Annotated in this window: 87 protein-coding genes and 5 tRNA genes (2 of these 92 running past the window's edge); 68 read left to right on the top strand and 24 right to left on the bottom strand. The window is 60.5% G+C overall.

Annotation, left to right across the window (positions count from 1 at the left end; genetic code table 11):
- A protein-coding gene (locus IPI56_07620) for a CCA tRNA nucleotidyltransferase (protein ID MBK7545592.1) crosses the window boundary here: on the top strand, positions 1 to 1,078 show its 3' portion. Its footprint begins 341 nt before the window's first position; 1,078 of the gene's 1,419 nt are visible here — the last part of the coding sequence; the start codon falls outside the window, past its left edge; the stop codon is at positions 1,076 to 1,078.
- Positions 1,075 to 2,208, top strand: coding sequence for a hypothetical protein (locus IPI56_07615; GenBank protein ID MBK7545591.1), 1,134 nt, complete (start codon positions 1,075 to 1,077; stop codon positions 2,206 to 2,208). Before IPI56_07620 ends, IPI56_07615 begins: the two co-directional genes overlap by 4 nt.
- Before the next feature lie 80 nt (positions 2,209 to 2,288).
- Here IPI56_07615 and IPI56_07610 read toward each other — a convergent pair whose 3' ends face one another.
- The 3 genes from IPI56_07610 to IPI56_07600 form a co-directional block, all read right to left on the bottom strand.
- Positions 2,289 to 3,239 (bottom strand): sodium-dependent bicarbonate transport family permease, encoded by a 951-nt coding sequence (locus IPI56_07610; GenBank protein MBK7545590.1) that lies wholly within the window; start codon positions 3,237 to 3,239, stop codon positions 2,289 to 2,291.
- A gap of 106 nt (positions 3,240 to 3,345) precedes the next feature.
- Positions 3,346 to 4,413, bottom strand: coding sequence for a calcium/sodium antiporter (locus IPI56_07605; GenBank protein MBK7545589.1), 1,068 nt, complete (start codon positions 4,411 to 4,413; stop codon positions 3,346 to 3,348).
- A 9-nt stretch (positions 4,414 to 4,422) separates the two neighbouring features.
- Positions 4,423 to 4,947 (bottom strand): DUF1232 domain-containing protein, encoded by a 525-nt coding sequence (locus tag IPI56_07600; GenBank protein ID MBK7545588.1) that lies wholly within the window; start codon positions 4,945 to 4,947, stop codon positions 4,423 to 4,425.
- Between the two features lie 93 nt (positions 4,948 to 5,040).
- Here IPI56_07600 and IPI56_07595 point away from each other — a divergent pair, with 93 nt between their 5' ends.
- A complete protein-coding gene (locus IPI56_07595; protein ID MBK7545587.1) occupies positions 5,041 to 5,979 on the top strand; it encodes a LysR family transcriptional regulator in 939 nt (312 codons plus the stop codon).
- Between the two features lie 31 nt (positions 5,980 to 6,010).
- Here IPI56_07595 and IPI56_07590 read toward each other — a convergent pair.
- Positions 6,011 to 6,084, bottom strand: a tRNA-Gly gene (locus tag IPI56_07590).
- 81 nt (positions 6,085 to 6,165) lie between these two features.
- On the opposite strand from IPI56_07590, the gene IPI56_07585 reads away from it, so the two are divergent.
- The 6 genes from IPI56_07585 to IPI56_07560 all read left to right on the top strand — a co-directional run bounded on the left by IPI56_07585 (position 6,166) and on the right by IPI56_07560 (position 14,090).
- Positions 6,166 to 7,260 (top strand): sensor domain-containing diguanylate cyclase, encoded by a 1,095-nt coding sequence (locus tag IPI56_07585; GenBank protein ID MBK7545586.1) that lies wholly within the window; start codon positions 6,166 to 6,168, stop codon positions 7,258 to 7,260.
- Positions 7,244 to 7,840 (top strand): hypothetical protein, encoded by a 597-nt coding sequence (locus IPI56_07580; GenBank protein ID MBK7545585.1) that lies wholly within the window; start codon positions 7,244 to 7,246, stop codon positions 7,838 to 7,840. Before IPI56_07585 ends, IPI56_07580 begins: the two co-directional genes overlap by 17 nt.
- Before the next feature lie 289 nt (positions 7,841 to 8,129).
- A complete protein-coding gene (locus tag IPI56_07575; GenBank protein MBK7545584.1) occupies positions 8,130 to 8,657 on the top strand; it encodes a response regulator in 528 nt (175 codons plus the stop codon).
- Positions 8,658 to 8,738: 81 nt separating this feature from the next.
- Complete coding sequence (locus IPI56_07570; GenBank protein MBK7545583.1) at positions 8,739 to 10,325, top strand: pyridoxal phosphate-dependent aminotransferase family protein; 1,587 nt, start codon at positions 8,739 to 8,741, stop codon at positions 10,323 to 10,325.
- A 35-nt stretch (positions 10,326 to 10,360) separates the two neighbouring features.
- Complete coding sequence (locus IPI56_07565; protein ID MBK7545582.1) at positions 10,361 to 12,718, top strand: hypothetical protein; 2,358 nt, start codon at positions 10,361 to 10,363, stop codon at positions 12,716 to 12,718.
- A gap of 91 nt (positions 12,719 to 12,809) precedes the next feature.
- Positions 12,810 to 14,090, top strand: coding sequence for an outer membrane protein transport protein (locus IPI56_07560; protein ID MBK7545581.1), 1,281 nt, complete (start codon positions 12,810 to 12,812; stop codon positions 14,088 to 14,090).
- A gap of 44 nt (positions 14,091 to 14,134) precedes the next feature.
- Here IPI56_07560 and IPI56_07555 read toward each other — a convergent pair whose 3' ends face one another.
- The 8 genes from IPI56_07555 to IPI56_07520 all read right to left on the bottom strand — a co-directional run bounded on the left by IPI56_07555 (position 14,135) and on the right by IPI56_07520 (position 23,892).
- Entirely contained in the window at positions 14,135 to 16,585 is a 2,451-nt protein-coding gene (locus IPI56_07555; GenBank protein MBK7545580.1) for a hypothetical protein, read from the bottom strand.
- 1 nt (position 16,586) lies between these two features.
- Positions 16,587 to 18,239 carry an aminotransferase class I/II-fold pyridoxal phosphate-dependent enzyme gene (locus IPI56_07550; protein ID MBK7545579.1) on the bottom strand — a complete coding sequence of 551 codons (1,653 nt, stop codon included), beginning with the start codon at positions 18,237 to 18,239 and terminating at the stop codon, positions 16,587 to 16,589.
- A 244-nt stretch (positions 18,240 to 18,483) separates the two neighbouring features.
- Complete coding sequence (locus IPI56_07545; protein MBK7545578.1) at positions 18,484 to 19,287, bottom strand: C1 family peptidase; 804 nt, start codon at positions 19,285 to 19,287, stop codon at positions 18,484 to 18,486.
- Between the two features lie 16 nt (positions 19,288 to 19,303).
- A complete protein-coding gene (locus IPI56_07540) occupies positions 19,304 to 19,693 on the bottom strand; it encodes a hypothetical protein (protein MBK7545577.1) in 390 nt (129 codons plus the stop codon).
- A 1-nt stretch (position 19,694) separates the two neighbouring features.
- Entirely contained in the window at positions 19,695 to 21,095 is a 1,401-nt protein-coding gene (locus IPI56_07535; GenBank protein MBK7545576.1) for a hypothetical protein, read from the bottom strand.
- A 72-nt stretch (positions 21,096 to 21,167) separates the two neighbouring features.
- Positions 21,168 to 21,569 (bottom strand): hypothetical protein, encoded by a 402-nt coding sequence (locus IPI56_07530; GenBank protein ID MBK7545575.1) that lies wholly within the window; start codon positions 21,567 to 21,569, stop codon positions 21,168 to 21,170.
- Complete coding sequence (locus IPI56_07525) at positions 21,566 to 22,969, bottom strand: hypothetical protein (protein ID MBK7545574.1); 1,404 nt, start codon at positions 22,967 to 22,969, stop codon at positions 21,566 to 21,568. The genes IPI56_07530 and IPI56_07525 overlap by 4 nt, the downstream gene beginning before the upstream one ends.
- Positions 22,966 to 23,892 (bottom strand): hypothetical protein, encoded by a 927-nt coding sequence (locus IPI56_07520; protein MBK7545573.1) that lies wholly within the window; start codon positions 23,890 to 23,892, stop codon positions 22,966 to 22,968. Before IPI56_07520 ends, IPI56_07525 begins: the two co-directional genes overlap by 4 nt.
- Positions 23,893 to 24,152: 260 nt before the next feature.
- Here IPI56_07520 and IPI56_07515 point away from each other — a divergent pair, with 260 nt between their 5' ends.
- The 6 genes from IPI56_07515 to IPI56_07490 all read left to right on the top strand — a co-directional run bounded on the left by IPI56_07515 (position 24,153) and on the right by IPI56_07490 (position 33,797).
- Entirely contained in the window at positions 24,153 to 24,614 is a 462-nt protein-coding gene (locus IPI56_07515) for a response regulator (protein ID MBK7545572.1), read from the top strand.
- Between the two features lie 27 nt (positions 24,615 to 24,641).
- The gene (locus IPI56_07510) at positions 24,642 to 26,678 is read left to right on the top strand and encodes a hypothetical protein (protein ID MBK7545571.1); all 2,037 of its coding nucleotides are present in this window, start codon (positions 24,642 to 24,644) and stop codon (positions 26,676 to 26,678) included.
- A gap of 18 nt (positions 26,679 to 26,696) precedes the next feature.
- Positions 26,697 to 30,296, top strand: a complete 3,600-nt coding sequence (locus IPI56_07505; protein MBK7545570.1) for an efflux RND transporter permease subunit — start codon at positions 26,697 to 26,699, stop codon at positions 30,294 to 30,296.
- 197 nt (positions 30,297 to 30,493) lie between these two features.
- Positions 30,494 to 31,462, top strand: a complete 969-nt coding sequence (locus IPI56_07500; GenBank protein ID MBK7545569.1) for a hypothetical protein — start codon at positions 30,494 to 30,496, stop codon at positions 31,460 to 31,462.
- The gene (locus IPI56_07495; GenBank protein ID MBK7545568.1) at positions 31,459 to 32,601 is read left to right on the top strand and encodes a PorV/PorQ family protein; all 1,143 of its coding nucleotides are present in this window, start codon (positions 31,459 to 31,461) and stop codon (positions 32,599 to 32,601) included. The genes IPI56_07500 and IPI56_07495 overlap by 4 nt, the downstream gene beginning before the upstream one ends.
- Positions 32,562 to 33,797: a tetratricopeptide repeat protein gene (locus IPI56_07490; GenBank protein ID MBK7545567.1), complete on the top strand. Its 1,236-nt coding sequence runs from the start codon at positions 32,562 to 32,564 to the stop codon at positions 33,795 to 33,797. Before IPI56_07495 ends, IPI56_07490 begins: the two co-directional genes overlap by 40 nt.
- Here IPI56_07490 and IPI56_07485 read toward each other — a convergent pair.
- Positions 33,762 to 34,883, bottom strand: a complete 1,122-nt coding sequence (locus IPI56_07485; protein MBK7545566.1) for a hypothetical protein — start codon at positions 34,881 to 34,883, stop codon at positions 33,762 to 33,764. The two genes, IPI56_07490 and IPI56_07485, sit on opposite strands and share 36 nt — an antisense overlap.
- 58 nt (positions 34,884 to 34,941) lie before the next feature.
- On the opposite strand from IPI56_07485, the gene IPI56_07480 reads away from it, so the two are divergent.
- From IPI56_07480 to IPI56_07440, 9 genes are all read left to right on the top strand, one after another.
- Positions 34,942 to 35,403 carry a hypothetical protein gene (locus IPI56_07480; GenBank protein ID MBK7545565.1) on the top strand — a complete coding sequence of 154 codons (462 nt, stop codon included), beginning with the start codon at positions 34,942 to 34,944 and terminating at the stop codon, positions 35,401 to 35,403.
- Positions 35,404 to 35,452: 49 nt separating this feature from the next.
- Complete coding sequence (locus IPI56_07475; protein MBK7545564.1) at positions 35,453 to 36,817, top strand: TolC family protein; 1,365 nt, start codon at positions 35,453 to 35,455, stop codon at positions 36,815 to 36,817.
- Between the two features lie 13 nt (positions 36,818 to 36,830).
- Positions 36,831 to 38,510 carry a hypothetical protein gene (locus IPI56_07470; GenBank protein ID MBK7545563.1) on the top strand — a complete coding sequence of 560 codons (1,680 nt, stop codon included), beginning with the start codon at positions 36,831 to 36,833 and terminating at the stop codon, positions 38,508 to 38,510.
- A gap of 50 nt (positions 38,511 to 38,560) precedes the next feature.
- Positions 38,561 to 39,676, top strand: coding sequence for an efflux RND transporter periplasmic adaptor subunit (locus tag IPI56_07465; GenBank protein MBK7545562.1), 1,116 nt, complete (start codon positions 38,561 to 38,563; stop codon positions 39,674 to 39,676).
- Between the two features lie 27 nt (positions 39,677 to 39,703).
- Positions 39,704 to 42,925 carry an efflux RND transporter permease subunit gene (locus IPI56_07460; GenBank protein ID MBK7545561.1) on the top strand — a complete coding sequence of 1,074 codons (3,222 nt, stop codon included), beginning with the start codon at positions 39,704 to 39,706 and terminating at the stop codon, positions 42,923 to 42,925.
- A 358-nt stretch (positions 42,926 to 43,283) separates the two neighbouring features.
- Positions 43,284 to 57,692, top strand: a complete 14,409-nt coding sequence (locus tag IPI56_07455) for a hypothetical protein (GenBank protein MBK7545560.1) — start codon at positions 43,284 to 43,286, stop codon at positions 57,690 to 57,692.
- A complete protein-coding gene (locus tag IPI56_07450; protein ID MBK7545559.1) occupies positions 57,692 to 58,144 on the top strand; it encodes a hypothetical protein in 453 nt (150 codons plus the stop codon). The genes IPI56_07455 and IPI56_07450 overlap by 1 nt, the downstream gene beginning before the upstream one ends.
- A 105-nt stretch (positions 58,145 to 58,249) precedes the next feature.
- Positions 58,250 to 58,678, top strand: coding sequence for a hypothetical protein (locus IPI56_07445; protein MBK7545558.1), 429 nt, complete (start codon positions 58,250 to 58,252; stop codon positions 58,676 to 58,678).
- Positions 58,679 to 58,954: 276 nt separating this feature from the next.
- Complete coding sequence (locus IPI56_07440) at positions 58,955 to 59,437, top strand: hypothetical protein (GenBank protein ID MBK7545557.1); 483 nt, start codon at positions 58,955 to 58,957, stop codon at positions 59,435 to 59,437.
- A 4-nt stretch (positions 59,438 to 59,441) separates the two neighbouring features.
- On the opposite strand, the gene IPI56_07435 is transcribed toward IPI56_07440, so the two are convergent.
- From IPI56_07435 to IPI56_07420, 4 genes are read right to left on the bottom strand one after another with little or no spacing between them, the layout of a single operon-like run.
- A complete protein-coding gene (locus IPI56_07435; protein ID MBK7545556.1) occupies positions 59,442 to 59,984 on the bottom strand; it encodes a hypothetical protein in 543 nt (180 codons plus the stop codon).
- The gene (locus IPI56_07430) at positions 59,981 to 62,023 is read right to left on the bottom strand and encodes a DUF3488 domain-containing protein (protein MBK7545555.1); all 2,043 of its coding nucleotides are present in this window, start codon (positions 62,021 to 62,023) and stop codon (positions 59,981 to 59,983) included. The genes IPI56_07435 and IPI56_07430 overlap by 4 nt, the downstream gene beginning before the upstream one ends.
- Positions 62,020 to 63,060, bottom strand: a complete 1,041-nt coding sequence (locus IPI56_07425; protein MBK7545554.1) for a DUF58 domain-containing protein — start codon at positions 63,058 to 63,060, stop codon at positions 62,020 to 62,022. The genes IPI56_07430 and IPI56_07425 overlap by 4 nt, the downstream gene beginning before the upstream one ends.
- Complete coding sequence (locus IPI56_07420) at positions 63,057 to 63,986, bottom strand: MoxR family ATPase (protein ID MBK7545553.1); 930 nt, start codon at positions 63,984 to 63,986, stop codon at positions 63,057 to 63,059. The genes IPI56_07425 and IPI56_07420 overlap by 4 nt, the downstream gene beginning before the upstream one ends.
- 112 nt (positions 63,987 to 64,098) lie before the next feature.
- Between IPI56_07420 and IPI56_07415 the strand changes: the two genes are divergently transcribed.
- From IPI56_07415 to IPI56_07380, 8 genes are all read left to right on the top strand, one after another.
- Positions 64,099 to 66,135 (top strand): ThiF family adenylyltransferase, encoded by a 2,037-nt coding sequence (locus IPI56_07415; GenBank protein MBK7545552.1) that lies wholly within the window; start codon positions 64,099 to 64,101, stop codon positions 66,133 to 66,135.
- On the top strand, positions 66,132 to 66,377 hold the full coding sequence (locus tag IPI56_07410) for a YecH family protein (GenBank protein ID MBK7545551.1): 246 nt from the start codon (positions 66,132 to 66,134) through the stop codon (positions 66,375 to 66,377). Before IPI56_07415 ends, IPI56_07410 begins: the two co-directional genes overlap by 4 nt.
- Before the next feature lie 112 nt (positions 66,378 to 66,489).
- Positions 66,490 to 74,454: a hypothetical protein gene (locus IPI56_07405; GenBank protein MBK7545550.1), complete on the top strand. Its 7,965-nt coding sequence runs from the start codon at positions 66,490 to 66,492 to the stop codon at positions 74,452 to 74,454.
- 32 nt (positions 74,455 to 74,486) lie between these two features.
- Positions 74,487 to 76,202 carry a hypothetical protein gene (locus IPI56_07400; GenBank protein MBK7545549.1) on the top strand — a complete coding sequence of 572 codons (1,716 nt, stop codon included), beginning with the start codon at positions 74,487 to 74,489 and terminating at the stop codon, positions 76,200 to 76,202.
- Positions 76,203 to 76,215: 13 nt separating this feature from the next.
- The gene (msrA, locus tag IPI56_07395) at positions 76,216 to 76,791 is read left to right on the top strand and encodes a peptide-methionine (S)-S-oxide reductase MsrA (protein ID MBK7545548.1); all 576 of its coding nucleotides are present in this window, start codon (positions 76,216 to 76,218) and stop codon (positions 76,789 to 76,791) included.
- 66 nt (positions 76,792 to 76,857) lie between these two features.
- Positions 76,858 to 76,931: transfer RNA gene (locus IPI56_07390), tRNA-Gly, on the top strand.
- 300 nt (positions 76,932 to 77,231) lie between these two features.
- Positions 77,232 to 77,393 (top strand): DNA-directed RNA polymerase, encoded by a 162-nt coding sequence (locus tag IPI56_07385; GenBank protein ID MBK7545547.1) that lies wholly within the window; start codon positions 77,232 to 77,234, stop codon positions 77,391 to 77,393.
- Between the two features lie 363 nt (positions 77,394 to 77,756).
- Positions 77,757 to 77,957: a cold-shock protein gene (locus IPI56_07380; protein ID MBK7545546.1), complete on the top strand. Its 201-nt coding sequence runs from the start codon at positions 77,757 to 77,759 to the stop codon at positions 77,955 to 77,957.
- A gap of 59 nt (positions 77,958 to 78,016) precedes the next feature.
- Here the strand turns inward: IPI56_07380 and IPI56_07375 are convergent, their stop codons facing one another.
- On the bottom strand, positions 78,017 to 78,847 hold the full coding sequence (locus IPI56_07375) for a hypothetical protein (protein ID MBK7545545.1): 831 nt from the start codon (positions 78,845 to 78,847) through the stop codon (positions 78,017 to 78,019).
- A 57-nt stretch (positions 78,848 to 78,904) separates the two neighbouring features.
- Between IPI56_07375 and IPI56_07370 the strand changes: the two genes are divergently transcribed.
- The 3 genes from IPI56_07370 to IPI56_07360 all read left to right on the top strand — a co-directional run bounded on the left by IPI56_07370 (position 78,905) and on the right by IPI56_07360 (position 81,172).
- Positions 78,905 to 79,072, top strand: coding sequence for a hypothetical protein (locus tag IPI56_07370; GenBank protein ID MBK7545544.1), 168 nt, complete (start codon positions 78,905 to 78,907; stop codon positions 79,070 to 79,072).
- Positions 79,073 to 79,172: 100 nt separating this feature from the next.
- Complete coding sequence (locus IPI56_07365) at positions 79,173 to 80,402, top strand: hypothetical protein (protein ID MBK7545543.1); 1,230 nt, start codon at positions 79,173 to 79,175, stop codon at positions 80,400 to 80,402.
- Positions 80,399 to 81,172 carry a hypothetical protein gene (locus tag IPI56_07360; GenBank protein MBK7545542.1) on the top strand — a complete coding sequence of 258 codons (774 nt, stop codon included), beginning with the start codon at positions 80,399 to 80,401 and terminating at the stop codon, positions 81,170 to 81,172. The genes IPI56_07365 and IPI56_07360 overlap by 4 nt, the downstream gene beginning before the upstream one ends.
- A gap of 5 nt (positions 81,173 to 81,177) precedes the next feature.
- Here the strand turns inward: IPI56_07360 and IPI56_07355 are convergent, their stop codons facing one another.
- Positions 81,178 to 81,756, bottom strand: a complete 579-nt coding sequence (locus tag IPI56_07355) for a glutathione peroxidase (protein MBK7545541.1) — start codon at positions 81,754 to 81,756, stop codon at positions 81,178 to 81,180.
- A 54-nt stretch (positions 81,757 to 81,810) separates the two neighbouring features.
- On the opposite strand from IPI56_07355, the gene alkB reads away from it, so the two are divergent.
- Positions 81,811 to 82,446 (top strand): DNA oxidative demethylase AlkB, encoded by a 636-nt coding sequence (gene alkB, locus IPI56_07350; protein MBK7545540.1) that lies wholly within the window; start codon positions 81,811 to 81,813, stop codon positions 82,444 to 82,446.
- Here alkB and IPI56_07345 read toward each other — a convergent pair whose 3' ends face one another.
- On the bottom strand, positions 82,447 to 83,490 hold the full coding sequence (locus IPI56_07345; GenBank protein ID MBK7545539.1) for a fatty acid desaturase: 1,044 nt from the start codon (positions 83,488 to 83,490) through the stop codon (positions 82,447 to 82,449).
- An 86-nt stretch (positions 83,491 to 83,576) separates the two neighbouring features.
- On the opposite strand from IPI56_07345, the gene IPI56_07340 reads away from it, so the two are divergent.
- On the top strand, positions 83,577 to 84,332 hold the full coding sequence (locus IPI56_07340) for a rhomboid family intramembrane serine protease (GenBank protein MBK7545538.1): 756 nt from the start codon (positions 83,577 to 83,579) through the stop codon (positions 84,330 to 84,332).
- A 2-nt stretch (positions 84,333 to 84,334) separates the two neighbouring features.
- On the opposite strand, the gene cls is transcribed toward IPI56_07340, so the two are convergent.
- Together cls and mtgA are read right to left on the bottom strand one after the other, a co-directional pair.
- Complete coding sequence (gene cls, locus IPI56_07335; GenBank protein ID MBK7545537.1) at positions 84,335 to 85,762, bottom strand: cardiolipin synthase; 1,428 nt, start codon at positions 85,760 to 85,762, stop codon at positions 84,335 to 84,337.
- Positions 85,752 to 86,468: a monofunctional biosynthetic peptidoglycan transglycosylase gene (mtgA, locus tag IPI56_07330; GenBank protein ID MBK7545536.1), complete on the bottom strand. Its 717-nt coding sequence runs from the start codon at positions 86,466 to 86,468 to the stop codon at positions 85,752 to 85,754. Before mtgA ends, cls begins: the two co-directional genes overlap by 11 nt.
- 365 nt (positions 86,469 to 86,833) lie before the next feature.
- On the opposite strand from mtgA, the gene IPI56_07325 reads away from it, so the two are divergent.
- From IPI56_07325 to IPI56_07175, 31 genes are all read left to right on the top strand, one after another.
- Positions 86,834 to 89,302: a beta-galactosidase gene (locus tag IPI56_07325; protein ID MBK7545535.1), complete on the top strand. Its 2,469-nt coding sequence runs from the start codon at positions 86,834 to 86,836 to the stop codon at positions 89,300 to 89,302.
- Positions 89,303 to 89,318: 16 nt separating this feature from the next.
- Positions 89,319 to 91,763: a glycosyl transferase family 36 gene (locus tag IPI56_07320; GenBank protein MBK7545534.1), complete on the top strand. Its 2,445-nt coding sequence runs from the start codon at positions 89,319 to 89,321 to the stop codon at positions 91,761 to 91,763.
- Positions 91,764 to 92,756 carry an HD domain-containing protein gene (locus IPI56_07315; GenBank protein MBK7545533.1) on the top strand — a complete coding sequence of 331 codons (993 nt, stop codon included), beginning with the start codon at positions 91,764 to 91,766 and terminating at the stop codon, positions 92,754 to 92,756.
- A 7-nt stretch (positions 92,757 to 92,763) separates the two neighbouring features.
- Positions 92,764 to 93,513 (top strand): ABC transporter ATP-binding protein, encoded by a 750-nt coding sequence (locus IPI56_07310; protein ID MBK7545532.1) that lies wholly within the window; start codon positions 92,764 to 92,766, stop codon positions 93,511 to 93,513.
- The gene (locus IPI56_07305; GenBank protein ID MBK7545531.1) at positions 93,510 to 94,313 is read left to right on the top strand and encodes an ABC transporter permease; all 804 of its coding nucleotides are present in this window, start codon (positions 93,510 to 93,512) and stop codon (positions 94,311 to 94,313) included. The genes IPI56_07310 and IPI56_07305 overlap by 4 nt, the downstream gene beginning before the upstream one ends.
- Positions 94,313 to 95,281 (top strand): tRNA (adenosine(37)-N6)-dimethylallyltransferase MiaA, encoded by a 969-nt coding sequence (gene miaA / locus IPI56_07300; protein MBK7545530.1) that lies wholly within the window; start codon positions 94,313 to 94,315, stop codon positions 95,279 to 95,281. Before IPI56_07305 ends, miaA begins: the two co-directional genes overlap by 1 nt.
- 13 nt (positions 95,282 to 95,294) lie before the next feature.
- Entirely contained in the window at positions 95,295 to 96,557 is a 1,263-nt protein-coding gene (hflX, locus tag IPI56_07295) for a GTPase HflX (GenBank protein ID MBK7545529.1), read from the top strand.
- A complete protein-coding gene (locus tag IPI56_07290; GenBank protein MBK7545528.1) occupies positions 96,554 to 97,117 on the top strand; it encodes a CDP-alcohol phosphatidyltransferase family protein in 564 nt (187 codons plus the stop codon). Before hflX ends, IPI56_07290 begins: the two co-directional genes overlap by 4 nt.
- Positions 97,114 to 98,442, top strand: coding sequence for a ribosome biogenesis GTPase Der (der, locus tag IPI56_07285; GenBank protein MBK7545527.1), 1,329 nt, complete (start codon positions 97,114 to 97,116; stop codon positions 98,440 to 98,442). Before IPI56_07290 ends, der begins: the two co-directional genes overlap by 4 nt.
- A complete protein-coding gene (gene plsY, locus IPI56_07280) occupies positions 98,439 to 99,050 on the top strand; it encodes a glycerol-3-phosphate 1-O-acyltransferase PlsY (GenBank protein MBK7545526.1) in 612 nt (203 codons plus the stop codon). The genes der and plsY overlap by 4 nt, the downstream gene beginning before the upstream one ends.
- Complete coding sequence (locus IPI56_07275) at positions 99,047 to 100,090, top strand: NAD(P)-dependent glycerol-3-phosphate dehydrogenase (GenBank protein ID MBK7545525.1); 1,044 nt, start codon at positions 99,047 to 99,049, stop codon at positions 100,088 to 100,090. The genes plsY and IPI56_07275 overlap by 4 nt, the downstream gene beginning before the upstream one ends.
- A complete protein-coding gene (locus IPI56_07270) occupies positions 100,087 to 100,344 on the top strand; it encodes an HU family DNA-binding protein (protein MBK7545524.1) in 258 nt (85 codons plus the stop codon). The genes IPI56_07275 and IPI56_07270 overlap by 4 nt, the downstream gene beginning before the upstream one ends.
- A gap of 14 nt (positions 100,345 to 100,358) precedes the next feature.
- Positions 100,359 to 101,456 (top strand): CapA family protein, encoded by a 1,098-nt coding sequence (locus IPI56_07265; GenBank protein ID MBK7545523.1) that lies wholly within the window; start codon positions 100,359 to 100,361, stop codon positions 101,454 to 101,456.
- A 94-nt stretch (positions 101,457 to 101,550) separates the two neighbouring features.
- Positions 101,551 to 102,468: a hypothetical protein gene (locus IPI56_07260; protein MBK7545522.1), complete on the top strand. Its 918-nt coding sequence runs from the start codon at positions 101,551 to 101,553 to the stop codon at positions 102,466 to 102,468.
- 110 nt (positions 102,469 to 102,578) lie between these two features.
- Positions 102,579 to 102,956 (top strand): MerR family transcriptional regulator, encoded by a 378-nt coding sequence (locus tag IPI56_07255; GenBank protein ID MBK7545521.1) that lies wholly within the window; start codon positions 102,579 to 102,581, stop codon positions 102,954 to 102,956.
- 17 nt (positions 102,957 to 102,973) lie between these two features.
- A tRNA-Pro gene (locus IPI56_07250) sits at positions 102,974 to 103,045 on the top strand.
- Between the two features lie 36 nt (positions 103,046 to 103,081).
- A complete protein-coding gene (locus IPI56_07245) occupies positions 103,082 to 104,248 on the top strand; it encodes a glycosyltransferase (protein ID MBK7545520.1) in 1,167 nt (388 codons plus the stop codon).
- Complete coding sequence (locus tag IPI56_07240) at positions 104,241 to 105,065, top strand: lysophospholipid acyltransferase family protein (GenBank protein MBK7545519.1); 825 nt, start codon at positions 104,241 to 104,243, stop codon at positions 105,063 to 105,065. Before IPI56_07245 ends, IPI56_07240 begins: the two co-directional genes overlap by 8 nt.
- 14 nt (positions 105,066 to 105,079) lie before the next feature.
- Positions 105,080 to 105,152: transfer RNA gene (locus IPI56_07235), tRNA-Pro, on the top strand.
- Between the two features lie 161 nt (positions 105,153 to 105,313).
- Positions 105,314 to 105,610 carry an acylphosphatase gene (locus IPI56_07230; protein ID MBK7545518.1) on the top strand — a complete coding sequence of 99 codons (297 nt, stop codon included), beginning with the start codon at positions 105,314 to 105,316 and terminating at the stop codon, positions 105,608 to 105,610.
- Positions 105,611 to 105,624: 14 nt separating this feature from the next.
- Positions 105,625 to 106,455 carry a sigma-70 family RNA polymerase sigma factor gene (locus IPI56_07225; GenBank protein ID MBK7545517.1) on the top strand — a complete coding sequence of 277 codons (831 nt, stop codon included), beginning with the start codon at positions 105,625 to 105,627 and terminating at the stop codon, positions 106,453 to 106,455.
- 1 nt (position 106,456) lies between these two features.
- Positions 106,457 to 106,984: an adenine phosphoribosyltransferase gene (locus tag IPI56_07220; GenBank protein ID MBK7545516.1), complete on the top strand. Its 528-nt coding sequence runs from the start codon at positions 106,457 to 106,459 to the stop codon at positions 106,982 to 106,984.
- A 186-nt stretch (positions 106,985 to 107,170) separates the two neighbouring features.
- A tRNA-Arg gene (locus IPI56_07215) sits at positions 107,171 to 107,244 on the top strand.
- Between the two features lie 42 nt (positions 107,245 to 107,286).
- Positions 107,287 to 107,958 carry a tetratricopeptide repeat protein gene (locus tag IPI56_07210; GenBank protein ID MBK7545515.1) on the top strand — a complete coding sequence of 224 codons (672 nt, stop codon included), beginning with the start codon at positions 107,287 to 107,289 and terminating at the stop codon, positions 107,956 to 107,958.
- A 146-nt stretch (positions 107,959 to 108,104) separates the two neighbouring features.
- Entirely contained in the window at positions 108,105 to 108,599 is a 495-nt protein-coding gene (locus tag IPI56_07205) for a translation initiation factor IF-3 (GenBank protein MBK7545514.1), read from the top strand.
- 17 nt (positions 108,600 to 108,616) lie between these two features.
- Positions 108,617 to 108,817, top strand: a complete 201-nt coding sequence (gene rpmI, locus IPI56_07200) for a 50S ribosomal protein L35 (protein MBK7545513.1) — start codon at positions 108,617 to 108,619, stop codon at positions 108,815 to 108,817.
- Positions 108,807 to 109,166, top strand: a complete 360-nt coding sequence (rplT, locus tag IPI56_07195; protein MBK7545512.1) for a 50S ribosomal protein L20 — start codon at positions 108,807 to 108,809, stop codon at positions 109,164 to 109,166. Before rpmI ends, rplT begins: the two co-directional genes overlap by 11 nt.
- Positions 109,167 to 109,199: 33 nt before the next feature.
- Positions 109,200 to 110,264: a phenylalanine--tRNA ligase subunit alpha gene (pheS, locus tag IPI56_07190; GenBank protein ID MBK7545511.1), complete on the top strand. Its 1,065-nt coding sequence runs from the start codon at positions 109,200 to 109,202 to the stop codon at positions 110,262 to 110,264.
- A complete protein-coding gene (locus tag IPI56_07185; GenBank protein ID MBK7545510.1) occupies positions 110,261 to 112,648 on the top strand; it encodes a phenylalanine--tRNA ligase subunit beta in 2,388 nt (795 codons plus the stop codon). The genes pheS and IPI56_07185 overlap by 4 nt, the downstream gene beginning before the upstream one ends.
- Positions 112,645 to 113,358, top strand: a complete 714-nt coding sequence (locus tag IPI56_07180) for a hypothetical protein (protein ID MBK7545509.1) — start codon at positions 112,645 to 112,647, stop codon at positions 113,356 to 113,358. The genes IPI56_07185 and IPI56_07180 overlap by 4 nt, the downstream gene beginning before the upstream one ends.
- Positions 113,355 to 114,548, top strand: a complete 1,194-nt coding sequence (locus IPI56_07175; GenBank protein ID MBK7545508.1) for an MltA domain-containing protein — start codon at positions 113,355 to 113,357, stop codon at positions 114,546 to 114,548. Before IPI56_07180 ends, IPI56_07175 begins: the two co-directional genes overlap by 4 nt.
- Here IPI56_07175 and IPI56_07170 read toward each other — a convergent pair.
- Positions 114,494 to 115,303 (bottom strand): hypothetical protein, encoded by an 810-nt coding sequence (locus IPI56_07170; protein ID MBK7545507.1) that lies wholly within the window; start codon positions 115,301 to 115,303, stop codon positions 114,494 to 114,496. The two genes, IPI56_07175 and IPI56_07170, sit on opposite strands and share 55 nt — an antisense overlap.
- A protein-coding gene (nagZ, locus tag IPI56_07165; protein ID MBK7545506.1) for a beta-N-acetylhexosaminidase crosses the window boundary here: on the bottom strand, positions 115,300 to 115,343 show its 3' end. Its footprint extends 1,453 nt past the window's final position; 44 of the gene's 1,497 nt are visible here — the last part of the coding sequence; its start codon lies beyond the right edge, outside the window; the stop codon is at positions 115,300 to 115,302. Before nagZ ends, IPI56_07170 begins: the two co-directional genes overlap by 4 nt.

Raw genomic sequence — 115,343 nt, 5'->3', positions numbered from 1 at the left:
GACGCCGGGGTGGGAAAAGCACATCGTGGATTTGCACGAGGGTCGCCGGGACTTGAAAGCCGGTCGGTTGCGGTTCGTGGGCCCCCGGGTGGTGGCGGCCGACCCCTTACGGCTTTTGCGACTCTTCCGGTTCGCCGCGGAGTTGGACTTTAAAGCCACGCCCGCCGCGTTGGCCCTGGTGCGTCGCCACCGGAAGCTTTTAATTCGCTCGGCCCCGGAGCGGGTTCGCGAGGAGCTTTTAAAGACCCTTTCGACCCCGCGCGCCGCCCCCGCGTTGTCCGCCATGGACAAGGCGGGGTTGCTCGACGTGCTCTTCCCCGAAGTCGTTCCCATGCGGCGCACCGGACGGGATTACTACGGGGCGGGAGGGGTGCTCGCGCACTCCATCGCGGCGGTGGCCTCGCTAGAAAAATTGTGGGAGGAGTTGCCGCGGCAGTTTCCGGCTTTTCACAAACCCTTGCGCGCCCACCTGGGCGAGCCTTTTGCCGGGCACCCGCGGTTCGCCCATCTCAAGTTGGTGGAACTTTTCCACGATGTGGGGAAACCCGCGACGGCGAAAAAGGAGGGGGGCGAATGGCATTTTTACGGGCACGACGCCGTCGGCGCCCGCATCGTGGCGGCGTTGTCCAAACGGCTTCGGCTCTCCTCCGAAGAGGGGCGTTCGCTGTCGCGCCAGGTGGGGGCGCACATGCGCCCCGGCAACCTGGGCCATCAGCCGGTGTTGACCGACCGGGCGGTTTACCGTTTTTATCGGGATCTGGAAGAATCCGCCGTCGGCCTTCTCATCGTTTCCCTGGCCGACCATTTCACCTACCTGTCGCCGCGGGCGCGGTTGTCCCGAAAAGACCCGGTCTTTAGAACCATCCACAAAATGCTGGGCGGGTATTTCCGGCGCCGCGACAAGGTGGAGCCGCCCCGCCTGTTGGACGGGCACACATTAATGCGCGCCTTGCGGCTGCGCCCCGGCCCCGAGGTGGGGCGGTTGCTCTCCCTGATTCGGGAAGCCCAGGCCGCCGGGGAAGTGAAGACCCTTCAAGACGCCCTGCGTCTCGCCAAATCGGAGGTTCAAGCCAAATGAATAAAACTTTAAAAATGATGGGAAGGGTCGGCGTGCTGGTTTTTTCAGCGATGTCTCTTCAAGCGGGCTATGAGGACGATTTGGGGGCGGCTTTCGGGGTGAACGCCAACGCTGGGCGGCGGGCTGGCCCCGCGGCGGCGTTGGCCCTGGCCGATGAGGCGGGTTCTTTTGACATCGTGCTTTGGCAGTGGCCCGAAACGCAAACCCTTCGCCCCGTGATTATCGAACGCGCCCGGGCCGCCCGAGAACGGGGCATGGGCATCATGCTCGGCCTCAGCCCCACCTCGCTGGCCGGTTTGCGAACGGATTTGGAACTCCCCGCCTGGGTCGCCTCCGACTGCGGCTTGACCACCGCCACCGTCTCCTTTTCCAATCCGTGCGTTCGTCTGCATTTCATTAACGACGTCGTGGACATCGCCAACGCCGTGAAACCGGATTCTTTTCATTTGGCCACTGAAATCAACACGCTGTTGTTGCGGAAGTTGGTCAATCCGTTGGATTTGGAGTACGTTCATTTCGGCGCTCTGTACCAAACGGCCCACAACGCGATCAAAGCGGTGTCCCCGGAAACCCGCGTGTTCGTGTCTTTCCAGTACGAACTTCAAAAGGTCATCCAGAACGCCCCGCCGGGCACGCCGGCCCAGAACTGGGAAAATATATTGGGGGTCTTTCGCGGAACGGCGCCCGTCAGTAAATTGGATTACGTGGGATTCACCACCTACCCCTCGGCCAGCGGGTTCCTGTCGGGGAAATACAAATTGCCGGCGGCCATTCCGAGCGATTATTACAAGGAAGCGGGCCAATATCTAAACCCCGGGGAGCGGGCGGTTTTTTCGGAAATCGGTTGGCCCACCCAAGGCTCGGGCACTCGCCCGGAGCAGCGTCAATTCATTCATCGGTTGCCCGCGCTAATGGCCCCCGCCCGTCCGGCCTGGGTGGCCTGGGTCCTCCTCCAGGACATTCCGCCCGGGGCGATGGGATTCTCCTTGGACCTGACCACCACCGGTTTGCTTGATGCGTTGGGACGGCCCAAATCCGCCTGGGACCGAGTTTCGGAACCCGTCCGGCCCTTGATTCGCAAACGTCCCCGCCCCACGGCGGGGGGGCGGGGGGTGTGGCAATCGCTATAGACTTGCGCGGGGAAATCAGCCAATGAATAAATCGGTCGGTCTAACTCATTGACGGGGATTCCCGGACCAACGACCGATCCTCAGCCGTGAAAGAATTTGGCGAGGGCGTGATAGATGGGAATTCCCACAGTCAGATTGAAGGGGAAAGTGACCCCCAGGGCCGCCGTGAGGTAGACGGTGGGGTTCGCTTTGGGTATGGCGATGTGGCAGGCCGCGGGGGCGGCAATGTAGCTGGCGCTGGCGGCCAAAATGGCCAAGAGCGTGCTACCTCCCAGGGAAAGTCCCGCGAGGGAACCGGCCGCCGCGCCGAGCGTCCCCGCGAAAAGCGGCATCAGGACGCCGAACCCGACCAGAAAACCGCCGACTTTCCTTAAATCGCCCAACCTTTGGCTGGCCAACACCCCCATTTCCAATAGGAACAAGGCCAGGGCGCCTTTGAACCCGCCAAAGAAAAACCCTTCCACAGGTTTAAGTCGTTCGTGGCCGGCCAGCGCTCCGATCGCCACGCCTCCGATAAGAAGGAAAATGCTTCGGTTCAAGAGCACCTCCGCCACAAGGGGGCCCCATTGGGTTTTCCCCTCGCCCCGGCGCGCCAGGGCCACCGCCAGCCCGATGGCGGGCACTTCCATCACGGCCACCAAAAGGGTGAGATAGGCCTCGTAGGACAGGCCCAACCGGTCCAAAAAGGTTTGTCCCACGGCGAAGGTCACCGCGGAGACGCTTCCGTAGTGGGCGGCGAGGGCGGCGGCGTCGTCCCTCGAAAAGCCGCCCCACCGTTTCACCACAACATAAGTGAAGGTCGGGATCAGCAGAGCCAACAGAACCGCGGCGATCACGGGCCCCGCCAGTTTCCACCCGGCGTGTTCGGCCAAATGCACGCCCCCCTTCAACCCAATCGTCACAAGCAGATAGATGCTCAGCATTTTGTAGATGGGTTCGGGCAGCCGCAGATCGCTTTTGGCGCCGCCGGCCAACAGGCCCAGGACAAAGAACAAGATCACGGGATCAGGATTGTTCCGACCCCCGCAAATTTTAAATCCTCTTCTGGGTGGTGATAGGGTCCCACAGGCGGTTCGAGGGCAAACCACCCGGCCGTAAAGAGGTTGTTCCAACCCCCGCCACCCCCCCAAAACTTTTTCATGGACGCCTTTCCATCCGCGTGGTTCTTCGATGTCGGACGATTCCGACCAGGAGCGTCATGGCGGTCAACGGAAGAGCGCCCCACAGCATGGTCGCGCTGAAAGCGGGGAGCGCGTCATGGCCCGCGGCATTAAGGATTAAAAAGAGCGTGTAGGCGCCGTAGTAAAAGAGGAAGAGGACCCCCTCCCAGCGGGCGATCAAATGCCCGGTCAGGAAAATCGGCAGGCAGGCCACCGACACGGCCACCATGACGGGAATATCAAAGTTCAAAGCGGGGGAGGATACCGCGACCCCCTCGGGGCCGATGACGGCCGCCAACCCCAGCACACCCAGGACGTTGTAGATGTTGGACCCCACGACGTTGCCGATGGCGATTTCGCGCTCGCCGCGCCATGTCGCCAAAAGGGAGGTGGCGACCTCGGGCAGGCTGGTCCCCGCGGCCACGATGGTTAACCCGATGATGAGTTCGCTCACCCCGAGGCCCCGCGCGAGGCTCACCGAGCCCTCCAGAAGCCACCGCGCGCCCCAAACCAGCACCGCCAAACCCACCGCGATGGAAACCAGGCTGCCGAGAATGGACACTTTGGTCCGTTCTTCGGCGGGTTTTTTTCCGCCTTCCTTTAATCCGGCTTGGATTTGGTAAATGGTGTAAGCGATCAAAAGGGCGACCAGGAGCGTCCCGTCGCCGCGGGAGATTCGACCGTCCAGGGCCAAACCCCAGGCCAGGAGGCTTGTGCCGATCATGACCGGGACCTCCCGCCAAATAATGGGACGGGTGACCCGCAGGGGAGCCAGCAGGGCGGAGGCTCCCAAAATTAAAAGCACATTAAAAATGTTCGATCCCACCACGTTGCCCAGGGCGAGGTCGGCTTGACCCGACAGCGCGGCTTTGGCGCTCACGACCAATTCGGGCGTGCTGGTGCCGTAGGCGACCACCGTGAGGCCCACCACCAAAGAGGGCACGCCAAGCCGGAGAGCCAATCGGCTTGACCCGCGGACCAACAATTCCGCCCCGCCGACGAGGAGGACCAAACCGCCGAGAATCAACAATACGGGAAGAGGCATGGATGTATTTTATCCTTTCTTGGGAACTCGCCGCCGACTTCGCGGGGTCGGATTGGGACGCACCGGCCGTCCCTCCAGAAGAATTTCGACTTTTTCGGACATCTCGGCGTGAAATGCTCGCGTCGTTTCCACCCACCCCGGAACGGCCGAGGCGAGGGCCACGTTGTCCGTCAGGGGGCGCAGGCCCGCCGGTCCCACTTCTTCCAGGGTTCGATTGAAAACGGAGGCCACCAGGAAGGCGTCGTCAAGGTAACCAAACAACCCGTGGGCCTTTTCGGGAAGAAAATCCTCCGGGTTCATAAGGTAAGCCAAGGCCAACGTGTGGACCCGCCGCAGGGCGGGGGGAACGGGCAACTCGCGCGACCATTGGCCGATTTGAGCCAGCATGTCCGGAAGGGCCAGGATCATTTTTCGCAGAGGCGCCTCCACGCGGACGGCTTCCCGGGGACCGACCCGGGCGATCACGGCGGATCGAAAGGGGTCGTTGGGGTCGTCGGCCAAGCGGGCGAGCTTTTCTTTGAACGCGTTCAGCACGGGAGCCTCCTGGGTGGTTGAATGGCTTAATTTTAAGGCAATGGAACAAATTTGTAAAATAGATATATAAACATCTATAATTAGATTTAATAAATGATTCCATTCAACTTCCACCATCTCTATTATTTTTTCGTGGTTGCCAAATCGGGCTCCATCGCCAAAGCCACGGACACGTTGTTGTTGGCCCAGCCGACGGTCAGCGCGCAGATCAAGGCCTTCGAGAAATTCCTCAAGCGCCCGTTGTTCGACCGGCGGAACCGCAAATTAATCCTGACCGAAGAGGGGCGGCTGGTGCTCGATTACGCCGAAAGCATCTTCGCTCTCGGGCGGGAGATGGAGGACGCCGTTCGGGACCGCCTCTCGGGGGGGGCCGTCGCGGTTCAAATCGGGGTGGCCACGGGCACGCCCCGGGCCTTTGCGCAAAACCTTTTGGAAACCACCCTCGCCCTCGCCCCCCGCTCGACCCTTACGTTAAAGGAGGGACCCTTGGAGGCTTTGCGCGGCGACTTGCGGGATCAACGGCTGGACGTGGTTTTGTCTTGCGCCGGGGTGGGTGGCGCCGACCGGGAGGGTTTTGAGAACCATTGGGCCGGCCGGGTGCCGGTCCATTTTGTCGCCGCGCCCGCCGTGGCCCGCACGGTTCGGCGTTGGCCGCGGGATTTGGAGGGCGCCCCGTTCATCGTTCCGGGCGGCTCCAGCCCCGCCTATCGGGAGGTGCTGGAACTTTTGGACGTCTGGAAAGTCCGGCCGCGGGTGGTGGCCGAAGTGGACGATGTGGAGATCGCCCGCCGCCTGGCCGTCGCCGGGCACGGGATCGCCCCCTTGAACGAAGCCACCATCAACGTGGGGCCGAAAGGGGCATTGAAAATTCTCGATACCCGGGGGATTGCCCTCTACGAGTCGGCCTACCTCATCACCGCCCGGCGCAAACACCCCCATCCCACCGTCCAACGTCTTGCGCGGGTTTTTTCGGTGATGCCCGGGGGCGGAGGCCCTCCACCCTCTTTGAATCGGGGCGAAAAGGCAAAATAAAAAAGGCCGACATAGTCGGCCTTGGGGAAAGTGGAGCGGGTGATGGGAATCGAACCCACGTCTGAAGCTTGGGAAGCTTCCATTCTACCATTGAACTACACCCGCGTTCTGGGGGGATTTTAGCAAGCGAAGCGCCTTTCCGCCAGGGCTTGACGCCATCGGGTTTCGGGGCTAAGGTTGATCTGTATGGACGAAACCCCACCGCGTAACGACGAGGGCCGCCGTTTGGAGGCGGTCCGACGGCTCCGGTTGCTCGACACACCGGCCGAGGAGCGCTTCGACCGCATCACCCGGTTGGCGCGCCGCGCCTTTGACGTGCCCATCGCCCACGTTTCCCTCATCGACGACAAGCGCCAATGGTTCAAATCCATTCAAGGGTTGGCCCTCTCCGAATCCCCGCGGGACACCTCCCTGTGCGCCCACACTATTTTGCAAGACGCCCCGCTGATTGTCGATGACCTCACCGCCGATTCCCGCTTTCGGGACAACCCGTGGATCTTGGAAACGCCGCGCATCCGGTTTTACGCGGGGTATCCGGTGAAGGCGCCGGACGGCAGCAACGTCGGCACCCTCTGCGTGATGGACGACCGCCCCCGGGCCATGACCGAGGAAGATCGGCAAGCCTTCCGCGACCTCGCGGCCTTCGTGGAAAAAGAATTGCAAGTTGTTCATTTGAGCGAAACCCAGGGGCAATTGATTCAACAGGTGGCGGAAAGCGAACGCGCCCGCTACCTCGATGATTTGACCCGCCTGTGGAACCGCCAGGGCGTCACGGATATCCTTCAACGGGAAATCGCCCGGGCCGTCCGACGCAACGACACCGTCGGCATCGTGCGCGCGGACATCGACAGCTTTAGGGAAATCAACGTTCGTTTCGGTCACATCGCCGGCGACGAGGCTTTGCGCCAGGTGGCTCAAGCCCTGCGGGGGGGAGTGCGGCCCTATGACGCGGTCGGGCGGTACGGCGGGGAAGAATTTCTGTTGGTTTTGCCCGGTTGCGACCGGGAGGCGGCCCGATCCGTCGCGGAGCGCGTTCGAAGCGCCGTGGGTCGCTTGGTGCTCCGTTTGGGGGAGGACACCCACAGCGTGACGATGAGTTTCGGCGTCACGGACATTACCCCTACGGGGGAGACAGATCAAGAGGCTTTGATGCAAGAGGCCGACGTCGCCCTTTTCCGGGCAAAACGGGACGGCCGCGATCGGGTGGTGATTTTTAAAAACGAAACTGCCGGGAAACCGGCGACCAAGTCGAAGGGGAGGGACAATGCGTCTAAAGACTAATAAGTGGCTGGGCGTGGCGTTGGTATTGGTGGGCGTGACCGCCCGGGCGGGCCTTCTGGAGATTCGCGCCGGGGTTGGCATGAACGCCGCCGACCCGAAAGACTTGAACACCGCCATCAACAGCGGCCTCGACAGCGACTCCATCGACAATTACAACTTGGATGTCTATTTCAACATTCCCGCTTTCCCGTTGGGTGTCGGGGTGCGCAACGAGTGGTTGAAGGGCAAAGCCTCCCTGGGAGCCGATTCCTGGGACATCGACGCCAACAACTTGACGGTGCTCGTGGACTGGCGCATCATCGACAGCGTGATTTATGTCGGACCGTTGGTCACGGTGGGCGCGCCTTTCGGGGATATTTTGGCGAACTCCGGCGGGAACGGCGACAAGGCCACGCTCAAAATGGACCAATTCAGCTACGGCGTGGCGGCGGAGGCCGGGATTAAAATCGGGTCTTTGATCCTGGGCGCCGAAGCGGGCTACCAATCGGTGAAATTAAAAGCCGGCTCGGGGAGCGCCCAAGTCGACGTTGATTTGTCCGGGGTTTACGGCAAGGCGATGGTGGGCATCAGCTTCTTTTAAGTTTGAATGGAGTTTTGGAGCGCGGCCCCCGGATAGGGGGCCGCGCTTTTTTTAAATACTTTTGAAGGCATTATTGCCTCGAAATAGCGAATAAATGATTAATTTCAAATAACCACTATTAAAAAACCGATTATAACGGTTTAAAATAAACCGTTTAAAACGCTTGATTTTTTAAGATAAATGCCTTATAAGATAGCAATGAGTTAAGAACATAGACCGATCATCGTCGAAAAGGAGCCGGTTCGCTGGCTATTTAATCGAAACGTTTTGTCGTCATAAGGGGAGGCTTGTGCACACAAAACCGTTGATCATGGTCGTTGAAGACAACAAACAGACCCAGGAAACACTGAAACGCGATTTGGAGTACCTGGGGATGGATGTTTGGCAGGCATTTTCGGCCGAGGACGCCTGGAGCGCCCTCGAAGCCGCCGATAAAATCCCCCACGTTTTGATTTTGGATTTCCATCTTCCCGGCGAAGACGGCCCCGGGTTTTACCGTCGTCTCGCCGTCAGCCCCCGATTCCGCGAAATCCCCGTCATTCCCTTCACGGCCCTCATCGGCCAACAAGACGCGACCAGTTCTCTCACGTTGGCAAGTTACATCTCCTCCCGGGACGCCTCTGCCCCGCACACCCAACCGATCGTTTCCAAAAAGGGCCGCGAAGACATCTACAAAACCCCGTCCGAGTTGGTCCTGGCCATCGGTCACGCCCTGCGGCAGCAATCCTTCGCCCTCTCCGATGAAATGCGTAAAACCATGAAGGACATCGTCAGTTCGTTGGTTGATGAATTGGATGTGCCGGATGAAGTTGAATAGGAAAAAATCAAAAGGGCCTTGTTTCCTCGGGGCTTTTCGAGAAGTTCATTTCAATAACAATTACTTTCCGAAGGGGTTAAAATGAATCCGAGCAACAGTACTGGCGGACGTCGTCTTTTTCCTCGCTATCTAATTCAACCCCATAAAACTTTTTTTTTAATTCCTAACAAAACCGACAAGGTCGAAGGAACTGCATTTGAAATTGCCGAGGATAGTTTAACTTGTCGTTTTGATGAAACCATTGGTTTGGAAGTCGGTGAAAAAATTGAATTGTTTCAGAAGGATACGAGTAATCCTTTAATTTCCGGAAAGATTGTATCGGTAAGAAAAAATGGGGATAAAATACGTGCGGGGATATTTTTCCCAGCAGGGGGGCTCTTTTCGTATTTTCCTTCTTTTCCGTTGGAAAATCTTTGTGATTCCAGAAATTTAGTTCGGGGTGAAAGAAAAGCCAAAGAGGAGGGGTTGCGGGAATATGAACGCCGTGGCTTTTGGCCTGGATTATCTGAAAAACGATTTTTTTCAAGATATATTTGGGAGTTAAAGAAAACAGATTCATATTTTTTTATGACCCCTCTCCAATCTGGGACTGGCGCTCATGTTCAAGTGAACGGGCGAGATATGATTATGATGTCATCCAATAACTATCTAGGGCTTTCAGTTCATCCCCGAGTAAAGGAGGCGGCCAAGAAGGCAATTGATAAATATGGATCTTCTCCGTCCGCTTCAAGTTTACTTGGGGGAACACTTGATATACATCTGGAATTAGAGGATTCTTTGGCGAGATTTAAAGGTACAGAGGCTGCATGTGTCTTTAGTGCGGGCTACACAACAAATTTAACAACTTTGTTAACTATATTGGCCAAAGGAGATGCGGTATTCTTTGATGATAAAAACCACGCAAGTTTGATGGATGGAGTGCGCCTGAGTGGTGCAGATGCTAGAGCTTATTCGCATAAAAACACTTCTGATTTGGATTCAAAACTGTCAAGAACTAAAAATAAAAATAAGTTGGTTGTCACAGATACAGTATTTAGTATGGATGGTGATTTTGCCCCCTTGCCGGAGATATATCGCACTGCCAAACGCCATGGTGCTGCGTTGATGGTCGATGAAGCCCATGCAACAGGAGTTTTTGGGCCTAATGGGAAGGGCCTCCTGGAACATTTTCATATGGAAGGAAAGCCGGAGCTCGTAATGGGAACACTTAGCAAAGCTTTGTCGGGGGTTGGAGGGTTCATTGCAGGTAGTAAGGAATTAATTCGGATTCTTAAGCACACTGCACGAGCTTTCGTTTTTAGCGCAGCAATTCCGCCGAGTGTTTGTGCTGCAATTCTAGAATGTTTGAAATTAATAGAAGAAGAGCCTGAGCGTCGGAAAAAGTTATGGGCAAATACAAAAAAAATGAGGGAAGGTCTTAGGTCTTTGGGTTTTAATACTGGGGAAAGTCAATCTCCCATTATCCCGGTGATATTTCCAAAAGAAGAACATACCATATGGATGACAAGGGGATTAAGAGAGGCGGGGATTTATGTAACTCCCGCAGTTTATCCCGCTGTTAAAAAGAATGCAACACGAGTTCGCACAACAATCATGGCTACGCATTCCGATTCTGATATTGATAAGGCTCTCGAAACCTTTAAGAATGTTCGAAGTATGATGCCTTAGTTTTACACATGGATATTAGGGTAATCAATTCCATAGTGGCTGCGGTATTGACTGCGGTCATTGGTGCACTCCCTTTAACCCTTCGAAGAGACCGTTTGGCGTACCTCTTTGCGATTTCAAACGCAACTCTAGCCTTATGGAACCTTGGAGATGTTGTGGTTCTCCTGCCAGAGTCCCACAATGTAAAACTATTTATTTTTCGAGCCAATTATCTGGCAGGAATATTCTCTGTTTGGTTTTTTTATTTGTTCATGTTTGCCTACATTAGGCGTCCGGTCGATCATTTTAAATGGATATGGAAATCATTAAAAATCATCGGGATTGTTTTAACTCCGCTAAGTTTCACCCCATTCTTGGTTAAAGATTTGGAAACTCAATTAAGCCCTTTTAAAGAAATTCCAGGTGTTGGAATGCCGCTGTTTATGATTTACCTGATAAGTGGTTTCGTCATACCACTTCAGCAAGTTTTTGCGGAGTATAAGTCGGCGGTGGGATTAGCCAAACGACAAATTGGTTATATGTTTCTTGCGCTATTCTTTATCCTTCTTGAAGCTTTTGCTTTTTTCTTCTCTTTATATTTTAAATCCATCCCTCCCTATTATTTCCAACTTCAAGTGGCATATGTATTAGTCCTAGCATATGCCATCGCTCGATATAAGTTGATGGATATTAATCTTGTGTTTAGATACGCATCAATTTATTTATTATTTGCTCTTTCGTTAACTATTCCTTTTAGCGCGGTGGCAATATTATCTTCATCCCATTTGGTTGTTGTTTTGTTGATTTTTACTATTTTTCTCCTTGCCCCACTACTGGAGAAGAAGTGTATTGGTTGGTTTCGTCGTTTTGTTGATAAATTACCACCCTTCCGGGGGCGATACCAATTTTTAAACGACACCCCTGGTTTCCAAAGGATTATTTCATCTTCGGCTTCGGTCAAGCATTGGGCCGCGAATCTAACGGATTCGGTCAATCGTTTGCTGGAAGTGGACAGCACGGCCGTTTTCGTCATCGATGAGAATCACCAGATGTACATGGCCATGTCGGCCGTGGGGGCGGATTTCGGAAAGTTGGTGTATGCGTCCCCCAAGGTGACGGACCCTCTTCCCGTTCATTTGCGCTCCAGTCGAAAAATACTGCAGAAGGAATATGTCGAGTTTGAGGTGCTTGAGTCCGATCGGCCGGCCGTGCTTAATTCCATGCGCCTCATCAAAGCCGAGCTTTGCGCCCCATTTTTTAATGGGGATAAGTTGATCGGGTTTGTTTCCATTGGCCAAAAGCGCAAACGCGGGCTAAGCTTATTTCGACCCCAGCATTTCAGGCTTTCTTCGATCCTTGACTATCTCGATTTTGCGCCCACGTCGACGCCCGCTTTCGCCTATGTGCATCGAGCGCTTTCGATGGAATTGGGTATAAAAGAAAGCGGGGACGCGCTGAAATTGACCGCGGACCAAGTGGCCGAAGGGTTCAACCGGCTGGTCAATAAACGCGGTTGGGTTGAGAAAATTCCCAGGGTGGACCAACTGCGGCTGCGCTCCGAAGGGCTCAATCTGTTGGATCGCCTGCGCAGCCAAACCAAGGAGGGAGTTCCTGTTTTGACACCCTCGGAGGAATCCGCACTCAACGCCGCGGTGCTGGCACATTTTTATCAAACGGAATTGGTCGACTATTGGCGGGAAGACAACATTAACGACGAAGACACGAAAGCCCTCGCCGGTTTGGTTCAAGGGGCCCAGGGCGCCCTGATGGTTATCTTCGTGACGTTGGCGGGGCAAATGAAATCGGTGGAGTGGGCCCACGATTTGCGCCATCCCTTTGTCAAAGGGAGTTTTAAGGTTTTGGACGCGATGCTGATGGGCAAGTTGGGCCCTTTGACATCGGAACAGTATCACGCGCTGGCCAACATACAAACCGACGCGAAATTTGTTGAAAGTCATATCTCCGAGTTGGTAAACCCGGAAACGTCGGGAGCCTTGAGGAAAAAACAAACAAAAATAAACGATTTGCTGAAGACGGTGGGGGAGCGCTACACCTATTTCGCGGGCTTGTCCGGCATTGATTTCCGTTTGATCGCGCCCGCGGAAGATGTTTGGGTGCAATGCGACCCCGACTTGATCCAGTATCGGGTGTTTAACAATCTGCTCGACAACGCCATGCGCCACACACCCAAGGGGGGAATTGTGGAATTGGGGGTGCGCTCCGTGGGGAAGGGGGCCCTCGCCCATTGTTATGTCCGCAACACGGGGGGGACGCCCATAACAAAAGAGGCCCTCCCACATCTGTTCGAGCGGGGAAGTCCTTCCAAAAGGCCCACCTCGGGGCAATCGGGACTGGCCGGCTTGGGATTGTTTAACGTCGAAAAAGTCGTGTCCGCGCATGGCGGGAAAAATTGAAGTGAAAAGCACGCAGGAAGAAGGGACGATTTTCGAATTTACTTTGCCGTTGGCGGGAGTTGGAGTGCAACCCAAATAAGAGGGGGCTTCGATGAAACGACTGATTGCGAGTGTTTTGGTGTTTGCCATGGGCCACAGCGCTTGGGCGGTGGGGGGCGGTGGGTTCGCCAACCAAATCGTCGGTACGCGCGCGATGGGAATGGGCAACGCTTTTGTGGCGGTGGCGGACGATCCGTCAGCGGTCTTCTTTAACCCGGCGGGTTTAACCAATGTGGACGGGACCAATTTTTCGATCGGGTTCGCCCCTCATATCCCTTCATTGGAGTATGAAAACGGGCCTGTGAAATCAAAAGTCGCCAATTACACGCCGGTGGTGCCGAATTTGTACGTGACAACCCGCTTGGCCGATTCTCCATGGGCCTTTGGTTTCGGTGTTTACACCCATTTCGGTTTAAAGGTGGTCTGGCCTTTTGACGGTCCCTTCAATTACGTGACCACCGAAAGTGATTTGATTTTGCCGCACTTCAATCCCACGGTTTCTTACAAGGTCAATGACAAATTGTCGGTGGGCGGCGGTCTCGTTTACGCCATGGCCAGCGCCGAACTCAAATCAGCCCTTCCGATCGATGGAATCAATATCGCCTTAGGGGGCGCGGCGACCGGGGCCGCCGATGGAGAACAAATCATGGATGGCGACGGCGACGGTTTTGGGGCAACGGCCGGCGTTCTGTACCGTCCCACGGAAAACCACTCCGTTGGGGTGACATGGCGGTCCGATCTGAAAGTGGATATTAAAGGCGATGTGTTAGCGAAAGGGTTTGTCAACGAGTCCCAGGCATTTTTCGGCGGCACATCCTATTCGACGGGGATCGAAACTTCCGTCACACTGCCCCCTTCTGTTATTCTGGGGTACGCTTACCGTAAAGGGAAGTTAACCTTTGCGCTTGATGGGGAGTGGATGGGTTTTTCCTCTTATCGCTCCACCGAAGTCGACTTGGAAAGCGGCTCCCTTTTGGCGGGTTTCGTTTCTCCCGAAACCCGTCACGAGTTCAAAGATGCCTGGTCCGTTGGAACTGGGGTCAATTATGTGTGGAATGACACCTGGCAAACGCGCATGGGTTACACCTACTACCCGAACATGTCTCCCGAAGCCAACTGGGACCCCAGCGTTCCGGACAGCTCTTCCAACGGGCTTCACATCGGGGGGACCTGGGCCAGGAAATCCCTCTCCTTGGATTTGTCCTACAGCCTGCTAAATTTCAATAAAGCCAGAATAAACAACACCGTGGGCAACAGCGTGGGAGTGACGGTCAACGGGACTTACGATGTTGCGGTTCAAATCATCTCAATGAATTTGAATTATCGAATATAAATACGATTCCCCCCGCCTTCGTTGAAGGCGGGGGGAATTTTCTTTTATGGCTTGGTCAATTCCACACCTGCGAGTGGAAGAGTGAATTGGAATAGAGTCCCATGTTCTCGATTGCTTTCAACTTGGAATTTCCCCCCCTGGGCCTCCACCACGGTTGAGGCGTTGTACAGACCCAGGCCGGCCAAACCCCGTTCGCCGGATTCGGCTCGTTTAAGGGATCCCCCGCGTTCGAACAAGTGGGGCAAAATATTTGAGGGAATCGGATCCCCTCCGGTGTTTCGGATAAAGCAATTTGCCTGGCTACCAACGACGGCGACCCCTATCTCCACCGACCCGCCTCGCGGCGTGTAACGGAAAGCGTTGTCGATCAAATTGTTGAACACCCGGTATTGGATCAGCCCCGCGTCGCACAAAACCCATACGTCTTCGGTTGACTCCAATTTCAGCGAAAAATCGACCCCTGCCACCTCCGCGAAATATCTGTACCGACCGACCAAGGATTTCAAGAGGGCCGTCATGTTCACCGCTTTCAACCGCATGGCCCCCGCGGTCTCCGGGCTGACCAAATCGGTGATTCGTTCCTCAACGAACTTTGCATCGGCCAGAACGGTGGATATCGTTTGGTAGAGTTCAGGGGTAAGAGGCCCCTGTTTCCCGGCGAGGGCCGCGTCCAGCAGCCGGAAGCTCCCCTTGGTGAAGGGGTGACGCAAATCGTGGGCCCATTCGGCGGTTTTCATTTGGCCAGCCAGAGTCACGAAAATCACCATAAGAGCGCCCTCCGCCCCCTTGACCAGGCTTTCGAGGGCCTTGATGTCTTCCTCGTTGAACGTGTCCTCTTGCTCGTATTGTTTCAGTCCCGCGCGGTAAAAATGGGCCAACACCGCCGCGTTCAAGGCGTTCTCTTCCGGAGGTATTAGAGCAAGCCCACGGCGCAGTTTCCCCAATAGCACGAGCGCCTCTGAGCGAAGGCCCATCGAGTCCGGTTGGGGAAGACCGGCCGCCCAGCCGGTTTGGCCGGCGAGACGGTTGAATCCCTCGGCAATCTCTTCAGCGGTCAAACGCAAGGCGTCGCCATCGGCGCCGAGCCCCAGCGCTTTGGACAGTTTGCCGTGTACGTAGCGGGCATTGGGGGTGTGGACGGGCGGAAAATCCAAATAATCCCGAATGATTTTGATTTCAAAATGAGAAGGCTTGAACACCGCCCCGCCGCGCTTGCGTTTGGCCCCCACCGAGACGAAACCGATTAATCGGTCTCCATTGAAAAAAGGCAGGCACAGGGCGGCGCCGATCAAACCCAAGGAACGGGCCACCGCCTCACGCTGGGTAGCCGGGACCTCGTGGTCGATATAATCCCGCTGGAGGACGGCCCGCGTGTTTCGGAGGTGCTCGACCATCGCGTCGCCCTCTTTGGGAGAGGCAAACACCAATCGGCCCAAATCGATGCCCACCGTCGATGAAGCCATGTACATTTGGTGGCCTTCGTCGAAGACGAAGACTCCCGCGTTGTCGACCTCCACCAGGCGGTTGATGGAATCAGCCAAGTTTCGCGCCCAATGTTTTACCGACGAAGATGTGGAAATCGCGCGTTGGAACCCCGGTAGCTCGTGAAGGTAGTCGTACCGCCCGCGGAATGGGGGGAGACGGTCCACAAAACGGCGGAACCAGCCGATCAATCTTTTTTCGCAAAGGGGGGCGATAAGGACGGCCCAGAAAAACCAAAAGATCACCCACGGTTTGGACGAGGACAACATGACGAGAAGTCCAAACGGTAAGGTCAACGTGACGGCGAAAAGGAGGTAGGTCGAGGCGTACCGAAAAACAAGGTTGATGTCCATTAGCTTGTAGCGGACGATCGCGTAGGCCAGGATCGTCAAGTAGACGGCTTCGAGTACGTAGTAGATGGGGGGGGCGTGCGGCATCATCAACGACCCGAAATACGACGCTCCGGCAAGAAAAGCGAAAAAAAGCCCAAGTGAAAAATATCGCAGCTGGTTCCTTTTGATGCCCGTCGCCTTGCGGTGCCCTTGGTAGAGCAGGTAGAGCCCGTGACCGAGATAACCGATGAAATAGAAAATCAACACGGGATACAAAGGGCCGGGAATTTCTTCAATACGGTCGTTGACGACACGGACATCTTTCAGCACCCAAGGCGTTAACATCACCGCCGCCATGAAGAGGGAGAGCGCCTTTAACCCACGCAACAGATTTTTTGGGGGGGTTGTTTCGGTGATTTCCAAACCGAGCAGATAGTAAAGGTAAATTACGGGAATGCCGGCGAGATAGGAAAGACGATCCACGTAGATTGCCGATGGGTGGCGGCTCATGGCAACCATGACCAGGTCCGCGCTGTTCCAAAGCGCCAAAGACAGGTTGGAGAAAGCAAAAAGACGGTTGAGTTTTCGGTGACTGTTGTTGAGATAAACCAGAACCGCAAGGCCCACGCACCCCAGGGCGACCACAATTCCCGAGGCGAGACGGAAGTCCAGGTGCGACATTTTAAATGAGTCCCAAACGCTTCCCCGCGGTCTTAAATGCGGCGACGGCGCGACCTAATTCTTCTTCGGTGTGGATTGCCATCGGCGATATGCGTATGCGTGAAAGCTCCCTAGGAACGGACGGACGTGACACAGCGTTTACAAAAACACCTGAATCATACAAAGCGTGCGTGAGTGCATAGGTCATCCGCTCGTTGCCGATGAGAATGGGGATGATGGCTGTTTCAACGTCCAAGGCATTGAAACCAATTGATTTTAATCCGTCCACGAGGAATCGTCGGTTGCGGTGCAACTTCTCGATCCATTGAGGTTCCGTTTCTAGAACCTCGATGGCCGCCAAAGCTGTGGCGCAAACCACGGGCGAGACGGCCGTCGAAAAAATAAATTGGCGGGAATGATGGCTCAAATGCTTGATCAAAGATTTTGAACCGCAAACCGCACCCGCCATGCTGCCCAACGACTTGCTGAAGGTCGCGATGGTGATGTCGACTTTCCCAGTCACCCCGAAGTGTTCCGCCGTTCCACGACCCGTTTTGCCCAAGACGCCGATGGCATGGGCGTCGTCCAGCATAACAACGGCGTTGTGTTTTTTGCCAAGCGCGACAATCACGTCAAGGGGAGCGATGTCCCCGTCCATGCTGAAAACCCCATCCGTAATAATGATTTTTGATTGTTCAAAAGGGTACTGTTTGAGTTTTTTTTCGAGGGAAACCATGTCGTTGTGGTGGTAAAAACGAACGATTCCTTTGGTCATGCGGCAACCGTCGATAATACTGGCGTGGTTCAGTTGGTCGTTAAAAACCACATCCCCGGGTTCAAGAAGAGCCGATAAAACGGAAAAATTGGTGACGTAACCTGTGGGGAAGAGAAGGGCGGCCTCCGTCCCTTTAAACTCGGCAATCTTTTCCTCCAGTCGTTGGTGGAGAGTGGTGTTTCCGCTCAAAACTCGAGCCCCACCGGCTCCTGTGCCGTAACGTTTTATCGCCCCCATGGCGGCTTCTTGGACCTTCGGGTGGTGGGTTAGGCCAAGGTAGTTGTTGGAGCCCAACATCAAGACTTTGCCGTTGTTTGTCTCTACTGTTCCCCCCGAAGACGAGTCGATGACCCGGGCGTATGCGTAATAAGCCCCCCAACGATCCAATCCAAAATTTTTAGCATAGGTGCGACTGACCACGTTCATGCGCCCCCGGCGGTTTCCGGCCCGGTTGTCCTGACCTGTTTTTGCGGCAATCTGACGGCGCTCTTTTAATGTCCGGCGGGGGAAGGGTACGTCCTTGGTTAATCGGTCAACCAGTAGGCGGTAGGAAGGGGCGTCCTTGCGATCAAGGACTGCGCAGCCAAACTCGAAGGGGGGTGTTTCGTTTGAGAGCTTTCGGTTCCAGACCACGCGAACGTCGAGTGTGACGGGATTTTCATTGGGGTATGACAACCGCAACGTTAACCCGGACCGAGTCGGGGGGTTTTTGTTGGATTTGAGTTTTAGGCCATTTAACGAGAAAGATGAGACCACTCCATGGGTGTTTTCTTCAAAAGGAAAAAAAACAGACATCGCTTGAACCGGATTGAAGCGTTCCGAGCTTCGTCTGTCATTCAGAGTGGCATTGGCCATGAACACCCCTCGGGGCGGCACCATTGCTTTAACTGTGCGCGCCATATGGTCGGACGATAAGATTCTACTCGCACTTCTTTCCCAGGTCAATCATTGCTTTCCGGACACTAGCGGTGGAATTCTGTCTGCCGGACTAGGTGGCGGGGACGGGTAACTGGTTCAACCAATTCTCTCTGGCTTTCCCCGCGTGTTGAAGAGGGGTAAACGCCCATCAGGGCGCACGTCGCGCAGGTGGCCCGCAAAAAGGGATATTTCAATAAAAGGGCTAAAACGGAAAGGCCATCAAAGGTCACTCTTCAGTCTCCACCATTCGGATGGTCCAAAGGTCGTCTGCCAAGTCGACGTTGGTGAGGTAGTCGTAGGGCATGTGGCAGTGGCCTTTGTCTCCCCAGCCGGGCCCCCAGGAGTTTCGGACAATGAACGCCTTTTTGGCGTTGTCATACCCCACCGCCAGCACCGCGTGGCCGCCGATCATGGATTCCTCTTTTTGCGGCATCGGGACAACGCCGGTTTTGGCCACTTCCTCAGACTCAAATGATTCATAGACGGAGAAACCGAACACGAAGGGATATCCGCTGGCCAGACAGCCTTGCATTTGTTTTAAGCTGTGGCTGATTCGTCGGTATGAGACCACCTGGTGATTAAGGGCTCTGGTGTAACAGCGTTCCGGCGGTTTTTTTGTGAACTTTTTAATGAGGTAGGGCCAGTCCCGTTCCGGGCATACCCCCTGTTTGACCACCGTTTTGATGCCATCGCGAATCATGGCGCCGGAATCCTCGTTCACCGTGCCGATGATCACCCGCTCGTTGTAATAGATGAACAGGCGGGAGGGAACAAAGTCCCGTTTCACTTTTTGTTTGATCTGGCCGAACTGATGGGCCGCTCCGATGGCGTTGGCGGTGCAACTGCCCAGGTCGCCCTGGTCGTAGACGGCGGGACATTTTTTGCGCAAATCAACTTTTTGGGGCAACGTGATGCGCGGGGCCGCGTATCGATAATCCCGGTCATCCGGCAGGTCGGGGATCCAGCCGTAACGTTGGATCTTGCGGGGTTTGGCCTTGATTGAGGTCGGGGAAAAACGATTAAAATTCATCGCCAGAGTAAAAGAATCATAATTTAAATTGTCTTGACTCTTCCCAAACATCGCTAATTTCGGAGATTAGGACTTTTTTATAAAAGATGTCGCGCTCCATTTGTTCTAAACCCAATTGGTCCGCGAGTGCAGGACTACATTCCGTGACCAAAATTGCTGAGTCTGCCTTTGATGACTCAACAAAAAAACGATGACCTTTGTATTTCGCGTAAGTGCTGATTTCTCGGGGATTTGAGAGGTCTTCTTTTTTTGCCTTAAGTGTAAAAATCCCCTCCGAATGTTTTGAAAACCCGATTGCCAAGTCAACCGGGTCCTCAGACACAAGTTCCAAACCCCCATCATTCAAATACACTAATCGAAATTCCTTGCCCCGAAATGTTGCGTAATAGTCATTCCTTAGCTTCATTTCAGCGCCTGATGAATTTAGATTTATTGACATCAAAAACAGCGTCTAGTTGTTCATTGCCGGCACGATCAATAATGTAGAGCTCAGCCCCATTCATAATTCGCGCGCCATCCTTTCCGATGATTTTAAACTCGGGCCGAATTTTTCCATTCCCCGTTGAAACGAATCCATTTCCAGTAAATGGATAGCCATTGATGTGGTTCCCGCCGAACTCTTTTGAAAACGGGACCTCAATTTTGTCGACGCTGGGTGTCTTAAATCGGATAACCCCAAGGTATCGATCGCTGACGTCGTTAAATTGGGACCCGTCGTAGTCCAACCGCAATGAATTGTACGTTTTCCTGAAATCCGTTAAATCAATGACATCTTCAGCGCGCATCACAAATCCCTTGATTCGTGTAAAGTCCCCATTTAAATATTTCTCCACCTGTCCATAGGGTATGACTTTTTGGAGGAGGGTGTCCTTTGTCGGCATGGGGACGGCCTCGCGGATGGCTTTTAGTTTGGGGATGACGGAGCGCGGCACGAGGATTGCCGGTTCGGCGAACCAGCGCTCGAACTCGTCCATCGTTAGGCCCTGCTTCTGGACCAAGGCCGGGGCGTCGGCCTCGAAGCCTTTTAGATGGCCGAGCCGCTCCCGGCTGTAGGAGCCTTTGAACTCCAGAGCGCCCGACACACGGCTTTTAAACTCCAAGGCCAGCTGCCGGGGGACGGGCAAGACCATCTCGGGACGTTCCGGCCCGTGGACGAGGATGATATTCCCGGAGGGGCTAATGTCGGCGTCGACGCCCATCTCCGGCGACCGCACGCGGAGGATCGGTTCCCCATCCAGGGTGGAGAGGGTGTCCATGCGGCCGGGGGAGTCCAGGACGGCGTCGAGGTAAACCGATTTATAGGCCTCCGACTGCGCTCGCGTGGGGGGCGCGCCGGTCGGGCCTTGGGCGACGAGATGGCCGATGGTGGAGAAATTGGCCGGGGCACCGTCGTTTAAGAGCGAGAACGAATGAAACTGGCCGGCGTGAAAGTGGGCTTCGACGCCCAATTCGGCGCTTTGGATGGTGAACCCCATGCCCTGGTCCGTTTTCCAGGGGGTGGACACGCGGTCGGGGGCGTCCATCAACCGTTTCAAGAGCCGCTTGCCGACGGCGTTGGCTTCGCGGAGGGTGAGGGACTCCCCCAGGGCGGTCGTGTTCATCACCCAGTCCCCGGCGGGGGAGAGGCGGCCCGGTTTGGCCGCCACGGAGCGGTCGAGCAGAAGCCCGTCCACAGGCATGGACATGGGTTCGCGGTATTCCGGAAAGCGGGGGCGGTTTGACTTGGCGGCGGGCTCGAAAGAGCGGCCGTGGCCGCCCATGGACAGGCAGAGGGAGAGGCCGAGGATGGCGAGGGCGCGGCGGGTCATCCTTCGCCAACACCGAGTTTGAATTCCTTCCCTCTGTAGACTGCTAAAAGGCCGTGACGATATTTCATCGGATCACAGCAGGCGGATGGAAGATTTTTTTTCCCAGACTTTTTCGAGGTCTTTTTCGTCGACCCATTTTTCGTAAACGCGCAGGTCAACCTGTTCCAGGCCCAATTCCTCAATGAATTTTCTAGTCCAATTCTCACCGCTGGATGAAATTAGGATCTTTTCTCCATCGACGGTTCTAATTCCAAATTCAAATCCTTTGTATAAAGCGAGGGTTCCAACGCTATAATAGCTTGAAAGGTCCTCTTTTTTGACTTCGAGAGAAAAAGTGTTTTCGTCGATCTGTTTAAAGCCGATTTGCAAATCGATAGGATCTTCAGAGTAAAGCGTGAGTTCATGCTCTTTGCCTACCCCAAGTTCGTATTCCTTCCCACGGTAGACAGCAAAAAGACCACGACGATATTTCATCGTATCTCCATAAACTTTTTTTTGTCTTTCCAATAGCGGCCTAAAAGTCTTTCATTGCCGAATCGGTCATAAATAAATATTTCGGCGCCATTGCTTATTTCCAAACTCTCCTTTTGGTTTACAAAAAACTCGGGCCTAATTTTCCCATTCCCGGTCGCAATGAATCCATTTCCGGTAAATGGGTAACCATTAACTTGGTCCCCACCAAATTCTTTTGAATATGGGATCTCAATTCTGTCTACGTTGGGTGTCTTGAACCGAATGACTCCCAGGAACTGATCGCTGACGTCATTGAACTGTGAGCCGTCGTAGTCCAGCCTCAAGGAATTGTACGTTTTCCTGAAATCTCCTAGATCAACAGCGTCTTCGGCGCGAAGAATAAATCCTCCAATGTCTCTATATTTCCCGCTAAGGTATTTCTCCACCTGCCCATAGGGGATCACCTTTTGCAAAAGGGTGTCCGGGGTGGGCATGGGGACGGCTTCTCGGATGGCCTTCAGTTTCGGGATGACGGAGCGCGGCACGAGGATTGCCGGTTCGGCGAACCAGCGCTCGAACTCGTCCATCGTTAGGCCCTGCTTCTGGACCAAGGCCGGGGCGTCGGCCTCGAAGCCTTTTAGATGGCCGAGCCGCTCCCGGCTGTAGGAGCCTTTGAACTCCAGTGCGCCCGACACACGGCTTTTAAACTCCAAGGCCAGCTTCCGGGGGACGGGCAAGACCAACTCGGGGCGATCCGGCCCGTGGACGAGGATGATATTCCCGGAGGGGCTGACGGCCACGTCGACGCCCATCTCCGGCGACCGCACGCGGAGGATCGGTTCCCCATCGAGGGGGACGAGCGCGTCCGTCCGGCCGGGGGAGTCCAAAACCGCGTCAAGATAAACCGTTTTATAGGCCTCCGACTGTGCCCGCGTGGGGGGAGCTCCGGTCGGGCCTTGGGCGACGACATGGCCGATGGAAGAGAGGTTGGCCGGGGCACCGTCGTTTAAGAGCGAGAACGAATGAAACTGGCCGGCGTGAAAGTGGGCTTCGACGCCCAGTTCGGCGCTTTGGATGGTGAACCCCATGCCCTGCTCCGTTTCCCAGGGAGACGACACGCGGTCGGGGGCGTCCATCAACCGTTTCAAGAGCCGCTTGCCGACGGCGTTGGCTTCGGGGATGGAGAGGGATTCTCCCAGGGCGGTCGTGTTCATCACCCAGTCCCCGGCGGGGGAGAGGCGGCCCGGTTTGGCCGCCACGGAGCGGTCGAGCAGAAGCCCGTCCACAGGCATGGACATGGGTTCGCGGTATTCCGGAAAGCGGGGGCGGTTTGACTTGGCGGCGGGCTCGAAAGAGCGGCCGTGGCCGCCCATGGACAGGCAGAGGGAGAGGCCGATGACGACGAGTGTGCGCGGGATCATCCGCCGTCCCTCGTCCGCCAGCCTTTGGTGTCTCTGAGCCTCACATGGCCGAGGCTCTCGGCGCGTTGGGCGTGTTGCAGCCCGGTTGCGTAGTCTTTGAGCCCATCCCGACCTTTCGCCAAAATGGCGCTGTTGGTGTAGGCCTCGGCGAGACCTGCGTAGCAGACGGCGCATTCCGGATAGAGGCGGACGGCGAATTCGCCGTAGGCGATGGCTGTGTCAAAATCCCCCCGATTTAAATGAGCCTTGGCGTTGTTGTAAAGCAGCAGCCCGGCGAACTCCCGATGGGATAGTGTTCTCATGTAAGCGGCCTCGGCCATGCCTTTGGCGCTGACGGAGCAGTTGTCGATGTAGTGGGCGTCGGTCTGGGCGATCCCCTGGCGGGAGGGGTCGATGTTCCAATACCGTTTGTCCGGGAGGGTATAACGGACAAAGATGTGGCCCGGCACCGCGACCGCGCGGACGGGGTAGCCGAGCCGCTGGGCCACGGCCAAATAAAGAGTCGCCAAATTGACGCAATTGCCGAGCTTTTTATCGAGCAGAAGGTTCAAAAAGGCGGGCTTGAGGATTTCGGGGGTGTCGGACACTCGGTCGAGGGCGAATTGGCCGGGTCGCAAGAGCGCGTCGTTGAGCGCGCCGACGCTGGCTTCCGGCGTGTCGAGGCCCATGGTCCGGGTGCGGGCCTCGGCCACGAGGGCGTTTATTTTGGAGTCATAGGCCGCGACATCAATGGCGGGAGAAAATTCCTTGCCCAATTCCAGAGCCAACAGGCCGAGGTCGATTTGGTTTTCGGCGAGGGACTCGATTTGCGAAAGGCGGCTTTCATTCATGGAAAAGCGCGTGCCTCGGCCAAGCGCCGCGAACGCCGCGACGGCGCAGGCCGCCGTTCCCACGGCGAGGAATTTCTTGACGTGTCGCACCATCAGATCGACCTTTAAACGGTGTTGGGGAGCGAAGCGTGTTGGGCAAAATGAACAATATATTTTAGTATTATTAATTATAATAAATATACATCAAAAACGATAATTAGTCAACGCCGACGAGGGGTGGGGGGAGGATAATTCGTTTTTTTGCGGAAGCATTCTTAAGGTATACTTTTCTATAGCTAGGATTTATTAATAATTTCTTGAGAGGTGGTTCCATGAAAAACCCGCTAATTTGGGTTGTGGAAGACAATGCGGAAATGCAAAAAACGTTGGAAGTCGTTTTTTCAAGGCTGGGATGTCAGGTGAAGGTCTTTGGCCTGGCCGAGGCCGCCCTCGAGCGATTGGAAAACGGAGAACGGCCGGACGTGATGATTTTGGATTTCCGCCTGCCCGGCATTAGCGGGCCCCAGTTGTTCCGAAAAATGGGGATGGATGAAACTACGCGATCTGTCCCCGTGGTGCCATTTACTTCCCATTGGGGAGGGAAAACGGTGTCGGACCTTGCCCGGGATTGGGAAAATGTGGCGACCTTGTCGATAACTCAGGCGATGGATGAATTGACGGTGGTGAAAAAACTTCCGGGGAATGATTTTTCCGTCCCGGAACAGCTGATTATGTCGGTGGCGAACGTTCTGAAATCGTCCCCCGCGGGCCTTCCGAAAAAATACGAAGCTGCCGTGCTTGACTTGGTCAACCGAGTGATGAAACACATCGGTTAAAGATTTTAATTCGGCTGTGGGGATTAGTTGATGGAATGGAACAACATCCGGTTGGTGATGGCTGGAGTCTCGGCTGGGGCTTCCATTATATTTGCTTTCCTTCTCTTTTATCGGGGTGGGGGGCGCCGCACCTCGATATTTTTTGGATTGTGTAATCTGTTTTTAGGGCTTTGGAATTTATGCGATGTCTTTGCAACTTTTGCCCCTAATCATTCAGTTACATTACTGATTGATCGGGTTTCTTTTTTCTGGGGTTTTCTGTTGATTGGGGTGTTTTTTAGGTTCTGTTGGGAATTTGTTGGCCCCTCTTTTGTGAGTTCCTTTGTACTTCGGTTGCACTCATTAATAACCATCGCGCTGTTGCCTCTGGTTTTTACACCATTGATTGTTAAGGATATTGTTGTTCGTCCGCGGTTCATGGAAGTACCAGGGCCTTTTTACTGGGTATTCGCGATTCATTTCTTGTCGACAATGTTTTACAGCCTTTTTTCTCTTCGGCGTCAGTGGTTGGTAGCGGAAGGGGATCAAAGAAATCGAATAAAGTACATGTTCTTTGCTTTTGTATTTGCTGCTTTGGCAGGAACACTGTATGTTCTGTCGACGTTTTCACCGAAAGTACCGCAAATCTACTACTTCTTTGAGATTGTTTATGTTTCTCTCGTTCCTGTAATAATTCTCCGCTCTCGAATGATGGATATCAATCTGGCTCTGAGGTACACCCTCGTTTATTTGGTGATGGGCTTCAGTTTGGGTTTGCCTTTAGCGGGGTTGGTGTGGATGCTTTCGGGAGAAGCCTTGGCGGCGGCCCTTGCTTTAGTGGCACCTGTGGCGGGATACTTCGCCATTCAAAACGTTTCGCCTTGGTTTATTGGGCTGGTGGATCGGTTGCCCATTTTTCAGGGGAAATACAACGGGTTGAGAAACCTGGAGCGCCAAGAGAGAAACGTGGCGCTGTCTGGAAATTTGGCCACGTGGGCCGAGCGGCTTTTGGAGGGGGCTTCCGCTTTGGTCAAACCCGAAACAGGTTTTGTGCTCGTCCGGGAAGAAGGGGACCGATCCTATTTGGTCAAGGCGGGAATGGGGTTGAACCCGGCCCGACGGGTGTTTTTATCGATCCCGTCCGACAGTCCCCTTGTGGCCCGGGGGCGGGAGGGGAAAATGATTTTGGCCGATTCGGTGGGCTTCGATAGCGATTCGACCGGGCTTGCGGAGGAGCTTAAATTCTTGGGCGCCGTGGCCGTGGTCCCCCTCATGCATCGGGAGACGGTGTACGCGTTCCTTTGCCTCGGGCCCAAGGTGGGCCGGGACATGCTCAACGATGTGGATCTGGCGGGGCTGTACGGGTTGGCGCGGTCGGCGGAGCTGACGTTGAACACGCTGTTGAGCGGCTCCAGGTCGGAAACGGAGAAGGAAGCCTGGGCGCACGATTTGCTTCGGCCGTTTGGGGGGAAGGGAAGTTTCCGCGGGTTGAGGGAGATTTCGAAAGACGACCGGCTGCCGGAAGACGTGCGGCGGGCGCTGGGGCGGATTCAGGCGGACGCGGAGTTCGTGGGCCGGAATTTGCGGCGGGTGGTGGACGGGGGGCCGGAGACGGCGGCGGCGGAGGGGATCGTGTCGATGGGGGCGATGTACCGTCGATTGGAGGGAAAATACGCCCCGCTGTTTCGTGAGTCCGGCGTGGACCTGGCGGTGGGGGGATTCGTCGATCACGGCGGCGTGCGTGGGGAGGAGGGGCTGATCGAGCGGCGGCTGTTGGACAATCTGTTGGAGAACGCCCTTCGGCACACCCCCCGTGGGGGGCGGGTGGAATTGGGCGGGCGGGTGGAGGGCGAAACGTTTTTGGGGTGGGTGAAAGACTCGGGGGCCGGGATCCCGGCGGAATTGAAAAACCGCCTTTTTGAGCCCGGGGCCCAGGGCGGGGACCGGTCCGGCTTGGCGGGGTTGGGGCTTTACAGTGCGAAAACAACTCTTGAATCCTTTGGCGGCAAGGTGTGGGTGGAAAGCGAACCGGGTCAAGGCGCGGCGTTTTATTTTTCTCTCCCGTTTATCCGGAGAACTGATTGAGAAACACCTTGGAGTGAAATGGAAAAAACCTTAACACCCATTTTTGTTTTCGCAGCGGGGTTGCTGTTGGCGTCCCGCGCGGCGCCGCGGTGGGCCCTCCGACGGCCCGCTTTGATGGGGGTGTTGGTGGCGGCATTGACCGCCTGGGGGCTGATCGCTCTGCGGGGCCTGCCGGTCGAATTGATGCCCAACGCCGCGTCCGAAACCGTCACGGTGTCCGTGGCGGTGCGCGGGGGCATGGCCCCCACGGATGTGGAAACCTTGATCGTCCGCCCCCTGGAATCCGCCCTGGGGGACCTGCCCCGCCTCAAATCCCTTTTTTCCAACGCCAAGAAAGACCGGGGCGCGGTCACGCTGGATTTCCACCCCGGCGTGGACATGAAGCGCGTCACGGCCGAAGTGCACGAACGGGTGGACCGCGCCCTGGCCCGCCTGCCTTCCGAAATTGAAAAGCCCGTCATCGCCCACTTCGAGGAAAACGACGCCCCCGTTTACATCGCCGCCATCACCAGCGAGCGTTTGTCTTCGGAGGAAGTGCGGCGTTTGGTGGACGAACGGATAAAAGACGCGCTGTTGCGCGCCCCCGGGGTAGCCAACGTGGAGGTGGGTGGCGGACGGGAAGGGAAGATCCTGGTGGAGTTGGACCGGGCGCGCCTGGTGGCCTACAGGTTGTCTCCCCACAAGGTCACGGCTCTCCTGGGGCGCCGCAACGTGGCGGTGCAGGTGGGCAGCGTGGAGAGCGCCACCCGGGTCGCGCCGGTGCGGGTGGCCGGGCGGTTCAAGGGGGTGGGGGACATCGGCAAAGTCGTGGTGGGCCGCGACGCCGGCGGCGGCACGATCCTTTTGGAAAACATCGCCGTGGTGCGGGACAGTTATCTAGAGCCGGAAAGCCTGTCGCGGTTGAACGGCCAAGCCGCCGTGTCCCTTTACATTCAAAAGGAATCCGGGGCAAACACCCTGCGCACGGTCCGCGAGGTGGAAAAAGCCCTGGACGCCGCCTGGCGCGCCCTGCCCGTGGACCGGGGCGGCCTCCGCCGGGTGGTGGTGAGCAACCAAGCCCAGGGGATTATGACGGCGGTGGTGGCGGTGCGGGTGTCGTTGGTGTGCGGCGTGCTCTTGATTTTGTTGGCGTTGTGTTTGTTTGAAAGCGAGCGGCGTTCGACCCAACGCGTCGCCGGGGGGGCGTTGGGGTTCTTGTTGGTTTTGATGGTGGGGGGGGCGCTGTTCAAAGTCGGGGACGCGCCCTTGGAGCCCCTCTATCTGATTCTATTGGCCGTTTTTCTTTTCACCGCTTTTTTTGATCCGGACGTCCGGCCTGGGCTCATCGTCGCCGGGAGCATGCCCCTTTCGGCCCTGTTTTGTTTTCTGCTTTTCCAGGCCTGCGGCATCACGTTGAACGTCATGAGCCTGTTCGGCTTGGCGTTGGGGATGGGCATGCTTGTGGACAACGCCACGGTGGTCTACGAAAACTTGACCCACAAAAATCTCGGGCCACCGGGCCCCGCCGCGCGCGAAAGGGCCCTCGCCGGAACGGAGGAAATGGTCACCCCTCTCATCGGTGCCACCATCACCAACGCCATCGTGTTCGTGCCGTTCTTGTTCCTCTCCAAAGACATTCAAGACATGTTTACCGATGTGGCGGCGGCGGTGGGCGCGTCGTTGTTTGCCTCCCTGGGCGTTTCATTGACGGTGGTGCCCCTGCTGACGGCGGGGATCCCCTTGCGGGGCGCGCCGCGTTGGCCGGCGGTATTAATTCGATGGGGTGAAAAAGCGGCGCGGGCCGGCGGTCGACTGGCGGGCGGGTGGGATTATTGCAAGGGAAAAGGGGCGAGTCTTGTTGCGGCGGCGCGCGGCCGGATTGAAAAGTGGGGGGAATGGGTCGCGGCGATGTGGCGAAGGCGACGGTCGCCGGCTTTGGAGAATTTGTTGCCTTTGGAATTGGCGGGCCTGTTTCTTTTGCTGTTTGGCGGCCTGTGGTGGGCCGGCGGCCGCGGCGGGGCGAAGGCGGTGTTCCTTGCGGCGGCGGTGGCGACCACGGCGGCGGGTTTTATGGCCCTGCGAAACTACGCCCGCCATTGGCCGTCGGTGTTGCGTCACCGCGGGGCGGTGCTGTCGGCGGCTCTTTTGCTCGCCGCCACATCGACCTTGGTCCTTTTTAAAGCGACGGAGCGGGACTTTCAGACCTCCGGCGCCCTGGACGAGTTCGTGGTTTTTGTTGAGCTCTCCAGCGGGGCGAAGTTGGACGTGTCCAACGCCGTGGTGGCCGACATTGAGGGTGTGCTTGCCCGCGATCCGGAGGTGGCCCCGGCGGTCCTCACGGCGGTGAGCCGCATCGAGGGCTGGTCCTCCAAGGTGTATGTCACCTTGGTCCACCGGGCGGAGCGTCGATGGACCACCGAGCAGGTGCGGGATCTGTTGCGGGAGAAATTGAAAAACGTCGGGCGGGACCGGGACGGAAACGCCTTCGTGCATTTTTCCAGCCCGCGGACCGGGCAGGAAATCGGCGTCCGGCTTTTGGGCCCCGACTACGCCGTCTTGGAAGAGTTGGCCCAGCGGGTGTCCTCGGAACTTGGGAAAATCAAAGGCCTGGCGGACGTGAAGATGCGCTACCGGCCCGGCCGGCCGGAGGTGTTGGCGGTGGTCGACCAGGAGCGGGCCGCCCGCGCCGGCCTTTCCACCGAGTCCGTCGCCGAAACGGCCCACGCCCTCATGCGCGGGTTGCGGGCCACCCTTTATCGATCGGGCGCGCGGCAGACGGAAACCATCGTGCGCCTGCGGCAGGAAGACCGGGCCAACCTGGACGCCCTGGCCGATCTGCCCGTTTTGACCCGCGGGGGCTCCGTTCGGCTCGGCGAGGTGGCCTCGCTTCGTATGTCCCAAATGCCCAACGAAATCTATCGGGAGAACAAAGAGCGGTTCATCGAGGTGACGGCCAACCGGGAGGGCCTGTCCCTGGGGCGGGCGGCGGAGGAGATTCAAAAGGCGCTGGATCGAATGGAGTTCCCGTTGGAATACCGGGCGGTGTTGGAGGGGGGCGTGCGCGACATGGCCCGGGCCCTGGCTCAACTCACGGGGGGCGTTCTGGTGATGGTGTTCTTGGTGTATTTGGTGTTGGTGGTGCTTTTTGAGTCCCTGCTGGAGCCCCTGGTGATCATGTCGACGGTGCCGTTGTGCCTGATCGGGGTGGCGGCGGGGTTGATCCTTTTTGGCATTCCGCTCACCACGGGGGTTTTGGTGGGGGTGATGATGTTGGCGGGGGTGGTGGTCAACAACGCGATCATGCTTTTGGACCACTTGAACGGCCGCACCGACCCCCGTCGCCCCCTGGGCGAGCGGTTGCTCGAGGCGGCCCGCTCGCGCATGCGCCCGATCTTTTTAACGGCGGGCAGCGCCGTCCTCGGCTTTTTGCCCATGATGCTCGACACCTCCGAGGCCGGCGCCCTCTGGCGGCCCCTGGCCGTGGCGATGGTCTTCGGTCTTTTGACGTCGACGGTGCTGACGCTGTTCGTGACCCCGGCCCTGACGTATTTTCTGTTGGAGGACCTGCCCCGCCGGTTGCGCGTTTTTTTTCCGGAGGCGAAAAAGCCGACGGCCCCCACCGAACCGGCGGTCGGATAAAAACGTTTTTGTTTTAAGTATTAACGTCTATTTACATCAAGTTTACAATTCCTTTCGTCCGCCTTCGGCTCCCTGTGGTATACTATCGCCCATCCATGAGAGCCTCATTTAAAATACTTTCATTTATTTGCTTGTTGTCCACCGCGGGGACGGCCCGGGCGGGGTATCGCCTCAGCCCGAGCACGCCGCCTTTTATCATGACCGACCTTTTTGGGTACTCCGGCGCCACCGAACAGGCCGCCTCCACGGTGAGTTGGCGTTTTACTTATACGTCGGGCTACATCGGGTCGCCTCAAATTTTGGGCAACGCTTCCGGTTACGTGCTCTCTCCGGGTTTGTGGGGCGGTTCGTCCCTGCGGAGCGCGGGGGCCGAATTCCTTTACCGTTTGAGTGAAACACCCCCCGCGTGGGCCTTGATCCCCGCCGGGGCCATGCGGACGGACTATATACCGGCCGCCAGCACCAGCCCGCTCACCAGCCCGATCCACGCGTCCCCGGCCGTGATACAGGCGGCGAGCAACAATTTGTCCGCGGCCGCGGCGGGCTACACCTTCCCGGTCGGGGGGATGATTTGGGAAATCTTCTTGGTGGACGCCACCGGCGCGCATCAAAACGGTTTGTTGGCAAAACCCGCGACGCTGACCCTGCCTTATATAGACAGCGACAATGACGGGATAATCGACGGGTCGCCGGCGGCGTCGCCGGTTCGTGTCGACACCCTGTCCATATGGTGGCTCGATGAATCGCGCGGCAATTGGGTGCGTCTGCCCGACCCGATGATCGACACGAACGAGAAAACCGTGAGCGCCGGGGTGAGCCATTTTTCTGTTTTTGCCGTGATGGGCGCGCCGGCCTTCAGCCCGAGCGAAACTTACCCCTACCCGATTCCTTGGCGGCCCACGGGGGGCAACGCGGGAACCGGCGCCGGACAGACCGGCACGCCGGCCGGCGGCATTACCTTTAAGAACCTGCCGAGCCTGTGCACCATCCGGATTTACACGGTGGCCGGGTCTTTGGTCAAAGAAATCAACCACACCTCGGGCGCCGCCACCGAAACCTGGGACGTGACCAGCGACGCCGGCGAACCCCTGGCCACGGGGGTTTACCTTTGGGTCGTGGAATCAAACGGATCCCGAAAATCGGGAAAATTGGCGGTGGTTCGATGAAACGCGTTCTCTTGGCGGCGGCTTTGCTGGTTTCGCCGGTTCTCTGGGCCGGGGACGGCAACACCGGGGCCGAATTTTTAAAAATCGGCGCTGGGGCACGGCCCGTGGCCATGGGCGACGCCCAGGTCGCCCTGGCTGAAGGCGCCCTGGCCGCCCTCTGGAACCCGGCCGGATTGGGCGGGTTGACGGCGAACGAAGTCCTTTTTTCCCACAACAAATGGCTCGACGACATCACCGACCAACGGTTTATCGCCGCCTTCGCCTTAAAAAACGTGGGCGCTGTCGCCTTGGCCTACGAGCGTTTGGCCCTTGGCGATATGCCGGGGTTTGACGCCCAAAGCAACCTCACCGGGTCTCTGAAGTCAGGCGACGATGTGATTTCCTTAGCCTGGGGCCGCAATCTTGTGGCGGGCGCCAGCGGGGGAAGCGGCCTGTTCTTGGGCGCGGGGGCCAAATCCATTAATGAAAAAATCGCCGGGGTATCTGCCTCGGCCTTCGCGGCGGATTTCGGCGTCATCGCCCGGCCCTGGGGGGCGGCCGCCCAACGAGCGCCCTGGTTGCGCCGGTCGTCGTTGGGGTTGGCCATCCGCCACCTGGGCCCCGGTTTGAAATTTGATTCGGAAACCACGCCGTTGCCGACAGAATACGTGTTCGGCGTCGGGCACAGCGTGCCACTCTCCGGGGATATCCTCACGGTGGGACTCGACTTCCACCAGGTGACCGGCGAGGACCTGTCGGTCGGGGCGGGCGCGGAATATTGGTTAAAAGGTCTTATGGCCCTTCGGGCCGGGTACCGCACCACCGAAACGGCCGGCGCCGGCCTGCGCGCCGGCATGGGTTTCCGTCTCCGCCAAATCCAAGTGGATTACGCTTGGTCCGCGGGCGGCGACGACCTCGACGCCGCCCACCGGCTTACCCTGGCGTACCGCTTCGGACCGGCGCCCGCCGTCCCGGGGGTCACGTCCGAGGTGTTCCAGGACTTGGTTGAGCGGGGGCGACGGCACATGGACCTGAAACTTTACGACCGGGCCATCCTGGATTTCAACGAAGCGCTTCAAATCAACCCCAACGACACCGGCGTCCAACAACTTTTACAGGAATGCGGCCGTTTGATGGAAGGCACCGGCGGACCGCAATAGCCATGGGTTGGGGCCGGGCGTTGTGGGGGATGGGGTTGGCGGTGGCCGCCCACGCGGGGCCGGCGGACGTTTCGCACGTCTTGCGTCAAGGGGGCCAGGCCGAAAAAAAAGGGGAGTACCGCCAAGCGGTGCTCGTCTATTTGTCGGCCCTTCGGGCCACGCCGGGCCACGCCGATTTAAGCCGGGCCCTTGACCGGTCGGCGCGCAAACTCAAAAAACAAACCGACGCCCTGCGCGCCGCCGACACCGCCCGCGTCGTCCGCGACGCGCGGATGAGCGTGGAGCGGCGCTACACCATCCAGGCCGACCAGCGCGCGCGTGTGGACCATGTTGCCAAGTTGATTTCCCAAGAGAGACTGTTGGAAGCCGCCGACGCCTTGAACCGTATTCTGGAAGAAGCCCCCGGCCTGGATGAGGCCGAAACCCAGCGTGCGCGATTGGATCGACGTTTCGCCGCCCGGGCCAAACGGCGCTTCCCGACCATTCAACACCAGGCGGTTTACGAGGGGCTGGCTTTTTACAACCGGGGGCAATGGTCGGAGTCGGCCCGATCCCTCCGATTGGCCCAAAGCGCCGGCCCTTGGCCGTCGGAGTTGGCCGTGGCCCGCGCCGAGGACACCCTGGCCTTGGCGGAGAAAAAAGAAGCCGCGGAATTGTGGCGGCGGGAACGGGCGGAGCTCTTGTCCGCCGCGCGTCTCGCCGAAAACGACGGCGATTTGAGGGCCGCGCGGAAGCGACTCGAAAAGATCCTCGCGCGGGACCCGGCGGATGCCGAAGCCATGGGCGCCCTGAAAAATCTGGGAAAAGTGACCACCGTTGTTGAAAAAGCGGTGCGCGAGGAAGCCCGCCAAAAAGAAGTCCCCAAACTGTTGTCCCGTGGGGTTTTGTTGACCGTGGGGGAGCGTTACACCGAAGCTTTGGAAATTTTTGGGCAGGTTTTGGAAATCGACCCCGCCAATCCCGAGGCGACCGAGCAGATCAACGAGATCAAGAGGATTATGGAAGGGCGAAAGCTTTATGTGCCCCCGGTGGTGGTTAAAACCTCGGCGGAGGACAAGTACCGCGAGGGGTTGCAGCTTTACGGGGCGGAGAAATACGCCGCGGCCCAGGCGGCCTTCGAAGAAGCCCTGCGGTTGGACCCCAAGCACACCGAGGCCCGCTTAGCCCTTCGACGGCTGAAAGAGAAAATGGATTAACGGAGGATTCCCCATGAAAAAATCCACTTTGTTGTTGACGTTGTTACTCGGTGGGGCCTTGTCGGCCGCCGTCCCGAACCGCATCACGTACCAAGGGCGGCTGTTCAAGTCGGGGGTGGCGGTGAGCGGGTCGAAATCGATCCGGCTGGCGCTGGTGCACCCGTCGACCTTTGTGGAATTGGAGTCGGAAGTGTTCAATGTGACGTTGCCGGCGACGGGGGAGTTTACGATTGTGTGGGACGCGACGCTGGATCCGGGGTTTGACTGGCGGGGGGTGAACCCGCAGTTGAAGATTTCGGTGGATGGGGAGGCGCTGAGCCCGAACGAGTTGTTGGGGGTGAGCCCGTACAGTTTTGTGGCGCGGAAGGTGGACGTGGGGGGCGTGGACACGGCGGCTTTGGCGGACGGTGCGGTGACGAACACAAAAGTGGCGGTGGGGGTGGAGGCGGCGAAGATCTTGGTGTCGACGAGCCCCGGGAACACGTATTTGAGCGATTGGCGGCACCCGGTGAGCAAGGACAAGATCGACGCGTCGAAGATCGAAGGGACGATCCCGACGATTCCGAGCGCGCACGGGGCGAGCCACGCGGGGGGGGGGAGCGACGCGCTGGCAAACTTGTCGCGGACGCAGGTGGCGGGGACGGCGTTGGTGGCGAACTCGACGTTTACGCAGGTGCTGCAGGCGGTGAGCGTGAGCACGGCGGCGTTGGCGTTGAAGGGGTTGGCGGGGAGCGCGAGTAAAATAATCCAGATATATGATTCCGGGGTGTTGGGGAACACGGGGAGCGTGCCCCAAGAGCAGGCGTGGTTTGACAAAGACGCGAACTTGGTGACGAACAAAGGGATCACGGCGGGGAGCGGGGGGTTCACAAGCCTGACGGCGACGACAGGAACGGTGTCGTTGATGTCGGTGGCGACGATGACGGCGACGGGGGCCTCGACATTTAATCGAATCACGGCCTCCAGCGTGACCGTGGCCGGACCCTTGAACGTCACGGGATCGACGGTGCTGGGGAATTTTACGGCGGCTTCGGGGACTATCACGAATTTGACGGTGGGCAGTGCCACCATAGCAGGTTCCGCCACGGCGGGATCGATAACAACCGCAAATCTAACGGTAACGAATACCATCACGGCCCCTATTTTGGCCGCCCCATACCCGATGATGATCGTGGCGGATGTTAAACCTTCCGGAACAGAGGGCGGCCAGTTTGCAAGCGGCGCCTGGAGGGTTCGGACTTTAAATACTGTTTCATTCAATTCGATAAGCGGGGCCTCCCTCTCTGCGGACACAGTCACATTGCCTGCCGGAACCTATAAGATTTCTTGGCGCGCTCCGGCATTTCGTGTGTATCGGCATCAGACGGTTTGGCGTAATATTACCGATTCTGTGGACGCCATAATTGGAAGTAGCGCTTACGCCGATAATGTAAATAACGGTGGCGATAATTCCGAAGGTGTCGGGATTTTTAATATTCCTTCAACAAAATCTTTCCAATTGTGGCACCAAAGTCAAGTCACCTACAATATTAACGGTCTTGGAGTGTCCTCCGCCTTTGGGCTTACATCGATTTATTCCCAGGTGTTTATTGAAAAATTGAATTAAGGATTGTATGGATTTGAAAAAAGTACTGCCATTAATTCTTTCATTGTTTTTGACGTCCGTTGGCGCCGAAGAGAAATCGACAACGGGTTTGTCGGTATTGATCGAAAAAGCCCTTACCGACAACGCCGCGTTGATGTTGGCTCAGGATGAATTGGGGATCGCTCGAGCCCGGCAGCGGGTGGCCACCATGGCTGTGTTGCCCGCTTTGACCGGAAAACTTGATGAAAGTCGCGGTAAAGCCGACAACAGCGGTGATGAAAACCAGGATTTTCTCGAGCGCTCCTACGGACTTCAAGCCACTCAAACCCTCTTTTCCGGGGGAAAAGTATGGGGCACCCGCCGACAGTCGGTTTTCGCCACGGAAATCGCCAATCTGCAATTGGAAAAACAACGGCTGGACGTCCGCCACGCGGTGACCGAGGCCTATTGGCGGGTGGCTGCTCTGCAGCGCGCGCTGGCTATCCACAAAGCCAATCACAAAACCCTTCAAGAGGATTTGGAAAAAGCGGTGAGGCACGAGTTGAGCGAAGCCCGCACGGCCCGCATTGAGCTGTTGTCCACCCGCGCGCAGAACCGGGAAAGCGAAACCGCCATCGCGGAGTTGGAGGAAGATCTGATGGAGGCGCGCGTGGCCTTGCTGGACGCCATGGGCCAAAGGGTTCCCATGGATTTCGCCGTGCCCGAGGAATTGCCGACCGGACAGGCCGCGGTGGATGAAGGCGATGCCCTGCGCGTGGCCAAGTCGAACCGCCCCGACATTCGAATCGCCGATCGGATGATCGAGTCCGCCCGGGTGGGGCGCGCCATCGGGCGTAGCGGTTTGTTCCCCAAAGTCGATCTCAACGGCTTTTACGGCCGGTCTGGGGCGGCTTTTGTGCAGAGCGAAAGTCTTTCCTACAAAAAAGATTGGAACGCCGGGGTTAGTGTGGGCTGGGCCCTGGGGGGGAACACGGCAAAATTCTCCGCCTACCAAGAGCAGACCAGCCCCAAATTGGGGGAATCGAGCCGGACCAAAACCAACAGCAACAGCGCCAGCATTTCCTTGGGCGACGCGTTGACGACGGGCGTGACCAACCGGGAGAGCCGCAAATCGTTTCACGAAGAAGAATGGCGCTACGAAAAAGCGCGCCGGGATTTGGAAACCGACGTGCGCTTGGCTGTCCAGCGGGTGACGGCGGCCACCCGTCGGCGCGAGGCCGCCCGCTCGAAGGCCGAGGAGGCCCAGCAAGAATTGAAAGATTCCCGCGCACTCCTGCAGGACGATCGGGCGCACCTGGGCGACTACGCCGCCGCCAAAAACCGCGTGGCCTTCGCCCACGCGGCCCACGCCCAGGCCCAGGCGCAATATTTGATCGCCGTGTCGGCCCTGAACCGCGCCGTCGGTGTCGCCGATCAATACCGGGTTGAACCTTAGTCAGAGGGCTAAAATGCGTAAACTTTTTATCATTCCAATTTCTCTGGTTGCGGCGGGCATGCTTTTTGCCACGGTGCCGAACCGGATTACATATCAAGGGCGGCTATTTAAATCGGGGGTGGCGGTGAGCGGGCCGAAGTCGATCCGCTTGGCTCTGGTGCACCCCTCGACATTGGTGGAGTTGGAATCGGAAGTGTTTAACGTGACGTTGCCGGCGACGGGGGAGTTCACGATCGTTTGGGACGCGACGCTGGACGCGGGGTTTGATTGGCGTGGGGTAAACCCGCAGTTGAAGATTTCGGTGGACGGGGAGGCGTTGAGCCCGAACGAACTGTTGGGGGTGAGCCCGTACAGTTTTGTGGCGAGGACAGTGGACGTGGGTGGGGTGGACACGGCGGCGTTGGCGGACGGGGCGGTGACGAACGCGAAAGTGGCGGTGGGGATAGCCGGCTCGAAAATATTAATAACTACAAACACCTATCTCTCTGATTGGCGCCATCCTACGCAACTAGATAAAGTGGACGCAACAAAAATTTATCCACCTTTGGCCACAGACTCGATCATATTTTCTTCCCCCAGCGTGGCCCAATTTATTCAGGCGTCTCAGCCGGTGACTCCCCTTACCATCAAAGGCAAATCGGGCGTGGTGGGAACTGTGCCGGTTTTTGACGTTCGGGACAATTCGGATGAACTGCGCTTTCGGGTGAGAGGTGCCGGCGAGCAATTTCTGAGCGGTCCAGTGGGATTGGGAACCGAAACCCCCGGGGCCCCCTTGGATATCGTTTCTTCGAGTGCGTCGGTGGTGCTTCGGAACACCCAGGCACCGGAGGCCTCTCGAACATGGCAAGTGGCGGTCAATAATCTCGGGAGAATGAATATTCAGGCCACGAACGCTGCGCTTAGCTCCCCCGTTTCGGCATTGGCTCTTTCAAGGGATGGGTTGGTGGATATCCCCACCGCGCGGATCAGTTCTTCGACAATTCAAAACCTAACATCCACCAACCTCGTCACGCAAAACCTGAATTCAGTAAATCTGGTTGCGCAAAGTTTGACCGCCACCTCGCTGGGTTTTGGGACTGTGACGGCATCTTCCTTAACGGTGCAAAACATTTCGGCAGGCACTTCAACCATTCAAAATTTGTCATCAACAAATTTGACTGCGTCTTCAGCAACGATTGGTCAGTTAATTTCAACAAACCTTAATGCATCCATCGCGAACATCGGAAATGCAAAAATTAATTCTTTTGGGGCTCCGGTTTCGGGTGGATTGACGGTTGATTCTCTAACAGTGAACAATGTGGTTAACTTACCGGCGGTGGCGGCCCGTGTAGACGGTTCTTCGAATTTGTCAATTCCCACTTCACCAACCCTAGTCACTTTTCCCAATGAGTCATTTGATACATCCAATTTTTTCAATCTTTCATCCCCAGGGCGTCTTGTCGCCCCCCGTAATGGGGTTTATTTAGTTAGTTTCGAAATACGAGGGACGAATATTGGAGATTGTATCCTAAAGAAAAATGGAACAGAGATTGAGCGAATCACGCCGGTATCTGGAACAGTGGTTAAAAACCCTTCCGCCATTGAATTGAAACAAAACGATTATCTTGAGTTGTTTGCGAATCGTTCGGGTTTTGGTGGCGGTACTGTAACGACGAGATCTTTTCAAATAATATTATTGGGAATTCTGCCGTAATGCGCTCTCTTTGGTTCAATAACTTCGTTCCCAATTACTAAAATCTGACAATGCAACCGCCCACACCCACGACACATCAACTCAAACGCCGCTGGCCGCTCTTGGTCGGCGCGGCGCTGGTGATCGCCGGGGCCTGGGGAATGCGGCGCTTTCAAGAATACCGCATGTACCGCGCCCAGGCCATCGAGGCCGATCGCGCGGCCAAGGAAGCCATTCCCGTCAAGGCGTACCGGGTGCGCCCGCGCGACGTGGCCGGGGCCCTCAAACGCATCGGGACCATTCGGGCCAGGGCGGAAACCAATCTGCAGTTCGGCGCCCCCGGCCGGGTGGAGCGGTTTGAAGCCGAAAAGGGCCAATTCGTTAAAAAAGGCGCGCTCATCGCGGTCCTGGACCAGGCGGAAGCGCGCAACGCCCTCAACGTCGCCCAGCTGGAATACGAAAAAGCCAACGTCAAATATTTCCGTGACCGCACCATCGACCGCCTCACTTTCGAACAGGCCAAGGCCCGGTACAACCAGGCCCGGTTGGAGGCCGCCAAAACCGTCATCCGTGCCGGCCACGACGGCTACTTGGTGGAAAAATGGCTGAACGTGGGTGAACACGCCGACCCGGGCACGGTGATCGGGAAGCTGATGGACAAAAGCCGCGTCACCATCGAAATGGATCTTTCCGAAGACGACATTCAACACCTCAAAACGGGCCAAAAGGTGGCTATCACTGTGGACGCCGTACCGGACTATAAAGAAGAGGGGACGGTGTTGTCGATCACGCCCTACCTTAAGGGCGACACCCGGTCCTTCTCCGTCAAAGTGGACGTGCCCAAAAACCCCGATGAAAAACTGACCCCCGGCATGTTCGCCCGATGCACCATCCGCCGCTACGAAAAGGCGGGGGCCTTGACGGTGCCGATGGACGCCGGCGCCGAGGTGGACGAAAAGACCCTCCGCCTTTTCACCGTGGACTCGCAAAACCGCGCCCGCGAAAAAACCGTGGACATTTTGTTTATGGACGAAGGCCAGGTGGAAGTGGGCGGCCTGGCGGACAACGACCTCGTGGTGTTGACCCCCGGCGCCGAGATGCGCGACGGGGCTTTGCTCAACGTGATGGACGTTTTTGATCCCAGGGCCCACGTGGAAACCTCGACCGCCCCGGCCGCGGGGCTGTAGCTCCCCGGATCCCCGCGGATCCCGCCTTTGAAATCCCTCGTTAAATTCTGCGTCGACCGGCCGCTCGGCGTGTTGGCGGTTTACGCCGGCCTCGCCGTCATGGGGCTCTTCGCCTGGAAAAGCCTACCCCAGGAATTAATGCCCGATCTGAGGTTCCCCCAGCTGTCCGTCGTGACCCTATTGCCCAACGCCAGCCCCGAAGAAGTCGAAAACCTGGTCACCAAACCGGTGGAGCAAATCGTCGGCACCGTCAAGAACGTGCGCCGCGTCGAATCTGTTTCCAAAGAGCAGGCGTCGGTGGTGAACATCCAGTTCCGTTGGGACACCGACATGGACGCCGCCTTCCTGTGGGTTCAAGAAAAGTTGGGGCTCGTGCAGGACCTCCTTCCGTTGGAGGCCAAAAAGCCCGAGGTGACGCGCTACAACCCCTTCGACCGGCCGGTCCTGTTGTTGGCCGTGACCGGGGACCTGCCCGCTGTGGATTTGCAGCATCTGGTGGAAACCCGCCTGCGCCCCGCCTTGGAAAAAACCCTCGGCGTGTCCGGCGTCGATGTGAGCGGGGGCGTCGAAAGAGAAATCCAGGTACACGTGGACGCCCAACGCCTGGCGGGGCACCGCCTGTCGCTCGCCGAGGTCGCCGACGCCCTGCGGCGGCGCAACGTGTCACGCTCGGCCGGTTCGGCCACCGAGGGGATGTTCGATTACCCCGTCACGGTGACCGGGGTCTACGACGAAGTCAAAGCCATCGGCGACACCATCGTACGGGCCGAGGGCGCGGGGCCCGGCGGCCGGGGGGAGCCGGTGATGTTGCGGCTGTCTTCGATCGGCCAGGTTGAGGACGGTTTCCGGGAACGCGCGAGCCACGCGCGCTACGACGGCAAGGACAATATTTCCGTGGCCGTCTTCAAGCGTTCCGAGTCCTATCCCGTGGATGTGTCCCGGGACGTCCGCGCCACGTTAAACGAAGTGACACGGCAATTGCCCACGGGCATGGCCCTGAAAGTGATTTACGACCAGTCGGTGTTTATCCAGGAAGGGATTTCGGATGTCTTGGGCAACGTGGTGTTCGGCGGGCTGTTGGCCTACGTGGTACTCTGGGCCTTTTTGCGCAGCCACACCCGGTCCCTCATTGTGGGGTTCACCATTCCTCTGGCGCTCTTGTTGACTGTGAGCGTGTTTTGGCGTTGGGGAATGACCTTGAACCTCTTGACCCTCGGCGGCTTGGCCCTGGGCGTGGGCATGCTGGTCGACACGGCGGTGGTGATCATCGAAAACATTTCCCGCCACCGCGACGGCGGAAAGCCCTTGAAAGAAAGCCTGTTGGAGGGGACCGAGGAAGTCGGCGGGGCCGTGTTCTTTTCCGTGGCGACGACCCTGGCGGCCTTCGCCCCGATTCCCTTCGCGGCGGTGGGGGTCGCGCAAAAAGTTTTCACACCGATCGCCGTGGCCGTGATGGTGAGCCAGGTGGCCTCGCTTCTCGTTGGATTCACTTTTGTCCCTGCGCTCGCCGTCCTGCTGTTGGAAAACAAAACCCTGTCCGCGCTGCGGGAACGCCGCGGCGGCGGGGCGAAGGTTTTTTGGGAGCGCCTCGCCGGGACGGCCGCCAGCGTGAAGGCGAACATCGACCTTCGCGCTCCCTTCCTTCGCCGTTGGGGCGGGGGTCTGGCGGGAGCGCGGTGCCAACTGGAGTCGGGGTACGAGCGCGCCCTGGGTGTCGCCGTCCGCGATCCGCGCCGGGTGCTGAAGGTGGTGTTGATCGCCACGCTGATCAACGGGGTCGGTTTGTTCTTGATCCGCCGCGAGGCCATGCCGGACGTGGACCAGAGCCAGTTTATGATGAAAGTGACCTTGCCCACCGGGGCCCGGCTCGAAGTGACGGACGGGACGATGCGGCGCATTGAAAAAGTCCTGTCCGAAACGCCTGAGGTGGCGCACCGCAACGTGATCGTGGGTTCTTCGGGCGGGAGCGCTCTCGGCGCCCTGGGAGCCCACCAGGGCCAGGTGGTGGTCGATTTGGCCGACCGGTTGCCGACCGGGAAGCGCCGTCGTCGAACGGCGCGGAAAATCATGGAAGACACGGCCCAAAAGCTAAAGGCGCTCGACTTGGAAGGGGCGCGGGTGGATTTTGAGGCCCAGGGGGCCGACGTGTTTTCCCAGGTGTTCGGTCGGGCCGGAGCGGACCTGGTGCTGGAGGTCAAAGGGGCGGAATTGGGCGCCCTTCAGAAAACCACCGACGCGCTCAAAGAGAAACTGCGGGGCATCCCCGGCGTGGCCAAGATGGAAGACAGCCGGACCTTGCCGTCCCTTCAAATGCAGTACGAGTTGGACGAATCCCGTCTGGCGCGCGACGGCCTCACGGTGGCCGACGTGGCCGACGCGGTGCTCGTGGCCGTGCACGGCCAGAGCCCCACGGCATTTCGGGAAGAGGGCAAGGAAATCCCGGTGCGGGTGCGCCTGCGCGAGGAGGACCGCCGGGACGCCGCCGCGTTGGGGCGGATCGTGGTCCCGAGCCCCTTGGACCGCTCGGCCGCCCACCCTTTGGAAGAGTACGGGCGGTTGTCGGTGTCGCCGGGGCCCAGCGAAATTCGCCGGCGGGACCAGCAGCGGGTGGTTTTGGTGTCCGTCTTTTTGTCCGGCAAAAAGGTTGACGACGTTTTGCCCGCCGTGCGTGAAGGCCTGCGCGAGTTTCGCAACCGTCGCGACACCACGGTGGAACTGGGCGGCGAGTTGGAGGAAACCCGGGCCTCCATCAACAGCCTGTTTTACGGGTTTGTGGCGGCGGTGGCCCTCGTCTATATTGTGATGGTGGTGCAGTTTAACGTGCTGTGGGTGCCTTGTTTGGCCCTGGTGGCGGTGCCCCTGGCGATCAACGGGGTGACCCCGGCCCTCGTGTTGACGGGCAATACGCTCAATTTAATGTCCGGACAAGGGCTTATGATGCTGTCTGGGATCGTGGTCAACAACTCCCTCATGCTTTTGGAATTCATTCAACAACGTCGGGCCGAGGGGCACGATCCGGCCGCGGCGGCCCTGGAGTCCAGCCGCACGCGCGTTCGGCCGATTTTAATGACCGTCACCGGGAACATCGCCGGGCTGTTGCCTCTTGCTTTGGGCATCGGCCGGGGCGCCCAAATGCAGGCCCCCATGGCGATTGTGGTGATTTTTGGGTTGATCGTGTCCACCGTTTTGACGTTGGTTGTCCTCCCCGCGCTGTACCTCGAAGCCCGCCGTTTCTTCGAAAAAGCCTAAACCCGCAAGAATCCCGTTGCCGTCTGTCGAATTTATATCGACGGTAAAGTGTACTATTAGTACTTAATACGCATAGTATAAGTTACATAAAATTTACACAGTTTGGGTATTTAAATTACGGTGTTCATATATAATTTAAAGGCAAATGCCAGTGATCAGTATGGAGGAGTAGGTAAACTTCGATTTCGCCGCGCCTCCCTGGGGCCGGGGTGAAAACCCCGGCCCCGCCGCGGCGGATTTGTTGTGTTTTAATCGTTTAATTTGGATTGACGGAAGGGGGTTTCATTGATTAAAATGCCTAAGACAACCTGGCTGGAACACGACTCCTTGATATTAAATTTGCTTTGGGAGCGTCCGCATGGCGCGGATGTTTTTCTCCGTCGATAAAACCCTCCTTTCCCTGGCCCGCCGCGCGCGCCGCCGGGGTCTTTCCATTTTGTCCCGGGCTTTGCGGCCCGGGGTGGCGGGGGTTTTCCTTGTCACCACGCTCTTCGGCCCCGCCTCGGGGTGGGGGCAAAGCCGCGCCGCCCAGATGTTGGCCGGGGTTCAGCACGACGAATTCTCCACCGCGGCCGAAGACGGCGGGCATTTCAGTCCCGAGCGTTTAAGGGCCCGTCTCCTTTCCCTCGACATGATGGTGGCGGCCCACAACGCGCGGTTCGCGCGGTTGCAGGGGCGGCCCTTCGCGGGCGGCGCCGGCGACGAGGTGGCTCCCCGTGTGTTCCAGGCTGCCCTTGAAAAGTTCCAGACCGCCGCCCAAATGAACGCCGACGTGGAAATGCGGCGGGCGCGGTTCTCCCAAAAGTTCGCGGCGGCGGGCGGCTTCCAATACCGTACCTTCGCCGACGGCAAGCGGATGTGGTTCAAGAACGGCCGCGTGAGCCGCATCGAGAACGAAAAGATTGTCGACGCCTTCGGCAATACCCACCGGCAAGACACCACCGACATGGTTTATGACAAGCGGGGGAACCTGCTGTCGTCCAAGACCGAAACCCGCGACGCCAACGGGCACATCACCGTCAAACGCTGGCAGGGAACCTACAGCAACGTCCCCGGCCGGGACCGCTTGGCGTCCTTTACCGAGAGCGCCTGGGACCCCCTCGGCAACGAAAGCCGCTTGGAGCGCTCCGGCCTGGTGTGGGACGCGGAGGGGAAAAACCTTTTGTCGTACTCCGAAAAAGCCACCGATCCCTACGGAGCCGTGTCCACCCGGCGGGTGTGGGATTCCACCCACGACAAAGACGGAAACCTCCTTTCCTTCAAGGAAGAGTCTGAAACCAAGGGCGTAAAAAGTTTCCGGGAATGGTTCGGGGCGAGCTACAAGAGCGCGGGTAAGAAAAAGGGCAAGGACGAGTGGCAACTGACTTCTTATCAAGAAAAAACCACCGACGCCCAGGGCCGTGAAACCGCCCGCGAATGGGGCGAGACGAAATACGACGATAAGGGCGCGCTCCGGGAATACACCGAAAAAACCACCGGTCCCGACGGGGAAACGGCCACAAAAACCTGGGGTGACGCGGAGTTCGACCGCCACGGCAACCTCACCTTTTTCCGGGAAACCATCAAAAGCGCCTCCGGGCGGGAGACAACCCGGGTATTCCGCAACGGGCGATATGACGACCACGGCCGGGTTCTCTCTTATGAAGAGTTGACCAGCGAAAAAGACGGTCCGAGCGCCTTGCGCGTGTGGTCCGGCGGGCGGTACAACGAGCGCAACGAGCTGTTGTCCAACATGGAAAAGGTCACGGATTCCCACGGCGTGACCACCACCCGGGCGTGGAACGCCACCCGTTACGCCAACGGCCAGCCGTCGGCCACGGTCGAGACGGTCACCGACGATCAGGGCCACGCCACCACCCGGGAATGGAACGGCCGCTTCGGCGAGCACGGCCGACTGGCGGGCTTTGATGAAAAAACCACCGACGCCCGCGGCAACGTGTCGACCGTGACCCAAAACAATTTAACCTACGACGCCCTGGGGCGGCTGATCGGCTACGACGAACGTTCCAGCGACATCTTTGGCCGGCCGACGGTGTCGACCTGGAAAGCCACCGCCTTTGATTTGAAGGACCGGGCGATCGCCACGGTTCGAACGGACCAGGGCGAGGACGGGCGCGAGCGTCGGGCCGAACGATCGAACATCGCCTACGACGCGGCGGGCCGAATGACGTCCTATGAAGAATCCCTGGAAGTTCGGGGCGGCGGCCTGCCCGACGCGAGCGGTCGCCAAACGTGGACCGCGCTGGGGTACGACCGGCACGGCGATTTGTTGGGCTTCGAGTTGACCACCACCAACGCGCGGGGGGAGGTGGAAACACAACGCCGAACCACGACCTATGACAATCGGGGCCGGGCCGTGGGGACCTCGGACGCCACCACGAACGCTTTGGGGGAGACGCAGACGGTGGCGTGGAAGGCGCTGGGTTTCGACGCCTGGGGAAATGTGGACAAATATTCCGAAACCACTGTGACCGCCGGGATCGAGAAAACGCGAGTTTGGGAAGGCCGCCTTGACGCCCGCGGTTTGGCCACGGACTCGCGGGAAACGATCGCCGATGCCAGCGGCCTCAAAGTCACGCACCAATTGAGCGGCGTCCGCTACGACGCGCGCGGGCGGATGACCGACGGGGTGCGCGCCACCGAACGGTCGGATTATCCCGAGGTGTCCATTGTGGCGACCACCGCCGGCAAAACCTACGACGAGGCGGGCCAAGCCATCGGCGGGATCGAAACCACCCGCATACAAGGCCGGTCCGGCGGCGAAACCATTGATTTGACGTCCGTGGAAACCAGTTTCGGCGGGGCTTTTGACAGCGGCCGCGCTACCCAAACCCGCTCCACCGTGGAAACGACCGGGACCTGGGGCGCTCGCCCGGTTCACTCGCGGGACACGGTCGAAAGCTTGTTCGGTTCTCTGGGGGAGCGCACCGACAACCGAACGTCCCAGGCCTATGACGCGACGGGCGCCCTCATCAAAGAAAACCGCTCCACGACAACCCGAACGGGTGTGGAGGTGGATTGGGCGGGCCGGCCCCTGGCCTATGAGGAATCGTCCGTGGACGCCGCGGCCCCCAAAGCGCGCACCACCACGCGCCGGGTCAACCACTATTACGGCAACGGCGAGTTGTCCGGTTATGCGGAGGAAACCACCAACGCCTTTGGCGTGACCACAAGGGTGAACGCCACGGAGTTGGCGACGGACGCCCTGGGGCAGACCGTCCAATCCCGGGAAAAATCAACTCAGCCCGGCCTCTCGGTGAAAACCGACGATACGTTTAAGGCCCACATGCGCTACGACCTCCTGGGACGGAACATTGGCGGGCATGAATCGTCGTCCACCACCGGGCCGGGGCTGTCGACGCGGTCGTCCTCTACCTGGCGCACGGTGTTTGACGGGGCGGGTCGCGTGGTCGAGTCGACCTCGGCGGGGGAACGGGACGGGGTTTCTTTTGAAAACACCACGCGCAACAGCGTCTTCGATATTAACGGCCGCGCCGTCGATTACCGCACCTCCTCCCAGGGCGCCGCCGGGGTGAGCGATGTGGAGACGACCGGCGTCCAATTCGACGAATTTGGCCGCGCGTACAAACGCCATGAGGACGGTTGGAACAACGGCTCCTACAGCAACGCCGATGTGACGGCCGGTTACGACGCCCAAGGGCGCGAAGTGAAGACCACCCGGGAAGGCTATAACGGCCAGGGCTCCTTTCGCGAAGAGACCACCACCCAAGGGTTCAACGCCTTGGGGCAGGCGACGGGCCGATCGACCTCCGGCTGGAACGCCACCGAGGGAAATTATTCCTACCAAGACACGGGATTGAATTACGGATTGACCGGCGAGTTGTTGTCCTTTGATCGCGCCAAATTAAACGGCGAGAAAAAAGACGTTTTCCATTGGGCCACGAAGGGCGTGGACGCGGCGGGCCGATCCCTGGGGTTTACGGAAGTCGGGAAATCCTTTGAAAACGGAAAGTACATCAACGATTTCACCATCGACCACGCCGCCCGGGCCCACAACGGCAACGGCCAGGAAGTCTCTTACCGCCAAACGACCACCAAGACCTACGTCGGCGGCGCGGTGGAGACCACGGTCTCCGACTGGAAGGGCGCCTACGACGACAAGGGCCGACAGGTGGAATTCCGCGACGACCAAACCATCACCCTGACCGAAAACGGAGTCACCAAAGAGGCGACCCTCTCGCGATGGCGCGAAGGCCTTTCCTATTACGACGCGGACGGCGACGGCCACCGCAAAGGAATGACGCGGGGGTACGATGAAACGGTGTTCGATTCCGCCAACCCGGACAAAGGCCAAAAGACGGCGGTGCGCAACATGCGCTACGACGCGGCCGGGCGGTTCCTGGACGGCGAAACGGCCAGCGGCGAGGTGTCGCGGTTGAAAGACGCCCTGCGGCGCATCGCCGACATTTTCAGCGGATCGAACTTGGCCCAGGCCGGGCGGAACCTGGTGGCCGGGTTGGAACGGCTTGTGGCCAACACCGCCCGGTTGTCGGCGGAGGTGGCCGCCTGGCTCAAGGAAAACATCGCCGACCCCACGAAAGGGTTTGTGGATTCCGTCGCGCGCTGGCTGGGCGCGCCGGGCGAAGCGCCACCCGCCCTGTCCGCGGCCGATGTCGAAAAATTGGTGCGCGCCGTTTCGGAAAAGGCCGGCGGCGTGGCGGAGGCCGACGTGCCGCTCGGGCTTGTCCCCGCCGCCAAAACTTTGGGGGTGTTCGACCAAGGCCTGGCCGTGACGCGCACCAAAGCCAAAAACTTCGACGCTCTGGGGAGGGCCGTCTCTTGGGTCGAGGAAACCCGTTCCATGGCGGCCCCGGAAAAGCCGGTGGAATCGGAGATTCGCGTCACTTATGAGGGAGACTCCGCCCGCCTCGCCAGCTACGCCGCCCGCGTGTTGGACGGGGAAAAGGTGAGCCAGATCTTCCGCGACAAATATTCCTACGATGCTCTGGGCCGGTCCATCTATCGGGAAGTTCGTTTCGAGGGTGAAGGGTTGGAAGAATTGCTCGACGGCGCCGCCCCCGCGGCGGGCGGAAACCCGCCCACGCGCGCCTTGGATTGGGCGGGGCTTTCCGCCGAGAAACGTTCCGCGCTGGTGGACCGGCTGGCGGCCGACGCGGTCCAAGTGATGGGCCGCGTGGAGATCGACCTGAACGAAGAGTTTGAGTACGACGCCAAAGGCGCTGTGGTCTCCCGCCAGGGTGAACGGCTGGTGCGCGGAAACGTTTTCACCGAACTGGGGCTGGAAAAAGTTTTGCCGCGATCGATGGCTGCTCAACGCCTTGAAGCCATTGACGGTATAAAAGAAGAGACGGCGAAGCTTATGGAAAAGCAGGACAGATTGATCGCTTCGGCCCTGACTGTCCTGGATCAAACCTCGGCCGACCTTCAAATGGCCCAGGAGAAATTAGCCCTATTAAAATCCTCCCGAGAACCCCTTCAAGACGCGTTTGACAAAGCCACCGCGGCCGAAGCGGCGGCCCGGGCGGCCAAGGACGCCGCTCAAAAGGCCATCAACAGTCTTCTGGGCACGGATTTGTTTGTGGCGCTGGCGGGGGAGAAGTTGGCGCCTTTGCCGCCCACGACCCGCCACGACGCGCGGGGACGAACGGTGTCGGTTGCCCCGGGTGACAAGGCCACCGTGGTGGATTCCCGTTGGTACGCCGTCATCCGCGTTCGAGACGACGGCCGGGTAGTTCGGACCTACGTGCGCCGCGACACTGAGCGAACGCTGGTTTACCGCGACGACCGGAATTACCGGGGTTGGGTGGAAGAGTCAAAAAAATCCCTGGCGGAAGTGGAAGACCCAGCGCCGCCGTTTTACGGAGGGGGAATTGGGGGTTGGAACAACAACAAGGGTGAAAAGCTCTTGGCCACGATCCCCACCGGCGATGAGATTGATATTGATTCGTTGGACGTTGCGCTGTCCACGTTGCGAAACCACTTCGATCCAAACAACCTCAAAAAAATATTCCCTCTATATCGGAGCATCGAACGTTCACCAACCCGCGCGGACGTGCGGGAACCGATCGTTGGCTACAACAGCGCCGCTCAAGCCGGGCTGCTGGCCTCGGTCGCCAAGCTTTCCACCTTGGCCGACACGGCCAAGAAGTTTAAACAGGTGAGTGAAGACTTGGCGGGTGCGGTAAAAAGCTTAGCGGTGCACGATGCAAAACTCGCCGATATTACCGAGGCCGAAAAGGGATTTGAGGAAGCGGCAAAACTCGCCGAAGACGATTTGTCAAAAACCACGTCCGACGCGGAAAAAGAAAAAGCCCGGCTGGCGGCGGAGGAAACGCGTCGGCTGGCCGAGGCCACGGCCGAGTTGGACGCGCAAAAGGCGGAGTGGGTCAAAGATCTGTCGGGCGCCGACGTGTGGTTGAACGGCGCCGCCACCAAGATCCCGGCGGGGTTCTGGGAAACGTTGCTGGAGAAGGGCGAGGCCGCGCTCAATGGAACAACGCAAACGTTGGCCGGAATGTCAGCGGGGAGCCGGGTGCGCACGCGCTTGGCCGACAGCGAACGGTTTGCCCGGTTGGATGAAAATCGTCCCGACGGCGTGTCGATTTCTTGGCGGGGCGTGATTTTGGGGAGCGGATCGGCCGCGACTTTTGACGCCCTGCGCCGCGCCGCCCAGGGGGCTTTGGCCGCGGACACCGATGAGGCCCGCCGGGCGGCCTTCGGCTTGGCGACCGATGGCCGATTGACCGTGTCCCGCGTGGGGGCCCAAACCCAAGACGCGGCGGGCCGGGCCGTGGCCCAGTCTATCGACACGTTGGAAATTTCCCGCCAAGGCGGGGAAACATCGGTCCGTCGCACGACGCAATCGACCCAAGGCTTCAAATACGACGCCCGGGGCCAGGTGATTGCTTACGAGCGCACCACCCACGAAGCGGGAAAGCCGGACGTGGTGGAGCGGTTGGTGGGCGCCACCTACGACGCCGCGGGTCGGCTGATCAAGAGCGACGTGCGCCTGCGGGACCCGTCCTCCGGTTATTCCGGCGAGATTCAAATCATTAATGAAAACTTTTCCTTTGGCATCGACGGCAGTCCCCGGCATTCGCGTCGCACGCAAATCAAAGACGGCCAGGTGACGGTGGCGGAGGACCTGGGCCATTCCCGTACCGACGCGCTGGGGCGCGTCGTCTTCTCTCTCACCAATAATTTAACGACTTCCCTCGACCGTTGGAACGCCGCCGGCGGGGATTTCGCCGCCGCGCCGGGCGATCGGTCCACGACGGCGCTGTGGAATCGCTCCTTCAACGCCCGGGGCGAGGCGACGGCCTCCCTGCGGGTGACATCCAAAACCGGGGCCAATGGCGCCTGGCACACGGTGTTTGAATCCAGCGCCATGGCCTACAACCCGGCGGGACAGGTGATCGGGTCAACGGTGAAGACCGTGGAGTCGGGCCGGGACGGCGCGGCCGTCCTGTTCCGCGCCGGCACCGACCGCATCCTCGAAGTGAAATACGACGAACAAGGCCGGGCTCTCCGACAGCGGACGTCTCGCACCGAAAACGGCCAAACTCGGGAAACCTGGGACGAGGCGGATCGCAAATACGACGCCTTTGGCCGGCTCATCGAGAGCCACACCAAAACCCGCGACGCTTTGGGCGACATCACGGAATCCTTCTGGAGCGGTGTTTACGGGGCCGGCGCCCGTTTGACCTCCTATGCTCAATGGAACATCGCCAACGGCCAAAAGACCGAAGAACGGTCCGTGGGCGCGCCGGTGGTGGACGCCCAGGGGCGGACCACCTTCCCGACCACCGAAGTGACGGAATGGAACACCGACGGCACCGAGTCCATCACCCGGTCCAAAACCGAGTCGGGATTGGTGTATAACCTGTTCGGCCAGCTGGTGGCCCAAGAGATCAGCACCAAAACACGGTTGTCGGACGGGGCCTTTTCCACCGAGACCAAAAATTACACCTACGGTTACGACACGGCCGGGCGACAAACCAAAACCTGGGTGGACGGGCGCGAAGAGGCGGGGGGCAAAGTTCGCCGCTTCAACAACTACAACGAAGTGCTGGCTTTCGACGCCGCGGGCCGCGTCCGCCGCACGCTCAATCGAAGCACACAGGGCGCGTTGATCACCGAGCGGGTCTCCTTGGAAGATATTCGCTACGACACGTCGGGCCGGACGGTGGGTTCCCGCGAGCGGGTTCACCGCTCGGGGGTGGACCCCGTCACGGGCGCCGCGCTCGACAGCTATTCCACCGAGATCATGGAGACGGACAAATTTGATACCTGGAACCGCGCCACCCACACCACCCAAACCACGCTGGTGGGGGCATTGAAGACCGTTTCGGCCGTGCAATCGACCTACGGCCGCGACGGCCGGGTGATCGACCAGTCCACAACCTACGACGAATACTCCCTGGCGGCGGGCGTGGACCACCGTGTCCATCGGGTCATTGAACAAACCGGCATGGCCTATGACGGGGTGGGCAATCTGGTCGACTATAAAAAAGTGGTTAAAGAAGGAGACTTGGAGAGCACTTACACCCCGGTGGCGCTGGAATATGACGAGTTCGGCCGGTCGGTCACGGCCTTAGAGCGCGTGCGCGATAACGCGGGTCGGGACGAAATCGTGGGGGCCTTGGGCACGCAATTCAACGGACTCGGCCAAGTGGTGGGCGGGCAAACGGTGACCATCAAAGGCGGGTCGGCCCTGCTGGGCGACAAGGGCCTTTTGGCCAAGGTGACCGAGCGGCTGATGGCCGGCGACCTGGCCAACGGCCAAGGGACCCAACTGGTGGCCGACACCGGCCTGGAAGGAATCTGGTCCACCCGGTTGTTGGCGGCGGCCTACGACGCGCAGGGGCGGCAGGCCTATAACGACTCCGTGACGGACAAGGCCGGGCACGGGTATAAAGATGTGGTGGTGGACTTGGTTCTCGCCAAAGGGTGGGTGGGCAAGGGAACCGGTTGGTGGTACGGGCAACAGTTTGCGAACGCCCTGGCGAAGCTCAAAGCCGAAGGCGCAGAAATCGTTTATTCAAAATTCTTCCACGGCGGCGGCGTCCATCGGCGTTATTGCGAGTCCCTCATCTCCTACCGCAAAAAAGAAGCCGCCATCCTGGAAAGCCACGACCGCACCGAAAACGCCGTCACCGTCTTTGACCCCTTCGGCCGGGCCCTGGCGCAGACCGTCACCGCCCACCGGGGCGACAACACGACCATCACCGACCAATGGTTGGCCTATGACGGCGGCGGCCGCTTGGCCATGATCTTGAGCAACGTGTTCGAAAAGGGACTGAACGGCGACGGAACGCGGTTTGCGCGCACGTTTTCCCAAAGCCAAGAGTTCACCTACGACGCGTTGGGGCGGTCGACGAGCGAAAAGACCATCACCTGGGCGGACAGCCAAGCGCCTTATAAGATCACCACGTCCACCACGGACAATATTTCTTACGACAAAGGCCAGCGCGTGGGCTGGACCGAGACCACCCAATCCAACGATCGGACCACGGTGGACGAACGCGTCACCACCGGCGCGGGCTACGACGGTTTGGGGCGGCTGGCCACGTTCAACGCCGCCGTCTACGAGGTCAACAACGGCGTCCGCAAACTGCAATACAAAGATTTTAACGTCCGCAATTCCTATGACGCCCTGGGCCGGTTGGCCCTGACCCTGAGCGACCGCGTGTGGGGCGCCACGGAATCCGTTCGCGTCGCCACACGAAAACGAGAGAAGGGGCTGATTGTCACGGGGTTCGCCACCGTCCAAAAAGCGTTGGAAGAAGGCGCGGGCGGCGGGGGGATCGCCGGCTTGAGCGAAGACTGGACCACCGGCCGCGCGGCCGTGGCCATCACCTACGAATATTCCAACGGCGGCACATCGATGTCGGGCATGCGCGTGCGGGCCTTCGGCACGGGGACGCACAAAGAAAAAACGGTTCAAGCGGCGGGCATTCGGCTCGACCATTACCAAAAGAACATGCGCTACGACGACGTGGGGCGCGTGACGGGATACAAGCTGATCTCCACGCAGGTGGAGCGATACCAATATTACAAACAGGGCCAATCCGGCTTGAAGAGAAAAGTGAAATCGGCCTGGACCACCGGCGCCGTGACCACGGTAAGCGACGTGGAGGTCCTGGAATACGACGGCTTCGGCCGGCAGGTGCACACGGTGGTCACCAGTGAACGGAACGACATCAACAAAACCTGGACGCGCACGGAGACCGTTGTCAAATCCTTCGACGACCAAGGCCGCGTGAAAGACGTCCGACGCACCACGGACTCCAAGCTGACCCTGCCCAAATCCAGCGGCGGGTTTTTAGGGGGGCTCGGTGGTCTTGTGGTGGGGGCTTTACTGGCGGTGACGGGTGTGGGACTTTTGGTCGCGATCGCGGTGGGCGCCGCGGTGGGGCTGGGCGGTGCGGCCGCCAACTGGCTGGGCGGACAAAAGATGTATTCGCACAACGTCGTCGATCAAACCATGGCTTACAAGGCCGATGGCCGCGTTGATGAAGAGAAAACCAAAGCCCAAACCCGCACGCTGGAAGAGAAGTCCTATATGATGGGCCAAAACTTCGGCGATAAGATGATGCAGGTGTCGGACATCGCCGTTGCTGTTGTCTCCGTGGTTGTTAGCTTTGTTGGTTCGCCGATTCTTGGGGCGGCAATAATGACGGCTTGGCAGGCGGGTCGCCAGGGGATTTCAATAAATGATTTTGAGGCCCACGCTGATCGAGAACAGGCCCACGGCAGTCGAATGATGGCGGCCAATTTTGGCGCTACCGTTTTAACGGCCGGTCTTTCAGATGCGTTCAATATGGCGAAATCAGGCCAAGTTCTTCTTAACGTCGGAACCAGTCTGGGTGTTGCTGCCGCTGGTGGAGCGGATTTAAAAACCATGTTCCAAGTGGGAGCCATTGCGGCGGTTAACGGTCTTGTGGCCAAGGCTGGGGCTCCCGGTGGATCGAAAGGCGGTTCGGGCTTCGATGTAGGGGCTCTGATTGTCGGGGGCGGGGAGCTTGTTCGCCAATTGGGCCTGAATTTTGGGCCTGAAAATCAAAGAACGACCTGGGTGATTGTCGGCTCAGCTATTCAAGGGACTGCAGGCGCTGGTGTCATCGGTGTAGAAGGAGCGGCGGTTTCCAACGCGATCAAGACTTTCATCATGGAGGAATACGCCAAATCGGCGAATGGTTCCGGCGGAACTGAATTGGAGCGCCGCCTGCGTGGCATGGTGGTCCAGGAAATGTCCGGTTTGGTGGGCACGCTGGTGGGCCGGATGAGCAAGGGAATCCAGGCCGTATTTGACACAGAAAGGTTTGGTCCTGTCGCCATCTTTGACGCGTTCAAAGCGGCCGTCATGACACCCTTCACCATGCTATCGGAAATCCGCGCGAACCTCGGCGAATTCTTCGACACGTTGGGACAGCCGTTTGCGAGGAAGGCATTGGTCCGGTTGACCAGCACCCCGGAAGCGGCTGCATTACAGGCCGAAAACGCTCCGCGCGGCGGGGTCGTCTTCGCGGGCACCGATTTGGGCCTTAAGAACGGCGCCTTGATAGTTCGCGGGAATTCGGCGGATCACCTCATCCCCCGTGGGGACAATCTTTTTGAAGTCCGTGACGCGACGCTTCAATTGGATGGGAAAGAATATAAGGTGGACCGAGCTCGGTTGACCCTGGGCGACGAAAGCCGAATTTTAGGGGCTGTTCTTGTCGATTCCGAAGGCAAGACCTGGATTATGACGCATGAAGGCGCTCTGCTGGGTCTTGATGTGTTGACACAAAAGATCGGCCAAACGAAGTATTACGCGAACCGCAACGCAACCCGTCTGGCGTCCCTTGAAGCAAGGCTCACGGATATCGGCGAACTCTTCTCTGCGAAATTGGACGCGGCGATCGATAAACAGGGGTCGAAGTCTTTCTTCCGAGGGGAACCTGGTTCGGACAAGAACTTTTCCGGTAAGACGCTACTAGCCGAGCTTCGGGCCAGCCTGGAGGTGCAATCCGGCGGTTTCGACATCATTGACCAGTTGATGAGCCAAGGGGACTTTGACCTGGCCCTCGCCACCTTGAGGGAAACGTGGAAAGGCGAGCGTCGGCTCGAAAGGGCCTTGGCGACAATCGAAACCGGCGTGGCGAACCTCGAAACCCATGTCGAGAAATTTTTCGTCGCGTTTGGATCGCTCAACATGATTGCCGGGAATTTGACGCCATCCGGCAGGGTGCGCGTTGAAGACCAGGAACAACGAGCGAGAGCCTTTGGGGACATGAGAAAAGAGGCCCGAGCGATAATGCGATCGGGCCTCGTGGGTCCCTCGGTGGTGAAAACTCTGGATGGCATTCTGGTTTCGGGCATGGGCTTTGTTCGCTTGGAGGTCGATTTCGACCTTGCGGCGAAGCAGGCCCGTGGGGATTTCTCAAGCCCGGTCAAGGCCGAACCCAAATATAAACTTTTTGATTGGTTCGGATCGCCGGGCCGGATGATATTCAACAAGGTCCTCACCATTTCCGGGCTCGACAAGTCCCATCCCAAGACGGCCCGGGCGGCGAGCTTGTTGGTGTCGATTGCCTCGCCCCTGGACGTGGGGGGGAATATCAAAGGGACGGCGAACGCCGTATCCAAGACGAAGATCATCGACCGGGCTCTCCTTGCCGCCGTGGAATACGGGGAGGCGTTGGAAGACGAAGTCGCCCGCGACGACGCCACGCTATACACCAAAGTGGCCCACGCCATGAACCCCATGCGGTTCATGAAAGAAACCTACCACACCATGGATGTGAACTTCAACACGCCGGGGTCCGAATGGATGGGGGCGGGGTATTTTGTTTCCGGCCTCGCGCTTAACGTATTGGATGTCGCCATGCCGCCGATGTTGTTGGCCAAATTAAGCGGGGCCTTGATCGGTCATGATATCGACCTGGCCGCGAAATCCTTTGGGTGGCAGGCGGGGACGACAAATAGAGTCAAAAATATCGCCTTGGGCATCAACACGGCGATGGTGCTGGCCTCCGGGAACTTTAAATATTCGCCCCAGACGAAAGAGTTCCTCGCCAAAGCCGTCGCGTTTTTCCTGATCAACGAGGGCGTGAGTTACGCCACGGGTTACTACATGGATAAATTTGATCTGGGCGGCAACGACAAAGCCGTGGCCAAACAACAGATGGAATTTGTGGTTCAGTCCGTACTGGGGTTGCTTGGCGGCAAAGCCATTCAATACGGCAAACGTTATGAAGCCACGAAGATGGTGAACCAGGAACGCGCCGCTGAAATGACGGCTCAGGCGAAGGACATCCGCGCCGAGCGGCGGGCGTTGTTGAAACAGGAGGCAATTTATAAAAATGAGTTAGCAAAGGCGGAATTAAAACTTGAGGCCGACAGAGTCGCCGCCAAAACGATTTTGGAGAAAGCTGCCCTGGACAGAATCCAGGTCAACAATATCCCAGGAGGAAACAGTGCCGAACGATCCATACGAGCTAACGCCCGAGCAGGTGGACAGTTGGAGCAAACAGGAGATAAAGGACTTTTACTCGCGAAAGCTAAAGGAGTTGGATCAGAAATTCTTCGCGCTGGAGAAGGAGAACAAGGATTTGGAAAAGCTTTACGGGACTCTGAGGCAAGAGTACGGGACTCTGAGGCAAGAGTACGGGACTCTGAGGCAAGAGTACGGGACTCTGAGGCAAGAGTACGGGACTCTGAGGCAAGAGTCAGAGCGGCGGGAGAAAAAGTTTCAGGAACTCGAGCAGAAACACAACGACTTGATCGCCAGCTGGGAAGAACAAATTCGCTTAGAGAAGGCTCAGAAAGAAAAGCGGTAGCGTCACGGATTGTTGAAAGTCTTTTCAAAACGCTTGGGCTCAGCGTCGGGGGCGGTGCCGAAGACCCATTAAGCCTTAAGCGCGACTTCAAAGCAAACGAGTCGTTGACCCCTCAAATGTTTAACCGAGTTAAGCCCGCGCTCCAAAGAGCGGGAGCATTTCGCAGTAGTGAGCGGGGCGCAATGCTGATTGAGAGCATTCCCTTTAAGCAAGCGTTCCGAAACTTTAAAGAGTCCTTTTTTGGGAAGAAACCATCGGGTCCGCCGACCGTGCGCGCCAACGGGGACATCATCGATATCCCAATGGCCGAGCCCGTGACGCGGCGCAACCCTCCCGCGCCGACGCTCAATGCGATGGTGGGGAACGACATGGGTTTTGAAAACGGTCGGCCCATGTCCGGAAACAACCCCAACCTCCTCCGCGGCCCCCCGAATCAATTTAAGGATTTCCTTGAAAATCAGAACCAAAATAATACGGTTCAATTAATTAATCAAATATCACCTAGTTCCCAAACAAAGTCCAGGTTTGGCCTAATAAACTCAACTCTTCAAAATAGACAAAATGCGCTGTTAGGTGGTTCTCCTGGCGTAAATATCACCCCCAGAAGTTCCGCTCTAAAATATGAAAGAATTGGAAGTGGGAATCGAACATTTTTAACGGACATCCAAGCTGTTGAGACAATTATTGGGCCCTTATCAAAAGAGCGGATCAAGATAACGAAGACCCAAGCGCGTGTATTGGAAAGAGAATTAGGACTGAATCGTAATTACTTGGAATCGAAAAATATCATCTATATAGTTAACGAAATTAACAATCGCGCTCCTGCATCGCCTATCCGAGGAAATAATTATTTTCAAGGAGCTGGAAAAGGATTGCCCGGAGGCGGGCCCGAGCTAACTATAAACGGAATTCCTAGTGTTGGAAGTCAAAACATTCGACAAATTATTCTTGAGGTGGATTAGTGGAAAAAGTGAATCCTGTGGAAGTTGAGGAGCGAAAAGGATGGAAAATTAATTGTCCTTTTTGTTCTGGGGAGATTTTGTACACAAAGCTCGTTAATTGGGAAAGCCCAACTCCTTTTTTCTACTGTAATTCCTGTAATGATGTCCTCTTGAGAAAAAGCGATAAAAAAAATGTTGAGTTGTTTTTGGAAAATGGGGGAAACAGTATCGAGAAGCTTGAGAAGCTCTGGGGAGATATCGCTGCCTTAGCTCCGGTTTGCCAAAAAGGCGGCCGGTTTTCGGTGTGGTCAAATATTAAATGCCCCCATTGCATGAAGGAGCTCCCGTACAACAATGGAGTTAGGAGCCCTGCAGTTAGAATTAATGAAAAAGAAATTATTCTTGTCGATAGTTCATCTGTAATTGGGGACACGAATGAAGAGACATGGCAGGTTAGAGTATTGGTTTCATAATTAGAAAAACAGTTGTTTGCTGGTCCCGTGGTTGATTAATCCCAATGGACTGTTTTCTGATTGTTTGGGATAGTATGGTCAAAATAGGGTGGGATTATTTTATTTATGAACCAACAGAATTATGATCAAAACGCTGAATATTGCCATGCAAGAGATATGGCGAATAAGATTAATTTTCACATGTCCAATTTGGCAATTACTTTGTCAACAGGAGCGATTGTTTTTGGGATTTCGCTTAAACAGATTTTTCCAATTAGTGATATTCCTTTAAAATTGACGGTATTGCTGGTCTGTGGTTGGCTAATGTTTGTTATGTGTATTTTATTTGGAATTGTGGATTTATTTCTGAGGAGAAAGTTTTGGCAAAACCTTGCCCACTATCAAAACGAAAAATTACATGGTAGGGAATGTGTTGTCCCAGAAACTAAATCACCGGATTGGGCATTAAACACCCAGATAGGATTTTTCATGCTTGGAATAGTTTCAGTGTTTTTATATGCACTTTCTAACCTAATCGGTTGGCCGCGCTTTTGAATACTTGTAAAAATGGCTTAGAGCCGGTGTGGAATATTTGGGGAATGTAGAGAGCGAAATTTCTTGGTGAGATCTTGGCAATTGGTATTTGGATCGGGTTTTGTAATAGGTTATTTAAGCACGCCCCTTTCGGCGGTGAAGGCAAAAGTTATTCAAGGGATTTTCACCGGGTTGGTTTTTTTAGTCGTGTATGGAGCGTTCGTCTTGATTAAGCAGATTTTGAGAAAGCCCGATGGTAAACTGGACGGCCGTTAAACCCGTAAACAGAGGACAAAAATGAATACACGAACGGCTTTGGTGGGGGTTTTGGGATTATTGACGGTGGCGTGCGCCAGCACGAAGCAGTATGTGGCGATTCCGGATCAAACCACGGCAGTGAGCCCGGACAAGGCGCGAATATATGTTTTGAGGCCTGTTTCTCTTGGCGGGGCGGTGCCCATGAAAGTGAGCGACGGCTCCACAACCGTTGGAGTCACCGGGCCCAAGGGAGCGCTGTGCTGGGACCGCGAGCCCGGTCCGGCCGATATCGCTAGCCACGCGGAAAACGTCCATCATTTAAACATCAACACCGAAAAAGGGATCGTGTATTACTTGCTTCAAAGAGTGAAGATGGGGTTTATGATCGCCCGTACCAAGTTGGAGCAGTTGTCGAAAGAAGAGGGTGAAGCCACTCTTACGAAATGCAAGCTGCCCTCGGCCGTGTCGGCGGCAAAAGACTCAAAAGCGACTTCAACGGCAAAGCCATCCGGCGATTACTGACGTCTCATCCCCCGGCGGGAAAAAATAAAGTCAAAACCTTCTCGGTCGCCCAGAGCAGGATCGCGGTGAGGCCGATACAGAAAATCCAGAAAGACAAAAACGATTTAAAAACTCCTTTGGCCACATCGTAGACCCCGTGGGCCGCGTTGATGTTCCAAACGGCGGGCGTCGCCCAGCGCGTGATTCCCTGCACGGCCAGTGCAAAGATCAGCGATTTCCACCACCAATCCGAACCCGCCCCCCAGCGGTGCGCCGCGTAAAAGGCCACCAGGGCCCCGCCCCAGTGGGTGACCACGGACAGGGGAATGATTCTCCGGATGCGCACCGCCTCGCCCAGCCAGAGGGGAATGCCGAACAGCAGCCAAGGCAGGGCCATGGCGACCATCGTGGGTTTTTCAAAGAACAGACCCACCGCCAAAAGAAGGTTCGAGGCGTGGCACATCCAAAAGGCGTCGCCCCAGCGCCCCTTTTTCACGTGGAACAGCGCCATGGAAATGAAAAACAAGAGGGGCAAAACCCCTAAGGCCCGCAGGGGAAGGTCCGTCATGGGCGCCTCGCGGGGCGGCGCAAGGCCGCGAGGGCGGCGCGGGCTTGGCTCTCTCTGTCCGCCGACAGGGGCCGTCGGCCGTAGCGGGTTTCACAAAAGAGGTCGGTGATGGATTGGAGCGGAGCGCCGATCTCCGGGCGGTCGCTCAGGCGGCGCTGATATTCCCGGGGGGTTTCGGCGGGCGTGCGGGCAAGGCCCCGTCGGGACAAAGCGTCCAGCGCTTGCCGATAAAACCACACCTCCGTGGCTGGCCGAGCGGATTTCTTGCGATGGAGGAAAACCCAAAACAAACTCGCCATCACAAGGGCCGTCGGCACGGCCCACCAACCATTGCCACCCCCCACGCGAAACGAGAGGGACGGGGCCCGCCGTCCTTTGAGCCTTTCACGCCAGTTGTCCCGAAGGTTTTGGAATTTGCGGTCCCACCGTTGGGAGGTTTGAAAAGCCGACACCGCAATGTCTTTTTGCGTTTCCAGGTCGTAGCTCAACACGCGGGCGTTCCACAAAAAGTTGAGGTATTCCCAGCGTTCTTTCCATCGGCGCAGGGCGCTTTGGGCGGGGGGGGCGAAGCGCGCGGTGGGCGTGGGGTCGAGCAAGACCCAGCGGCCGTCGATCCAGGCTTCGACCCAGGTGTGGGCGTCTTGGGCGCGGACGACATAGTGGCCGCCGTCGATGTTTCGTTCGTGGGCGCGAAAGCCCGTTACCAGGCGGGCGGGGATGTTGTCGAGCCGCAGCATGACCGCGAGCGCCGTGGCGAAGAGTTCGCAATGGCCGCGCTTCACGTCAAAAAGGAAAGATTCCACCGGCTGGGCGGCGCGGCCGGCTTCGTCTTCCAGGCTGTAGCCGTAATCGGTTTTGAGTCGCGCCAGGACCGCCTCGGCGGTGTCGATCGCGTTGGCGCGGCGGGGGCGCCACTTTTCAAGGAGTTCGCGTGTCCGTTCGGCGCCGGGCCAATGGGGGGGCAGGAGCGTGTCTTCGGTCGTGGGGGAATCCAGGCCCATGGGGCGCGGGTGGGAATAGGCCGTGTAGGCCAGGCGGCCTTTGTGCTCCGGGCTGCGGCGCACCGTGCCGTCCGGGGCCACGAGCAACCGGGGCAACATCGCTTCGATCACGGCGGGCCAGGGAGAGGCAAAAAGCGTGGGGGAGTCCACGGGTTCCAGAAAAATGCGTTGGCGGCGGAGGGCGCCCGAGGGGCCGGTGCCGCCGCCGGGGATCACGAAGCGATTCTCAATGAGCCGAAACCCCCGCAGGGTCGTCCGTTCAAGGGGGGCGGCGGTCCAGCGGGCGCCGTCGAACCGGTTGAGGACGGACCCCCGCAAATAGCCGTCCCAGGGGGAGCCCGTTTCCACGCGGAGGACGATGCGCGGGTCTCGGTAGATGTCGCCCGCGCCTTCGAGGCGGATGGTGTCGCTAAAGCCCGCCCGGGCCAGGGGGCCCAGGAACCGTCCTTGAAAAACCGCCGCCGACCAGCGCGGGAAAAACACGAACATAAGGAACGCCAGACTCGACGCGCAGAAAAGGGAAATGGCCGCGGTGCGCGCCAGGACGGGTGCCAACCGGCGCGGGCCGGGGGTGTCGCCCTGGTGGGCCAGACCCTCGAGGGTAAAAAGCGTCAACACCACCGTGGCGCACAGGGTGTAGGCCACGAAGGCCGCCAAGAATCCGATGTTGAGGGAGAGCGACGCCGCCGCCAGCAGGATGAAGAAAGACAACGCCGTCATTTGTTGGAGGTCTTTGACTGTTTTGACGAAGGCGCCCTTGGTGAACAAAAAGGCCACCAAGAAGTCCGCCACGACCATTAAAAAGGGTTCCCGTTGGCCCACCCAGCGGGCGAGGCCCAGGAACAGAAACCCGAGGACCAAAATGGTTTGCAGGCGGGCCCCTTTGAGCAGGCGGCCCTTTTCGTCGATGGCGAAGAGCGCCGCCCACAGCGCGGGGAAACCGGCGGCCCGGGCGGCGCCGATTTCGCCGCTGGTGGCCAGGGCCGTCACGGCGATGCCCGTGAGGACCCACACGGCGCGGCGAAGGGCGAGGGTCACAGGGGCCTCCGCCAAAGGTCGAGAACGGACCGCGCGCCCGGAGCGGGGGCCGGCGTTTCGAGGGCCAGCGGGTCGAGCCGGGCCAGGCGCGTCAGGAACGATTGTCGGTGGCGGGGCGCCCGGCCGGGGGGAAGCACGAGAGTCCCTTCCACCAGGCCCACGTCGTAGCCTTCGGACCATTTCAAAAGAGCCAGGGAGGCCGTGAAGGAAACGGCGTTTTCGCGTTCGGCGGGGGGGAGGCGGCGCCAGTCCTCGGCCCGGCCGAGGTCCAGCAGAAGGCGTTTTTCCGTTTCCCGTTCGTTCTCGCGCACGATCAGCCGACCGAGGCGGGCGGCGCTTTTCCAGGCGACGCGGCGGGGGCTGTCGCCCTCTTGGAAATCCCGCAGGCCCCAAAAGGCGTCCCCCGCGCCGCGCCGGTCGGTGCGTTGGCGGGGCGAGGGGCTCTCGAGGGCCAGCGCCCGCCGAGGCACCGGGACCCGCGCGGGGTAAACCACCCGGACTTCGTCGAAGGGGACGCGGAGGGATTTCTCGAAAAAGCCGAAGGGAAACAGGGTGCCCACGCGGATGTGAACGAGACGCAGGTCGCCCCGGGCGGAAGCCGCCAAGGGGATGTCCCGTCCGGCTTGACTCCGAGCGGGGACGTAGAGGAACGCCGCGGGAGGCGTTTCGGCGGCGACGCTGCCCGGCGGCGTTACCGTGGCCCAGGCCTGAAGACCGATCAACGGCCGACGGGAAGGGTTGTTGATGATCACCCGCAGGGGAAACGGCGCCCCGGCAAAGATTTCCCCCGGCCAGAGCAACGACACGCGGACCGGACGGAGAACCCCTTCGGAGACGAACCCGGAGGCGAGGATCATTCCCAGGAGAAGCCCGAAGATGATGTAGAGCAGGTTGTTGCCGGTGTTCATGGCGGCGAAGCCGATGCCGAAGGCCAACAGGACGACGTTGCGGCCCGCCTTGGTGAAATGGATGGTGCGCGGCGGGTTCCACCACCGACGGAGCGCGGCCCGGATTCCGCCCCGGGGCCGATCGGTCACAGGGGGACCGGCGTCCGGGCGAGGATGTCTTCGAGGACGCGGCGGCCGGGGTCGGCGTCGGCGCCCAGGTCGACGCCCTTGGGGAGGACGCGGTGGCCCAACACCGAGACGGCCAGGGATTTGATGTCGTCGGGGGTGACAAAATCGCGCGCGTCCAAGTAGGCGTTGGCCTGGGCCACGCGCCGGAGAGCCAAGGCCCCCCGCGGGCTCACGCCCAGATCCAAATACGGGGAAGACCGGGTTTCCCGCACGATGCGCAAGATATATTCGTCCAAGGCGCCGTCCACCCGCACCGCCCGGACGGCGTCGATGCCCGCGCGGATGCCGGCGGCGTCGGTGACGGCCTGAAGGCGTTCGGCGGCGTGGGCGTCGATGGCGTTGCGGAGGATCTCCAACTCGTCGGCCGCGTCGGGGTAGCCCATGGTGAGGCGCATGAGAAAGCGGTCCCGCTGGGATTCGGGCAGGGGGAAGGTGCCGTGGTGCTCAATCGGGTTCTGGGTGGCGATCACGAAAAAGGGGCGCGGCAAGGGGCGGGTGGATTGGTCGGTGGTCACCTGGCGCTCGCTCATGGCCTCAAGCAAGGCGCTTTGGGTTTTGGGCGAGGACCGGTTGATCTCATCGGCCAAAATGATGTGGTGGAAAATGGGGCCGGGTTTGAACTCAAAGGTGTTGTCGCGGCTGTTGAAGACGGACACCCCCAGGATGTCCGCGGGAAGGAGGTCCGCCGTGAACTGAATGCGCTGGAGGGAGAGGCCGAGGGTTTTGGCCAGGGAGAGGGCGAGGGTGGTCTTGCCCACGCCGGGGACGTCTTCGATCAGGAGATGCCCTTCGGCGAACACGCAGGCCAGGGCCTGGCGGACGACGGCGTTTTTGCCTTTGACGACGGCGCGGATGCGTTCTTCCAATTGACGGGCGAGTGGGGCCATGGGCTCTCCTTCTATCTATACATCTTATATATGTACACCGGGTTCGGCCCCTTGGCAAGACGGGGTGTTGTTGGATGACGCGGGGGTCGACAGGTGCTAAAATCATTGTTGCATGGGCAAAACCGAATTTCTCAATAAACTCAAAACCTACGGCATTTACGATCGGGAAACGTTTTGGGCGGACGCCTTTTCCCGGGACATCGGTCTATTGTCCCGGGCCGACCAAATGGCCCTGGCCGGAGCGCGCGTGGCCATCGCGGGTTTGGGGGGGGTGGGCGGGGTTCATTTGGTCACCTTGGCCCGGGCGGGAGTGGGGAAATTCAACATCGCCGATTTCGACGTCTACGAACCGGCCAACATGAACCGGCAGTTCGGCGCCACCGTCCCCGCCCTGGGGCGGCCCAAACTGGATGTGATGGAGGAGGAGGCCCTCGCCATCAACCCCTTTTTGGAAATCCGAAAGTTCGACACCGGCGTGACGGCCGCCAACGTCGACGATTTTCTCGACGGCGTCGACGTCGTCTTGGACGGCGTGGATTTTTTCTGTTTCGAAGCGCGGCGGATGGTTTTCAACCGGGCCCGGGCCAAGGGGATCCCCGTGGTGACGGCGGGCCCCCTGGGGTACAGTTCGGCCTTGTTGGTCTTTTCGCCGGACGGCATGAGTTTCGACGACTATTTCGACGTGAACGACCAAACCTCCAACCGGGACGCTTTGATCGCTTTCGCGGTGGGTCTTGCGCCCCGCTCCACGCACGGTCGTTACATGGATTTCAGCCGCGTGAGCTTCAACCGACGGCGGGGGCCGTCCTTGGACGTCGCTTGCCAGTTGTGCAGCGCGTTGGCGGTGACCGAGGCCATGCGTTTGATTTTAAAAAAGGAGGGGTTGGCCCCGGCGCCCGTTTACCGCCAGTTTGACCCCTACCTCAATCGGTTCGTCACAGGTCGGCTGCGTTGGGGAAACCGCGGGCCCCTGCAAAGGCTGCGACGGGCCGTGATGGCCTATTTGTTGGACGATCGGGGGTTTAAACGGTTGCCCCCGGCCCAATGGCCGACCCGCCGGACTTGGTCCTCTCCGATTCCCAAGGATGTATTGAAAAGCTTGTTGCTGGCCGGCACCTACGCGCCGTCGGTTTTAAACGCGCAACCCTGGTCGGCGCGCCTCGGGCCCGATGAAATTCGGGTCAAGGCGGGGGATGCGGGGGTCGACATGACCGGCACGGGCACATTGATGGCTTTGGGCGCCGTGGCCGAAAACATGAAAATAGCGGCCGCCAACCTGGGGCTCGCCGGGGACATTCGATTCAGCGCGGGGACGGAGTCGGAGAATCCGTCGTTCCTTCTGTCGGTGCGCGGGGCCGACGTGCCCAAAGATTTTCTTTTCGAATCGGTGTGGGAACGGCACACCAACCGTCGTCATTACGATAAAAGGCCCTTGCCCGAAGGTTCCCGCGAATCGCTGGACCAATTGATTGAGGTCTTCCCCGGCGTGCGGGTCCATTGGATCGTCGATCCGACGGCTTTGAAACGGGTGGCCCGTGTGGTTTTTCAGTCGGAGCGGGCGCGCGTGGCCGATGAGCGGATTCACCGTGTCGTCAATGAGAAGATCCGCTGGACGCGCGAGGAGATCGCCTGCCGGCCGGATGGTCTTCCCTTAGGGAACCTCGAAGCGGGAAAAATCGGGGAGGTTTTTCTGCGCGCCACGCGGTCGTGGTCGGTCATGCGATGGGCCAATCGGTTGGGATTGGGTCATTTGGCCGCGCGCCACGTGGCGCGCGGGGTCTTGGAATCCTCGGGCGTGGCTTTGCTGACCGCGCGCGGGAAGGACCGGGACGCCGTTTTCGCCGGGGGACGGGCCATGGAGCGATTTTGGCTGGGGCTGACCCATCTCGGGCTTTCCGTCCAACCGATCACGCCCATTCACCACTTTTACGATCAGTGGAACACGTTCGGCGCGAAGACGTTTTCTCCCGAAAGTCGGGAGATTCTGGAACGCCTCTGGCCGGATTACCAGGCGCTTTTCCCCTCGGTGGATTTTGCCCGGGAGACCCATTTGCTGTTCGTCCGCGTGGGCTACGCCCCTCCCATGCGTTGGGCGAGCCCGCGATTTTCCCCGGATCAAGTTTTATCCTTCTCCCAGGAGTCACAATGAACGCGTCCATTCACGGCCACGAAGTGATGAAAAAGATGCTGGAATCCAAGGAGCCCTTCACGGCGGAATCCCTCGAGCAAGCCATTCACGGCTGGTTCGGGACTTCAGCGCGGTTCCACACGTGCTCGGCGGAAAACATGACGGCGGGCGAGCTGGTGGACTTTTTGGCCGCGCGCAACAAATTCGTTGGAGGCCCCTCGGGTTTCGGTATGCGGCCCGAGAACATTTGCGATCACGAATAGACTGTTTTCAGACTGTGCAAACGCATCGAAATTGTGAATAATTAACCGTCGTTTTAATCTTTCCCGTCCTTTAAATCCAAAAGCGAAGGCTTTTAATAACGAGGGGTCAGTTATGGCGGAGCGCACTCTTTTTACCAATCGAATTTATTGGGTCCGATCGATTCGCGCCGGGTTGGTGACGGCGCTCTTTTTGTTTCCGCTTTTGAAGGCGGCGGAAACGGCGTCCTGGAGCGCCAAGGACGCGGCGGGCCGCGGCGTTTTCAATATCGGCGCCGCCCGGGGAACGGCGACCCTGGTGCCCGACGCCGGTTTGTCCCGCGATGTCTTGAAATTGGACTACACCATCCCCGTCGGCGCCGTCGCCGGGGTTTGGACCAAAGGGTACCCGGCGGGGCTGACCGCCGCCGCGGTGGACTTGGCCCGGGTGGGCGCCCGCGCGGCGGATCCGTCGAAAGCCGCCGACATCGCCGTGGCGCTGGAAATCAAGGGCGGCAAAGGGGTTCAGAAAATCCCCGTGCCGGTGCAGGGAAGTTGGACCTCCGTTCAGGCGCGGATCGACTGGGCCTTGGTGGGGGAATTTAAAGAGGCGGTTTTCGTGGTGACCCCGGTGGGCAGCGACCGGACGGGGACCGTGTTTCTGGACATCCAATTTCAAAAGGGACCGACGGTTGAAAACACCGCCGTCCCGGGCGCGGTGCGGTTGCTCGACGCCTCCGGGCGGGGCGTGTTTAACATCGGCATTTCGGAGGCGAAAATCTCCGTCGTGGCCGATGATAAACTGAAGCGCGATGTGTTGCGGATGGAGTACCGGACTCCCGCTTCCACGGTCGCCGGGGTTTGGACGAAAGGGTATCCCGGCACGTTGGCGTCCCGATCGATCAACGGGGTTCGCGCCGGGGTGCGCACGGCCAGCGCGGAACAAGCCCATCAAATCGCCATGGTTTTGGAATTGAAAGGTTCCAAAGGGGTTCAGCGAATTTCCATTCCCTTAACCGCCGGTTGGTCGACCCTTCAGGCTTCTATCGATTGGGCTTTGATCGGGGAATTAAAAGAAGCGGTTTTCGTCCTCGCCCCCGTGGGAGGGCACCGGCAGGGGTTTGTCGCTCTGGATTTGGAATTCGCCCAATTCGCGATGGCGAAGCGTCGTCCCGCGGGGGCCTTGACCCTCATGGACGCTCAAGCGCGGGGGGCGTTCAACATCGGCGCGGCGGAGGCCAAAGTCACGACGCTGTTCAATGAAAAGGTCGGCCGCGACGTGGCCCGCCTTGATTTTGTCGTTCCCTCCACGGCGGCCGCCGGCTTGTGGACCAAAGAATATCCCGCCTCCCTGAACCCGAGCGCCATCAACGCGGTGTCCGCCGCGGTCCGGGCCACCGACGCTTCTTCGCAACAGGTATCGGTCGTTCTCGAAATCAAGGGAGCCCGGGACATTCAACGCATCCCTTTGCCGGTCAAGTCCGGCTGGACCCGGCTCCAACGTTTGATTGATTGGGATCGGTTGGGGGAATTGAAGGAAGCCGTTTTTGTGGTGACGCCTCTGGGCGGTCGTCGATCGGGAGCCCTGTTGTTTGATTTGGAGTTCTCCAAAGAAGACCCCGCGGCCTTGGCCGTCCCGCGCGCCGGTGTTGTGTCCCTTTTGGATGGCCAAGAGCGGGGGGCGTTCAACGCCGAGGGCGCGTCGGGGTCGGCGACCCTGGCCTACGATGAAAACCTTAAAAAAGACGTCGTGCGGTTCGATTTTTCCACCCCCTCGGGGACGGCGGCTGGATTGTGGGTCAAGGCGTTCCCGGCGGATCTTATTGCCGACAGGGTCCGCGGCGTTCGCGCCGCGGTGGAATCCGCGACGGTAGAAGCCGCCGCCCAAGTGGAAGTGCTTTTGGAACTCAAAGGCGAACAAAAAACCCAATCCATCCCTTTGAATGTGGGGGCGGGTTGGGCGGACACCCGGGCGGCCGTGGATTGGGAAACATTGGGGACCGTGAAAGAAGCCGCGTTCGTCGTGACGCCTTTGGTCGCCGACCGGCGGGGCACGCTGTGGTTCGATCTCGATTTCACGTCCGAGGACCCGATGGTGTTGACGGGGCCGGTGACGCTTTTGTCGGCCGAGGCCCGGGGCGCTTTTAACATCGGCGCCGCGGAGGGATTGCCCGAGGTGGTTTTGGATCCGGATTTGAAACGGGACGTCGTGCGCTTGGCCTACTCCGCGCCCGCCGGGACCGCGGTGGGGCTTTGGACAAAAAATTATCCCGTCGGTTTGACCCGTCGCGCCGCCAATATGGTTCGCATCGCCGTCAAAGGCGACGAGACCCTCGCCGCCGCGCCGGTGGAGGTGACCTTGGAATTGAAAGGGGCCTCCGGCGTGCAACGGGTTCCCTTCCGTCCGGCTTCGGGGTGGACCACCTCGACCGCGGCCATTGATTGGGGCGTCGTCGGGGCTCTGAAAGAGGCGGTGTTCGTCGTTTCCCCGGCGGGGGGCGACCGCAAGGGCGCTTTGTCCTTTGAGTTGGAATTTTATCAGGGCAATCCCCCGCCGCGGCCGGGCGTGTCGTTGTGGGGGCGAATTCTCCTTCTATTGGGTTTCGGCGCGGGATTGTCTTTGTTGACGCGCCTGGCTGTGGGGCGGCCGGCGGTGGAAGTGAAAATCCCCGCCGGTTGGGGCAAAGACTTTTTGGTCGCGGCCGGCGTGGTGGCCGCGGCGGCGGCGGTGTTGGGCGCTCACGGGTTGGGGACCCGCGCCGGCGCGGGGTGGGCTTTCCTGGGAGTGACCGGGTTGGCCGTTCTGTCGACGGTGTTGTTCCGCGGGGCACACGCCGGCCGGGGGCCGGACGCCGGGGATGTTTTTTGGGACACGATGTTCTTGGGGTTAACGGTGGTGTTGTCGAGCGCGCAGGGGCTTTGGCAATCTCCAACGGGTTGGGCCGGCGTGTTCCTGGAGAGCCGGGTGGCCAGCGCGGTGACCGTCGGAATTTATATCGCCGTCACGGCGATCGCCCTGGCCACCCACCGGGCGCCGCCCCGCCGGGTGGTTCGGGGGGTAATCGCGGGAGTCCCCACGCTCTTCGGGCTCCTTTTCGCTCTGGAAAACCCCGAATTGCTCCGGGACGCGGCCGGCCTTTTGACCGCCGGGGCCGTTTCGGCGTGGCCCTGGGCCTCGGAATTGTTGGGCCGGCTGGTCTTGGTGTTCCTCTTCAATGAACTGGTGATCAACGCCCTCGCCTTGGTCACCAAAGGCCGCGGGGTGCGGGCGTGGCGGGCGCACGGGGTCAATCTGTTCGTGAGTTTGGCCGTCGTGCTTTCGCCCTCCCTGGCGGATTACGGGTCGACGGCGGCGGTGGGGTCCATGTCCCCTTTGGGTGGGGCTTTCGCGGCGACCCTCTCGGCCATGATTTCCCAGGCGGGCCTCTGGATGGAAGTGTACATGCTGACGGGGCTGATGTTGGACGGCGCTTTCGGTTACGCCCCGTCCCAAGAGTCGGTCACGCGGCACACCGTTGTTGGCCTTCAAAAAGGCATGGCTTTCAGCGGCCTTTTCATCGGGCTTTTGCACGCGGTGGCCCTTTTGCTTTCGATCCCCTCCGTCCAACACGGCCTGGCCTCGGCGCCCCTGACCGTGGGTCTTTTGGCGGGCGCGTTGCTGTTCCCCCTCGGCAAAACGGTCGTGGAAAGTTTCGACGGGAGCATGTCCTTTTTCCGGCGTTTGGCCTACAGCTACAAAAACGGGACGCTTTTTTTCCGCGGGGCGGTGGCCGGTCTCGCCCTCGCCCACGGGTTGAGCGACGCGTTTTTTAACCGGGAAACATCCGATCGGTTGGCCTTCGGCCTCCTGGCCGGCCTGTCGGCGTCGGTGGGCGTGAGCGTGGCGCGCGACCTGTATTACGGGGCGCGCAACCAAGGGCGTTTGCAACCCTGGCGCCACTATCTGGTCGACGGTCTTTTGGGCGGGTTTGTGGGCGCCCTGCTGGCGTTTTATATGGACGCGACGCAGGTCCCGGCGGTGTTGGAGAAGATTCGGATGTATTTGGGCGCGGGGTTCGAAGCCCGCGGCTACACCATTTACGCCCTCCTCAGCAAATGGGGCCGGGTGGACCTGGGAGCGTTCACGGGCGGCGTCAAGCTCTTCTACAACGAGGCGTTGGCCGGCGTCATTACCTGGTCCATCGCGGCGTGGTTGTTCGCCGTGAACCGCGTGTTCATGCAGGCGATGTTCCAGCGGGACAAGGCACCCCTGCGCCATTTCTTTTCACCGTCGGGCGGACGCGAATTGGTGGTCAATATGCTTCACGTCGTGCGGTGGGGTTTGTGGATGGCCCCGATCATCAACACCGGGCTGCGCATGATGGGCGAGGCCACCTGGTACAACCAAGACGGGGCCATCCGGTCGTTGGTGGCCATGTACAAAAATCTGACCCTCTCGAACGGGGAATTCCAGGCCTGGAGTTTGGGCGTCTTCGTGACGCTCCTCGCCTCGGATTGGGTCCGGGTGTTGATCTGGCTTGATCACATGGGACTGCGGGTCGCGACGCTGGTGAACCTGAGCTTCATAGGCATGGAGCGCCTCGACAACCGCGTCGCGCGGTTCATCGGAGGGACGACGGCGCAAAAATGCATTCCGGAGGGCATCAAGCGGTTCACCACCTGGGCGCCCCTCCTGATCCCTTTCTACATCCCCCGGGGCGCGGATTGGGATTTCGCCTGGAACAAATCGATTGAATTGCAAAACGCGGCGGCCGCCTCCGCCGTTCCGCTCCTGGCGCGCTTTTCGGGGGTGGAGTGGCTCCTCTTGGCCTCTTTTTCCGTCGTTGTTCTGGCCGGCCTCCTCGCTCTGCGGCGCGCCGGACGAGGGCGAAGAGGGGTCGACGCGCCGGCCGTCCTTGAGCTGGGGAACCGCGCTTACCGCGTGGTCCTCAAACCCTCCGGCGAAATATTCAGCGAGGTCACCCAAAAAGGCTACGACTTGACCCGGCGTTCCTACGACACCATCGATCCCTGCGGGCGCTCCCTCTTCCTCGTGGACACGGCGAACGAAGCCGGAAAAACCGGCCGGGCCTGGCCCATTTTGGGCAACAGCCCGCGGTCCAAATTCGAACCCTCGAATTTCGTCCGGACCCCCGAGGGGTTGCGGGTCACGAACACCGCGCACGGATTAAAGGCGGACTTGATGATCGCTCTGGCGGACGACGACACCCCGGCGGAGATCTGGACGTTGACCATCGAAAACCCCGGCAACGACGCGCGGACGGTGAAGGCCGTTCCTTACCTGGAATGGGTGTTGGACCGGCCGGAGTCCGACAAGGGCCACACCCAATACCTCCGTCTCTTCCCCGAGATGGAGTACGCGGCCTCGGCCAACACGTTGTTGGCCAATCAACGAAAAACAAAAACCTGGGGCTTTATCGCGTCGGAGGCGGGGCCCGAGGGGATTCACACCTCCCGCATGGATTTCATCGGACGGGGGCGGAGCCTCTGGTCCCCGCGGTTGCTGGAGACGTTGGACTTTTTGGAGCCGCGCGACACCGCGCCGTACCCGACGTTCGACCCCATCGGGGCGATCCTCGTGGGGGCGACCCTGCCGCCACGCTCGAGCCAAACCTTCAAGTTCCTCGTGGGGTTCGCCCGCAACCGGGACGCCGCTCTGGACACCGTCAAACGGTTCCTGTCGCCCCAGCCCAGCGCCCCGGTGCCCGCGGACGCGAAGAAAAAGAAAAAGAGGAAAAACTTTCTCATCGGTCACGGTGAAATTTTGCCGGGCACCCCGCAACCCTATTCGTCCCACGCGGCCGGGGGGAACACCTTGGTGATTCACACGCCGTTTACGCCGCGTCCCTACGACCACGCCCTGTCCAACGCCAAGGGGCATTATGTGATGGTCACCAACCGGGGGCTGCACACGACCTCCAACGGCAACTCCCAACAAAACGCCATCACCCCCGACTGGCCCGACACCGTGACGCGGGAGATCCCGGCCGAAGCGATCTATTTGTACGACGTTGACCAGGAGGACTGGTTCTGCCCCACACACCACCCCTTGAACGACCCCCGGGCGGCGCACACGGCCGAGTTCTCGGTCGACGGAACGGCCCTCTTCCGAATGTCGCGGGGCACGATTTCGACCGAACTGACGGTGTTTGTGCCGCCCCACGAGACGGTCGGGGTTTACCTCTTGACCGTGAAGAACCGGGGGGCCAAAACCCGCCGGTTGCGTGTGGCGCCCTATTTCCAAATCAGTCTGGTCGGGCAAGCGGAGTCGCGCCCCCGGCCTTTGCTGGAGAAACGGGACGACGCCTTGGGGGCCCTTTATTTTGAAAACCCGACCAACGATTTCCGCTACGGACCGGCCTTCGCGTCCATGTCGTTGCCGATCGACCGGATGGAGACGCGCCGGGGGCGGTTCCTCGGCGCGGGCCGTTGGGTGGACCGGCCGTACATGGTTGAGAAAGGCGAACCCGACGCGTCGCACGCGACGGACGCCCGTTCGGTGGCCGCTTTCCTCGGGTCGATCGAAGTCCCCGCGCAGGGCGAGCAGACCATCGCCGTCGTGCTGGGCCAAACCGACAATCGGTCGATGGCCGAGGCGTTGATCCGCAAATACAAGAGCGTCGACGTGGCCCGGGCGTCCCTGGATGAAACCCGCCGCTGGTGGCTCAACGTCGTCAACACGCTGAAGGTGGAAACCAACACGCCCGAATTTGACCAATACCAAAATTGGCTCAAATACCAAGCCATCGCGGAACGCCTTTGGGCGCGTCGCGGTTTCTACCAAACCTCCGGGGCTTTCGGGTTCCGCGATCAGCTGCAGGACTCGGTGAACCTGATCTGGGTGGACCCGGCCCTGGCGCGCAAGCAAATTCTGCTCCACGCCTCCCAGCAATTTTTGGAGGGGGACGTGGTGCACTGGTTCCACACCCTTCACGACGGACGGACGGCTTTTGCCAACCGCTCGCACGCTTCCGACAACCTGTTGTGGCTCGGGTGGGCGGCCGCGGAATACACGCGCCTGACCGGCGACGAGGCCCTGCTGGAAGAAAAGACGTCCTACTTGAGGGCCGAAACGCCTTTCCTGCCCTTGCCGCACAACAAACACGGGTGGGGCACCAACTACCCCCGGAGCACCCGGCAGGACACGTTGTACCGCCATTGCATGAAGGCCATCGACTTGGTGCTGACAAAGCGCATGGGCGAACACGGTTTGCCTCTGATTGCGACGGGCGACTGGAACGACGGCTTGGATGAGATCGGGAGCGAAGGGCGGGGCGAGAGCGTCTGGCTCGGGTTTTTCCTGCATTACATCCTCAAAAACTTCCTGGATCTGATTGAGCGCAAGGACGGACCGGCGCGCAAAGAAAAATATTTGAAGCACCTGCGGGATTTGGAAATCGCCCTGGAAAACACCTGGCGCGAGGACCGCTACCTGCGGGCCATCCACGACGACGGCACCGAAATCGGCATCAAAGACAGCGGCGTCTGGGAAATCGACGCCTTGACCGCCGCCTGGGCGGTCTACGCCGGCATCAATATGGACCGCGCGCGCGCGGTCTTCCACACGGCCTTGAACGTTTTGGAACGGGACAATGTCATTTTGTTGGGATGGCCGGCCCTGCGCGAGGACACAAAACCCTACCTGGGGCGAAGCAGCCACTACCCCGAGGGCGTTCGTGAAAACGGCATGTATTGCCACGGCGTGCAATGGTTGGTCCGGGCGGCGCGCCTTTTGGCCGAGCGTTTTGACCAGCAAGGCGAAAAGGCCAAGGCGAAAGAATACCGAGAAATCGCCCTGCGGTTGTGGATGAAAATTTCCCCGATTCCCCACGTCACGGAGGGGGAAATTGAAATCTACGGCGGGCAGCCGAACAAACAATCGGCGGACTTCCTAACGACCTTCGATCAAGGGCGGATGATTTGGCACGGGTACACCGGCGCGGCGGGGTGGATGCTTCGCCAGGCCATGGAAGGGGTGGTGGGGGCTTCGTTGGTGAAAAACGAAGTTGTGCCGCCCTCCGATTTGTTGGAGCCGCGGGGAACGCTCAAGGTTAAAACGATCCACAGGGACCTTGAATCCAGCCCCTTAAAAGGGGTGTAATAACAGCCAGCAAAACGGGGCAAAGGGGTTTGATGACCTATCCAAGGTTGCTGTCGTTTCAGCGAAGCGCGTTCCCCTGGGGTTTTCTTTTCGGGTTGGGCGGTGCCGTCCTTTTCGGCGGGCTCGCGGGGCGGGTGACCGCCGAGTTTTTCCAATCGGAAATGGAACGCTACCTCATCCCCGCCATTTGTTTTTTTGGTTTTTCGGGGGCCCTGACCCCTTTTTTCCGAGGTGGCACCGGCCACGGTGAATCCACCCCGCTTGTGGTGCTGACCGACGCTTTGGCGGTGGGCGGTCTTTGGGCGATCCCGTTGTTGGCTTCTTTAACAACCCTTGCCCGTTGGTGGCAAGGGGTGGACTGTTTTTCAGCGCACGATATTCCCCACTACGCGTTGCTTTTGGCTGTTTCCGGCGCTTGCTTCGCGATCCTCTTTCATTTGATTCGATTCCCCCTGTCTCTCTGGCACCGTTGGCCCGTGTTGCGCTTTGTCGTTTTGTTTTCCTTATTGACGTGGATCTCCTACAAGGGGCCCGTTTGGATCCCACGTTTGGCGGCGGATGTCGCCGTGCGGGCCGAGCGTCAAAAACGGATGGAGGCGCTTCGCAACGCGACGGGTCGCGACCCGGAGGATCTTTCCCCGGATGAAGAACGGAGCCTCGGGGGTTTCGACAACCCGCCGCTTTGTCTGGCCTTGGGCACGAACAACACCGTTTGGGCGGCGGGGGGATTTCAATGGTACGCGGGCCGGTACCTTCCCGGATTGCTCCGAATGGGCGCCAACGGAATTTGGGACTCGACCCTTCCCCCCTACCCGAATTTCCCGGTGATGTTTTCCTCCCCGCGCGTTTTGGTCGATTCCTCCGGGTTGGTTTATTTGAACATCGGGTTGGGGAACGGTCCCGCGCCGACACGTTTGTTGCCGAACGGGCAGGTCGACCCGGATTTCCTTGAAAAAATGGGATCGGACGAACACCCGCCCTATTTCCCCGAGTCCATGGCGCTCCAACCGGACGGGCGATTGATTTTTTCGAATTCTTTCCGGTTGGAGGGACGAAAACCCGAGACGCTTGTTCGATTGACCATTGGCGGTTTGCCGGACATGGATTTCATCCGGACGGCGAACGCCGCGATCGAAGATCGGTGGGGGACCGTCCATCCCGGTCGCCTGGCCCTGACGAACGATCAGAAAATTCTCTTGGTCGTTTCCCAGGCCACCGGCCCCGCTCGATTGATCCGCCTTACTCCGACGGGCGAAATCGATCCGGTGTTCCTTTCCCCGCCGGACATAACCATTCGGGACTTTGCCGTCGGTCCCAAAGGGATCGTTTACGCGTTGGCCGCCCCTTTTCCTTCCAAAGTGCGGGTGCGCGCGGCCCTTCACCGATTGGGGGCCGACGGCCGGCCGGACCCGGCGTTCAGTTCCTTCGTGCGGGGGCTCGGCGCGCGCTGTCTGGCGATCACGCCGGACGGTAAAATATTGGTGGGGGGACGAATTCAGGGCTTGGGATCCGAGGAATACGGCCTTTTGCGGTTCCTTCCGGACGGGGCCATGGACCCGTCTTTCCTTCCCAATGGCCGGCGGTTGCGCATCGACCCGGTGGTGACCCAGATCCTCCCCTTGAGCAACGGGAGCGCGCTGATCGCCGGTCGGTTTTCAACCCCGCAAAACCTTTACGGCCGGCAAATGCTGACCTTCCTCCGCCTGACGCCGGAAGGCCGATGGGACACCACCTTTGGTCAGCCATGAAATCCGCCGGACAATGGGCGTCGTCCTGGGGGCTCTCGTGTTGACGGGGGGAACGCCGTTGCCCCACAAAGAAGCCACCTTCGCGGGGGGCTGTTTCTGGTGCATGGAGCCCCCCTTCGAGAAGATCGCGGGGGTGATCGACGTCGTCGCCGGTTACACCGGCGGGAAAACGCAAACCCCGACCTACGAAGCGGTCTGCTCCGGGGCCACCGGTCACGCCGAAGCCGTGCGTGTCACCTACGACCCCGCGCGGGTGACTTACGAAACGCTCTTGGACGTGTTTTGGCGGAACATCGACCCGACGGACTTTGACGGGCAGTTCGCCGACAAAGGCCATCAATACCGGACGGCGATTTTTTTTCACGATCCGGAACAGGAACGCTTGGCCAGGGCGTCCAAAGCCCGTCTGGAAAAATCGGGTCAGTTCAAGCCGCTCATCGCCACGGAAATAGTCCCCGCCGGGGTTTTCCACCTCGCGGAGGAATACCACCAGGACTATTTCAAAAAACAACCTGTCCATTACAAGCGATATCGCAAGGGGTCGGGCCGCGAGGATTATTTGAACCGGACCTGGGGCGGCGTTCCTTGAACCTTGTCGGCCGGTCGATCATCTGGTAAATTGCTGTTAATCTGACTGTGTTCCTTGTCGGGGTATGCGGGTGTAGTTCAATGGTAGAACGGCAGCCTTCCAAGCTGCACACGTGGGTTCGATTCCCATCACCCGCTCCAATTTAAGCAAAAAGTCCGGGTCTGAAGTGGGCCCGGCTTTCTGTTTAAACGTGCGGGCCCTACTCAGAGCTCGGACGGGGTTGCGTCAACTCGGTTAGCGCCGTCCGCCCTCGTGGCTCTGGGCAGAGGGTTGGGACTGGCGGCGACGCAGAGCGGCGAGGACTACGCCTGTAGTCCCGTCGGATTTGGACAGGGCATAACGATTCCCGCCAAATCCTTGATACCGCCCTTGATGGTTTGGTCAAGGGCCGTTTCGCGCTGTGGTTTTCGTAAGATTTCGTAAAAAATTAGGGAGGTAACATGGATAATCAACAAGGCGGTGGCTTCGGCGGACCCCGAGAGATGCACAAGGCAACCTGCGCGGAGTGCAAGAAAGAATGCAACGTTCCGTTTAAGCCGCGGGGAGATCGTCCCGTGTATTGCAAGGATTGCTTCGCGAAACGCAAGGAGAGCGGTCGCTAAAAAGAAAACAGTCTCAAATTCCGGGGACAATTCAGGAAGCCCCTGCCCATTTCATGGGCCCTGAATTCCACACGACGCTCTTCGCGGGTTGGCGAGGCGGATTGTGTGGGTGAGTTGAGTGTGGCGTCCCCGGAATTGGGAGATTGGGGAATTAAAGGCCCCCCCGAATGATTTTTCTTACTATTCGGTGTGGCATTTGATACAATAGGAACGTAAGTTTGAGGTAAGTTTCTAACGTTATTGGTCCGATGTTGTTGCCTTTAGGCCGTGTGGGAACACTCCCAGGCGGTTATTTTGTGCCCTTCGTCGCCCTCCAGTATTAAGCTGCTTCAAAATCTCTTACACAAGGTTGGTGAGTTTCATATGAAGGGTACAGTCAAATGGTTTAACGCCGCGAAGGGGTTCGGTTTCATCACCCCCGAAGGCGGGACCGAAGACGTGTTCGTTCACTTCTCCGCTATCCAGAGCGAAGGCTATAAGTCTTTGGCCGACGGTCAGGCGGTGGAGTTCGAAACGACCAAGGGTCCCAAGGGTCTGCAGGCAACCGGCGTCAGGGTTTCCTAAGCTCTAAAACAAAAGAAGGGGCCCCCGCCGGGAACGGTGGGGGCCCCTTCTTCTTTTTCTTACTTCCCTTTTACGCGGTTAAATCTCTCCAGCATCTTGGCTTGACGGATTGGCTTGGCGTCCTCCATTTTTCCATTGGTGCTGGTCCCGCAGGTCTTGTAGTTTTGTCCCGTCGAATGGATCCAATGAAACTGCAGGGTCACGTTCTTCCGCACGCCTTCAAACCGCTCTGACAGCGCCGGCAGGCATTGGCCCTGGCAGGGGGACAATTCCGTGAAAATCCGCGTGACCGCTTCTTTGGGAATGTTCTGGGACGTCATGTAGGCCAAGATGTTTTGCTCCGAATGGGCCCCCGAAGAGTTGAACCATTGGGTCTTCCTCATCCCGTTCTTGGTCCATTCGAGCACGGCCACGTTGCCGGAGGGGGAAGACTTCGCCTTGTAGGCGTCGTCGATTTCGGTTTCAAATTCTGTTGTGCCGTAAGCTTCGATGCAGGCTGTGGGGAAAGCATCTTTTGAAGCGGCGGGGGGAGGCGCACTCGCTTTCGCCGGCTCGGGGGCGGGGTTTTTCTTGTTGCCGTCCTCTTCGTCTTTTTTGGGCTCTTCGACGGGCTCGTCCCGGGTGACGGAGGCGTCGTGGTATTCGTCCTTCCCGTCTTTCTTGGCGATGGTGAAGCAGTAGGCCACGTTGCCATTGACCTCCGCCCGGGAGAATCTAAAGGCCCCTTCTTCATTGACCCTGTTCCGGCAGGCCTCTTCCGGGGAGCCATAGCCTCCGTCCCAGGTGTCTCCCGCCCGGGTCAGGGAGGCCGATCCGAGCGACACCGCGAGGAAAAGGCACAGGAGGGCCAAAGGCATCTTCAATGGGATATGCGCGCGATCGTGCAACATGGCGGAGCCTCTCAGTGGATTTTTAAGAATTATACCGATTTAAAGGAGGGACAGCCCTTGTTCAAGGACACTTCGCCGATTTCGATCATTACGGTCGCGGAGTTGACCCGCGCCTACGGGCCAGCGGCCACGGCCACGGTCACGGTCACGTGCCGGTTTTTGGAACTGGGTCTGTTGACGGCGGCGCATTATCTCCCCCTGAGTCTTCCGCAGCGACGAAAATAGGAGCCGATCACGCGCCCCACTTGAAAAGGGGAGAACCGGGGTTATACTTACCCAAGTCCCCAACGCAAGGGGGCGTGTTCCTCGAACCCAAGGAGCCTCCATGTTGACCGAAGCCACCGGAATTTGGAAAGTCGTTTTGTCCATTCTTTTTTTCCCGTTGTTCTTTCAGAACGAATTTTTCTCCTTCGCCTGGGGCGTGGGAGAACCCTGGCCCCTGCGCCTGGTGAAATGGCTGTTTCTTTTGCCGGCGGTTTTGGCGTTTTTGTTGGCGTGTTGGGTGACGATGGCCAGTCTGATCACCATCCCGATTCGGCAAAACCGCTCCGCTTTTGTGACGGGTCTTCTCATCACCTGGTGGGACCTGGGGCGGAGCGTCTTTGCCTTTTGGGGCGGCGCTTTTCGTTTTGTCTTTTATTTGGCCGCGGCCCTGCTGGCGGTGTTGAAGCTGATCGTGATCGGGGTCTGGGCGGTGTTGCAGGACTTTATCCTGTTCCCCTTCCGCGTCGTGAAAAACCTGGGGGAAAACGTCACCAAGGCGGGGGTGCCCTGGATCGCGGTGTTCTTAACGCTGATCTGGGCGGTGTTGGAGGCGGCGATATTCACCTACGTGACGACCCCGGTGGTGATCGACACGTTCTCCAACATGACGGGCAACGAACTCGGGGAGGCGTCGATTCGCATTCCCCTCTTCATCTTTATGCTGTTCATCGTTTTGGGCAGTTACGCCGTGCTGTCCACCTGGACGGAGGCGGTGCAAAGCAAGAATGTGGCGGCCATTGTCAAAATCAGCGTGATCGAGGCCGTGACCATGTTCGTGGAAGTCGTGTTCCTTTACCGGGAATTCGTTGATTCTTTGGTGCCTTGGTTCGCCCAGCACACCTCGGGGGATTTTGAATTGGGGATTTTCGGTATTTTGTTGATCGCTTCCCTGGCCTGGTTCGGCATCCGGGGAATCTCGTGGTTCTTGTTCGCCTCCCACGGCACGCCCACCCTCATGGCGGTCCTGCGCGGGTCGGGCATTCGTGTGCCGGGCAACGCGACGGTGCAGAAAGACACGCCGGCCACGACGCTCATCGGCGCCCTCTGGGACGCGGTGAAGGGGGACATTAATTTTGTCCAGAAGAAGGGGGACGAGGTGTTGGGGGCCTTCATCATTCCACCGCTTCAAGTGATGGCGTCGGCCATCAACTTTTTGACCCTGCTTGTGACCTCGGAGCACCTGTTCCGGTTGCCGTTCAAGTCGATGGAAGAGGTGATGAACTCGAAAGTCGTCTTGCACAGCGTCGGACAAGTGCGCATCGACGCGCACAAATCGCCGGAGGCCCGATGAAAAACACAAACCATCTTTGGAAAGCGGCGGTCTTGGCGGCCGCGCTGTTGCCGGCCTGCGCGGGAACGGGCCCCGGGGAGAAAAAACCGCGGCTGTCCCTCTTTGTGGGCTTCGACATCAGCCAATCTTTTTTGGAGGGGCCCCATTACGACGACGCGGTGCGTTTCCTCGCCCACTACCTGAACGCCCACATGAAGGGTTGGGGCGGCTTGGACGTGCCGGCCACGGTGTTCGTGGGCCCCATCGGGGGGACCCGCGCCGACGAGGCGAAAACGTTTTATCCCAAAGAAACCTTTGAAGGCAAATCGGTCAAGCAACTGGAGGAGATCCTTTACAAAATGTTTCCCAAGGGCTCCAAAAACCCCACCACCGACTTCAACGCCTTTTTCAAGGACGTGGCCGAAACCGTTAAGAACCGGAATCTCTTGCTGCGGCCCATCGGGGTCGTGATGGTGAGCGACGGGAAACCCTACGTGAAAGAGAACGGGGGGAAATTGGATTTCGGCGACATCAACGTGAAACCGCTGGAGAAGCTCGCGCGGAACATCACCCTGCGCTTGCTTTACACCGACGCGGTCACCGGCCGGTCCTGGCAGACCGAGGTGCCCCGGCGGAACGTCCGGGTGTGGACCCAGGACGCCAAAGTGATGACGCTTTGGAAGGACCCAACGGTTTTATTGCCGGACACGCCCTTGGAAAATCAGGAGAAATTGTTCGCCTGGATCAAAAGCAACGTCGACTTCGGCGTTCGCGCCCGGCGGGTTTCCTAAATCCGTTAGGGTTTTTCCGCCAGGGCGGCTTCGACCGCGCGTCCCAGGGCTTCGGACTCCGGGGTGTCCCGGCTTCCAAAGCGCGCGCGGACTCCGCCGTCCCGCCCCACCAAAAACTTGTTGAAATTCCAGGTCACGTCCCCGGACGTGGCCGGGTTGCCGCGCCCCTCCGTCAACCACCGGTAGAGGGGGTGTTGGTCGGAGCCCTTCACGGATATTTTTGAGAACAGGGGAAAAGTGACGTTGTATTTCGTGGAGCAGAAGGTCTTGATCTCCGCGTCCGTCCCCGGTTCTTGCCAGAGAAAATTGTTCGCCGGAAACCCCAACACCACAAGCCCCCGGTCCTTGTGTTTTTGATACAAGGCTTCCAACCCCGTGTATTGGGGCGTGAATCCGCAGCGGCTCGCCACGTTCACGATCAGTAAAACCTTTCCTTTGTAAGCGGAGAGAGGTTGGGGTTTTCCGTTGATGTCGTTGAGCGTGAACTCGTAAAGGGCGGCGGGAAGTTCCGCGGCGGGGGCGGACCGTGGACTCTGCAGGAAAGCGGCGACGGCGGCGATCCAAACGGAAAGGGATTTTTTCATGGGGGTCTCCTTTTGGGGGGAATTTTATCAATTCCCGTGTGTTAAACTAAATTCATGAACCACGCGCTGTTCCCCCGGGAAGCCACCGTCTTGTCCCCGGGCTCCTTTTTGTTCCCCGGCCTCGCGCTGGCCCGGGCGGCGGATTTCCAGAACGCGGTAAAGCACGCCGCGGGCGCGGCCCCTTTTCGCCGGGTCGTTACCCCCGGGGGGCGCCCCCTGTCGGTGCGGATTACCAACATGGGATCCTGGGGATGGGTGAGCGATCGCCGCGGCTACCGCTACGAACCCACCGATCCCCGGACGGGGCGCGCCTGGTCTCCCATCCCGCGTGATTTGTCGGATTTCGCCCGGGCCGCCGCCGCGCGGGCCGGTTTCCCGGGTTTTGTGCCCGACGCGTGCTTGATCAACCTCTACGCGCCCGGGGCCAAAATGGCTCCCCACGTCGACCGCGACGAGAAGGACTTTTCTCAACCCATCGTTTCGGTTTCCCTGGGATTGCCGGCGGTGTTCTTGTGGGGCGGGCCGAACCGCTCGGACCGTGTGCGGCGGGTGCCGCTGGAGGATGGCGACGCGGTCGTGTGGGGCGGTCCGGCGCGGCTATATTACCACGGGGTGGCGCCGATCCAGGCGGGACGTCACCCCCTGTGGGGGGAGCGGCGGATCAACTTGACGTTTCGAAAAGCCGGTTAGCTAGACGTTCGCCGGGACGTCGCGGAAACCGACGAGCTTATTTTTTCCTTCGTCCCAGAGAGCCAAGGGAATGCACTTCAGGCTGGTGAGAAAGGTGAGTTTCGTCACGCTTTGGAATTCCGGATTTTCCTCATGGCAGCGCTGAAGTTTGTAGTTCGGAATGCGGCTGTTGTAGTGGTGAATGTGGTGGTAACCGATGCTGCCGGTGAACCATTGGAAAATCTTCGGCAGTTTGTAGAGGGAGCTGCCTTTGACGGACGCCTGGAAGTAGTCCCACTCGGCGTCGCGGCGCCAATAGGTGTTTTCGTACTGGTGCTGGATGTAGAAGAACCACGCCCCGGCGCTCGACGCCAGAATGGACACGGGAATTTGAATCAAGAGAAAGTCTTTGATTCCCACCGTCGCCGCCGCGAGCAGGGTGACCCCGATGAGCAACGCGTTCGTGAAGTGGACGCTTCGCCATTCCCGCTTCCAGGTCGCAGGGATATCTGCGGGGTAGCGGTGTTTGATGATGAATTGGTAAAAAGGGCCGACCAGGAACATGGTCACGGGGTTCCGGTACGCCCGGTATTTAAACCGGCGCCAACGCGAGAGGCTCAGGTATTCTTTGACCGTCAAGGTGTCGATGTCGCCGAAACCCCGCTTGTCGAGGTTGCCCGAGGTGGCGTGGTGGATGGCGTGGGTTTTTTGCCAGTAGTGGTAGGGCGTCAAAGTCAAAACCCCGATCCAAAAGCCGGTGGCGTCGTTCCATTTCCGGGAATTGAAAAACGATCCGTGCCCGGCGTCGTGCTGAAAGATGAAGAGCCGCACGGTGAGCAGCGCCGTAGGAATGGCCAGCAGGAGGGTCACCCAATAGGGCAAGGCGAGGCTTTTGTACATGGCAAACCAAAGCAACCCGTAGGGCACCGCGGTGTTCAAAACCTGAAAGACGCTTTTGGCGGTGTCCGCGTGGGCGTAGCCCTGCAGTTTGGTGATGGACGGCAGTGCGTCCACCGCCTTCGAGGTGATGTCAAATTTTGGGGCAAAGATTGTGGAAACGGCCATAGAATCCCTTTTGAAACAAGATTGTCTACTTATTATACTCACTTCACAGGGGCCCCGCCAGAGCGGGGGCCTCAAAAGGGTCTGACATGAAAGCCTTGGTGGGGGTTTGCGTGGGGGTGTTCTTCGCCCAGGCGGGATTGGCCGCCGGGGGGATTTCCCTTCCGGCGTGGTTGGGGCTTGTGCCCGCCGATTTTTGGGGCCGCGGACGCCTCTGGCAGCCGGTCACCTACATTTTCTTGCACGGCGGACTTCTGCACCTCCTGGTGAACGCCTACATGCTGTGGGCCCTCGGCGAACCTTTGGAGCGTCGGTGGGGGCGGGGGGCTTTCCTCCGGTTTTTCTTCCTTTGCGGGATCGGCGCGGGACTTGTCAACGCCGCCGTCGAACCGCGCTCGGTCCACGCGGTGATCGGCGCCTCCGGCGCGGTGTACGGGATCATGGCGGCCTTCGCCCTGATTTACCCTGACGCGATTTTTTACGTTTTTTTTGTTTTTCCTCTTCGCGCCCGGTACGCGGTGCTGCTCTTCGCGGGGCTGCAGCTTTACACCGGGCTCACCGTCAACCCGTCGGGGGTGGCGACCATCGCCCATTTGGCCGGGCTCGCCCTGGGGTTCGTGCTCATGAAAGTCGATTTCTGGCGGCACGGACCCGCGGAGTGGGGGGCGGCTTGGCGGGAGGCGCGCCGCCGCCGGGCCGCGACGCGGTCGGCCGCGCGGTTCCACGAGTTGGGGGCGGAGGTGGACCGCCTGTTGGAAAAAATCGCCCGCCGGGGCCTGGACAGCCTGAGTCCCGAGGAGCGGCGGCTCATGGACCTCTATTCCCGCGAGCGGTCGAAAAAATAATTCTACAGAAGCGGCGACAAAAGGCGGCAGAGGCCTTCCCAAAACTGCCGCGTGAAGGAGAGCTCGGCCAGGGGGTCCGCCTTGACCCGCACCGCGCCATCGACCATTCGATCGAATTGTTTTTCCAAATGGCCCGCCGTGTCGGCGTCGTCCAATAACAAACTCAGCTCAAAATTAATCAGGAAGCTTCGGGTGTCCATGTTGGCCGATCCCATCAACGCCCAACGCCCGTCCACCGTCACGACCTTCGAATGGATGAACGCTTCGTTGAACTCATATACATGGACCCCGCTTTCGAGCAATTCCTTGTACCAACTGCGGGCGGCCCAGGTCACGACCGGGTGGTCGGTGCGTCGGGGCAAGAGAAGATCCACCCGCACGCCCTTGCGGGCCGCCGTTTGCATCGCCAGGGTCATGGACGGGGTGGGAATGAAGTAGGGGGTCGTGAGGGTGACGCGATGGCGGGCGCTGTGCAAGGCTTCCAAGAAAATCATTCCGAGGATGTTTTCCCGCTTGTTGGGGCCTGTGGGCAGGAGTTGAGCGCGGGTGACGCCCCGGGTCGTCGGGGGTGGAAAATAGGCGTCGCCCAAGAGATTTTCGCCCGTGGCGAAGTGCCAATCTTCGGCGAACACGGTCTGCAGTTCCACGGTCGCCGGGCCCTCCAGTCGGATGTCCGTCTCGCGCCATTGAATGCGGCGCGATCCGGATCGCCAGAAATGGTGTCCGATGTTTTGGCTGCCCATGAACCCGATCGTGCCGTCGACCACCGTTAACTTGCGGTGGTTGCGCGCGTTGAAGGCCCAAGGGCGTTTGAAGGTTCGGAAGGGATTGAAAAAAGCGGTCTTGACGCCCGCTTGTTGCAGGGGTTTCAAGAACGAGGGGCCGATGCGGTAGGACCCCACGGCGTCCATCAACACGCGGCATTCCACGCCGCGGCGGGCTTGCTCGATGAGCAGGTCGCGGAACCGCAGTCCCGTCCGGTCCGGCTCGAAAATGTAATAACACATGTGCACGTGATGGCGGGCCATACGGATAGCGCGCGTGAGCGCTTCCTCGGTGTCATCGGAACGGGTGTACACGTCCACGCGGTTGCCGCCCAACGCGGGGAAATCGGTTAAGGCCTCGGCCAGGGTTTCCATGGGGGTTTTGGCCAGGGGTTCCCCCCCGGGGAAGCGTTCGGCGGATTCCTTCAGCAAGAGCAGTCGGTGCAGCGGGTTGGGCGCCGCCCGTCGGCGCAGGGCGAACCGCTGGTAGCCGAAAAACACGTAAAGCAACATGCCCACCACCGGCAGGAGGAAAAAGCCCAAAACCCAGGCCAGCGTGACGGCGGGGTCCCGTTTGCGGGAAATGGCCACGAAAGTGAACAGCAGCGCTCCCCCCAGATCCAAAATCGCGATGAATTTCAAAAGGAAGATCGCTTTAGTCGTCACGTTCGTCCTCTTGGGGGTCGGTCATCACAAGCGGCGGATCGACGGGGGCGGGGGGGGTGTACCGACGTGTGGTCACCAACCGTTGGAGGACCCAGGCCTTGCGCGAAGACACCCAGCGGCCGGTGTCCGTGGGCCGGTGTCGGCGAGGGCTCGGCAAGACGGAGGTCATCGCGATGGCCTCGTCCCACGTAAGGTCCGCGGCGGACTTTCCAAAATACGCGCGGGCGGCCGCTTCGGCGCCGAATATCCCGTCGCCCCATTCGGCGATGTTGAGGTAGATCTCGAGCAATCGGTCCTTGGAGAGCGCTTTTTCCAGGCGTTGCGCGAGGACGATTTCCCGGGCTTTTCGCAGGTAAGTTTTTTCCGGGCTCAAATACAGGTTGCGCGCCACTTGCTGGGTCAGCGTGCTCGCGCCACGGTCCCTCCTCCCGGTTTTCCAACTTTCCAAAAAGGCGGCCCGGGTGAGCCCCCATTCCACGCCGCGGTGTTGGTAAAAAGTGCTGTCTTCGGCGGCGATGACGGCGTTTTGCAGGGGCAGGCCGAGGCGCGACAGGGGCACCCAGGTCCAGCGGGGTTGAAACCGTTTCCCTCGGGCTTCGGCCTGCCGAGCGCGGCGGAGGAGCATTTGGGTCGTGGGCGGGTTTTCCCGGGCGAGTTTTTCCGGGGACGGGACCGGCCGGGCGCCCGGCGGGCCCCAGGGCGGCACAAACCCTCCGAAAATCAGCGCCCCCAATCCAAAGACGATAAATCCCAGTCGGCCCCAGCGGATTTTTTCTCGAAATGATTTCTTTTTAACGGGGGGTTTGAAAAACGGGGGTGGTTTGGAAACAGGGGGGGAGGGGGCCGCGAAAAACCCCAATGTCATTTGCCGCTCATTGTGTAAAAGAGGCCGGGTCCGTCCCGTTCGGCGGGCCGTCGGTTTCGATGGCATCGGTTCTATTCTATAAAAACTTTCTTGGTTTTATTGATTCAGGGGTCAATAACCCCCGAAAAATCGGGGAAATTTCCGCCCTTTCGTTCAGGAACGTTCTTTGCTAATGTAATTTTTCACACCCAAAGGAATTGATCTCTATGGAAATGCTAAACGGCGCCTTTTGGCTGCATGGAAAGCCCTTTTTCCTCTATTCGGGAGAGGTTCACTATTTCCGCATCCCCAAAAAAGATTGGGCGGCCCGGTTGCGGGCCCTGCGGGCGGCGGGGTTCAACACGGTCAGCACCTACATCCCCTGGATTTGGCACGCCCCCGAGGAGGGGAAGTTCGATTTTACCGGCCAAACCGTGCCCGAACGGGACGTCCTGGGGTTCTTGGATCTCGCCAAAAAAGAAAAACTGAGCGTGCTGGCGCGCGTGGGCCCCGTGTCCAACGCGGAACTGCGCCACGAAGGGCTCCCCGCCTGGTTGGTGGAAAATTACCCGGACATTTTCGTCACCGGCCGGCGGGACGTCGGCAACCTGCCGCACGTCACGATCATTTCCTATCTGCACCCCGAATTCCAACGGCACGTCGAGGGCTGGTACGCGGCGCTCCTTCCGTCGATCGCCGATCGGCAGACCACGCGGGGCGGAAACGTGTTGGGCGTCCAGCTTTGCAACGAGGTCGCGATGGTGCACTGGCTGCAAAAAGGCTCGGACCACAAGGACCACGTCAACCGTTTTTATCGAGCGTTTTTGAAGGACACTTACGGTACGGTGGCGGCCTTGAACGCCGCCCACGGGAGCGCCTGGGCCTCCTTCGACGAAGTGGCCCAACCCAAAGGGGAGGAGGCTTCGGCCGAACGCGCCCGCGTTTGCATGGATTGGGCACTTTTCTACCGACGTTATTACGCCACCTATTTCGCCACGTTGTCGCGGCGCGCCCGGGAGCGCGGGATCGACGTTCCCCTCTTCTGCAACATTCCCCAGTTTTACGATTACGACATTCGCGGTCGCGGGAATTGGGCGCCCATGACCACGTCGATGTTTCGGGATTTCCCGCTGTTGACCCCGAACCTGGTTTTCGGCGGCGCCTACCAGATGCGCCATTTGGACTTTGAAAATTTCCACGACGTGGCCCTCACCACCGAGGTCACCCGCATGATCGGGGCCGTGGAGGTGCCGTCGGCGCCCTCCGTGGGGGACCCGGTCCGCGCCGGTCGTTTGCCCAAGGCGCCGGCCTTCACGCCTCTCGTCGAATCCCCTGTCCCGGTGGTGTGCGCCGAACTGCAAACCGGCATCATGCGCGATCGGCCCCGCCTTTACCCCACCCAGGTGGAGTTGAACGTCAAGAGTTCCGTGGGCCAGGGCCTCGCCGGCGTGAACGGGTACATGCTGGCGGGCGGGGAAAACCCGCCGGGCCTGGGCGCTTTCGGGACCTATCACGATTGGCAGGCCCCGATCGGGCCCAAGGGCGAAATCCGCGCGCACATGGAACCCCTCCGGCGCTTTGGCCGTTTTATCAAGTGGGCCGGGCCCCATTTGGCCGTCACCAAAAAAGTCGCCGACACGACCCTCGGTTTCTACACCCCTTATTACGCGACGGAATACCTGTCCGGCCCCTGGTCCGAGGGCCTCGAAGCGCGCCGTACCGCGCTGTGGTACGATGGCCTGGCCCGCTTGATCCAGTTGGCCGGCTACAGTTACCGGATGATGGACATCGAACGGTCGCCGGTGGACGTGTTGCTGGCGTCCCCCAGCCTTTGGATTTACACCGAAGATTTCATGGACCACGACACCCAAGCCAAATTGGCGGGGTACGTGAAAAACGGCGGCCGCCTCTTGATCGGGCCGCGTTTGCCGACGCGCGATATGAGCGGCGTCGCCGACACGACCCTGGCCGACGCGCTGGGCGTGGCGGTGGCCGAGGAGCGCAAGGGCGGCGTCTTCACGGACGAGGGGACCGAATGGTGGGTGGGCGCGCCCGTCCAGGTTTACAAAGTCGACGCCCCCGCCCGCGTCTGGCGGAACACGCCCACCGGCCCCGCCGCCGTCGAAGTCGAGGCGGGGCGCGGCCGCGCGATCGTCGTCGGCTTCGGCGTGCCCCACGTCTTCGATCATTTCCGCGACTGGGTGCGCCGGTGGGGCGAGGCCCTCGGCGCCCGGCCCGCCGTGACCGTCGATCCCGGGGATCTGCAGGCCGTCCTGCGGCGGTCCGACGATCTGGGGTTTTTGTTCGTGTTCAACTATCATTTCACCGAACAGCGCGGCGCGGTGACGGCGCCTTTCCCCGGGACGGACAAACCCCTGCGTCTGCCCGCCCGGGGACGGATGATCTTGCCGCCCTTGAGCGCGCGGGTGTTGCCTTTGAACGTTCCGCTCGACGACCGCCGGCGGTTGGCGTGGTCGACGGCGGAGGTGTTGGACGCCGCCGTTTCGCCCCGCGGTTTCAAGGGCGTCGTCGCCGCCACCCCCGGCGAGCGGGTGTCGCTCGCCCTGACGTTGCCGAAAAAACCCCGCGCCGCGCGCGCGGGCGGCGCTCGCGCCGCCCTGACGTGGCGCGGCGGCCGGGCGGAGTGCGTGTTCGACGTGGAAGGCCCGGAGACGGGCGTGACCATCGATTTTTAGTCCCTAGGAGGCTTCTGTGAAACAACCGACTTTCCCTTTCAAAACCCCGTACGGGCATTTTTCCGAAGACGGGGCGAGTTACATCATCACCCGTCCGGACACCCCCCGGCCCTGGGTCAACATCATGTCGAGCGGCACCTACGGCGTGGCCATGTCCCAGACCGGCGCGGGCTACAGCTGGTTGCACCACGCCTCCATGAACCGGATCACCCGTTGGAACCAGGACTTGATCCAAGATTTCATGGGACGCCACATCTACGTCCGTGACGACAAGACGGGCAAGTTCTGGTCGGTGGGTTGGCAACCGGTCCAGGCGCGCCCGCAGAGCTACGAGGTCATTCACGGCGTCGGTTACACCATCATCAATTCGCGGGTGAACGACATCCAGATCCAATGGCTGGTGTTCGTGCCCCACGACGAGCCCCTGGAAGTGTGGCGGTTGCGGATCAAGAACGTGGGCAAGACCGCGCGGTCTTTGTCGTTGTGGACTTATATGGAATGGAACCTCGGCGAATCGCCGGATGGACACCGGGAATTCCACCGCACGTTCATCGAGACGGCGATCCACGACCACGGGCGCGTGCTGCTGGCCAAAAAACGCCTGTCGCCCTTGAAAAACAGCCGGGGGCAATTGTGGAACCGCACCTGGGACCACGTCGCCTGGCACGCCGTCAACGCGCCGGTTCGCGCGTTTAGCGGCGACAAGCAGGCGTTCCTCGGCAACTACGGCACCCTGCGCGCGCCGGCGGCGTTGAAAGAAGGCCGCTATGTCGGGCCCACGACCGGGAAATGGGACGACGGCATCGCGAGCCTCTGCGTTCCCGTCGCCCTCAAGGCCGGGCAGGAGCGGAGCGTGCTGTTCACCGTCGGAGCGGCCGAATCCCAAAGCCAGGCCTTGGTCAAGTCCCGTCGGTTCATGGACTTTTCCCAGGTGGACAACGCCTGGGGCCGCACGGAAATGTTCTGGGACAAATACATGGCCGCTTTCCCCGTGAAAACCCCGGACCGCGGTTTTAATTTGCTGACCAATACCTGGCTCAAATACCAGGCCCTTTCCGCCCGCCTCTGGGGGCGCACCGCCTATTATCAAACGGGCGGCGCTTACGGGTTCCGCGACCAGTTGCAGGACAGCCAGGTTTTCCTGCCGCTCGATCCCGCGGGCACGCGCCGGCAAATCCACCTGCACGCCCGGCACCAATTCGCCGACGGCACCGTGTACCACTGGTGGCATCCGCTCTCCGAGGAGGGGCTGCCTTCGAAGTATTCCGACGATCTTCTGTGGTTGCCCTTCGTCATGGTCAATTATTTGAAAGAAACCGCCCATTGGGACCTTTTGGGCGAAGAGGTCCCCTTCGCCCGTCGGCCCGGTGAACGGAAAGAAACGAGCGGTCCGATGTACGACCACGCGGTCCGGGCCATCGACAAGGCGCTCGCGCGCCTGTCGCCCCGGGGCCTGCCCTTGATGGGCGAAGCCGATTGGAACGACGGCCTGAACGGCGCCGGCATCGGCGGCAAAGGCGAAAGCGTGTGGATGGGGCACTTCTTGTACGGAATTCTTCGCGATTGGGCGGGAACCATCGACCGCGCCGTGGCGCAGAAAGCGATCCCGGCGGGGGAAAAGGCGCGCGCCGCGCGTTACCGCAAGGCGGCGGAGAAGTTGAAGAACGCCGTCAACCGCCACGGTTGGGACGGGGCCTGGTACAAGGGGGCCACCACCGACGACGGAGCGCCGTTGGGGTCCCACCTCAACAAAGAGGGGAAGATTTATCTCAACTGCCAAACCTGGGCCATTTTGAACGACGTCGTGCCCTCGGAAGCCCGGCGCAACGCCGTCTTGAAATCCCTGGAAAAGCACCTGTACGGGCCCCACGGCCCGCTCTTGCTCACGCCCGCTTACACCGTGCCCGACGAGCGCGTCGGCTATTTGACCCGCTATTCCCCGACCACCCGGGAAAACGGCGGTGTTTATTTCCACGCCGCCGTTTGGGCGTTGCAAATGGAGTGTTCGCTCGGCCGCGCCCGCAAAGCCTGGGAGCTGTACCAGCGGATGAGCCCGGTGGTTCGCGGCGCCAAGGAGCCGGATTTGTACCGGGCGGAACCCTACGTGACGCCCGGCAATGTCGACGGACCGGGATCGCCCACCCCCGGCCGGGCCGGATGGACCTGGTACACGGGGTCCGCGGCGTGGCTTTACCGGATCTCCACCGAATGGTTCCTGGGCATTCGGCCCGAATGGGAGGGGTTGCGCGTGCGTCCCTGCCTGCCGCCGCCCTGGAACGAGGCCGAGGCGACCCGGGTGTTTCGGGGCGGGACCTACCGCATCACCATCCGCCGGGACCCGAAATTGCCGGCCGGCGGCCAAAAAATCCTTTTCAACGACAAGGAACTGACGGGGGACATCCTGCCTGTCGCGCCGGGAAAAACGAACGTTGTCCAGGTGCGCGTGGGGCCGGCGCGATAAATGGCGGAAACGGAAGCGCCCGCCCCCGAAACGGAGCGCCCCCGCGCCGCGGACGTCTACGGGGATGCCGTCGCCCTCGCCCGGGAAATTTACCGGACGCCCGAAGGGGACGCCCCGCCTCATTTGCCGTGGCCGGAAAACACGGTTCGAAAAATCGTGGGTCTGGTGCGCGGCGGGGACGCGGAGATATTGTCCCTCGCCGAGCGGTCGGTGATGGATCATTTTATTTTTGGCCACATCCCCAACGTCACGATTCTGGCCGTCCGGGTGGGTCTTGGCGCGGAACTGGGGGAGGAGGATTTGGTCACCCTGGGGCTCTGCGCGTTTCTTCACGACGTCGGTTTGTCCTCCCACATGGAACTCGCGGCCAAACCCACCCGCTTGACCGATGAGGAATACAAGACCTTAAAGTCCCACGTGGGGGAAGGGCAAAAGGTCTTGGACCAATTTTCTCTCCCGGAAGGGGACATCAAAGCCACCGTCCGCCGCGTCATCGGGGAATCCCACGAGCGCACCGACGGACGGGGCTATCCCCAGCGGCTGGAAGGCGACCAAATCCATTCTTTCGCCAAAATCATCCACATGGTCGACATTTACGAAACCCTCAGCCACGGCCGGCCCTGGCGGCCGCGCGTTCTGCCGCACGAGGTCCTGCGGCGCATGGTGGAGGAGGCGCCCGGCGTCTACGACGGCAAGCTTCTGCGGCTTTTGTTGGACGCGCTGTCGTTTTACCCCCCGGGGACCTACGTCCGCCTCAATTCCGGCGAAATCGGCCGCGTCCTCACCGTGAATCCCGGCCAACCCCTGCGGCCCAAGGTTTGGGTGTTGATCGATGAGAACGGCGCCCGCGTCGACGCCCCCCGCCGCGTCAACTTGGGCGCCCGTCCCCTCCTCTACGTGACGGACGCCGTGGACGAAACCCAAATTGAAACCGACGACGCCCGCCTGCGATTGGAGTTGCGCGCCCAACGCTGGTGGATGAAAAGTCGATAACCCCTCCGTGTTGCCGCTGGTTCTGGAAAACGTCTCGAAATATTTTTCAACCGCCTCCGGCCGCCGGGCGGCGCTGCGCGGCGTTTCTTTTTCGGTCCCGGCCGGGGGTCTCCTTTGCCTGCTCGGGCCCAACGGGTCCGGAAAGACCACCCTCCTCAAAAGCATCGCCACGCTGTTGATCCCCGACGGAGGGCGCGTCCGGTTGGGCGACCGGGACGTCCACCGGTCCTTGGATTGGGCCAAACGGCGCATCGGCTTCGCCTCCACCGAGGATCAATCGTTTTACGGGCGCCTGTCCGGACGACTCAACCTGTGGTTTTACGGTCAAATGTACGGGATGACCGGCGCGGAATTCGACCGTCGGTTGGCGGCGCTGGACGCGTTGTTGGATTTGTCCGGGTCCCTCGACCGCCCCCACCGCGAGCTCTCCAGCGGGCAGAAACAACGCTTCCTTCTGGCGCGGGCGGCCCTGCACGACCCGGCGGTGTTGATCTTGGACGAACCCCACCAAAATCTCGACCCCCTGTTCGCCGCGCGCCTGCGCGTGGTGATTCGCGACCGATGGGTCGGCGAACAGGGGAAAACCGTGATCGTCTCGACCCACCACCTGGAAGACGCCGAAAAAATCTCCGACCGCTGGGTGGTTCTGGCCGAGGGAAAAGTGCGTTTCGTCGGATCGGTGGCGGCGGCGCGGGCGGCGGACCCGCGTTTCCACATCGAGCGGTTTTTCCATCAAATGACGGAGCCCGTCGCGTGAGGACCCTCTGGGCGTTTTTCCGGCGGGACGCGAACATCCACACGTCCTACAAACTCGGTTTCGTCATGGACCTGCTGGGCGTTTTTTTTACCGCCGCCACCTATTACTACGTGGCCAAAATGTTCGGCGCGGCGGCCGCGCCCTTTCTGCGGGCCTACGGGGGGGACTACTTCGCTTTCGTGTTGATCGGCGTGGCCTTCGCCGCTTACCAGAACGTCGGCCTCAATTCGTTTTCCCAATCCCTTCGGCAGGAGCAATTTTTAAACACGCTCGAGCCGCTGTTGGTCACGCCGGTGAGCACGCCGCGTTTCTTGATCGGGTCGTCCCTTTGGGATTTTCTTTACGCCACCGTCCGGGTGGCGCTGTATTTGGGGGTCGGCGCGGCCTTTTTCGGGTTCCGCCTTTCCCAAACCCGGCTCGCGCCCGCCTTGGCGGTTTTGGTCCTCACGCTGTTGGCCTTCATGGGTCTGGGCGTTTTCGCGGCGTCGTTCATCATGCGTTTCAAACGGGGCAACCCCGTCACCTGGATCATGGAGGCGACCAGCAACTTGTTGGGCGGGGTGCTGTTCCCCTTGGCCGCTTTGCCGCCCGGCCTCAAACGGGCCGCGTTTTTTATTCCCATGACCCACGCGCTGGAGGGTTTGAGGCAAACGCTGTTGATGGGCGCGGGGTGGAACGTCATCGTCCCTCAATTGGTTTGGCTCTCGGTTTTCATCGTCGTCATTTGGCCCCTGGGCGTCTTCACCTTCGGCCGGGCGGTCCGCCGCGCCCGCGCCGACGGGACCCTGGGACATTATTGATGTTCGCCGACCCCCGGCGGCCCGGCGGGCAGCCGGTTCGGATCTTGGTGGGGCCCACGGGCGTTGGCAAGAGCGCCGTGGCCCTGGCCCTCGCCCGCGCCCTCGGGGCGGAAATCATCTCGGCCGACTCGCGCCAGGTGTACCGGGGTTTGTCGGCCGGGACCGCGAAGCCGGAGGGCGAATGGCGGGACACGGCCGCGGGGCGGCGCTACGTGGCGGCCGGGGTGGCGCACCATTTGGTGGACGTGGCCGATCCCACGGAACCGTTCACCGCCGGACGTTTTGTCAAGGAGGCTGCGGTCGTTTTGTCGGACCTGGCCCGCCGCGGGACGCCGGCGATCATCGTCGGCGGAACGGGGCTCTACCTCCGATCGTTGGTGCGGGGGTTGGCCCCCCTGCCGCCCCGGGACGAATCCCTGCGCCGCTCCTGGGAAGAACTCGCGGCGGCGCGGGGGCGGGACCACGTGCACGCCCTGCTGTCCCAAGTCGATCCGGTGGCCGCGCGGGCCATCCCCGCCAACAATTTGCAGCGCGTTCTCCGGGCCCTCGAAGTCCACGCGCGGACCGGCCGGCCGCTTTCGGACTGGCAGGCCAAGGAAACCCGTCCCGCCGAGTGGGATTTTGAGTGGACGGGCCTCGTCCTGCCGCCGGAGGTCCACCGGGTTGTCTTGACCGCGCGGTGCGCCGCCATGGCGCCCGGCGTCCTGAAAGAATGCGCGGCGTTGCTCGCGGCGGGAATTTCCCCCGACGCTCCGGCCTTTCAGTCCCTGGGGTATCGGGAAGGCGCGGTCTGCGTTCGCGGCGGGATGAGTCGCGTCGCCTTTGAGGCGGCGTTCCTGCGGCAGACGCTCCTCTACGTCAAACGACAGCGCACCTGGTTCCGCGCCGAGCCCGTCCGGTGGTGGACGGTCACGCCGCCGCTGGACGCCGCGGCGATCGCCGACGAAATGCGTCGCCCAAAAAAGTAAAATGACAGCCAACATGGAACGCGCGGCGGTGGTCGGGGTGTGGGCGAAGGGCGCCGGACCCCGGGAAGAGGCGTCCCTCGCCGAGCTGAAGCGGTTGTTGGAGACCGCCGGCGGGACGGCCGTGGCGGAAATCATCCAGGAGCGCGCCCGCCCGGACCCCGCCACATTGATGGGCCGGGGCAAGGCCGAGGAAATCGCGAACCTCGCGCGCCAGGCCCGCTTGAGCGCCGTGGTGGTCGACGCGGAATTATCGCCCACCCAGCAACGGAATTTGCAGGAGATCGTGCCGGCCAAAATCATCGACCGCACGCGCCTGATCCTTGATATTTTCGCCCAGCGGGCGCGCACGCGCGAGGGCAAGTTGCAGGTCGAGTTGGCCCAAATGAATTACCTTCTGCCCCGGGCCACCGAAAAATTCGGCCGGTTCGAACAGCAAACCGGCGGCATCGGCACCCGCGGGCCGGGCGAGCGGAAATTGGAAATCAGCCAGCGGCGGATCCGCGAGCGCATCGTCCGTCTTCGACAGGAAATGGAAGCCGTGGGCCGTCAGCGCGCCCTGCGGCGCGACAACCGGCGGCGGACGCCCCTGCCCCTGATCGCGCTGGTCGGGTACACGAACGCGGGCAAATCGACCCTGCTCAACGCCCTGAACACGGGCCCCGCGCCGGACGTTTACGCCGATGACCGTTTGTTTGCGACCCTGGATCCCACCACCCGGCGGGTCAAGTTGCCGGGCGGGCGGATGGCCCTCCTGGTGGACACCGTGGGGTTCATTCAGAATTTGCCGCACCACCTGGTGGCGGCTTTTCGCGCGACCCTCGAAGAGGCGCGCGACGCCGACATGTTGCTTCACGTGGTGGACACGGCGGACCCGGCCTGGCCGACCCACGCCGACGTTGTGACCGACGTCCTGAAGGATTTGGCCGCCGACGCCCTGCCCCAATTGACGGTGCACAACAAAGCGGACGTCTTGACGCCCGCCCAGCGCGCTCAGCACGAGCGGCGGGGGGACGTTTTGGTTTCGGCCCGGACGGGCGAGGGGCTGCCCCGCTTGCTCGCGGCGTTGGAAAAGCGGTTGGACGCCGCGTTGGAAGAGCGCACCGTTTTTTTGCCTCACGACCGACGTTCGTTGTTGCCCCTGTTTTACGCCGCCGGCCGGGTGCTGGGGGAAAAATCCGCCCCCGGCGGCACCCGCCTGCGGGCCATGTTGAGCCCCTCCAATTGGGGACGGTTTGAAAGCGCCCTGGGCGCTGATTCCAAAGGACAAAAAAAATGACGAGACACGCGACAGCCGGTCCGGCCCCGCGGCCGCGCCTTACCTGGGCGAACCGCATCACCATCCTGCGGCTCCTTCTGACGCCCCTTTTGGTTATCCTGCTTCTCAAGGGGGAGCGCCTGTGGCCCCTTTACATCTTTTTGCTCGCGGCGCTCTCCGACATATTGGACGGCGCGGTCGCCCGCTGGCGGAACGAGCAAACCCTGCTTGGAAAATTCCTCGACCCGGTGGCCGACAAGCTCCTGTTGTCGTCTTCCTTTTTGATCCTGGCGCTTTTGGGCCGCACGCCCATGTGGGTGTTTATCGTGGTGCTCTTCCGCGACCTGCTCATCCTGATCGGCTGGAACGTGATGTTCATCCTCACGCGGGTGCCGCGCATCGAGCCCCGCGCCTTGGGCAAGGCCACGACCTTCGCCCAGATGGCCACGGTCATCGCCCTGCTCACTTTCCCCGGGCAACCTTGGCCGAAATTTTTAACCCTTCCCATGATCGTCGTGACCGTCCTGTCCACCATCGATTACGTGTGGGTGGGATCCCAGCGGCTCGGGGAGCTCGGGTGATCAAAGACCCCCGCCTCACCATCGTGGTGGTGGGCCGACCCAACGTCGGCAAATCCACCCTCTTCAACCGGCTGACGGAAAAACGACGCGCCATCACCTCGCCGATCGCCGGGACCACCCGCGACTGGATCGAAGGGATTTGCCATTGGAACGGCCGGGCCTACCGCGTGATCGACACGGGCGGTTACGCGCCGGGGTCCGAGGACGTTTTGTCGTCGGTGCGCGCGCAGGTGGAGGCGTGGCTTGAAAAAGCGGACGCCGTCCTTTGGGTCGTGGACGCGGGGGAAGGCCTCACCGCCCAGGACCAGGCTTTCGCGCGGCTCCTGCGCCCGCGCTCGTCGCGCGTGGTGCTGGCCGTGAACAAGGCCGACGACGCGGGCCGCGACGGGGCCTTCGCCGATTTCGCGAGCCTGGGTTTTTCGCGTTTGGTGACGATTTCGGCGACCCACGGTCGGCGGGTCAACGTGTTGTTGGAGGAGATTGAAAACCTCATCGGCGGGGACCTCCCCGGCGACGACGCGGCCGACCCCGACGAGGTGGCGGTGTCCCTGGTGGGGCGGCCCAACGTGGGCAAATCGTCCCTGGCGAACCGCTTGTTGGGCGAGGAGCGGATGATCGTGTCGGCCGTCCCCGGCACGACCCGCGACACGGTGGACACGCGCTTCGCCTGGAACGGGCGTCCGTTTCGCGTGGTGGACACGGCCGGGTTGCGCGCCAAAAAATCCCGCGCGGACAATTTGGAAAACCTCACCCGGCTGATGACGGAACGCGCCCTGGACCGTTCCGACGTGGCGCTCTTGCTGGTCGACGCGGGGGAGGGGTTGACCGAGGGGGACGTCGCCGTGGGCCGGCTGATCGACGAGAAACGGCGCGCCTGCGTGCTGGGGGTCAACAAGTGGGATCTGGTGACGGACCACGCGCCCACGGCCAAGTACTACCGCGACCGCGCGCCCGAGGGCATGCCCTTTTTGTCCCACAGCCCGATTGTGTTCTTTTCGGCCAAAACCGGCCACCACATCGAGGACCTGTTGGCCAAGCTGGCCGCGACGCGCGACGAATACCACCGGCGCTTCGACGACGAGGAGTTGACGGCGTTCTTTTGGAAAACCGTCCAAGAGCGCCCCTACAACCAGAGGGGCCAGAAGTTGGTTTTCCACAGCGCGCGCCAGGTGGCCGTGGCGCCCCCGACGTTCGTGCTTCGAACCAGCCTCGAGCCGGAGGACATCCATTTCTCCTACGAGCGGCGGCTGGATAACGTGTTCCGGGCGCAACACGGCTTGGCCGGGGTGCCCATCCATTTCAAGTTCAAGCGGGGGAAATCATGAACGAAGGGCTGTGGGTTTTGGTGGGGTTCGCGGCCGGGTCCCTGCCCACGGGGTATCTGATGGGGCGCGCCCTCAAAGGCATCGACATCCGCACGGTGGGGTCGGGCAACGTGGGGGCGACCAACGTGTTCCGGTCCGTCGGGCGCGGCGCCGGCGTCGCGACCCTGTTGATCGATATTTTAAAAGGGTTTTTGCCGGTCTGGGGCGCTTTGCGGGGCTTGCCGGTGGAGGCCGTGCCCTTGCTCACGGGCGCGGCGGCCGTGGCGGGCCACACCTGGTCGCCGTGGGTGCGTTTCCGCGGGGGAAAGGGCGTGGCCACGTCCGCGGGGGTTTTCCTGGCGTTGCTGCCGGGGCCCATGGGGGTGGCCTTGCTCGTCTTCGCGTTGGCCTTTGCCGTTTCGCGGCGGGTGTCGGTGGGGTCCTTGGCGGGGGCCGTGGTTTTGCCCCTCGCGGCGTGGTTCGCCGGCGCTTCCCCGGCGCGGGAGGCCATGGCGGTCGCGTTGTGTTTGGTGGTGGTCCTTCGACACATACCCAATATGAAACGGTTGGCGCGGGGGGAGGAGCCCCCGTTGTTCGGTTTCAAGAAAGGAGACCCCAAATCTTTATGAAGGAAAAAATCGCGGTTTTGGGCGCCGGCAGTTGGGGCGCCACCCTTGCCGATCACCTGGCCCGGAACGGCCACGACGTCGTCCTCTGGGAGATTTCCCCGGCGGCCGCCGCGCGGCTCGAACGGGAGCGGCGGCTTCCGACGTTGGACGGGCTTGTTTTGCACCCGGACGTGCGCGTGACCGAGGACATGGCGAAGGCCCTGACGGGCCGGCCCGTCCTTGTCAACGCCGTCCCTTCGAAACACGTGCGCGCCACCTTCCGGGCCGTGCGCGTGTCGAACGCCCTGGCCCCGTCGGCCTGGGCGGTGAGCGTGTCCAAGGGCATCGAGAACGACACTTTAAAACGCATGACCCGCGTGATGGAGGAGGAAACACCGGCTTTGGCGGGCCGCACGGCCGTGTTGGCCGGACCCTCCCACGCGGAAGAGGTGGCGCGGTCGGTTCCGACGGCGGTGGTGGCGGCGGGGCCCGAAGCCCTCCGCGAACATTTGACGCGGCTCTTCAATTCGGAAAGCCTGCGGGTGTACACCAACCCGGATTTCGTCGGGGTGGAGTTGTGCGGCGCGCTGAAGAACGTCTACGCCGTGGGTTGCGGCGTCTGCGACGGGTTGGGCCTGGGGGACAACACCAAGGCCGCGCTCATGACGCGGGGGCTGAACGAAATGGTGCGCGTCGGCGTCGCGGAAGGCGCCCAGGTGTTGACCTTCCTGGGCTTGGCGGGCCTGGGGGATTTGATCGTCACCTGCACGTCGCGGCACTCCCGCAACCGCCTGCTGGGCGAAAAGCTCGGCCAGGGGAAATCGGCCGAGCAGGCCCTGGGGGAGATGACCATGGTGGCGGAGGGGTATTTCACGACCAAAAGCGCCAAACAATTGATGGACCACCATAAATTGGATTTGCCCATCATCACCGAACTGTACGCCATGCTTTACGAGGGCAAACCGGCGCGCGCCGCCATGCGGGACCTGCTGTCGCGCCCGCCCGTCGCGGAAATGATGCACGTGGCCCCTTTTATTCGACAAACGGAGGAGAAGATATGAACAAAGCCGACATCATCCAGATCGCGGCCCAATCCCTGGGCACGCGCCAAGAGGCGAAGGCGGCCGTCACGCGGATATTCGAAGGCATGCGCAAGGCGTTGCAGGAGGGGGACAAAGTCGTGGTGCAGGGGTTCGGCAGTTTCCACGTGGTCATGCGGAAAAGCAAGCCCGCGCGCAACCCCCGCACCGGGGAGCCGGTGCTGATCCCCCCGCGCCGCCGCGTGAAGTTCAAAATGGCCAAGGGCCTGCTTTGATCGACGGGGGGACCGTGCGGCGCGCGTTCTTCCTGGGGGTCCTGGCCCTTTCGCCCCTGCGGGCCGCGGAGACGCGCGTGCACCTCATGTTCGTGGGCGACGTGATGGGCCACGACGCCCAAATCGCCTCGGCCCGGACCGCGGACGGTTCCCACGATTACCGGCACAATTACCTTTATATCAAGCCTATCTTGGACCACGCCGACCTCGCGGTCGCCAACCTGGAAGTGACCTTGGCGGGAGAGCCCTACAAAGGCTACCCGCGTTTCTCGAGTCCGGACGCCCTGGCGGACGCCCTTGAAGAAGCCGGGTTCGACCTGTTGCTCACCGCCAACAACCACGCCTGCGATCGGAACGAGGAGGGCCTTCTCCGCACCCTGCGGACGCTGGACGAACGAAACATTCCCCACACCGGCACCTTTGCTTCGCCGGAGGAGCGGGAGCAAACCTACCCCCGGATCGTCGACGTCAAAGGGGTGCGCCTGGCGTTTCTAAACGCCACCTACGGGACGAACATGCTGAAGGTGTCGACGCCCACCTCGGTGAATTATTTGGATACAAAACAGTTGGAAGCCGACGTGGCCAAGGCCCGGGCCGCGAAGGCCGATTTCATCTTGGCCGCCCTGCATTGGGGAGTCGAATACGAGCGGGGCGCCCACCCATCGCAAAAACAGTTGGCCCGCCGGCTGATCCGCCTCGGGGTGGACGCGGTGATCGGGTCGCACCCGCACGTGTTGCAGGAGATCGTTTCGTTGAAACACAAAAAGCGCCTTCGGGTCGTTTTTTACTCCCACGGCAATTTTATTTCCAACCAGCGCGATCGATTTCGCGACGGCGGCATGATTGGCCACTTGGAACTGGTCAAAGACGACAAGGGCACACGCCCCGTCGATTGGGGCTACACCCCCACCCACGTGTGGAAGCGCCAAACCGACGACATCGCCCGGTTTTACGTTTTGCCCGTGAGCTTTTTTGAGGAAGAGCCCGACCTGTTCGCCCTCGCCCCGGACGATCGGGCCGCCTTGGGCCAGTTCGCCGACGACGCGCGCGCGCACCTCAAAGGCGTGCGCGAGTACCGCTACCGCCCCCGCTTTTCCGCCGAGCCCCGCTAGTTTTATCTCCGCCGCCCCTTGCTTTTGGTTTTTTATTGTGGTCAAATGCCCACGCGGGCATTTAATGCCGCACATTCCGTTTCGCGAGGTGTTCATGATGAACAACAAAATGCGTGTGTTTGTTGGGTTGTCCATGGCGTTCGCCGGGATCGGTTGCTCCAACCCGGAATCGATGTCGAAATTGACGGGCAACGGGCCCGGCATGTCGCGTCTTTCGGCCCAGTCCTCCACCCCGGAGGCGGGCGTCGTAGTCAATCCCGCCAACGGCCATTCCTATCAATTGTTCGTCAACGACGGGCGGCGACCGATGTCGCTGGCGGACGCGCGCGCGCAAGCGGAGGCGATGGGCGGCTATTTGGCCACGGTCACCTCCCAAGACGAGCAGGACTTCATCAACGCCAATATCGACAGTTCCGGCGACCTGTTCGTGTTTCTGGGCGCGAGCCAGCCTGACGGCGCCGAGGAACCCGGCGGTGGGTGGATGTGGCTAACCGGCGAACCGTGGACCTACACGAATTGGGGTCCCGGGGAGCCCAACAACGTCACCACCTACGGCAATGAAAACACCCTGCAAATGCACAACGGCGTTTGGAACGACAACGTTGATACGTTGGAGGACCTGGGCGGCATCAGCAACGCCTTCCTGGTGGAATGGGAAGGTGGTGACACGACGCCCCCGGTCATTGTAAACGCGGCCGCGACACCCGGGCTTCTTTGGCCGCCCAATCACAAGTGGGTGAATGTGGAAATTACCGCCACGGTTTCCGATGACCAGGACCCGGCGCCGAGCTTCCGCATTGTTTCGGTGACGAGCAACGAACCCGAAAACGGACTTGGCGACGGGGACGTCTCCCCCGACTGGGACGTGACGGGGGACCACACCCTCAAGTTGAGGGCCGAACGGTCGGGCCTCGGGAACGGCCGGGTCTACACCGTTCGCATCGAAGCGCGGGACGCCGCCGGCAACACGGCCACCGCCGACGTGCTGGTCAAAGTGCCACACTCAAAATAGTTTGACGGCGGCGCGGCCCCGCCCCGGGTTCTAACGGGGCGGGGCCGGCGACCGCCTTTTTCCCGCCCCGCATTGATTTCCGTCGCGGGGTTTGGTTTAATCTCCTTTCCATGATCTTGGGCGCGCCGCCGGACAAGGACCTCCTCACCATCGGCGAGATCGGTCGCTTGACCGGGGTTCCACCGCACACGTTGCGGTATTGGGAAAAGGCCATCGGCCTGGTGCGCCCCGCGCGGCGCGGCTCGGGCCATCGCCGCTACACAAAAAAAGATTTGGAGTTGTTGGCCAAGGTGCGCGGCCTCGTGGAAGAGCGCGGTTTCACCCTCGCGGGGGTCAAGCGCCACCTGCGGCAGGAAGCCAAGCGCGGGCCGGTGCAGATGCCCTTGGGCTTCGGCGAAACGACGGCGGCGGTGGAAGTCCTTCGGGACCTCAAGACCGAGTTGTCGGCCCTCGTAAAAGATTTAAAAGCGGTCACCTATGAGAAGTAGCGGTCGGCTCGTTGAACCGGGGCGTAGCGTAGTGGTAGCGCACTCGCTTGGGGTGCGAGAGGTCGTGGGTTCAATCCCCACCGCCCCGATTCAACGAGCCGATTCTCTTTTTTGAGCCCCCATCCTTGATCCCCCAGCGCAAAGTCCTCTTTTGTTACATCTCGCCCACCAGCGGCCATCAGCGCGCCGCCGAGGCGGTGATGAACGTGTTGCGCCACCGGCACCCGCCCGTGCCCTGCGAGGGGGTCAATTCCGTCAGCTACGCGAACCCGGTGTTCGGCAAGTTCGTCTCCCGCCTGTACCTTCAGGTTTTGAAGCACGCGCCCCAAGTGTGGGACGTCCTCTACGACAACCCCATCGTGGAAAAAGCGACCCGCGACATCCGCGACTTGATGCACATTTTCAACACCGGCCGCATCGCGGACCTCCTGCGCCAACACCGGCCCCGCTGCATCGTTTGCACCCAGGCGATTCCCGTGGGCCTGTTGTCCGCCCTGAAGGCCCGGGGAAAAATCCGCACGCCGCTCGTGGGCATCCTGACGGATTTCGGCGTTCACAAATATTGGATTTCGCCCGAGGTGGATCTCTATTTGACCCCCAGCGAGGAAATCCGCCGCCGGGTGATCCGCCTGGGCGTCCCCGAATCCCGCGTGCGGGTGACGGGCATTCCGGTGGATCCGCACTTCGGCGCCCGGGGCGACAAGGGCGAAGAACGGCGGGCTTTGGGACTTTCCCCGACCCGCCCCACCGTGCTGGTCATGGGCGGCAATTACGGTCTGGGTCCGGTGGAGGACGCCGTCCACGCCCTCCGGCATTTGCCCTTGGGGCTCCAGTTCATCGTGGTCGGCGGCACCAACCGGCGGTTGGTGCGCTCCCTTAATGCGCGGTTCGGCGACGACCGCCACGTGCGTGTTCTGGGCCACACGCGCACGATCCACCGGTTGATGGACGCCTCGGACGTCCTGATTTCAAAACCCGGCGGCTTGACCACGTCGGAGGCTTTGGCGAAGGGGTTGCCAATGATCATCATCGAGCCCATTCCGGGCCAGGAGGAGCGCAACGCCCAATTTCTTCTCCGCCACGGGGCGGCGGTTCGCGCCGACACCCTGGACGAGTTGGTCCGCTCGGTCGGCGGCTTGTTCAACCACCGGGGTCGGCTGGAGCAATTGCGGGAAAACGGACGCGCGCTGGCGCGCCCGTGGGCCGCCCGAGACGCCGCGGAGGCCATCGTGTCGTTGATGGAAGAACGGCGGCCCGCGCGGTCCCGCGCGGAGGGTCATCCTGTTGCGTGAACATTTCTGGGCCGCGGGACTGGCGTCGACGAGCGCCCTTTGCGGCCTCTTGCCCGCCCGGCCTCGCTATGCTTTGGCGTCGCGAATCGGTCGCGCGGTGGGCGGTTTTTTCCCGATGAAACGGGCGGCGGTGGAGCGAAACTTGGCCGTTATCAACGAACGGTCGGGGCGGCGATTTAAATCCGAGGATGTTTTCCGCAATTTCGGAGTCACCTTGTCGGATTTCCTGGGGGGACGGGTTGTGGACATCGCGGTGGAGGGCCGGGAACACGCCGAGGCGGCCCGCGCGGTGGGGCGCGGGGTTCTGGTGTTGACCTCCCATCTGGGAAACTGGGAATTGGGGGGGCGGGTTTTGGCCGATTGGGGTTGGCCGGTGACGGCCGTTTTTCAACCTTACAAATCCCGGGCGATGCAGAGGTTTATTCAAAAACGCCGGGCGCCGACCTTGCGCTATTTGGCCGTCGGACGCGGCGCGGCCCACGGCGTGGGGAAAGTGTTAAAAAACCACGGGAGCGTCGTGATGCTGGCCGACCGGCCCTTCGGCGAAGACGGCGCGACCGTCACCCTGTGCGGTCGGCCGGCGCGGTTGCCGCGGGGCCCGTTTTTGTTCGCTTGCCGGTTCAACACGCCCGTGATTCCGGGTTTTGTGGTGATGGATCGGCCCGGCCACTACCGGACGATTGTGGAGGCGCCCCTTTGGCCGGAGGGCCCCGACGCCGTCAAGAATTTGATGGACAAGATGGCCCTCGTTCTGGAAAAATATCTCACCCTGTACGCCGATCAATGGTATTGTTTTGAACCGGTGTGGGATTTGTGACGGCGGGTGTGTCTCGGGGTGTAGCGCAGTTGGTAGCGCGCTTGGTTCGGGACCAAGAGGTCCGGGGTTCAAGTCCCCGCACCCCGAGAGACACCCGACGGTGAAGTGCCCCGCGGACCGGGATCGTGGGGGGAGTGGGGAAAAGACGTTGGTGTTTCATCGGCCGTGGGACCCGGGGCCTGTTCGGCCCGTCGCGAACGAGCGCCTCAGGCGCTCGCGACCCCGCACCCCGAGAGACACCCGACGGTATTTTCCAAAAATCCGTGGCCGTTGAGCGCCGACGCTGGCGATTTTTCGGGCGGGTTCAAGGCGTGGGGTTTCGGGCGTTCTGTGCGGGCGCGGCCTGCGCCCGCGGCGTGCGCGGATGGGTTCGCAACGAACCCGACGGATCCGTGAGCGCCGAGGCGGAGGGCCCCCCCGGCGCGCTGGACGCGTTGCGCCACCATCTGGAAAAAGCGCATCCCTTTGCGCGCGTGGACCGCTGGGACGAGTTCGTCGCGTCCCCGCGGCGCGACGACGGCGAAGGGTTTGACATTCAAGGCTGACACCGGGAGCGTTCATGGCAGAAAGTTTGGATTCGGTCACCCTGTACTTCGGCGGCGTTCGTCGGCTGCAAAACGTCAGCAAGGAAGACGTTTCGGAACTGTGGCGGCTGGCGAAAAAGGGCGACCCCAAGGCGAAGAAACGCATCATTGAAACCAATCTGCGCCTGGTCATCCCCATCGCCAAGAAGTACTACCGGCCCGGCGTTGATTTCCTGGACTTGATCGAAGAGGGCAACCTCGGCCTCATGCACGCGGTCGACAAGTTCGACCCGAAACGCGGTTTCCGTTTTTCCACCTACGCGGCCTACTGGATCGAACAGGCCGTCCGGCGCGCCTACGACGAACAATCCAAAACCATCCGCATACCGCCCCACGCCTTGGAGGCCCTTCGCAAGTGGCTGCGGGAGTGGGACCGTTTGTCCGTCAGCCTGAGGCGCAGCCCGACCATGCAGGAGATGGGCAAAACCCTCCATCTGTCCCCCCGGCAAATCAAAAGCGTGATCGACGCCCACGAGGCGGCCAAGTCCGTCGGCAGTCTTGACACGCCTTTGGACGAGGATGAAAACCTTTTCGTGCGGGACATTGTCGCCGACCGAAACGATCTGGGGCCCGAAGAGGTGTTTTCCTACCTGCGGGTCCGGGAAGATTTGGCGCGCGCCCTCGACCAGGTGGAAGCCCGGGAGAAAAGCATTTTGCAAATGCGTTTTGGCTTGACGGGGCGGGATCCCATGACCCTTGAGGAAGTCGGCAAAAAGCTAAAGCTGTCGCGGGAGCGCGTGCGCCAATTGGAGGAGCGGGGGTTGGCGCGCTTGCGGCGCGCCGCCCATCGTCTCGGTTTGGTCTGAGATGGACCGTTCACTGGCCGCCCTGGCTGGGTTTGTCCGCGACGTGCCGAATTTCCCCAAAAAGGGGATCGTTTTCAAGGACATCACGCCCCTGTTGGGGCACGGCCCGTCCTTTCGTCGGTCGGTGTTGCGTTTGGCCCGGGTGGCCCGCGCGGCGCGGGCCAACAAAATCGTGGCCATCGAATCGCGGGGGTTTTTGTTCGGGTCCGCGGTGGCGGCGGTGTTGGGCGTCGGGGTCGTGCCCGTGCGTAAAAAGGGGAAGTTGCCTTACAAAACGTTGTCCGAATGTTACGCTTTGGAGTACGGCAAGGACACCCTGGAAATGCACGTCGACGCCCTTCGCCCCGGGGATCGGGTGTTGATCGTGGACGATGTCTTGGCCACGGGGGGCACCTCGGCGGCCGTGGCGCGCTTGGTGAAGGCCGCGCGGGCGCGGGTCGTGGGAGCGGTGTTTTTAATTGAATTGGGCTTTTTGAAGGGGCGGGGGAAAATACCCCATTTTCCCGTCACGGCGTTGTTGACTTATTAGTGGGTTTTGCCCCCGTAGCTCAATGGTGACCGAGCCAGGGGTGGCGAGGAAATGGTTGAAGCGCGTTAGCGCGGAAACCAGATGTACCTTGGGTTTTGCCCCCGTAGCTCAATGGTGACCGAGCCAGGGGTGGCGAGGAAATGGTTGAAGCGCGTTAGCGCGGAAACCAGATGTACCTTGGGTTTTGCCCCCGTAGCTCAATTGGATAGAGCGGCTCCGTCCTAAGGAGAAGGTTGGTGGTTCAATTCCGCCCGGGGGCGATTTTTGGGCCGGGGGAATCGAAATCCGAAGAGAGGAAAATTATGTCCAGCACACTCTACACGTTGCGGGGTCGGTCCCCGGGAAGACAATCCGCGACGGACCGTCTTTTCTCATGGGCCCGGGAACACCGCGCCCAATTGGGGTTGGCCTTGGGGTTGTCGGTCCTGGCGGGCGGGTTTGCCGCGCTCATCATCGTCAACCGCGGTCGTTTGGCCGACCGAGGGGCCGATCAATTGACCATGGCCCGCATGCAGTTGTCGGCGGGGCGTCAGAATGAGGCGTTCCAAATCTTGGATGAAGTGATTAAGGGAAACCGCGTGAATCCCGTGGGGCTCCAAGCCGCCGTTATCAAAGGCGACGCTTTCATGCAGACCGAAAAGTTCGCCGACGCTTCCGCGGTCTACGAAGAGGCCTACACGCGGACCAACCACCCCGCGTACAAACCGATCTTGCTGGCGGGGATGGCCGCGGCGGCCGTGGAAATGAAAATGCACGCCGAGGCGGTCCGGCATTTCCAGCTCTTCCTTAAAGATTATCCCGAGCACCTCTTGGCCCCGCGCGCTTACATGGAATTGGGGCGCCTCCATCGTGCCTTGAACGCGCCCGAAGAGTCCCGCAAGGTCTTCGAAAAGGTCGTCGCCCTTTACCCTAAATCGCTTTGGGCCGCGGAGGCCCAGTCCGAAATGGGAGGGGGCCCGGCCCCCGCGAAATAGTTGACAGCGGCATCGCCCTTCTGTTAGAATCACTTCGCTTTACAACGACGGAGGAGGGTTCCCTCCTCTGTTTTTTTTAGGAGGCAACGAGCATCTACCCCCGAACCTTTCAACGGCCCCAGTCCAGCTTCAGCGGCGGGCCACGCGTGAACCACCAAATTCGAGCTCAGCAGGTGCGCCTGATCGACGAAGACGGCACCCAATTGGGCGTTAAAAATCTGGACGAAGCCCTGCGGACGGCGCAAGATCGCGGCAAAGATCTGGTGGAAGTGGCCCCGCAGGCCAACCCGCCGGTGTGCAAAGTCGTCGATTTCTCCAAGTACCGTTACGAAAAGGAGAAACAAAAAAAAGAGGCCCGCAAGCACGCCAAGGGCGGCCAAGTCAAGGAAGTCCGTTTCCGCCCGCGTATCGGCGAACACGATTTCGATACCAAGTTCCGGCAGATCCAGAAGTTCTTGGCCGGACGCGACAAGGTGCGCATCACCGTGATGTTCCGCGGCCGGGAGATGGAACACCAGGACCTCGGCAGAAAGATCATTGATCGCTTGAAAGAAAATCTCGGCGAGACGGCCACGGTGGAAAGCGCGCCGACCATGTTCGGGAACCGAATGATTTTGATGTTGGCTCCGCAGAAGAAATAAACAAAAAGAGAAGGGACATGCCCAAAATAAAGACACACAGCGGCACCAAAAAGCGATTTCGCGTCACCGGCACCGGCAAAGTCATGCACCAGACGCAGGGGCGACGCCACCTGCTCATCGGCATGTCGTCGAACCGCCGTCGGCGCTTCCGGAAGGACAACGTTTTGAACGATGTCCAAACCAAAATGATCAAGACCCTGATGCCCTATGCGCGTTAAAACAACCGTCGCGTCCCGTCAAAGCAAGAAGAAATGGTTCCGTCGCGCGAAGGGCGCCTACGCGACCAAGAAAAACCGTTGGCGCATGGTCATTCAGCACCTCGAAATGTCCATGCGTCACATGTACCGCGGCCGCAAACAGAAAAAACGCGATTTTCGCGGCACCTGGATTCAGCGGATCAACGCCGCGGCCCGGCAGGACGGCCTGAGCTATTCCCGTTTCGTGTCCGGCCTCAAAAACGCCGGCGTGGTCCTCGACCGTAAGGTCTTGGCCAACATGGCGGGGGAAGATCCGGCGTCCTTCCAAAAACTCACGGCCCTGGCGAAGGAAAACGCGACGGCGAAATAGTCGGTCCGCGTCCGGCACCCCGGACGCTCTCCCTTGACCTCTCTACTGGAACAGCTCGACGCGCTCAAAGCCGAAAGCCTGTCCGAGGCGGAAGGTCTGTCCACCCCGGAGGCCCTCGAAGCGTTCCGTTTGAAGTACTTGGGGCGCAAGGACGGGCGGTTGACCGCTCTTCTGGCGGCCCTGCCCGGACTTTCCCCCGAGGAACGGCGGGACGTGGGGCGACGCGCCAACGAGTTGAAAAACGCCTTGGAAGAGACGCTCCAGCGGCGACGCAAAGACTTGGACGAGGCGCGGTTGAACGCCGCCCTCACCCGCGCCCCGCTCGACCTCACCCTGCCGGGCGATCCCTTCCTCCGGGGCGGACTTCACCCCCTCACCCGCGTTCAAGAAGAAATCGTCGACATCTTCGTCCGTCTGGGTTTTTCCGTGGCGGAGGGGCCCGAAGTAGAGACCGACGACAACAATTTCACCGCCCTCAATCACCCGCCCGATCACCCGGCGCGCGACGCCCACGACACGTTCTACCTCAAGGATCACAAAGACGAAGCGGGCCGCCCGCTCCTGTTGCGGACCCACACCTCCCCCGTTCAGATCCGCTGGATGCGGTCCCACCCACCCCCGGTGTACATCGTCGCGCCGGGGCGGGTTTTCCGCCATGAGAACGTCGATGCCACCCATTCCTACGTGTTCCACCAGGTGGAGGGCCTGGCGGTGGACACCGACATTTCCCTGGGGGATTTGAAGGGCGTTCTGTCCCTCTTCGCGCAGCGGTTGTTCGGCGGCGCCGGAACCGAGGTGCGGACGCGCTTCCGTCCGTCCTTCTTCCCGTTCGTCGAGCCCGGTTTGGAAATGGATATTTCTTGCACGCTCTGCGGTCAAAAAGGCTGCCGGGTGTGCAAGGGGACGGGGTGGGTGGAAATGTTGGGATCGGGCCTGGTCCACCCCAACGTGTTGCGCGCCGCCGGCTACGACGCCGACGCCCTTTCCGGCTGGGCCTTCGGCATCGGGGTCGAGCGGGTGGCCATGTTCAAATACGGCGTGGACGACATGCGGCTCTTTTATGAGAACGACACCCGCTTTCTGGGGGCCTTCGCGTGAAGCTTTCGCTCGCGTGGTTGAGGGATTTCGTGGACATCAAAGAATCGCCGGAACGCGTGGCCGCGGCGCTTCTCAAGCGCGGTTTCGAGGTGTCCTCCCACCAACGGGTCGGCGGCGACGTGTCGGGGGTGGTGTCCGCGCGGGTGGAGTCGGCGGAAAAACACCCCAACGCCGACAAACTCAAAGTGTGCTCGGTCTTCGATGGGGAACAACGTTTCCCGGTGGTGTGCGGCGCGTCCAACGTCCGGGCCGGAGGGGTTTACCCCCTGGCGCGCCTGGGCGCCCGATTGCCCGGGGATTTCGTCATCGAAAAGCGTCCGCTGCGGGGCGTCGAATCCCACGGCATGATGTGTTCGGCCCGCGAATTGGGATTGGGGGACGACCACGCCGGGCTCTTTGAACTTCCCGGCGACACGCCGCTCGGGAAAAACGTCACCGACCTGCTGGGCCTGGACGACACCGTTTTGGAAATCGAAGTCACCCCCAACCGCCCGGACGCGCTCTCCCATTGGGGCATCGCCCGCGAATTGGCGGCCGCCTTCGGCCGGAAAATGAAAACGCCGGCGGCCCACGCCGCCGCGGGGCCCGCGCGCCGTGATTTGGTCGCCGTGCGGGACGCCGCCTGCGGTTACTACGCGGCCCGGGTTCTCGAGGGCGTTCGGATCGGTCCTTCGCCCCTTTGGCTCCGCCTGCGCCTGGAACGGTGCGGCCTGCGGTCCATCAATAACGTGGTGGACGTGACGAATTTCGTGTTGCTCGACCTGGGGCATCCCCTGCACGCGTTCGATCGCAAAACCCTGGCGGGGGCCGGGGTGGTCGTCCGTCGCGGCGCGGCGGGGGAAACCTTGGCGTGCCTGGACGGCGTGACCCGTCCCGTCGAGGGTTTGCTGGTGATCGCCGACGCCGATCGCCCGGTGGCCGCGGCCGGCGTGATGGGGGGCCAACCGACCGCCGTGTCCGACGCGACGACGGAATTGCTTTTGGAAAGCGCCGTGTTCGCGCCTTCCGATGTGCGCCGAACCCGCCGGGTCCTGAACATTTCCACCGAAAGCTCCTACCGTTTTGAAAGGGGAACCGACGCGGTGCTGGCCGCCCTGGCGGCGCGCCGCGCGGCGGCCTTGATTTTGGAAATGGCGGGCGGTCGGGCCACGGGAAATCAAATCGTGGCGGTAAAAGCCAAGGCCGCGTCCCCGGTGAACGTTCGGTTGGATCGCCTGGCGGGGCTGGTGGGGACGTCCCTCACCGCGTCTCAAGTGAAACAAGCTTTGGCCCCGTTGGGGTTTGTCGTAACCGGCGCCGGGAAAAATCTAAAGGTCAAACGTCCCCCGCATCGGGCCGACGTCCGCGACACGGCCGACGTGGCGGAGGAAATCGCCCGTTCCATCGGTTTGGACCACGTGCCGGAGCGCGTCCGCGGCGCCACGATGGCCCCCCAGGGGGACACGCCTTTGCGGCGGCTTGTCTTGGCGGCCCGGGCCCGCTTCGTCGGGTTGGGATTTTTGGAGGCCAAAACCGCCGGCTTGATTCCCCGCGCGCTCTGGGAAAAATGGGCCGGCCCCGGCGCGGAAATCCCGGCGGAGGTGGACAACCCCCTCTCTTTGTCCGGCGAATGCCTTGGCCCGTCGCTCCTGGCCGGTTTGATGCCCTTGGTGGAAGGAAATCTTCGTCGCGGGAACGGCCTGGTCCGCCTGTTCGAAACCGCCCGGGTGTTCCACCGCGGCCCGGCCGGCGTCGAAGAGGCCGATCACCTGGCCTGGGTGGCCGTGGGCCGCTCCCACGGGGACCATTGGTCCCGGCGCCCCCGGGCGCTGGATGTTTGGGACGCCAAGGCTTGGACGAAAGCGTACTTGAAGGACATTCGATTGGCCGGAGCGCGGTTCGCCGCTCCGGATGTCCCGTTCCTTCATCCCGTTGAAGCCCAAACCGTCTGGATGGGGGAAACCCGCCTCGGGGTTTACGGTCGCGTCCACCCGCGGACGGCGGAGGCGTTGGGCCTCTCCCCGGAGACCTGGGTTGGGGAACTGAATTTGTCGGCCGCTGCCGCCGGGCCCCGCGCGGCGGTTTCCTTCGCGGGCCTTTCCCGTCAGCCGGCCTTGGTGCGCGACTTCTCCCTGGTGTTTCCGGACGCGGTGTCCTGGGCCTCGATCGTTTTTTGGATCCATCGCGAAATCCCCGCGGCGGAATCCGTGGAACTTTTCGACGTTTTCACCGGCGGGGGACTGCTCGCCGGTCGGCGGAGCCTGGCGTTTCGCGTCGCGTTCCGCCACGCCGATAAAACCCTGAGCGACGCCGAGGCCCAGGATCTCCACGCCCGGGTCATTCAGGGGATGGTGAAAACCTTCCAAGCGGAATTGCGGGCGTCGGAGGCCAACGCCGCCCCGTGAGTCGCGTCGCCCGCGCGGGGGTCCTGGCCGCGGCGGTCGCGGCCCTGGGGGTTTTGAGCGGGTGCGTCTACCTGCGGCTTCTGGACGTCAAACGGCAGTTGGTGGATTTCGACCGCCATTTTTTAATCGGCGGTCGCGCGGCATTGACGATCGAATTTCTCACCCCGGTGCTGTTTCAAAAGGACACGCGTTTCCTCATCGGCGCTCCCCCCGCGGGCGAAACTCTCACCGAAGAGGGCACCCTCGACCACTACGAATTCTTTCTTCACCGTTCGACCGACGCCCTTCCGCCCCCTCTTGATCGACTCTCCCTGGACTTGGCTTACCGGGAACGCAAATTGGTAAAAATCATAGTTCCCGAAACGTTCCTTCTCCTGTTCTCGCGCAATGTCCTCGTTGAAACCTTCAAACAAGCCAAAGACGCGGCGGTCTACGAAATGAAACGCCTGGCCCGGGCCAAGATCCGTCTGTCCCCCGCGGTGGAAGCGGAATTGCCCAGCCTCACCCGAACGATTTTCTTGCTCGGGGAACCCGGGGAGAAGGTCTTTTTGGGGGAGGATGAAACCTTGATCTACCGGTTCGGGGTGACCACGGAATCACGGCCGGTTTCGATCGTCGGTCGCTTGACCTTCAACCGCGACGGTCTTTTGAAGCGCGCGGTGGTCCGGTGGGACGCCTCGACCGTGGAAGCGGAGTTCGATCGCTCGTGAGCTCCCGGTCGGCCGCCCTGGCGCTCGTTGCCCTGGCCGGGTGCCTGGGACCCGTGGAAAAAAAAGGGGGGGGCCCCGTGGCGTTCGCGCCGTCGCCGACGGACCGGGGGCTGGTCCGGCTGGAGGCGGCGGCCTGGCCCGCGTTGACCGATGACGCCCCGCGCCCGGCCCTGGCTCGCGCCCTTCGGGCCAGCGTGGATTTTTACGCCCGCCAACCCGGCGATCGGATTTTCCTATTCGGAACCGACGCCTACACCGCCGCCGAACTGGCCGTCGCCTACGGGCGTCTGGCCGACGACCTGCCGGGACTCGGCCTGGGCCTGACGGAACGCGTTCGTCGCGATTTCATTGTTTACATGTCCGCGGGCACGGACGCCGATCGGACCGTTGTGTTTTCCTCTTACTACGAACACGAACTGCCCGCGTCCCTCAAAAAAACCGATCGCTACCGATACCCCCTCTACGCGCGTCCCCCCGATTTGGAGGAGCGCGTCTCCGCGCGCGGGGTCAAAACCGTCGTGCGGCGTTCGGCCGCCGGAACCCGCCCTTACCACACCCGGGAGGAAATCGATTCCAAGGGGGCTCTGCGGGGGCGCGGTCTCGAAATCGCCTGGGCGGACGACCCGGTGCAGGTGTTTTTCCTTCAGGTTCAGGGATCGGGTTGGTTGCGGTTGCCCAACGGGGAGCGGCTGCGGGTGCGCTACGCGGGAAACAACGGCCATCCCTACAAATCGGTGGGCGGGAATTTGATCGCGACCGGTGTGTTGCCCGGGAGCCGGTTCAGCCGTCGAACCATGGTGTCGTTTTTGGAAAAAAGCCCCCAACGCCAGTCGTATCTCAACGTCAATCCCCGGTACGTTTTTTTTCAAATCGATCGAAGCGCCAATCGGGAGAAAGTGTTCGGATCGATCAACGCCCCGTTGACGGGGGGGCGGTCGGTGGCGACGGATTTTTCCCTTTTCCCCGCGGGGGCCTTGGGCTGGATGGAAGCCCGCGAAGACATTCCCGTCGCCCGTTACATCCTCAACCAGGATGAGGGCGGAGCCATCAAAGGCCCGGGGCGCGTGGATTTTTTTGCGGGCGGCGGCCCCGAGGCGGAAAAATTCGCCGTGTCGTTCTGGGAAAAGGGACGCCTTTATTTCCTGGCGCCCCGGCGGGGCAGCGACGGGGGCGCGCCCGCCGGAAACTGACGGGGACGCGCGGCGGCCCGCCGGGCCGGGTTTTCCTCGGCCCGTAGGCAAAATAAGCCCGCCCGTTCGCGCAGGGCCTTTTCAACCCGCCTTCGAAACAAACGATTTTCAAACAGCGAGCCGGTCAGCACCACCGGATGCCTCCGCTCGGGCCGCACCGACAAAACCAAAGCCACCAAGCGCTCGGCGGCTTCCTGTTGCAGCCCCAGGGCCCGCGCGGACCGGCCCGCCAAGAGGCGCCGGGCCCGGGCCGCGACACGGCGCACCTCCGCCGGCGACGGATCGGCGGGCACGGCGCGCCCCGCGCGAATCAAAGATTCCCTCCCGATCCACCACCCGGACCCTTCGTCCCCGCGTCGGGGGCCCAACCCCCCGGCCCGAACCCAGCGGCCCCGGGCGTCCCGCTTGAGCGCCATGGAGCCGGTGCCCGCCACGAGCGTCACGCCGGGGCGCGTTCCCAGGACCGCGTGGTGGCCCAGCTCCACGTCGGAAAACACCGAAACGCTTTTCGCCGAACCGGACCATCGCCGCGCCCAGGCGCGGCGTTCCGCCCGGGTCCATATCCCTTTTGACCCGACGATCAATCGGTCCGCCCGCGGCCATCCCCGCCGGCGTCCAAAGGTTTCGAGCCAGTTCTTTAAAGCGGAGAGGGGGCGGGTCGGCCCCCGCCATCGGGCGATGACGCGGCCCCCGCGGGCGGCGAACAGGCGCAGGGCGCTGCCGCCCCGGTCGATGGCGATGACCGTGGGGGTCACCGGCCGAACACCGCCCGCCGGGCGGCGGCGACTTGGCATC

Source organism: Elusimicrobiota bacterium (genome assembly GCA_016706425.1).
Taxonomy (GTDB): domain Bacteria; phylum Elusimicrobiota; class Elusimicrobia; order FEN-1173; family FEN-1173; genus JADJJR01.
This window is presented reverse-complemented; position numbering and strand designations above follow the sequence as displayed.

Bases quoted from the DNA above. Each gene is read 5' to 3' on its own strand.
- IPI56_07615 (MBK7545591.1), top strand. From the start codon at position 1,075: ATGAATAAAACTTTAAAAATGATGGGAAGGGTCGGCGTGCTGGTTTTT.
- IPI56_07605 (MBK7545589.1), bottom strand. From the start codon at position 4,413: ATGCCTCTTCCCGTATTGTTGATTCTCGGCGGTTTGGTCCTCCTCGTC.
- IPI56_07595 (MBK7545587.1), top strand. From the start codon at position 5,041: ATGATTCCATTCAACTTCCACCATCTCTATTATTTTTTCGTGGTTGCC.
- IPI56_07585 (MBK7545586.1), top strand. From the start codon at position 6,166: ATGGACGAAACCCCACCGCGTAACGACGAGGGCCGCCGTTTGGAGGCG.
- IPI56_07580 (MBK7545585.1), top strand. From the start codon at position 7,244: ATGCGTCTAAAGACTAATAAGTGGCTGGGCGTGGCGTTGGTATTGGTG.
- IPI56_07570 (MBK7545583.1), top strand. From the start codon at position 8,739: ATGAATCCGAGCAACAGTACTGGCGGACGTCGTCTTTTTCCTCGCTAT.
- IPI56_07560 (MBK7545581.1), top strand. From the start codon at position 12,810: ATGAAACGACTGATTGCGAGTGTTTTGGTGTTTGCCATGGGCCACAGC.
- IPI56_07555 (MBK7545580.1), bottom strand. From the start codon at position 16,585: ATGTCGCACCTGGACTTCCGTCTCGCCTCGGGAATTGTGGTCGCCCTG.
- IPI56_07550 (MBK7545579.1), bottom strand. From the start codon at position 18,239: ATGGCGCGCACAGTTAAAGCAATGGTGCCGCCCCGAGGGGTGTTCATG.
- IPI56_07545 (MBK7545578.1), bottom strand. From the start codon at position 19,287: ATGAATTTTAATCGTTTTTCCCCGACCTCAATCAAGGCCAAACCCCGC.
- IPI56_07540 (MBK7545577.1), bottom strand. From the start codon at position 19,693: ATGAAGCTAAGGAATGACTATTACGCAACATTTCGGGGCAAGGAATTT.
- IPI56_07535 (MBK7545576.1), bottom strand. From the start codon at position 21,095: ATGACCCGCCGCGCCCTCGCCATCCTCGGCCTCTCCCTCTGCCTGTCC.
- IPI56_07530 (MBK7545575.1), bottom strand. From the start codon at position 21,569: ATGAAATATCGTCGTGGTCTTTTTGCTGTCTACCGTGGGAAGGAATAC.
- IPI56_07525 (MBK7545574.1), bottom strand. From the start codon at position 22,969: ATGATCCCGCGCACACTCGTCGTCATCGGCCTCTCCCTCTGCCTGTCC.
- IPI56_07520 (MBK7545573.1), bottom strand. From the start codon at position 23,892: ATGGTGCGACACGTCAAGAAATTCCTCGCCGTGGGAACGGCGGCCTGC.
- IPI56_07515 (MBK7545572.1), top strand. From the start codon at position 24,153: ATGCAAAAAACGTTGGAAGTCGTTTTTTCAAGGCTGGGATGTCAGGTG.
- IPI56_07505 (MBK7545570.1), top strand. From the start codon at position 26,697: ATGGAAAAAACCTTAACACCCATTTTTGTTTTCGCAGCGGGGTTGCTG.
- IPI56_07500 (MBK7545569.1), top strand. From the start codon at position 30,494: ATGACCGACCTTTTTGGGTACTCCGGCGCCACCGAACAGGCCGCCTCC.
- IPI56_07495 (MBK7545568.1), top strand. From the start codon at position 31,459: ATGAAACGCGTTCTCTTGGCGGCGGCTTTGCTGGTTTCGCCGGTTCTC.
- IPI56_07490 (MBK7545567.1), top strand. From the start codon at position 32,562: ATGCGGCCGTTTGATGGAAGGCACCGGCGGACCGCAATAGCCATGGGT.
- IPI56_07470 (MBK7545563.1), top strand. From the start codon at position 36,831: ATGCGTAAACTTTTTATCATTCCAATTTCTCTGGTTGCGGCGGGCATG.
- IPI56_07465 (MBK7545562.1), top strand. From the start codon at position 38,561: ATGCAACCGCCCACACCCACGACACATCAACTCAAACGCCGCTGGCCG.
- IPI56_07455 (MBK7545560.1), top strand. From the start codon at position 43,284: ATGGCGCGGATGTTTTTCTCCGTCGATAAAACCCTCCTTTCCCTGGCC.
- IPI56_07445 (MBK7545558.1), top strand. From the start codon at position 58,250: ATGAACCAACAGAATTATGATCAAAACGCTGAATATTGCCATGCAAGA.
- IPI56_07440 (MBK7545557.1), top strand. From the start codon at position 58,955: ATGAATACACGAACGGCTTTGGTGGGGGTTTTGGGATTATTGACGGTG.
- IPI56_07435 (MBK7545556.1), bottom strand. From the start codon at position 59,984: ATGACGGACCTTCCCCTGCGGGCCTTAGGGGTTTTGCCCCTCTTGTTT.
- IPI56_07420 (MBK7545553.1), bottom strand. From the start codon at position 63,986: ATGGCCCCACTCGCCCGTCAATTGGAAGAACGCATCCGCGCCGTCGTC.
- IPI56_07415 (MBK7545552.1), top strand. From the start codon at position 64,099: ATGGGCAAAACCGAATTTCTCAATAAACTCAAAACCTACGGCATTTAC.
- IPI56_07410 (MBK7545551.1), top strand. From the start codon at position 66,132: ATGAACGCGTCCATTCACGGCCACGAAGTGATGAAAAAGATGCTGGAA.
- IPI56_07405 (MBK7545550.1), top strand. From the start codon at position 66,490: ATGGCGGAGCGCACTCTTTTTACCAATCGAATTTATTGGGTCCGATCG.
- IPI56_07400 (MBK7545549.1), top strand. From the start codon at position 74,487: ATGACCTATCCAAGGTTGCTGTCGTTTCAGCGAAGCGCGTTCCCCTGG.
- msrA (MBK7545548.1), top strand. From the start codon at position 76,216: ATGGGCGTCGTCCTGGGGGCTCTCGTGTTGACGGGGGGAACGCCGTTG.
- IPI56_07385 (MBK7545547.1), top strand. From the start codon at position 77,232: ATGGATAATCAACAAGGCGGTGGCTTCGGCGGACCCCGAGAGATGCAC.
- IPI56_07380 (MBK7545546.1), top strand. From the start codon at position 77,757: ATGAAGGGTACAGTCAAATGGTTTAACGCCGCGAAGGGGTTCGGTTTC.
- IPI56_07375 (MBK7545545.1), bottom strand. From the start codon at position 78,847: ATGTTGCACGATCGCGCGCATATCCCATTGAAGATGCCTTTGGCCCTC.
- IPI56_07365 (MBK7545543.1), top strand. From the start codon at position 79,173: ATGTTGACCGAAGCCACCGGAATTTGGAAAGTCGTTTTGTCCATTCTT.
- IPI56_07360 (MBK7545542.1), top strand. From the start codon at position 80,399: ATGAAAAACACAAACCATCTTTGGAAAGCGGCGGTCTTGGCGGCCGCG.
- IPI56_07355 (MBK7545541.1), bottom strand. From the start codon at position 81,756: ATGAAAAAATCCCTTTCCGTTTGGATCGCCGCCGTCGCCGCTTTCCTG.
- alkB (MBK7545540.1), top strand. From the start codon at position 81,811: ATGAACCACGCGCTGTTCCCCCGGGAAGCCACCGTCTTGTCCCCGGGC.
- IPI56_07345 (MBK7545539.1), bottom strand. From the start codon at position 83,490: ATGGCCGTTTCCACAATCTTTGCCCCAAAATTTGACATCACCTCGAAG.
- IPI56_07340 (MBK7545538.1), top strand. From the start codon at position 83,577: ATGAAAGCCTTGGTGGGGGTTTGCGTGGGGGTGTTCTTCGCCCAGGCG.
- IPI56_07325 (MBK7545535.1), top strand. From the start codon at position 86,834: ATGGAAATGCTAAACGGCGCCTTTTGGCTGCATGGAAAGCCCTTTTTC.
- IPI56_07315 (MBK7545533.1), top strand. From the start codon at position 91,764: ATGGCGGAAACGGAAGCGCCCGCCCCCGAAACGGAGCGCCCCCGCGCC.
- miaA (MBK7545530.1), top strand. From the start codon at position 94,313: ATGTTCGCCGACCCCCGGCGGCCCGGCGGGCAGCCGGTTCGGATCTTG.
- hflX (MBK7545529.1), top strand. From the start codon at position 95,295: ATGGAACGCGCGGCGGTGGTCGGGGTGTGGGCGAAGGGCGCCGGACCC.
- IPI56_07290 (MBK7545528.1), top strand. From the start codon at position 96,554: ATGACGAGACACGCGACAGCCGGTCCGGCCCCGCGGCCGCGCCTTACC.
- plsY (MBK7545526.1), top strand. From the start codon at position 98,439: ATGAACGAAGGGCTGTGGGTTTTGGTGGGGTTCGCGGCCGGGTCCCTG.
- IPI56_07275 (MBK7545525.1), top strand. From the start codon at position 99,047: ATGAAGGAAAAAATCGCGGTTTTGGGCGCCGGCAGTTGGGGCGCCACC.
- IPI56_07270 (MBK7545524.1), top strand. From the start codon at position 100,087: ATGAACAAAGCCGACATCATCCAGATCGCGGCCCAATCCCTGGGCACG.
- IPI56_07260 (MBK7545522.1), top strand. From the start codon at position 101,551: ATGATGAACAACAAAATGCGTGTGTTTGTTGGGTTGTCCATGGCGTTC.
- IPI56_07255 (MBK7545521.1), top strand. From the start codon at position 102,579: ATGATCTTGGGCGCGCCGCCGGACAAGGACCTCCTCACCATCGGCGAG.
- IPI56_07225 (MBK7545517.1), top strand. From the start codon at position 105,625: ATGGCAGAAAGTTTGGATTCGGTCACCCTGTACTTCGGCGGCGTTCGT.
- IPI56_07220 (MBK7545516.1), top strand. From the start codon at position 106,457: ATGGACCGTTCACTGGCCGCCCTGGCTGGGTTTGTCCGCGACGTGCCG.
- IPI56_07210 (MBK7545515.1), top strand. From the start codon at position 107,287: ATGTCCAGCACACTCTACACGTTGCGGGGTCGGTCCCCGGGAAGACAA.
- rpmI (MBK7545513.1), top strand. From the start codon at position 108,617: ATGCCCAAAATAAAGACACACAGCGGCACCAAAAAGCGATTTCGCGTC.
- rplT (MBK7545512.1), top strand. From the start codon at position 108,807: ATGCGCGTTAAAACAACCGTCGCGTCCCGTCAAAGCAAGAAGAAATGG.